Source organism: Pseudenemella bisphenolivorans (assembly GCF_051133435.1).
Classification (GTDB): domain Bacteria; phylum Actinomycetota; class Actinomycetes; order Propionibacteriales; family Propionibacteriaceae; genus JAAYAO01.
In genome coordinates this window covers 455,307-566,840 of the sequence record NZ_JBPGNY010000001.1, presented here as the reverse complement: position 1 = coordinate 566,840, position 111,534 = coordinate 455,307, and the positions used below count along the sequence as shown (strand labels likewise).

Genomic DNA, 111,534 nt, shown 5'->3' with positions numbered 1-111,534 from the left:
CGAGGCGATGGGCGACGAGAACCCGATCTACACCGACGCCGAAGCCGCCCGGGCCACCGGCCGCGACCAGATCGTGGCCCCCGCCACGATGGCCCAGGCCTGGACGATGCGCGGGCTGAAGGCACACCTGGCCGGCGGCGGTGCCGGAGGAATGGGCGAACTGATCGCTTTGCTGGACGAGGGCGGCTACACCTCGGTGGTGGCCACCGACTCGGACTTCGAGTTCCACCGCGAACTGGTGCCCGGCGATGAGGTCGACGCCGACGAGGTGGTCGAATCGATCTCCCCGGAGAAGGCCACCGGCCTGGGCGTGGGTCGCTTCATCACCACCGTGCGCACCTACCGCGACCAGAACGACGAGGTCGTGGCGGTGCAGAACTGGCGCACCCTGCGCTTCAAGCCCGGCACCGGACGGATGCCCGCGCAGGACAAGCCCGCCGTGGACGAGAAGCCCGAGGAAGAGAAGCCCGAGGAAGGGAAGGCACGCGCGCTGCGACCCCGTCCGGCGATCAACCTGGACAACCAGTTCTGGTTCGACGCGGCCAAGGAACACCGTCTGGTGATTCAGCGCTGCGCCGACTGCGGGGAGCTGCGGCACCCGCCGGGCCCGGCCTGCCCGCACTGCCAGTCCTTCAACTGGGACACCGTCGAGGCAAGCGGTGAGGCCACCGTCTACAGCTACATCGTGGCGCACCACCCGCCGCATCCGGCCTTCGACTACCCGCTGCCGATCGCGGTGCTGGAACTCGCCGAGGGCACCCGCCTGATCAGCAACCTGGTGGGCATCGATCCCGCCGACATCACCATCGGGATGCCGGTGCGCCTGGAATGGCTGGACGCCGACCCCGACTTGACCCTGCCGGTTTTCCGACCGGTGACCGAACAGGAGCAGTGATGGACTTCAACCGTGACGAAAGCGTCCAGGACGTTGCCGACCTGGCCCGCGAGATCCTGACCGACCGAGCGACCGTCGACCAGGTGCGCGCGATCGAGAACACCGAGTCGCGCACCGACGAGAAGCTCTGGAAGTCCCTGACCGAGGCCGGCCTGGTCGGCGTGGCCCTCGGCGAGGACGCCGGCGGTTCCGACCTCGGGTTGCACGGCATGGCCGCGCTGCTGGAGGAACAGGGCCGCACCGTGGCGCCGGCTCCGTTGTGGAGCGCGATGGTCTCGGCCCTGCTGGTCGAGCAGTTCGGCGACGACACCCAGCGGGAGCAGTTGCCCGCTCTGGCCGAGGGCACCGCCCGGCTCACCATCGCCCTGGAGGAGTTCGGTGCTCAGGAACCGGCCGACCCGCAGACCACCGCTCGCCGCGAGGGCGAGCAGTGGGTGCTCACCGGTGAGAAGGCGATCGTGCCGACCCCGGCCGGTGCGGCCGGTGTGCTGGTCAGCGCCCGGGTTGCCGACCAGGGCACCGGCCTGTTCCTGGTCGAGGCCGACGGGACGGGCGTGGCGTGGGAGTACACCCACACCACCACCCACGACCGGGCCGGCAATCTGACCCTCACCGACGCCCCGGCCACCCTGCTGGGGCAGACCGACGGGGTGGCGGTCCGCCGCGCGATCACCCTGTCCTCGCTGGCCCTGGCCGCGATCCAGGTGGGCGTGGCCGACGGGGCCCTCACCCTGGCCGCCGACTACCTGCGGGAACGCGAACAGTTCGGCCGTCCGCTGGGCACCTTCCAGGCCGTCCAGCACCAGTTGGCCGACTGCTGGATCGACATCGACGCGATGCGGGTCACCCTCTGGGAGGCCATCACCGCCCTGGAGAACAACGAGGACAGCGCCGACCGGGCCGTCCTGGTGGCCAAGTGGTGGTGTGACCAGGGTGGTCTGGACGTGGTGCACCGCGTCCAGCACCTGCACGGTGGTATCGGCGTGGACGTCGACTACCCGGTGCACCGCAACTTCCTGTGGGGCAAGCAGATCTCGGGCACCCTCGGCGGCGCTGCCGCCGCGCTGGCCGACCTGGGTGAGTTGCTCGCCGCCGAGGAGGTGACCTCGTGAGCATCGACTTCGACACGGTGCAGGTGGGCGACACGCTGCCCGAGGATCCGATCGAGATCACCCGCACCCTGATCATCGCCACCGCGCTGGCCAGCCGCGACTACCAGGACGTCCACCACGACCCGGTGCTCGCGGTGGAACGCGGCTCGAAGGACATCTTCATGAACATCCTCACCAGCAACGGGATGGTCGACCGCTACGTGACCGCCTGGGCCGGGCCGAATGCCCGGGTCAAGCGGGTGAAGATCCGTCTCGGGGTGTCCAACTACCCCGGGGACACCATGACCATGAAGGGCAAGGTGCTGGCCAAGGACGAACAGGCCCGCACCATCGACCTGGAGGTGGTCGGGGCGAACAGCCTCGGCAACCACCTCTCCGGTACCGCAACCATCGAACTTCCGGAGGTGTCTCGATGAGCGCGATTTCGGGAACCAGCGCGATCGTCGGGATCGGCGCGACCGAGTTTTCCAAGGCCTCGGGCCGCAGCGAACTGCAACTGGCCTGTGAGTCGGTGCTCGCCGCCCTGGACGATGCCGGCATTCACCCGTCCGAGGTGAACGGCATGGTGAGCTTCACCATGGAGTCCAGCTCCGAGATCCAGATCGCCCGCAGCATCGGCATCAAGGAGCAGACCTTCTTCTCCCGGGTCGCTCACGGTGGTGGCGCCGCCTGTGGCACCGTCGCCCATGCCGCCGCGGCGATCACCGCCGGCCTGGCCGATGTGGTGGTGTGCTGGCGGGCGTTCAACGAACGCTCCGGAATGCGTTTCGGGCTCGGCCAGGCCGACCGTCCGATGGACGTCTCGGCCGACCGGGCCGCGTACTCCTGGATGACGCCCTACGGGCTGTCCACCCCGGCGCAATGGGTGGCGATGAACGCCCGCCGCTACATGCACGAATACGGTGCGGCCTCGACCGACTTCGGGCAGATCGCGGTGATCGACCGCAAACACGCGGCTAACAACCCGAACGCCTGGTTCTACGAGCGCCCGATCACTATCGAGGATCACCAGAACTCCCGCTGGATCGCCGAACCCCTGCATCTGCTGGACTGCTGCCAGGAGACCGACGGCGGGCAGGCTCTGGTGGTGGTCTCGGCCGAGCGGGCCAAGGATCTGAAGAACAAGCCGGCCTGGGTCACCGGTGCCTCCCAGGGCATCGCCGAGGATCAGCTGATGATGACCTCCTACTACCGGCCCTCGATCACCGGTCTGCCGGAGATGAAGCTGGTCGCCGACCAACTGTGGCAGCAGAGCGGGCGCACCCCCGACGACATGGACGCGGCGATTCTGTACGACCACTTCACCCCGTTCGTGCTCACCCAGCTCGAGGAACTCGGCTTCTGCCGACGCGGTGAGGCCAAGGACTTCATCGCCGACGGACACCTGGAACTCGACGGCAAGCTGCCGCTGAACACCCACGGTGGCCAGCTCGGCGAGGCCTACCTGCACGGCATGAACGGCATCGCCGAGGCCGTGCGGCTGATTCGTGGCGAGTCGGTGAACCAGCCCGGCACGATCGACGATGTGGTGGTCACCGCCGGCACCGGCGTGCCGACCAGTGGTTTGGTGCTCAGCTCGCAGAACTGACCAGCAGGCTGACCGGGTAGTGGTGCAGCAGATCCTTCAGCTGCACCCTGCCCGACCACTCGTGGCCCGAGAACACATCGCGCCAGGTGCCGTCCAGGGTGATCGCGCTCTCGCACCAGCCACCGGCCGCTGCCAGCCGATAGGGCAACCGGGTGGCCAAGGTGATCACCCCGCCCCGATCGAACCCGATCAGATGGTCGGTGCCCGGGCCCTCGGCCCGCACCGGGGTGTAACCGGTGAACTTATCGGCATGGTCGCGTCGGGTGCGCAGGGTTTGGGCGGTGATCCACAGTTTGGCGTTGCCCGAGGCGTCCACCGGGGGCGGTTCCTCGCCCCGTCCGACCGCGTCCTCGATCCAATCCAGACGTGAGGCCCGGTCGGCGAAGTTCACCGGACGACGGTTGTCGGGGTCGACCAGGGCGTTGTCCCACAGTTCGGTGCCCTGATACACATCCGGCACCCCGGGCATGGTCAACTGCAGCACCTTCTGGGCCAGGGTGTTGCTCCAACCGGGCTGTTCCAGCACCACCCACATCCGGGCCAACGCATCGCGCAGATCGGGGTCCTCGTAGGCCTCGTCGACCAGCGCGTGCACGGTCGCCTCGAAGTGCGGGTCGGGATCGGTCCACCGGGTGCCGGTGGCCGCCTCCCGCATCGCCTTCTCGGCATAGGCGTGCATCCGTTCACATTCGATCGAACCGGCCGCCACCAGGGTCTGGGCCATCAGATACCCGAACCGGCGGTCGGGCACCCGACTGCGGGCCATGAAGGCCGCGGCGAAATCCTCCCAGGGCCGGTCGATCTCACTGAGCACCGCCAGCCGGGCCCGGACGTCCTCACCGCGTTTGGTGTCGTGGGTCGACATCGAGGTCATCGATTCGGGCCAATCCCGCAGCCGGGCTTGTTGCAGGCGATGGAAATCCTCCACCCCGATCCCGAACCGATCCGGCTCCCCGCCGACCTCGTTCAGCGCGACGAAGCGGCTGTAGCGGTACCAGGCGGTGTCCTCGACACCCTTGGCCATCACCGCGCCGCTGAACTGCTCGAATCGCACCTGGGCCTCGGTGCCGACCTCACCGACCGCGGCCACGATCTCGTCGACCTCGTCGGTCAGATCGGGCCGCGCCGCCTTGGCGCCCTCGGCCGCGGTGGTCAGGTTCTGCCGCCCGAAGGGCAGGTAGGTGCGGTACACCGGCACGTGCGCGGCCAACTCACCGAGGGCCTCGACCAGCCGGTCACGGTGCATCGCGGCGCGGTCGGTGTCCTCACCGCCGGCGACCAGGGTGGCGATCCGGCGGGCCTCGGTGGGCAGCAGTTCGCGCGCGGCCTGGCGCTTGCCGTCCAGTACGTGGGTGTGCAGGTCCTGCTCGTCCCCGGTCAGGTCGCGGTAGAGACGATTGAAATCCGGCTCATCGGAGGGGTCGATCAAGACCTGGCAGACCTCGCGCATCGCGTCATAACCGGTGGTGCCGGCGATAGGCCATTCGGGCAATTCCTCACCGGGTTCGACGATCTTCTCGGCGGTCAGCCAGCGGTGCTGCCCGGCCCGCTCGCGCAGCCGGGCCAAGTAATCACCGGGGGAGACCAAGCCATCGGGATGATCCACCCGTACCCCCACCACGGTCTCATCGCTCAACAGCTCGATGATCTTGGCGTGGGTGGCCTCGAAGACTTCCGGATCCTCGACCCGCACCCCGGCAAGTTCCGCGACGGCGAAGAAGCGGCGGTAGGTCAGTTCCTCGTTGCCCTCGCGCCAGTTGATCAGGCGGTAGTGCTGCCGATCGAGCACATCCGACAGTGGCATGCCGGCGTCGTGGCTGCCTTCGGCCAGCGGAAAGCGATGCTCGTGGTAGTGCAGTTCGTCGCCCTCGATGGCGAAGTCCTCGGCCGAGACCTCATCGCCGAGCACCGGCAGCAGGATCGGGCCGCGCGCCCAGTTGATGTCGTACCAGTCGGCATAGGGCGAGTTGCGTCCTTCCCGCAACACACTCCACCAGGACGGGTTCTCGACCGGCGTGCCCACCCCGAGGTGGTTCGGCACGATGTCGATCACGATGCCGAGCCCGGCTTCCGCCGCGGCGTCACGCAGTGCCCGCCAACCGTCCTCGCCACCGCGCTGGGGGTCGATCGCGGTCGGGTCGACGATGTCGTAGCCGTGGTCCGAGCCGGTGGTGGAGGTCAGAATCGGCGACAGATACACCGCGCCGACGCCGATCCGGGCCAGGTAGGGCACCAGTTCGGCTGCGTCGTGCAGGGTGAAACCGGGACGGATCTGCAAGCGGTAGGTGGAGGTCGGCGTAGCCATGCCCCGAGCCTATCGATCGGGACGTCCGATCAGGTCACAACCGTCGTTCGGGTTCCAGGCCCAGCAGCTCGGCGATCACATCCAGGGCCGGAAAGTCGATCCGGGCGGTGGCCTGTTCGGCGACGATCGGCTTGGCGCGATAGGCGAAACCGATCGCGGCCTTCGACATCATCTCCAGATCGTTGGCGCCATCACCCACGGCCACGGTGCGGGCCGGGTCGATGCCGAGCTCCTCGGCCCACTGCCGCAGCATCGCCGCTTTGGTGCTGCCGGTGACGATGTCACCGCTGACCCGTCCGGTGAGCACCCCGTCGGCGACCTCCAGCCGGTTCGCCACGTAGTGGGTGATGTCGAGTTGGCAGGCCAGACCGGCGACCACCTCGGTGAATCCGCCCGAGACGAGCCCGAAGGTCCACCCGGCCAGGTGCAGGGCGGCGGCCAGCTCCCGGGCGCCGGGGCTGAACTCGACCTGTTCCAGCACCTCGGCGAACACGGTTTCGGGAACCCCGGCCAGCGTGGCCACCCGGGCGGTCAGGCTCGCGGCGAAGTCGAGTTCGCCGCGCATCGCCCGTTCGGTGACTTCGGCCACCTCGTCGCGGGTACCGGCGTAGTCGGCGATCAACTCGATCACCTCGGAGGTGATCAGGGTGGAGTCGACATCGGAGACCAGCAACCCCGGGCCGGGGCCGGCCAGGGATTCCGGCAGTTCCAGGAAGGCCCCGCCGTTGTCGGTCACCAACCCTCGGGCCGCGGCGACGGCCGGGTCGGTGAAATCACCGGTGAACCGGGCCGCGGTCCAGCGGTCGGTGCTGCGGCCCCCGTCGATGTCGCTGCCCAACACCGTGGCGACCTCGCCCAGGGCCGGATGGGCCTCGGCGAAGGCCACCGAGACCCGGCGGGTCATGCCTCACTCCGGGTGACGCTCAACCGGCTGCACAGCCGTACCAGTTGGACGAGGTTGGCCGCCTCCACGCAGACGAAACCGGTCCACTCGTCGTCACCCATGTCGGGCAGTGCGGCGGCCCGATCGGCCCCCGGGTTCCAGACCACGGTCTGCGGGGAGCCGGATTTCTCGATCACGATCTTGCGGCCCAACACCGGGTCGTGCACCACGGCCTCGTTGGCGGTCTGGAAGATCCGGTCGGTTTCGCCCTCGAAGGTCACCATCCCGTGGTGGGTGCCGGTGTCGCCGGTGACCTTGTCGATCACGTCCTGATGGTCCATGCCCTCGACCTGCACCCGACGCACGTCACCGACCTGCAGGTAGGTGTGCAGGGCGGCCTGGGCCTGCGGGGTCGGCGGGTCGACCTCCAGAGTCATCGTCAGGGTGTCGGACACATCGACCCGGTAGCGGGCCCGGAAGTCCGCGGGCCACAGCTCGTGGCCGGGGCGGCCCACGGCGTCGGCATGGGTGAACTCCAGGGTCACCGACACCGTGTCACCGTTGCGCGCGGCCGAGATCACCCGCCAGGGAGTGACCCGGGCGAAGCCGTGCGAGGGTCGCATGTTGCCGTCCGGGCCGGGGCCGAACCACGGAAAACAGAGCGGGACGCCGCCGCGAATCGCCTTGCCCTCGGCGAATTCGGCATGATCGGCGACCCACAACACCGGGTCGTGCCCGGTGGGGATCCAACTGGTCAGGTGCGCGCCCTGCAGGTACAACTCCGCAGTGCCGCCGGGTACGTCGATATCGAGCTTCGGCAGGCCGCCGCGGCCCTCGGCCAGCGTCAGCCCGGAAATGTCAGGCAGATCCATACCGTTGAAGTTACGCGACGCGGGGGGTGGCTCCGGCCCCACCCCCCCGGTCACTTATCGGCCTGTATGAGTTACACGCTGTAGTCAAATTCCGGGGCGCCTCAGTTGCGGGTGCGCTTGGCCCGATCGGCGGTGGTCACCACTTCGGTGAGCAGTTCGCCCATCGCTCCGAACTGGAAATCACGGGGAGTGAACTCGCCGTCGGTGAAGTCGTCGGTGAGGAAGGCGGTGACCTGACCGCGGACGTCCCACATGTGCGCGTTGGCCACGATCGCGCGCCAGTGCTCGGCCGCGCGCACGCCTCCGGCGGCACCGTAGGAAACGAAGCCCACCGCCTTGTCGCGCCATTCGCCGTAGAGGAAGTCGAAGGCGTTCTTGAACGCACCGGGCACCGAGTGGTTGTACTCGGGGGTCACGAAGATGAACCCGTCGAAGGCGTCGATGATGGCCGCCCAGGCTTTGGTGTGCGGCTGGGAATAAACACCGGAGCCGGCCGGCAGTGGCTCGTCCAGCAGGGGGAGTTGCTGATCGGCGACGCTGATCAGCTCGTATTCGGCGTCGTCGCGTCCTTGGGCTTGTTCGAGTACCCAGGCGCCGACCTTGGCGCCGAGGGCATTGGGGCGGGTGCTGCCGACAATGATGGCGATACGGATCATGGGCTACAGACTAGTTTTGGAGGCAAAGCTTCGGGCTAGGCTGATTTCACTCGTCGGACGAAAAAGAGTGAATTGACCCTTTCGGAAGGCGCCATGAAAACACCGAACCTGTTCGACGGTGCGCTGAAAATCAGACACCTGTCCTTGGTTGCTGCGCTGTCCAGTGAGGGTTCGGTGGTTGCGGCGGCGGCTTCGCTCGGCATCACCCAGCCGGCCGCCAGCCGCGCACTGCGCGAGATCGAGACCCTGTTGGGTGTTCGCCTGTATGAACGGGGTGCGCAGGGGCTCACCCCCACCCGCTACGGCGAGATCTTCACCGATTACGCCCGATCCGTGCTGGCTCAGCTTCGGCAGTCGGTACGCCATCTGGCCGAAGTGGACGCCGCCGAACGCGGCGAGGTCAATATCGGCGCCTACCTTGCCGGCACCAACCTGCTGTTGCCGCGCGCCATCGCCCACCTGAAGCGAACCAGCCCGGGGGTGAACATCGTGGTGCGGGAGGCGGCCCCGGCGGTGTCGTTGAACGAGTTGAAGGCCGGACGGATCGACATGATCGTCGGACGACTCACCGCAGCCGGCGGCGACACGGTCTGGCGCGTGCCGCTGTACCAGGAGGACGTACGAATCACCGTGGGTCGTCGGCACCCGCTGGTGGGCCGTCAGGACCGCATCGACCTGGACGAACTGACGAGGTTTCCCTGGATTCTGCCCGGTGCCCAGACCGCGCTGCGTCAAGAACTCGCCGACTATTTCAGCAGGCGGGGCCGAGCATTGCCCACCGACACGATCGAGGTGACTTCCTTCCTGACCGTGCGCCAGTTGCTGGTGGAAACCGACATGGTCGCCGTGCTGCCCGGGTCGATCGGGGCCGGGGATCCCCGGCTTGCGGTCCTGCCCCACGAACTGGAAGGCCTGGGGCACGCCATCGGCATCACGACGTTCTCCGGACGGCAGCTCACCCCGGCAGCGCGCACCATGGCGGGCATCCTGCAGCGAATTGGTAACCCCCTCGAACCGGGCTGGGACAAGGAAAACTAACCTTCCCCCGTATACCAAAAACGTTATCGCAAGGCGTGAATTGGTATTGGTTTCTGGATGGCTCGGCGGCCTAGTCTGCCGGGCATGGAAGCCAAGGAAATCTACAACGTCGTGGCCGGGGAACCGGTTTCCGGCGTCCGGACATTCGAGGACGTGAATCCGGTCACCGGCGAGGTTCACGCCCTGGTGCACGAAGCCGGTCGGGACGTCGTCGACCGGGCCGTGGAGGCTGCTCGCAATGCGATGAACGGTGAGTGGGGCACCTGGGCGGTTCCGCAGCGGGTCGCGCTCCTGCGGCGGATCGCCGACCTGATCGATGAGCGTGCCGAGGAGTTCGTTGCGGCCGAGATCGCCGATACCGGCAAGCCGGTCTCACTGGTGCAGGAACTCGACGTAATGCGGGCCGCGATGAACTTCCGCTCCTTCGCCGACACCTTGAGCAATGTGCCGCTCGACGCTTTCCTGAGTGAACCGGCAACCGGGGGATCGGCCCTGAACTACGCGGTACGCCGTCCGCTGGGCGTGATCGCCGTGGTGGTGCCGTGGAACCTGCCGCTGTTGTTGCTGACCTGGAAGGTCGCCCCCGCCCTGGCGTGCGGCAATGCCGTGGTGGCCAAGCCGTCCGAGGAGACCCCGGCGACAGCAACGCTGTTGGCCGAAATCATCGCCGACGCCGGGGCGCCGGCCGGCGTCTACAACGTCGTGCACGGCTTCGGGCCCGATTCGGCCGGAGCCCTGCTGACCAGCCACCCCGGCATCGACGCGATCACCTTCACCGGTGAGACCCGGACGGGATCGGCGATCATGAAGGCCGCCGCCGACCATGTCGTCCCGGTGTCCTTCGAGTTGGGTGGCAAGAACCCGGCGCTCGTCTTCGCCGACTGCGATATCGAGGCAACCCTGGACGGGCTTACCCGGTCCGCCTTCCTCAACACCGGGCAGGTCTGCCTGTGTACCGAACGCATCTACGTGGAACGACCCATCTTTGACCAGATCGTTGCCGGGCTCGCCGAACGGGCCCGAGAGCTGCGGATGGGGCAGCCGAAGGATGAAGCGACCACCACCGGGCCGCTGATCTCGCAGGAGCACCGCGAGAAGGTGCTCGGCTACTACGAACTCGCTCGTGAAGAGGGCGGCACCATCGTCGTCGGCGGCGGGGTGCCCGAGATGCCGGAGGAGCTGAGCGGTGGTTGGTGGGTCGAGCCCACCGTGATCACCGGGCTGGACAACTCGGCGCGGTTGATGCGCGAAGAGGTCTTCGGGCCGATCACGGCCCTGGTGCCGTTCGACACCGAGGACGAGGCCATCGCCCTGGCGAACGACACCGACTACGGCCTGGCCGCCTCGGTGTGGACCAAGGATCTGCAGCGTGGCCATCGGGTGGCTCAGAAGCTCGAAGTGGGCATGGCCTGGGTGAACACCTGGTACAAACGCGACCTGCGCTCTCCCTTCGGTGGAGTGGGTCGCTCCGGCATCGGACGGGAGGGCGGTATGCACTCGCTCAACTTCTATTCCGAACCCACCAACGTCTGCGTGCAGCTGTGAGCGGCGGACAGGTGGTCGGGGGCAAGGCCAAACCCCGGGGACGTTTCCCGCACATCAAGCGGGTGGGCGATCTGATCTACGTGTCGGGTACCAGCAGTCGCCGACCGGACAACTCCTTCGAGGGTGTCGAGGTCGACGAGCTCGGTGTCACGAACCTCGACGTCCGGGCGCAGACCCGAGCCGTCATCGAGAACATCGCCGACCTGTTGGCGGCGGCGGGTGCCGAACTGTCCGATCTGGTGCAAGTGACAACCTACCTGGTCAACATGAATGATTTCGGTGGCTACAACGAGGTGTGGGCCGAGTACTTCGACGAGACGGGTCCGACCCGCACCACGGTGGCGGTGCACCAGTTGCCCCACCCGCACCTGCTGATCGAAATCCAGGCGGTCGCGTACCGCCCCGAGCTCCAGGAGTAGCCATGAAGCCCGTCCCACCGGTGATGAATTTCGAGAAATGGCTGGCAGATCATGCCGATCAACTGAAGCCGCCGGTCAACAACCAGGTGATCTGGCAACCCGACCAGGACTTCATCGTCCAGGTGGTCGGAGGCCCCAATGAACGCACCGACTACCACTTCGAGCCGTACGAGGAGTGGTTCTACCAGTACCGCGGCAGCATGCACGTCAACCTGATGACCGAGGACGGCCCCCAGCGGGTCGACATCGGTGAGGGCGACATGTGGTTGTTGCCGGCCAACACCTACCACTCGCCACAGCGCCCCGATCCCGAGTCGATCGGCATCGTGATCGAACGGATCCGGGAGGAAGGCGTTCTGGAGCGGTTCGCCTGGTTCTGCTTGGAGTGTCATCACCAGCTGTACGAGGTCGAACTGCAGGTACGCGACATCGTCGAGGATCTGCCGCCGGCCTTCGAGAAGTTCTACAACGCCACCCAAGCTCGCACCTGCGACGCATGTGGTGCCCTTCATCCCGGCCGTGTCGCCGGCTGAGCCAACCACGGCTCCACCCGGGGACCCGGATATCCCCACAGAACACAAGGAGAATCCCGATGAAGCGACTCTTCCGCAAGGCCGGCGTGGTCCTCATGACCGCTGGTGCCCTCACCCTTGCCGCTTGCGGCGGCGGATCCCTCGGCGGGGGCGGACAAGAAGCCTCCGACGATGTGATCAAGATCGGCTTGATGGTTCCCGAGACCGGCACCTATGCGCCCCTCGGGGAACAGATGCGCGATGCCGCCGAGTTCTATCTGAAGCAACAGGACGACAAGTTCGGTGACCGAAAGGTCGAACTTGTGATCGCCGACACGGCTGCGAACCCGGAGACGGCCAAATCCAAGGCCAAGGAACTGATGCTGCGCGACGGTGTCGACGTGATCACCGGCCTGGTCGCCTCCCCGGCGGCCGCGACTGTCGCCGAGGAGGCGAATGCCAACAAGGTGCCGATCGTGATCGCCAATGCCGGCGCCGACGATCTGACCAAGTCGGGAGCCTCGAAGTACGTGTGGCGCGTGAGCTATCAGAACTACCAGCACGGTTACGCCGCTGGTGTCTATGCCGCCAAGGAATACGGACCCAGTGGGGGAGTGTTCATCGGCGCCGACTATTCCGCCGGAGCCGAGTACCGCGACGGCTTTATCGACGGGTACAAGAGCGGCGGGGGTGGCGAACTGGCTGCCGAGATCATGACACCGTTCGGCAAGACCCAGAACTATCAGCCCTTCCTCGGCCAGATTCCCAAGGACGCCAAGTTTGTGGTCGGCTTCTACGCCGGTGGTGAGGCCATCACCTTCGTGAAGAACTGGGAGGAATTCGGCTACAAGAAGCGAGTGCCCCTGATCGGGGCACAGAACCTCACCGACGAGGACATCCTGCCCGCCATCGGCGACGCGGGCCTCGACGTGATCACAGTTGGCATGTACTCGCCCGCCCTCGACAACCCCGCCAACGAGCAGTTCCTGAAGGACTGGCAGGCAGAATTCGACGGTCGCTCGCCGTCGGTCATGGCGGTGGCAACCACCGATGCCATGAAGCTCATCCACCGGGCAGCCGAAGGTGTTGAGGGTGACCTCACCGCGGAAGCACTGGCGGACGCCCTGGGGCAGGTGGACGACCTCGAGAGCCCGCGTGGCCCGATGGAGATCGACCCCGACACCCACAATCCGAACCAGAAGTACTACGTGCGCAAGCTGGAGAAGGACGGCGATTGGTACCGCAACACGGTCATCGATGAGGTGGAGAGCAAGGTGCGCTCGTGATCGTTCTGAACGTCACCATCAATCTGATTGACGGCTTGGCGTTCGGTGGGTTGCTGTTTCTGCTGGCTGTCGGTCTGACCATGATCTTCGGGTTGGTCGACGTGCTGAACCTCGCCCATGGCGCCTTCTACATGGTGTCCGGCTACCTGGCCCTGATGGTGCTGGGTGGCGGTGCCCCCAGCCTGGCAATGTTCGCCGGATTGCTCGTCTTGTCGGCATTGGTCGGTGGAGTGCTTGGCCTCGGGTTGAACCTCACCCTGAAGCCGCTGGGCAACCGAGGGCATCTGGAACAGGCACTGCTGACATTGGGGTTGTCGATGGTGTTGGCCGAAGCGGTACTCCATCTGGCCGGTAGAGGGTTCCGGTCGATCCTTCCGCCGGCCGAACTCCGTGGCTCGATCATGTTGGGCGAGGCCCAGTTCCCCACCTACCGGCTTGTGGTCATCGGGGTCTCGGCTGTTCTGGCGCTGGCGACCTACCTGGTTTTCGAGAAGACCAAGCTCGGCAGTCTCACCCGCGCCGCCATCGACGACCCCGAGATGCTGGCCGGCCTCGGCTACGACGTACGCAAGATTCGGGTCGGGGTGATCGCCACCGGCTCGGCGCTGGCCGGCGTCGCCGGTCTGTTGGGCGCTCCATTGCTCAATCTGAGGCCGGGCCTCGACAACGAGGTGCTGACCCTGGCGTTGATCGTGATCGTCGTCGGCGGCCTGGGGTCGATCAAGGGGGCTGCTCTCGGCGCCGTGCTGATCGGACTGATCCAGACCCTCGGGCAGGCGTACCTGCCGCAGGTGGCGGCGTTCATGCTGTTCGGTCTGATGGTGCTCGTATTGCTGGTTCGGCCCAGGGGACTGTTCGGGAGGGCGGCATGACGACCGAAACTGTCGAAGCTGCACCGACCACCGACATTCTGCCGCGGGTCACGTGGGGGAGCTTCGGGCTACTGGCCCTCGGGTTCGTCCTGCTGGCAGCCGGACCCTTCGTGCTGGACCCCTATGCGCTGGACGTCGCCACCACAGGGCTCGCCTACGGCCTGATGGCCATGGGGCTCGCCGTCCTGGTCGGCCAGGCGGGGTTGCCATCGCTGGGGCACGCCGCCTTCCTCGGGGTCGGCGGCTACACAGCCGGCCTGGTGAGCATCCACATCAACGGAAACTACTTCCTCGGCATGGCCGCCGGTGCGGTGGCCGGGCTCCTGTTGTCCCTGCTGCTGGGTGCGATCTCGATGCGGGCCCAGGGCATCTACTTCCTGATGATTTCGCTGGCTGCAGCCGAACTCATCCACGTCGTGGCCATTCGGTTCACCGACCTGACCGGCGGTGACAACGGCCTGTCGGGTATCCCGGCCGCCCCGGTGCCGGTCTTCGAGAGCATGGGGCTACCCCGGGTGGTCTCGATGTACTGGTTCACCCTGATCGTGGTTGGTCTTGCCTATGTGCTGCTGCGCCTGGTGCTGGCATCTCCGCACGGCAAGTCGATCACCGGAAGCCATGACAACCCCGACCGGATGCGCGCCATCGGTTACTCCGTCACTCGGATCCGGATCGCCGCGTTGGCGCTGTCCGGGGTGACGACGGCAATCGGGGGCGTACTGCTCACTTTTAAGGACACCTTCATCGCGCCCACGGCGCTCGCCCCCGATGCATCGATTCTGTTGTTGGTGATGGTGCTCGTCGGCGGCTCGCGTTCACTGCTGGGGCCACTGTTGACCGGTATCGGCTTGGTGGCCTTGCGGGCAGTGTCGAGCAGCCTGATCGGTGACTGGTGGATCTTCGCCCTCGGCGTCCTGTTCGTGGTGACCGTCTTCGCGATGCCGTCCGGTATCGCCGGCTTGCTCCGGGGACGACCGCGCACCTCCCCGCTCCTTGCCGATGAGGAGGAACGATGACCCACCCTGCATTGCGGCTGGAGAACGTCGTGAAACGTTTCGGGGCCCTGGTGGTCACGAACGACGTTTCGATGGAGTTCCACACCGGGCGAACCCATGCGCTCATCGGGCCGAACGGCGCCGGGAAGACCACGTTGTTCAACCTGATCACCGGGCGCCTCGGCGTCAGCAGCGGACGGATCTTCCTCGGCGATGAGGAAGTCACCGGCAAACGGGAGGATCGGCGTGCCCGCATGGGGGTGGGCCGGACCTTCCAGCACAGCTCACTGTTCGAGTCGTTTCCGGTGCTGGAGAACGTGGTCCTGGCCCTGCGCCGGCGACACGGGCTGGCGGGGTCGGTGATCCCCTCCCGCAAGCGGGAACGTGAACTGTCGCACGAGGCGTACGAGCTTCTGCACCGGGTGGGGTTGGGTCATCGTTGGCGGGATGCCGTGAAGGACCTGTCACACGGCGAGCGCCGTCAATTGGAAGTGGCGATGGCTCTGGCCCTGTCACCGAAGATCCTGCTCTTCGACGAGCCCACTGCGGGCATGTCGAAACGAGAGAGCGAATCCTTCACCGATCTCATCCGAGCACTGCCCGACGACCTGTCGGTGGTGCTGATCGAGCACGATCTGGATGTGGTCTTCTCGGTGGCCGACCACGTGACCGTGTTGGCGGCGGGCAAAGTCATCGCCGTCGGTGAGCCGGAACAGGTGCAACGCGACGAAGCCGTTCTCGAGGCATATCTGGGTACCGGCTTGGGGGAGGTCTTCCTGTGACGACGATATTGAAAGCCACGGGTCTGGAAAGCGGATACGGCGATGCCACCGTTCTGCACGGGGTGAACCTGAGCCTCGAGCAGGGTGAAGCCCTGGCCATTCTGGGCCGAAACGGCATGGGCAAGAGCACGCTGATCAACACCTTGATGGGCTTGGTCAAACCACGCAAGGGCAGCATTGAACTGCTCGGCAAGGAAATCGCCGGGTTGCCCATTCACCGGGTGGCGCGAGCGGGAATGCGGATCGTGCCTCAGGGACGGCGAGTGTTCTCGTCCCTCACGGTTGCCGAGACCATTGCCATCTCCGGCTCGGCGAAAACGGGGGAGTGGACACCACAACGGGTCTATGACGAGTTCCCCTCGCTGGCCAAACGGATGCGGAGCCGGGCTGACCAGTTGTCCGGTGGCGAACAGGAGATGCTGGTCATCGCTCGCGCCATCCTGGGTGACCCGAAATGCCTCCTGCTGGACGAGCCGTCCGACGGCCTGGCGCCCAAGGTGGTCGAGCAGGTGGCAGAGATGGTGCTCACCCTTCGTCGCAGTGGCTTGTCGGTGGTGTTGGTCGAACAGAACCTGCAGTTGGCCGTGCTGGCGGCCGACCGGATCTCCTGCATGGTGCGTGGGGAGATGGCCTGGGAAGGCACCACCCACGAGTTCCGCAGCAACCGTGACATCGCCGCCGAGCACCTCGGTTCCGGTGCGGTGGCGTGAAGACCGAATACACAGATGAGGATTCAGTAGCGTGTCCATGATTGATGTTCACTCCCATTTCGTGCCTCGTAGTTGGCCCGATTTGGGTCCGGGTCGGCCGTGGATGCGGCTCGAGTCGGAACGCGAGGCGATGATCATGATCGACTCGACCGAATTCCGCCGCGTCCAGGACGATTGTTGGGATGCGGAGGTGCGCCTGGCCGAGATGGACAGCGATGGGGTCGCGGCCCAGGTTGTCTCTCCGACGCCGGTGTTCTTCGCTTACGATGCGCCACCCGAGGAGGCCCTGAAGATCTCTCGGATCTTCAACGATCTGGCCCTGGAGATCTGCGCTCCCGCCCCCGACAGGCTGCTTCCCTTCTGCCAGGTGCCGTTGCAGGACCCCGACGCCGCCTGTGCCGAACTCGACCGGGCGGCTGCCTCGGGCCACATCGGGGTGGAGATCGGCAACCATGTCGGTGACCTCGACCTCGACCACGAGGGCTGCATCACCTTCCTGCAGCATGCTGCCGAGATCGGGATGCCGGTCTTCGTGCACCCCTGGGACATGCCGTCGTCGCCCCGGCTGAACCGGTGGATGGCGCGCTGGATCGCCGGGATGCCCGCAGAGACCCACCTGTCGATCGTCGCGATGATTCTCGGCGGGGTTTTCGACCGAGTGCCGGAATCACTGAAGATCTGTTTCGCTCACGGTGGTGGCTCCTTCGCCTTCTGGCTGGGCCGGTTCGAGAACGCCTGGCACCAACGCCACGATGTCATCGGCACCTCACAGCACCCCCCGTCCCATTACGTGAATCGATTCAGCGTCGATTCGGTCGTCTTCGAACCAGCCGCCCTGCGTCTGCTGGTCGATACGCTCGGGCCCGGCCAGGTCATGGTCGGCAGCGACTTTCCTTACCCCTTGGGCGAACGCCCCACCGGGCAGGTGGTTCATCGATCCGACTTCCTCACCGACAGCGAGCGTGACCAGATCATGTTCGGCAACGCTCGCCGGTTCCTGGGCCTGGCCGAGCCGACGAGCCCGTGAGGTGCGCGTGAGCTTCGATCCGGACCGGTCCGTGGCACTTGCGGTACCAAAACCCCCAACTCACCGACGGTAATTCGGCTGCTCGGCCCCAAATCCGAGGGTGAGTTGGAGGGTTAGGTACCGCGGGCCCTGCTGAGATCCGCACCGGCCCCGAACGCCGCGGCCTCGGACTCCCGAGGACCCGCGCTGCTGCAACCTGCCTGTTTTCGGGTGGCAAAGCTGTATATGTGGACGAGGGTCCAAGAACAGGCAGGTTGCAGCAGCACGGGGGAGTAAAGTCGGCCTCGGAAATGCCTGCGGGCACCGGTCTGCCACTCGATTTGGCACGGCGGTCGACTTCTGACAAGATTGACGGGTTGCTCCGACGGGGGTCGCCGTGGTGCGCCGGGTCGAGATGAAGAATCTCGATGGTGCGTGCGCCGAGCCGTGAGACCTCCGCCCAACGCCCGGGTTCGTCGCAGCGCCGGGGGCCACAACAGGGAAGTTACTGGTTTGTGGTGCGCCGAAAGCTCGCGACACGCCCGACCGCGGGGGTCGGAGGAATGACTATTGGACCGGGCCGCTCCGGATGATCGGGGCGGGACGTACGAGACGAAGGACGAACAGTGGCGGGACAGAAGATCCGCATCAGGCTGAAGGCCTACGACCACGAGGTCATCGACTCGTCGGCGCGCAAGATCGTCGACACCGTGACCCGTACGGGCGCCCGCGTTGCCGGCCCGGTGCCGCTGCCCACGGAGAAGAACGTGTTCTGCGTGATCCGTTCGCCCCATAAGTACAAGGACAGCCGCGAGCACTTCGAGATGCGCACCCACAAGCGCCTCATCGACATCATCGATCCGACCCCGAAGACGGTCGACTCGCTGATGCGTCTCGATCTGCCGGCCGGTGTCGATATCGAGATCAAGCTCTGAGGAACGTGATCATGAGCAACGAACGTAAGGTGAAGGGCCTTCTCGGTACCAAGCTGGGCATGACCCAGGTCTGGGACGCCGAGAACCGTCTGGTGCCGGTAACCGTGATTCAGGCCGGCCCCTGTGTGGTCACCCAGGTGCGCACCCCCGAGACCGACGGCTACGCCGCGGTGCAGCTCGGCTTCGGTGCGGTCAAGCCCAAGAAGGTGACCAAGCCCGCGATGGGCCACTTCGACCGCGCCGGGGTCACCCCCCGCAAGCACCTGGTCGAACTGCGCACCAGCGACGCGGCCGAGTACGAAGCCGGGCAGGAACTGACCGCCGAGGTCTTCGCCGCCGACGAGCTGGTCGACGTGACCGGTGTCTCGCGCGGTAAGGGCACCGCCGGTGTGATGAAGCGCCACGGCTTCGCCGGTCTGCGCGCCTCGCACGGTGTGCACCGCAAGCACCGCGCTCCCGGTTCGATCGGTGGCTGCGCCACCCCCGGTCGCGTGTTCAAGGGCCTGCGTATGGCCGGCCGCATGGGTGCCGACAAGGTCACCGTGCAGAACCTGACCGTGCACTCGGTGGATGCCGAGCGCGGCCTGATCCTGGTCGCCGGCCCCGTGCCGGGTGCCAACGGTGGTCTGGTCGTGCTGCGCAGCGCCGCCAAGAAGGGAGACGTGGCATGAGCGAGACCCGCACCATCGACGTTCTGGACCCCAAGGGCAAGAAGGCCGGCACCGCCGAGCTGCCCGCCGACGTGTTCGGCGTCCAGGTCAACATTCCGCTGATCCACCAGGTCGTGGTGGCCCAGCTCGCCGCCGCTCGGGCCGGCACCCACAAGACCAAGACCCGCGGTGAGGTTCGTGGCGGCGGGTCCAAGCCCTGGCGTCAGAAGGGCACCGGACGGGCCCGTCACGGTTCGCGTCGTTCCCCGATCTGGATCGGTGGCGGCGTGGCCCATGGCCCCGTCCCGCGCAAGTACAACCAGCGCACCCCCAAGAAGATGGTGGCCGCCGCCCTGCGTGGCGCCCTGTCGGATCGGGCCAACGACGGTCGCGTGTTCGTGATCTCCGAGCTGGTTTCGGGCGACACCCCGTCCACCAAGGCCGCTCTGGCCGCGCTCGCCGCGGTCACCGAGTCGACCAAGGTGCTGGTGGTGCTGAGCCGCGATGAGGACCTCGCCTGGCTGAGCCTGCGCAACGTCCAGACCGTGCACGCCATCTCGGCCGACCAGCTCAACGCCTACGACGTGCTGTGCGCCGACGACATCGTGTTCACCCAGGCCGCGTTGGACGCCTTCGTGTCCGGGCCGGCCAAGGGCAAGAGCGCCAAGGCCGTTGCGACCGAGTCCGAGGCTGCCGCGCTGGCCGCCGACGACGCCACCGATGAGGAGGACGCGAAGTGAGCGCCACCAAGATCCGCGACCACCGCGACATCCTGCTCGCGCCGGTCGTGAGCGAGAAGAGCTACGGGCTGCTGGACGAAGGCAAGTACACCTTCCTGGTGGCTCCCGACGCGAACAAGACCGAGATCAAGATCGCGGTTGAGCAGGTGTTCGACGTCAAGGTGACCTCGGTGAACACCGCGAACCGTCCGGGCAAGCGTCGCCGGACCCGGTTCGGCACCGGCCGTCGCCCCGACACCAAGCGGGCCATCGTGACCGTTGCCGACGGCCAAAGCATCGACATCTTCTCCGGCCCGGTCGCCTGAGGCCGACTGAGATAAGGACGACACACTCATGGCTATCCGTAAGTACAGGCCGACAACCCCGGGCCGCCGCGGCTCGTCGGTTGCCGACTTCGTCGAACTGACCCGGTCGACCCCGGAGAAGTCGCTGTTGGTGCCCAAGAGCAAGACCGGTGGACGTAACAACTCCGGTCGGATCACCACCCGCCACATCGGCGGTGGGCACAAGCAGGCCTACCGGCTGATCGACTTCAAGCGATACGACAAGGACGGGGTGCCGGCCAAGGTCGCGCACATCGAGTACGACCCGAACCGCACCGCCCGCATCGCGCTGCTGCACTACCTGGACGGCGAGAAGCGTTACATCATCGCCCCCGACAAGCTGAAGCAGGGCACCATGGTCGAGGCGGGCGTGACCGCCGACATCAAGCCCGGCAACAATCTGCCGCTGCGCAACATCCCGGTCGGTACCACGGTGCACGCCGTGGAACTGCGTCCGGGTGGTGGCGCCAAGATGGGCCGCGCCGCCGGCGCCTCGGTGCAGCTGGTTGCCCGTGAGGGCAAGCTGGCCACCCTGCGTCTGCCTTCCGGCGAAATGCGCATGGTCGACGTCCGCTGCCGCGCCACCATCGGCGAGGTCGGCAACGCCGAGCAGGCCAACATCTCCTGGGGCAAGGCCGGCCGCAACCGCTGGCGGGGCAAGCGCCCGACCGTGCGCGGTGTTGTGATGAACCCGATCGACCACCCGCACGGTGGTGGTGAGGGCAAGACCTCCGGTGGTCGTCACCCGGTGTCGCCGTGGGGCAAGCCCGAGGGCCGCACCCGCAACAAGAACAAGGCGAGCACTCGCCTGATCGTCCGTCGCCGCAAGACCGGCAAGAAGCGCTGATCGGAACCTGAGGAAACATGCCACGCAGCCTGAAGAAGGGTCCCTTCGTCGATGACCACCTGGCCAAGAAGGTCGAGGTGCAGAACGAGAAGGGCACGAAGAACGTGATCAAGACCTGGTCGCGGCGCTCGATGATCCTGCCCGACATGATCGGTCACACGATCGCGGTGCACGACGGTCGCAAGCACGTGCCGGTGTTCATCACCGATGCGATGGTCGGCCACAAGTTGGGCGAGTTCGCTCCGACCAAGACGTTCAGGGGCCATGTCAAAGACGACAAGAAGTCGCGTCGTCGCTGAGGCCGGAAGGAAACATAAATGAGCACCACTGAGAAGCAGCGGCCCAGCCGCCGGCTCACCCTGCTCGGTGACCGTCCGGGCCACTACGCGATCGCACGCCACGTGCGGATGTCACCGACCAAGGTGCGCCGGGTCGTCGACAACATCCGGGGCATGGACGTGAACACGGCGCTGGAGGTTCTGCGGTTCGCCCCGCAGGCCGCCGCCGAGCCGGTTGCCAAGGTGATTGCCTCGGCCGCCGCCAACGCCGAGAACACCGAGGGTCTGCGTCGCGAGAACCTGTACGTCTCCCAGGCGTTCGTGGACGAGGGCGTGACCATGCGCCGGATCCGTCCGCGGGCGAAGGGTTCGGCGAGCCGGATCATGAAGCGCGCCAGCCACATCACCGTCGTCGTCGAACCCCGTCAGGAGGCCTGAACATGGGGCAGAAGATCAACCCCCACGGTTTCCGACTGGGGATCACCACCGACCACACCACCCGTTGGTATGCCGACAAGCAGTACGCCGAGTTCGTCGGTGAGGACGTGAAGATTCGCGACTACCTCACCCAGAACCTGGAGCGCGCCGGCATTTCCTCGGTGGAGATCGAGCGTCGCTCCGAGCGCGTCACGATCTTCCTGTACGCCGCGCGTCCGGGCATCGTGATCGGCCGCAGCGGTGCCGAGGCCGAGCGCATCCGCGGCGAGCTGGAGAAGCTCACCGGCAAGCAGGTGCAGCTCAACATCCTCGAGGTGAAGAACCCCGAGACCGACGCCCAGTTGGTCGCCCAGGGCATCGCCGAGCAGCTCAGCGCCCGCGTGGCCTTCCGTCGCGCGATGCGCAAGGCCCAGCAGACCGCGATGCGCGCCGGTGCCCAGGGCATCCGGATCCAGTGCTCGGGTCGTCTGGGTGGCGCCGAAATGAGCCGCTCGGAGTTCTACCGCGAGGGACGGGTGCCGCTGCACACCCTGCGTGCCGACATCGACTACGGCTTCTACGAGGCCCGCACCACCTTCGGTCGCATCGGCGTCAAGGTGTGGATCTACAAGGGTGACGTCTCCGGTTCGCGCGCCGAGCGTGCGGCCCAGAAGGCGGCTCGCCAGGCGGCCCCGGGTCGTCAGCGTCCGGGCGGTCGTCGTCCGGGACGCGGTGACCGTCCCGACCGCGGCGGCCGTCGCCGTCAAGAGGCTGCCGCCGAGGCTGCCCCCGCTACCGAGAACGCAGGAGCGTGACCCATGCTGATCCCTCGTAGGGTGAAGTACCGCAAGCAGCACCACCCCAAGCGCGGTGGCGTCGCCAAGGGCGGTACCAAGATTTCGTACGGCGAGTACGGCATCCAGGCGTTGGAGAACCACTACGTCACCAACCGCCAGATCGAGTCGGCTCGTATCGCCATGACCCGTCATATCAAGCGTGGTGGCAAGGTGTGGATCAACATCTACCCCGACCGCCCGCTGACCAAGAAGCCGGCCGAAACCCGGATGGGTTCCGGTAAGGGCTCGCCCGAGTGGTGGGTCGCCAACGTCAAGGCCGGCCGGGTGATGTTCGAACTCGCCGGTGTGTCCGAGGAGGTCGCGCGCGAAGCCATGCGCCTGGCCATCCACAAGCTGCCGATGAAGGCACGCTTCATCAAGCGTGAAGCAGGTGAGATCTGATGGCGAACAAGACCGCCACTGCCGCCGAGTTGCGCGACCTGAGCAAGGCCGCGCTGAACGAGAAGGTAACCGAGTTGAAGGCTGAGCTGTTCACGCTGCGTTTCCAGGCGGCGACCGGCCAGCTGGAGTCCTCGGCCCGCCTGCGCCAGGTCCGCAAGGACATCGCGCGGATTTACACCGTGTTGCAGGAACGTCACCTCAACATCGTCCCCGACCCCGATGAGGAGGCCTGAGCATGAGCGAATCCACCCAGGATGTGGCCGCCGAGGCCACCGAGCGCGTTCAGCGCAAGGTGCGCACCGGTTACGTGGTCAGCGACAAGATGGACAAGACGATCGTCGTGGCCGTCGAGGACCGCAAGAAGCACCCGCTGTACGGCAAGGTCATGCGCACCACCGTGCGGCTGAAGGCTCATGACGAGAGCAACGAAGCCGGCATCGGCGACCGCGTGCGGATCATGGAGACCCGCCCGCTGTCGGCCACCAAGCGCTGGCGCCTGCTCACCGTGCTGGAGAAGGCCAAGTGAGCTAGTGGCAGTATTCGAAGAAGGCCCGGAGTTTTCTCCGGGCCTTCTTCATGTCCTCAGCCGAACAACATGCCTTCAGCTGAACAGCGACTGCGCCATCCGTTGGCCACGCAGTCGACCGAGCCGGGGGCAACTGCTGCACATCGCTTGCGGCTGGTCGGGGGTGTCGGTGGTCTTGTGGATCAAACAACATGACGACCGTCGGGTGAACCGGCGTCTGTCGGGGGAGATCGCGCCCGAGGCCGGCACCCGTGACCCGTCGGCGGCGATGTCGTCGAAACGGGCCCGGGGGATCGGTACCCCGATCGCGATCAAGCGATCGATGATTCGCGCGGCTACGGCCGATCCGCGTTCGGCCAGGGTCATGTCGGGTTGGTCATGGGTGTTGCCGGCGTCGGTGAGATAGGCGCGGTCCATGCTGCGGGTGCAGATCGAATCGCCCAGCACCGCCCACAGCGACCGTTCACTCGCCCCACCGGCGCGGCTCAGGGCGGTGATCACCGGGGCGCACACATCGCGCAGCACCCCCGGAATCTGCTCGACCGACATGGTGCCGGCGACCCCCAAGCCACCCAGATAACCGGTGTCGCGCAACCAGGCCTGCCCCGGATCGGGCCTCGGGACGACGGGGTGCTCATCCACCGCGGCGTGCAGCAGGGGTTGGCAGATCGTGCTGGAGGCCGAGTACCACCACAGGGTGGCGTTCACCCGCGGGTCGTCCGAGGACCAGCGGCGGGCGGTATCGCCGATCCGCTCGGCGATCCAATCCGGGTCGGCCAGGTTGGTGGGCTGCAACTCGGGGTGCTGGACCTCGGGTCGGCCGGTCATGCCAGCCCCCGCACGATCAACCGCACCCCGTCGTCATCGGTGACCAGCGAGCCCCGCACCCCGAAAACCTCACGCAGCAAGTTCTCGGTGAGTACCTCGCCCGGTTTGCCGGCTGCGGCAACCGTCCCGTGGTGCAGCACGATGATCTCGTCGCAGGTCTCGGCGGCCAGCCGAAGATCGTGCACGGTCAGCAGTACCGTGTGCCCGCTGTGGGCCCGCTTGCGCAGCAGGTTCAGCACGCTGAGTTGGTAGTGCAGGTCGAGGTGGTTGGTCGGCTCGTCCAGCAGCAGGATCGCGGCCCGGGTGCTCAGCGCGCGGGCCAGCGAGACCCGCTGCCGTTCCCCACCGGACAGATCGCTGACGTCCCGGTCGGCCAGGGCACCGAGCCCGACCTCAATGAGCGATTCCTCGACGATCGCCCGGTCCTCGGTGGTGTCGTTGGCGTACCAGGCCCGGTGCGGGGTACGTCCCAGCGCCACCGCATCGCGGACGGTGAGTCCAGGGGTGGGGGAGGGCTCCTGCACCGCGACACCGAGCCGGCGGGCGACCTCACGTCGACCCAGATGGCTCACCTGATCGTCCCCGATCCACAGCTCACCGGCATCGGGGTCCAGAGCCCGGTAACAGGCCCGCAACACGGTGGTCTTGCCCGAACCGTTGGGGCCGACCAAGCCGATCATCGAGGACGGGTCGGCCCGTAGGTGCACCCCGCGCAGCACCGGGGTGCGCTTGAAGGCGTGGTGCAGATCATTGACGCGCAGAATCATTTCGTCCCCCGAGCAGTACGCAACAACATGAACACGAACACCGGTGCGCCGATCAGGGCGGTCACCACACCGACGGGGAGTTCCACGGCCTGGGAGACCGAGCGGGCGAAGGTGTCGGCCCCCACCAGGGCCACCGCCCCGGTCAACGCGGCCACCGGCAACAGTCGGCGCGCCCGGACCCCGACCAGCATCCCGGCCAGGTGTGGAATCAACAGCCCGATGAAACCGATCCCACCGGCCACCGCCACCGAGGTGCCGGCCAACAAAGACACCGCCAGCAGGATCAGGATCCGGAAGCGGTGCACCGGCAGCCCCAGGGCGGCCGCCCCGTCCTCACCGGCATGCAGCAGGTCGAGTTGTCGTCCCGCCAGCAACAGCAGCGAGCCGACGACCACCAGCGCCACCACCGGAATGATCAGCGAACGCCACCGGGCATCACCGAAGCCACCGGCCATCCAGTGCAGTACCGAGACCAGTTGCCGTTCCCGGGCGATCACCAGCAGCACGAAGGTGACCAGAGCGGAGAAGACCTGTCCCATCGCCACCCCGGTGAGAATCATCGCGGTGGGGGTGCGCACCGCCTGGGCCACGGCCAGGGCGACCGCCATCGGCACCATCCCGCCGATGAAGGCGGCCACCGGAATCAGCAACCAACCGGCCACCCCACCGGTGATGCCCAACACGGTTGCGCAGACCACTCCGAAGCCGGCGCCAGCCGAGACCCCCAGTAGATAGGGGTCGGCCAGGGGGTTGCGGGTGACCGCCTGGGCCGATCCGCCGGCGATCGCCAGACTGGCCCCCACGGCCGCTGCGGTGAGTGCCCGCGGCACCCGGGAGTCGATCACGATCGCCTCCCGCGCCGGGGTCCACCACGGCTCGACCGCACCGGTCAACCGGTGCCACACCATCGCCCAGACATCACCGGAGGGAATCCGCACCGACCCGGCGGTGACCGACCACACCAGTGCCAGCACCAGCAGCACGGTGAGCCCGATCAGCCACCAGCCCAACGGAATCCGACGGTGCATCAGCCGACGGGCCCCGGCACTGATCGCGGTCACTTGACCAGTTCCGGATGCAGGGCTTCGGCGATCGTGCGGGTGGATGTGGTCATCCGCGGGCTTTCGAAGAAGTCATCCAAGGGAACGACCACGATCCGCTCGTTCTTGATCGCCGGGGTGGTCTTCATCAGGGGTTGCTGCTTGAGGAAGGCGATCTTCTCCGCGGCGGATTGCTCGCCGTAGTCGAGCACCACGATCACTTCGGGAGACCGCTCGGCCACCTGCTCCCAGGAGGTCTTGGAGTAGGGCCGCTCCCCGTCGGCGAACAGGTTCTTGCCCCCGGCCTGGGTGAGGATCAGGTTGCCGACGCCCACCCCGCCCACGGTGTAGACCTCCTTGTCGCCGGAGTCGTAGATGAAGGTGGGTACCGGCTCGGCCCCGGCCACCTTCTTGTTGATCGCCGCCATCTCACCGGTGACCTGTTCGACCAACGTGTCGGCGGCCTCGGTGTTGCCGGTGATCTTGCCCAGGTTGGTGTAGTCGGTCCGAAGCATCTCCAGGTCGAAGGACGTGGTGGCGCAGTACTCGGTGAACAGGAAGCTCGGAATCTCGTGCTCGGCCATCAGCTCGCGGGAGCGGCCTTCCTTCTCGTTGAACGCGCTGGACAACCCACCCACCACCAGGTCGGCCTCGGCGTCGATGATCTGCTCCATGGTCGGGTATTCATCGGCCAGCTTGGAAATCTTCTGCCACTGCTCGGCGTACTGGGGCAGGGGGGTGGCCTTGCCGTATCCCATTCCGACGATCCGGTCACCGAGCCCCATTTCGAGCAGCACCTCGGTGACGTGGTCGTTCATCGAAATGATCCGCTGCGGCGGAGCCGTGAAGGTCAGCTCCATGTCGCAGTTGGTGAGCGTCACGGGCTCGGCGAAGGTGTTTCCAGCCCCGGCGTCCCGGGCGGCAACCTCGTCGCGGGAGGTGGCGCAGGCCGTCAATGCCAGTAGCGGCACGGCCAGGAGAAGTAGTAATTTCCGCATCTGAATCCTCGCAGGTGAAGTCGAGGCGACACGGAAAGCACGGTGCCGGTCCGCAAGCCTCGACGGACGATGTATGGCTCGTTCCGGCAGGTAATCGGGCTCACCGCACCTGGTGCGGTCTACCGTTGCGGGTCAGCGCCGGACTTCGACCGGACTTCCCCTGCGTGGAACGCCAGTGAGCTTACGCCAGAACGAGGTCGCGTCCGCAAGTGAGGGGGCCACTTCGGCGATTCGCATCGGATCGGCGGATCGGCTAGGCTATCCGGGTTGCCCAGGATCGAGCCCTTGGTATTTCGAAGCCGTGCGTACGTCAGCGCGGCAAGCGTAGCCATGGGGGACCTTTCCCGAGCAGCAGACCCTACCGTCAGTTCCACTAGGCCCGGGATGCCTTGCTGTGCCTGTTTTGGTGCCAGCGTGCTCGGGAACCAGTGTGACAACCAGGAGAAATAGATGATCCAGCAGGAGTCGCGAGTCAAAGTCGCCGACAACACCGGTGCCAAGGAGATCCTTTGCATCCGTGTCCTCGGCGGCTCGGGCCGACGCTACGCCGGCATTGGTGACAAGATCGTCGCCACTGTTAAGGACGCCATTCCGGGCGGCAACGTCAAGAAGGGCGAAATCGTCCAGGCCGTCATCGTGCGCACCGTGAAGCAGCGCCGCCGCGCCGACGGTTCGTACATCAAGTTCGACGAGAACGCCGCCGTGATCCTGAAGAGCGACGGGGAGCCCCGCGGCACCCGCATCTTCGGTCCGGTCGGTCGTGAGTTGCGCGAGAAGAAGTTCATGCGCATCATCTCGCTCGCTCCGGAGGTGATCTGAGATGGCACGCAAGAAGCTTCATGTCGTGAAGGGTGACCAGGTCAAGGTCATCGCGGGCAAGGACAAGGGCCGCACCGGCGAGGTGCTGTCGGTCGACATCGAGCGCGAGCGCGTGACGGTGTCGAATGTCAACATCGTCCAGCGCCACCGCCGGGATTCCCAGGGTGCCGATGGTCGCACCACCAAGGGCGGCATCATCTCGTCCGAGGCCCCGATCCATGTGTCCAACGTTCAGTTGGTCGTCAAGGACGAGGACGGCAACGAGGTGGTCACCCGGGTCGGCTACACCCGCACCGAAGTGACCAAGAAGCGTGCCGACGGCTCGGAGTACAAGGGATTCCGCAGCGTCCGCATCGCCCGCAAGACCGGAGAGGAGCTGAACACCGATGACGCCCGCAAGCACTGACACCGCGACCATGCCGCGGTTGAAGCAGCGCTACCGCGAGGAGATCGCCCCCGCCCTGCGCGAGGAGTTCGGTCACGCCAACGTGATGGAGGTTCCCCGTCTGGTCAAGATCGTGGTGAACATGGGTGTCGGCGACGCCGCCCGTGACTCCAAGGTCATCGACGGCGCGGTGAAGGACCTCACCGCCATCACCGGCCAGAAGCCGGCGATCACCAAGGCCCGCAAGTCCATCGCCCAGTTCCGCCTGCGCGAAGGCCAGGCCATCGGCTGCCACGTGACCCTGCGCGGCAACCGGATGTGGGAGTTCGCCGACCGCCTGATGACTCTGGCGCTGCCCCGGATCCGCGACTTCCGCGGTCTGAACAGCCACCAGTTCGACGGCAACGGCAACTACACCTTCGGGCTGACCGAGCAGGTCATGTTCCACGAGATCGATCAGGACAAGATCGACCGCGTCCGGGGCATGGACATCACCTTGGTCACCACCGCCAAGAACGACGACGAGGGTCGGGCGCTGTTGAAGCGTCTGGGCTTCCCCTTCAACGACAACCCGCGTCCGCCCCGCAAGCGCACCCGCGGCCCGGCCTACTACGCCAAGAAGAAGAAGTGAGCTGACAGATGGCAAAGACAGCGCTCAAGGTCAAGCAGTCCCGCAAGCCGAAGTTCGCCGTGCGCGGATACACCCGCTGCCAGAAGTGCGGACGACCCAAGTCGGTGTACCGCAAGTTCGGCCTCTGCCGAGTCTGCCTGCGCGAGATGGCCCACAAGGGCGAGCTGCCCGGCGTTACCAAGTCCTCCTGGTGACGTTGAGCACCACCAATACCAAAACCGCTGAAGGTCCGGCCGACACCGGAAACCACCGCGAGAAAGAGGCTTTCCAGCCATGACCATGACTGATCCGATCGCAGACATGCTGACGCGTCTGCGCAACGCCAACCAGGCGTACCACGACAGCACCTCGATGCCGCACAGCAAGATCAAGGCGGGAATCGCCGAGATCCTCAAGAGCGAGGGCTACATCACCGACTACCAGGTCACCGAGCCGGGCGAGGGTGAGGTCGGCAAGACCCTGACCCTCGAACTCAAGTACGGCCAGAACCGTGAGCGCTCGATCGCCGGTGTGCGGCGCATCTCCAAACCCGGCCTGCGCGTGTACGCCAAGTCGACCGGCTTGCCGAAGGTACTCGGCGGGATGGGCATTGCGATCATCTCGACCTCCCAGGGTCTGCTGACCGACCGGGACGCCAACTCCAAGAGCGTGGGTGGGGAAGTCCTCGCCTACGTCTGGTGACGAGACGCAGGATAAGGAGTTAGATCATGTCCCGAATCGGTAAGCTCCCGATCACCGTTCCGTCCGGCGTCGAGGTCACCCTGGACGGCCGCAACGTCTCGGTCAAGGGCCCCAAGGGCACCCTGACCCACACCGTTGCCGAGCCGATCACCGTCGACCGCGCCGAGACCGGTGAGATTGAGGTATCGCGCCCCAACGACGAGCGGATGTCCAAGTCGTTGCACGGCCTGACCCGCACCCTGGTCGCCAACATGGTGACCGGTGTCACCGAGGGCTACGAGAAGAAGCTCGAGATCGTCGGCGTCGGTTACCGTGTCGTCGCCAAGGGCCCCACCCAGTTGGAGTTCAACCTGGGCTTCTCGCACCCGGTCGTCGTGTCTGCCCCCGAGGGTGTCACCTTCGCGGTGGAGACCCCCACCCGCTTCGCGGTGCAGGGCATCGACAAGCAGGCGGTCGGTGAGGTCGCGGCCAACATCCGCAAGATTCGCAAGCCCGAGCCCTACAAGGGCAAGGGCATCCGCTACGCCGGTGAGCACGTTCGTCGTAAGGCCGGAAAGGCAGGTAAGTGACCATGGGTATCTCCCTGGCAGACCGCAAGTCCCTGGCCCCGAAGACCGCTGCGCGGCACCGCCGTCAGCTGCGGGGTCGCAAGAAGATCATCGGTGGCGCCGAGCGTCCCCGGTTGGTCGTGTCCCGCTCGGCCAAGCACCTGTTCGTGCAGGTGATCGACGACGAGGCCGGCAAGACCCTGGTCTCGGCCTCCAGCATGGAAGCCGATGTGCGTGGTCTCGACGGCGACAAGACGGCCAAGGCCCGCAAGGTCGGCGAACTGGTCGCCGAGCGTGCCAAGGCAGCCGGCATCGAGAACGTCGTGTTCGACCGGGCCGGTTTCAAGTACCACGGACGGATCGCCGCGCTGGCTGACGCTGCGCGCGAGACCGGCCTCGGATTCTGATCCCGACGAGAGAAGGAAAGCGATGAACGCAAACGCTCAGCAGCAGCGCGGCAGCGGCCGCGGTGGTGAGCAGCAGCGTCGTGGCCGTGACGACCGTCGGGGCCAGGCGCAGGAGAAGAGCATCTACCTGGAGCGCGTGGTGGCGATCAACCGCGTCGCCAAGGTGGTCAAGGGTGGCCGTCGATTCAGCTTCACCGCCCTGGTGGTGGTCGGCGACGGCGACGGCACCGTGGGTGTCGGCTACGGCAAGGCCAAGGAAGTTCCGGCCGCCATTGCCAAGGGCGTCGAGGAAGCCAAGAAGGCCTTCTTCCGGGTGCCCCGCATCCAGGGCACCATCCCGCACCCGGTGCAGGGTGAGAAGGCGGCCGGCGTGGTCATGCTGCGCCCGGCCTCGCCCGGTACCGGTGTGATCGCCGGTGGCGCGGTGCGTGCGGTGCTGGAATGCGCCGGTATCAGCGACGTGCTGGCCAAGTCGCTGGGTTCGCCCAATGCGATCAACGTGGTGCACGCCACCGTCGAGGCCCTGCAGATGCTCGAGGAGCCCGAGCAGGTCGCCCAGCGTCGCGGCAAGTCCGTCGAGGACGTCACCCCGGCCGCCATCCTGAAGGCCCGGGCGGAGGTGGCTTCCTGATGAGCACCCTGAAGGTCACCCAGGTCAAGTCCGCGATCGGTGGCAAGCAGAACCAGCGCGCCACCCTGCGGTCGCTCGGTTTGAAGCGCATCGGCGACAGCGCCGAGCACGCCGACAAGCCGGAGATCCGTGGCATGATCAACACCGTCACCCACTTGGTGACGGTCGAGGAGGTCAACTGATATGCCGTTGAAGGTTCATCACCTCCGCCCCGCCCCCGGCGCCAAGACCGCTAAGACGCGGGTTGGTCGCGGTGAGGGCGGCAAGGGAGGCAAGACCGCCGGCCGGGGCACCAAGGGCACCGGCGCACGCAAGAACGTCCCCGAGAACTTCGAGGGCGGCCAGATGCCGATGCACATGCGGGTGCCGAAGCTGCGTGGCTTCAACAACCCCTTCCGCACCGAGTACCAGGTCATCAACGTTGCCAAGCTCGGCGATCTGTTCCCCGACGGTGGCGAGGTCACCGTGGAGGACATGGTTGCCAAGGGCGCGGTGCGCGACGGCGAACTGGTCAAGGTGCTGGGCAATGGTGAACTGGGTGTGGCGCTGAAGGTGAGCGCGCACAAGTTCTCCGCCTCGGCCAAGTCCAAGATCGAGGCTGCCGGGGGTTCGGTCACCGAGCTGTGATCCGGTAGCCCATGTTGCAGTAACAACATCTCGCGAGGGCGGGACGACTTCGGTCGTTCCGCCCTTTCGTGTTTTCCCGACGAACGCTGGCCGGCGGATTTCGTGAAAGGGGGGTAGGGCTTGGTAGGCTGCCACGGTTGCCACCGCGGCGACCGCGCTGCCATGCGCGTGCACCACGAGGGAGCCGGAGTTGCTGTCCGCCTTCGCCAACGCCTTCCGATCGCCGGACCTTCGCAAGAAGATCTTCTTCACGCTGGGCATCCTGGCGATCTTCCGGCTCGGATCTGTTGTGCCGGTGCCGAACGTCAACGTCGGCCGGATCGGTCAGTGCATCGATCAGGCGACCGCCGGCGAGCAGGCCGGCCTCTACTCGATGATCAACCTGTTCTCGGGTGGAGCGCTGTTGCAGCTCGCCGTCTTCGCGCTCGGCATCATGCCCTACATCACCTCGAGCATCATCCTGCAGTTGCTCACCGTGGTGATCCCGCGGCTGGAGGCACTGAAGAAGGAAGGCGGCGCCGGGCAGCAGAAGATCACCCAGTACACCCGCTACCTGACCGTGGTGCTGGCGATCCTGCAGGCGACGGCCTTCACCACCCTGGCCACCCGTGACCAGCTCTTCCAGGGCTGCCCGGGTGTCACCCACAGCCAGAACCTCTTCCCCCAGATCGTGATGATCATGACCATGGTCGCCGGTGCCGGCCTGGTGATGTGGATGGGTGAGCTGATCACTGAACGCGGTGTCGGCAACGGCATGTCGGTGATGATCTTCACCCAGATCGTGGCGACCTTCCCGTCCGCCCTCTGGTCGATCCGCGAAAGCCGCGGCATGGTGGCCTTCCTGCTGGTGGTCGGCGTCGGCCTGCTGGTGATGCTCGCGGTGGTCTTCATCGAACAGGGCCAGCGCCGGATCCCGGTGCAGTACGCCAAGAAGATGGTGGGCGGCCGGATGCTCGGCGGTACCACCACCTACATTCCGCTGAAGATGAACCAGGCCGGCGTGATCCCGGTGATCTTCGCCTCCTCGATCCTGTACCTGCCGGCGATGTACGCCCAGTTCCAGCCCCAATCGGCTGCGGCGGACTGGATCCAGCGCTACATGGTCACCGGCGGACATCCGATCTACATGGCGGTCTACTTCCTGCTGATCGTCTTCTTCACCTACTTCTACGTGTCGATCACCTTCAACCCCGAAGAGGTCGCCGACAACATGAAGAAGTACGGCGGGTTCATCCCCGGCATCCGCGCCGGCGGACCCACCGAGCGTTACCTCAGCTATGTGCTGTCGCGACTGACCGCACCGGGTGCGCTGTACCTGGGCCTGATCGCCCTGTTGCCGCAGTTCGCCTTCGTGGCCTTCGGCGCCAACCAGAATTTCCCCTTCGGCGGCACCTCCCTGTTGATCATGGTGGGTGTCGGTCTCGATACGGTGAAACGCATCGAGAGCCAACTCCAGCAGCGCAACTATGAAGGATTCCTCCGATGAGAATGCTGATCATGGGCCCCCCCGGGGCCGGCAAGGGCACCCAGGCCAAGGGCATCGCCGAGCACTACGGTGTGCCCGCGATTTCCACCGGTGACATCTTCCGCAGCAATGTGGCGAACGAAACCGAACTGGGCCTGAAGGTCAAGGCGATCATGGCCGCCGGGGAGTACGTCTCCGACGAGATCACCAACGACCTGGTCGCCAACCGGATCACCGAGGCCGACACCGCTGCCGGTTTCCTGCTGGACGGCTACCCGCGCACCCTGGCCCAGGTCGAGGCCCTGGACGGCATGCTGCAGGCCTCCGGCAAGCAGTTGGACGCGGTGATCGCGCTGACTGCGAACGCCGACGAGTTGGTTGCCCGCCTGCTGAACCGGGCCAAGATCGAGGGCCGCGAGGACGACAACGAGGACGCCATCCGGCGCCGCCTCGAGGTCTACGACGCCGAGACCCGCGACCTGCTCGAGGTCTACCGCGAGCGTGGCCTGCTGGTCGAGGTTGACGGCCTGGGCGAGATCGACGAAGTGGGCGAGCGGATCCGCGCGGCCCTGGTGGAACACCGGGCGTGATCTTCTCCAAGCGCGGTATCGAGGTCAAGAGCCCCGACCAGCTGCGCACGATGCGCCGGGCGGGCCTGGTGGTGTCGCAGATGTTGGCCGCCACCGCCGCCGAGGTGCGTCCCGGAATCACCACCGCCGAACTGAACTCGGTGGCCGCCGAAGTACTGGCCGCCAATGGCGCCACCTCGAACTTCCTGAACTACGGGGAGATCAACGGCGAGGGTGGCTTCCAAGGCGTGGTGTGCCTGTCGGTCAATGACGAGATCGTGCACGGGGTGCCCGGGGAACGGGTGCTGGCCGAGGGAGATCTGCTCTCGATCGACGGTGGCGCCATCATCGACGGCTGGCACGGTGACTCGGCCCTGACCGTCCCGGTGGGTTCTTGGCCCGCCGGTGGTGAGGCACTCAGCGATGCCTGTCGGGAGTCGCTGTGGGCCGGGATCGCCGCCGCGAAACTGGGGGAGCGGATCGGGTCGATCTCGGCCGCGATCGAAGCCTCCCTGACCCCCACCGGGTACGGCATCGTCGAGGAATACGTCGGCCACGGCATCGGCTCGTCGATGCACCAGCCACCCGATGTGCCCAACCGGGGCCGACCCAACCGGGGCCCGAAGCTCACCGAGGGCATGGTGCTGTGCATCGAACCGATGGTCACCCTGGGCTCACCGGCCAACACCGTGCTGGACGACGAGTGGACCGTGGTGACCACCGACGGCTCGTTGGCCTGCCATTGGGAGCACATGATCACCGTGACCCGCAACGGGGTCTGGGTGATGACCGCCGAGGACGGTGGCGAGGAGATGCTGAACCGTCTCGGCGTGCCCTTCGGCCCGCTCAGCGACTGAGCCGCGGCATTTCCCCGGCCACCGCGGCCCGCCGTTACAGCGCGGCGATGATGTCGTCCACCCGCTCCTTGGCATCGCCGAACAGCATCTTGGTGTTCTCGCGGAAGAACAACGGGTTCTGCACCCCGGCGTAACCGGTGGCCATCGAACGCTTGAACACGATCACGTCGCGGGCCTCCCACACCCGGATCACCGGCATCCCGGCGATCGGTGAGCCCGGCTCGTCCAGGGCGGCGGGGTTCACGGTGTCGTTGGCGCCGATCACCAGCACCACATCGACATCGGCCAGCTCGTCGTTGATCTCGTCCATCTCCAGGACGATGTCGTAGGGCACCTTCGCCTCGGCCAGCAGCACGTTCATGTGCCCGGGCAACCGGCCGGCCACCGGGTGGATCGCGAACCGCACGTCCACGCCCTGGTTGCGCAATCGCTGGGTCAGGTCGGCCACCGGGTACTGGGCCTTGGCCACCGCCATGCCGTAGCCGGGGGTGATCACCACCGACTTGGCATTCGTCAGCAGTTGTGTCACCTCGGGGGCGGTGATCTCGGTGTGGCTGCCGTAGTCGCGGGCCTCACCGGTGACCGCACCGTCGCTGCCGAAGCCACCCAGAATCACCGAGATGAACGAGCGGTTCATCGCCTTGCACATGATGTAGCTGAGGATCGCACCCGAGGAACCGACCAGGGCACCGGTGATGATCAGCAGGTTGTTGCTGAGCATGAAACCGGCCGCGGCCGCGGCCCAGCCGGAATACGAGTTCAGCATCGACACGACCACCGGCATATCGCCGCCGCCGATCGCGGCCACCAGGTGGAAGCCCAGCGCCAGCGCGATCACCGTCATCAGGATCAGCGCGATCAGCGACTCGTCCAGGACGTACCAGACCCCCAGACCGATCGACACGATGATCGCGCCGAGGTTGAGCAGGTTGCGTCCGGGCAGGGTCAGCGGCGCCGACTTCATCCGCGCCGAGAGTTTCAGCCAGGCCACCACCGAACCGGTGAAGGTCACCGCGCCGATGAACACCCCGAGGAAGACCTCGATCAGGTGCACCTTGCCGGTGAGCGCCCCGCCCAGTTCGGGAGCCAGGTGGGAGTTGTAGCCGACCAGCACCGCAGCCAGGCCGACGAAGGAGTGCAGGATCGCGATCAACTCCGGCATCCCGGTCATCTCGACCCGGCGGGCCCGCCAGATGCCGATCACCGCACCGATCAGCATCGCGCTCAGAATCAGGATCAGCGTGGTCAGCGCGCCGCGGGCTGCGGTCTGGGTGGCCAGGGTGATCGTGGCGATCAGGGCGATCAGCATGCCCGTCATGCCGATCAGGTTGCCCATCTTGGCCGACTCCTGTCGTGACAGGCCGGCCAGAGCGAAGATGAAACAGACGGCGGCGATGATGAACGCGCCATCGACCAAAGACAGTGCCATGGTGATCGCTCAGTCCTTCCGGAACATGTTGAGCATTCGCTGGGAAACCAGGAAGCCACCGAAGATGTTGATACTGGCCACCGTCACCGCCAGGTACGACAGGATGGTCACCACCAGGTTGTCGCTGCCGATCTGCAGCAGGGCACCGACCAGGATGATGCCCGAGATCGCATTCGTCTCGGCCATCAACGGCGTGTGCAGGGCATGGGTGACATTCGAGATCACGTAATACCCGACGAAGATCGCCAGGATGAAGATCGTGATCGTGGTCAACAACCCCGGCGGTGAGAAGGCCGCGATCAGCCCGAACAGGATCAGCCCGATCACCCCGGTGATCACCTTCGCCCAGCCGGACGCCTTCGGCTCGGGCGTCGCGGGCGCCACCTCTGCGGCCTGCGGCACCGCCGGCGCGGCCGAAACCGCCACCGGTGGTGGTGGCCACAGCACACTGCCCTCGTGGGTGACGGTGATGCCGCGCTGCACCTCGTCGGCGAGGTCGAGCACCACGGTGCCGTCCTTCTCGGGGGTGAGCAGCTTCATCAGGTTCACCAGGTTGGTGCCGTACAGCTGTGAAGCCTGCGCCGGGAGCCGGGCGGCCAGGTCGGTGTAACCGATGATGGTCACCCCGTTGTCGGTGACGATCTTCTCGCCGGGCACGGTGAGTTCGCAGTTGCCGCCCATCGCCGCGGCCATGTCGACGATCACGCTGCCGGGTCGCATCGCGGCGACCATCTCGGCGGTGATCAGCTTGGGGGCCGGGCGGCCACGGATCAGGGCGGTGGTGATCACGATGTCGGCCGCCCGCGTCTGCTCGGCATACATCGCCAGCACCGCGCGTTCGAGTTCGGCGCTCATCTCCTTGGCGTAACCGTCGGAGGGTTCATCGGCCTCGGCGGCCGGCGGCACCTCGGCGGCAACGAACTCCGCGCCCATCGATTCGATCTGTTCGGCCACCTCGGGCCGCACGTCGTAGGCCTTGACCACCGCGCCCATACTGCTGGCCGCGCCGATCGCCGCCAGCCCGGCAACTCCCGCGCCGACCACGAAGACCGTGGCCGGGGGCATCTTCCCGGCGGCGGTGACCTGGCCACCGAACATCCGGCCGTAGGCCGCGGCGGCTTCGATCACCGCCCGGTATCCGGCGATATTGGCCATCGAACTCAGAACGTCCAGGCTCTGCGCCCGCGAGATCCGCGGCACCGCGTCCAGGGCTAAAGCGGTGACCCCTTGGTCGGCGAGTTGATCCAGTACCTCGGGGTGCTCGGCGGGGGACATGGTGGCCGCGATCGTCGCGCCGGGGCGGAGCCGTCCGACCTCCTCGGGGGTGGGGCCGTCGGTCTTGAGGATGATCTCGGCGTCCCAGACCTCCTCGTTGCTCACCACACGGGCGCCGGCCTCGGCATAAGCATGGTCGGGAAAGTCGGCGCGCTCACCGGCCCCCGATTCGATCAGCAACTGATACCCGAGCTTGGTCAGTTGGGTAACGGTGGCCGGAGTGGCTGCGACCCGGGTTTCGGTGGCGCGGCCCTCGGCGGGAACCCCAATACGCACTGGTCATTCCTCCTTGCGGCGACGCGTTGACCCTATCGAATGCATATTGGCAGGTAGCGACCAGTCACCCGAACCCTTGGTGGCGCACCCCGGCCTCGCCTAGGGTGACGACCATGAAGGTCAAGGATGCGGTGGAAGTACAGACGGCGCCCCTGGTGGCGGCCGGCATGATCGGTGGCTACCTGGCCGCCCGCGAGACCGGGGTTCGTCCCCTGGGCGGGGTGCTGCTCGGCGCGGCCGGTGTCTGGTCGTGGCGCACCTGGATGGAGAAGGGCGGCATCGTCAAGGCCGGCATTCTGGCCCTGCTGTACCTGGCCGGGTTCGGCCTGTCGCACCCACTGGCCAAGAAGGTCGGTGCCTGGCCGGCGGTGCTCGGCGTCACCGCCGTCTCGGCCGGTGCCGCGCATCTGATGATCGACCGCGAGGACTGAACCCGCGATGACCCGGGAACGCGATGAGCGGGGCAACGCCCTGTCGGTGCTCATCGTGCTGCTGATACCCGCCCTGATCGTCATGATCGGCTTGGTCGTTGACGGTGGTGGCCGGTTGAGTGCCGAGCGGCGCGCCGAATCGGTGGCCGCCGATGTCGCCCGGGCCGCCACCGATGCCCGAATCCGGGGCGGGGAACCGGCCGCCCGAGCTGCGGCCGAACAGCGCTTGCGGGCCGCCGGGGTCGATGGGACGGTCGACGTCGGTGCTGGGTGGGTCACGGTGCACACCACTGTGGGGTACCGCCCGGTGTTCCTGAGCCTGATCGGGGTGGACGACCTGCCCGGGCGGGGTGAGGCACGGGCCCGGCTGGTGCCGGTAGGGCCCTAAGCGCTCGGGGGCCGGTTGTCGGCCAGCAGCACCACCAACTCGTCCAGCACCCGTTCGGCATCGGTGCCCTCGGCCGAGATCACCACCCGATCGCCGTACCGCACCCCCAGCCGCATCACCTCGAGAATGTCCCAGGCCGGCACCGGCACCTCACCGGGTCGTCCGATCCGGACGGGCAGATTCGCCTGCGCCACGGCGTCGACCAGCTCCCAGGCGGGGCCCGCGTGGAGTCCGTCGGGATGCCCGAAGGTCACTGTGCGATGAAACACAGACCAATCTTAGGAAAAACTGCATCGTCCGATTGGGAACTGCACCCCCCGGTGGGTGAGAGTGAGATGCGTGTTTCGAGGGATCCGACGAGTGATGCTTGCTCTGGCGGTCGGCGCCGGACTGGCTGCCTGTGCCGTGGGAGTGGTGGACCCCAGTACCGGTGAGCCTCCGTTGACACCGTCACCGGGTGCCACCAGCGCCCCGGCCTCGGCCGAGCCCACCCCGACTCCCACGCCGACTCCTACTCCCACACCCACACCCAGCCCGGAGCCGACCGAACGGCTCAAGGGGGCGAACCACAGCCGCGCTGCCGCCAGATATGTGGAGTCGACCGGGACGGTGCAGTCATGGGTCCTGCATCCCGAGAATGCGACCGACTATCCCGTCACCAGGACGGTCTTCCTGACCTTCGACGACGGCCCCAGCGGCACCACCGAGCAGATTCTGAACGTGTTGGCCAAGGAGAAGGTGCCGGCCTCGTTCTTCATCCTGGCGAGCTCGATCGAACAGGACAACGAGAAGACCCTGCGCCGACAGATCGCCGAGGGGCATTCGGTGTGTGTGCACACCTACCACCACAACTACGGTCGGCTCTATCCCGGCCGCACGGGTGACCCCGCGGCGATCGTGGACGACCATGGCCGGGCCCTGAACAAGCTGCGCGAGGTGCTGGGCAAGGATTTCTTCGCCCACTGCTACCGATACCCCGGTGGCCACATGTCCTGGCACAACCTGGCACCGGCCGACAAGGCCCTGGCTTCCAAGGGTGTGCACTGGATCGATTGGAATGTCGACAGCGAGGACGCCGCCGCCCGAATGCCCACGAGTCAGCAAGAACTCGTTCAAGGCGTGCTGGACCGCTGGACGGCCGAGGGCAGCCCCAATGTGTTGGTGCTGCTGATGCACGACTCGGAGCCGAAGAAGCTGACCGCCGCCGCGTTGCCCGAACTCATCCGGCAACTGCGCGCCAAGGGGTTCACCTTCGCCACCCTCGACTAGGTGGGCTCACAATTCTGTGATCGGTAGCTGTGCGCCACCGACAAGCTTTCGGTAACACGTTGAAAGCTTGAAGGAGAGCACCATGAACCAGTACCCGTTCCACCAGATGTCGCCCGACGAGGCCGAGGCGATGGCCCAGATGCAGGCGATGCAGCAGCAGTACCTGCAGCAGTACCTGGGGCAGGTGGCGCCGCAAGCACCGGGCCAAATGCCGGCCCCGGCCGGTCAGCCCGCCGCGATGCAGCCGGCTCGCGCGCACGTGACTCCCGTGCCGGCGGCTTCCGCTCAGGCGGCACCCCCGCAGCCGTCGATGGCCTCCGAGGCAGGCAGGTTCGCCCTGGACACGGTCTCCGAAATCACCGGTTTCAAGAGGCTGGCCTCGGCCAAGGGGATCGCCTCGGCCGGTGCCCTGTTCCTGGTCGCGGGCCTGTTCCTGGCGATCAACAATCTGCGGAACTCGGCCGGACTGCTGGCCGGTGGAGAGTCCTTCTGGGACACCTACTTCCTGGTCGAGCACCCCGTGCACGCGATCCAGGCCTACGGGTCGATCATCCTGCCGATCCTGGGCGTGGTGTTGCTGATCGTGGCTCTGGTACGGCGCAGCAAGCGCTGAAGGCCCGGCCTCAGGCCGGATCGCACCGCACCCCGGTCGAGTGATTCGGGCAGTACCCGCCCGGGTTCTTGATCAGGTACTGCTGGTGGTAGTCCTCGGCGTAGTACCAGGTCGGGGCCTCGGTGATCTCGGTGGTGATCTCGCCGTACCCGGCCCGCCGATAGGCCTCGGCGTACTGCTCGCGCAGCCGCTGGGCCGTGGCGGCCTGGTCGGGGGAGGTGGTGTACAGCGCCGACCGGTACTGGGTGCCGACATCATTGCCCTGACGGAAACCCTGGGTCGGGTCGTGGGCCTCGAAGAACATCCGCACCAACTGCTCGTAGCTGACCTGTTGCGGGTCGAAGCAGACCCGCACCGCCTCGGCGTGGCCGGTGCGTCCGGTGCAGACCTCTTCGTAGGTGGGGTTGGGGGTGTAGCCGCCTTGGTAACCGACCGCGGTGTTCAGCACCCCGGGGGTCTGCCAGAACATCTGTTCCTCACCCCAGAAGCACCCCAGCGCGAAGTAGCCGATCTCGGAGCCGGCGGGGGTGTCGTCCACGGCGGTGTCGAAGACCCGATGCCGCAGCCCCGGGGCCAACACCGGGGTGTCCCGGCCGGGCAGGGCCTGATCGGGGCCGACCATTGTCGGGGTGGGGCGGCGGAAGAAGAACTCCATGGGTCCAGTCTGGCGCACCCGGCCAAGACTGCAACGTGCCGATTCACGGTCCGCCATCCACCGTGGTGGTTTTCCGACCCGCGAACGGGCACTTTGCAGCAGCTCAGCTCGGCAGGGCCCAGTCGATGGGCTCGGCGCCCTGTTGTTTCAACAGCTCGTTGACCCGGCTGAAGGGCCGGGACCCGAAGAAGCCCCGGTCGGCCGACATCGGTGAGGGGTGGGCGCTGGCCACATGCGGAATCGACCCCAGGGCCGGGATCAGTTGCTGGGCATCGCGTCCCCACAGGATCGCCACCAGCGGCCCGCCGCGGGCCAGCAGTACTTCCAGGGCCCGGTCGGTGACCTTCTCCCATCCCTTGCCGCGGTGGGCTCCGGGGCGCCGGGGCTCCACGGTCAGGCACCGGTTCAACAGCAGCACTCCCTGTTCGAACCAGGCGGTCAGGTCGCCGTGTGCGGCCGGGGTGATGCCCAGGTCGGCCTCGAGTTCGCGGTAGATATTGCGCAGACTGCCCGGCAAGGGGCGCACCTCACGGGCCACCGAGAAGCTCAGGCCGACCGCATGGCCAGGGGTGGGGTAGGGGTCCTGGCCGACCAGCAGCACCCGGACATCGGACAGCGGTCGGGTGAAGGCGCGCAGCACATTCGGCCCCGCCGGTAGGTACTGGCGACCCGCAGCGATCTCGGCGCGCAGGAAATCGCCCATCTCGGCGATCGTGCCGGCCACCGGTTCCAGGGCCTCGGCCCAGTCGGGGGCGATCAGCTCAGCGAGCGGTTGCGGCATGGGAATCCTCCGATCCCGGTCGGGTGTTGGGCATCCGAATGGCCATCAGCACCGTAATCAACCACAGTGCGGCACCCACCCCGAAGGCGACCACCGGGTTGGTCGTGTCCCACAGCCAGCCGGCCACCAGCGGTCCGACGATCTGACCGACATCGCCCATCATCGAAAACACCGCCACCGGGGTGCCCCCGCGGCCACCGGCGGCATCACCGACGCTGGCCGCCGGGGCGGTGCCGAGCATCGATCCGGCCACCCCGTAGGCAGCCAGAGCCAGGATCAGCACCCAGATATTGGGGGCGATCGCGACCACCATGATGGCCACCATGGCCAGTGCCGGGCCCATGATCGCCGCCGGGCGGCGACCCGCCCGGTCGACGAAACGGCCGGCCGGGCCCAGCGCCAGGGTCTGCACCACGGCCGCGACCGCCAGGGCGATCCCGGTCCACACCGGGTCGCGGTGCAACACGCTGACCACCAGCACCGGGGTCAGCGAGGATCGCACGCCCATCGAGGTCCAGCCGTTGGAGAAGTTCGACATCAGCGCGGCCTGATAGCGCTTGTCGCGCAGCACCTGACCGAAGGGCTTCACCTCCGAACCCGAGCCGGTGGTCTGATGGGTGACCGGGCGCAGCAGGATCAGACCGACCGCACCGGCCACCAGCAGGGTGACGGCATAGAAGAAGAACGGTGCGGTGAGGCTGATCTTGGCCAGCAGGCCACCCAGGGCCGGGCCGGCCATGCCGCCGAGCAGGAAGCCACTCTGGTAGGTGCCGACGGCCCGACCCCGCCGATCGGCCGCGACCGTGTTGATCAACAGGGTCATCGCCGACACGGTGAACATGGCCGAGCCGATGCCGCCGCCGGCGCGGGTCAGCAACAACTGCCAGTAATTCGTCGACAGCCCCATGCCCACCGAGGAGGCCGCCACGATCACCATGCCGATGCCGAGGGTGAGGCGTTCGCCCAGGGCCGAGATCAGCGGCCCGGTGAAGGGGCTGGTCGCCAGCCGCAACATCGCGAAGGACGACACCACCAGTCCGACCCAGAACTGGCCCACCCCGAACGACCCGGCGTAGACCGGCAGCACCGGAATCACCACACCGAAGCCGACCATCACGAAGAAGGCGATGATCGCCAGCACGATCACATTGCGGGGTAGGCCGGTGCGTTTGGCGACCGCCCGGCGCAGGCGGTCGTACCACCCGGGCGATGAGGCAGTCACCCGCCCGACTCTAGCCGCGGCCGCAGCAGCAACCCGCCGGCCCCGCGATTCGGTGGGACGGGGTTCACCCCGAGTACTCCCCGAGAAACGAAAGAACCTCTTTCCAATCTGGTAGATGTGGCTTTATATTTGAAACATGAGCGAAGAGCCTGATCTGTCTGCGATTCTCCAAGACCTGGCCGAGGGGCGCATCGATGCCGCCGAGGCCTCCCAGCGCATTGATGCGCTGAAGAACGATCCGACCGACGACGGCTCGACCTCCGAGCACTGGGCCGCCGAACGTCGCCAGCACCCGGGACGAGCCGAAGAGGTCTTCGAGCCGGGCTCGGCAGCGCCCGAGGATCCCGAACCGCCGCCCAGCCAACGCCGCACCGGATCGGCCAAGGGCGTCGAACGGGTCAGCGTGCACGCCGTGGGCCGGAGGGTTCGCATCGTCGGGGAGCGGGGCGTTGCCACCGCTGCCGCCGATGGACCCCATGTGCTGCGCCGCAACGGATCGACCCTGGAAATCTCCAGCGATGGTGAGATCGGCGCCTCCATCGACGGGTTCACCCTGCTGCGTCCACCGCGCAGCCTGGACGATCTGCGCAACCTCGGCCTGGGCAAGGAACTGTTCATTCGGGTCAACCCGAATGTGGTCGTCGATGTCGAGGTCACCGCCGGACGCCTGCAGACCGAGGACGTGCCCTACCTGGGCAAGGTTCGGGTCACCGCCGGCGGCGCCCGGATCGAAGGAGTGAAAGAGATCTCCGACGCGCTGATCCAGGCCGGCCAGGCCACGATCAAGGGTGAGATCACCACCGGACGCTCCCGGATCCGCTCCGAATCCGGTTCCCTGCACGTGCATCTGGACGACGACTCCAATGTCACGGTGCGTGCCGAGGCCCAACTGGGCCGAGTGGTGTGGACCGGTGGGCACAGCGGTTCCGGCGACGAGGTGGTGATGGGCAACGGCTCGGCCCGCCTCGACGTCGGGGTGGTGATGGGTCAGGCCAAGGTTCGCGTCGGCTCGACACCCGAGGACGGTGAGCACGATGAGTGATCGGCCCCGTCCGCCCCATCGGGCTCCCAGCGATTGTCCGGTCTGCGCCGACCAGTTGGAGGTGACCCGGCTCGGCTGTGCCTCCTGCGGCACCGAACTGGCCGGCGAGTTCGCGAGCTGTCCGTTCTGCTCGCTCGATGATGCCGACCTGCAGATGCTGAAAGTGTTCCTGACCTCCCGCGGCAACCTGCGCGAGGTGGAGAAGCACCTGGGGGTCTCCTACCCGACCGCCCGGGCCAGGTTCACCAACCTGCTGGTCAACCTGGGGTTCGAAAAGGGAGCCCCGGCTCCGGCACCGGTCGACCGGGACAAGGTGCTCGCCGATGTCGCGGCCGGGGTGCTGAGCCCCGCAGAAGCGCAGCGGCTGCTGGCCGAGGCCCGGTGAGCCGCCCGGTGGCGGGCATCCGGAAAGCGGGAAGCTCGGATGAACCGCCACCGGGGTTCGGATAAACTCTCCCAATGGCTGAAAACATCACCGAGACTATTTGGCTCACCCAGGAGGCGTACGACAAGCTCGTCGCCGAACTCGACCACCTCAAGGACGAAGGCCGCGCGGAGGTTTCCGCCCGCATCGCCGCCGCCCGCGAGGAGGGCGACCTGAAGGAGAACGGTGGCTACCACGCCGCCCGCGAGGAACAGGGCCAGCAGGAGGCCCGGATCCGACAGCTCGAGGACATCGTGCGGCGCGCCGAGGTCGGCGAGTTGCCCGAGGACCCGGACGAGGTCGGGGCCGGATCCCAGGTCACCATCGCCTTCGACGGCGATGAGGACGACACCGAAACCTTCCTGCTCGGCTCCCGCGAGATGATCGGGCTGGACAAGGACGTGGACATCTCGGTCTACAGCCCGCAATCCCCGCTGGGCAGCGCGATCATGGGACGCAAGAAGGGGGACACCGTCACCTATCCGACCCCGGCCGGCAAGGACATCGAGGTCAAGATCATCAAAGTTGAACCCTTCCAGGGGTAACCGGCAGTGCCGGCCCGGGAGCCGGCAGTGTTTTCCGCCAGCGCCGAGCCGCACACCATCGGGTGTGCGGCTCGATCGTTTGGTCGGGTCACTCCACCGGGGTGCAACCCTCCAAGGACACCGAGGTGGCCCGCCGGAAGGTTTCGATCGAGCCGCGCACCCGCACCAACTCGTGTTCGCTCGGCGGAATGCGCAGATCCAGGATCTCGCCCACCCGCTCGTGGTTGGTGGCCTGGGCGATCAAGGTGCACGACGCCTCCACCGACGGGTCGGGGCGTTGCACCGTCAACTCGTACTTGGCCTCCCGGTCGGAAACGATGTCGAAGGTCGTGACCTGGGCCGACACGGGGGGCTGCGACTGCCGGCCCGCAGTGATCACCAACCAGGTGAGCGAAACCGCGGCCAGCACCAGAACGCCGACGATCACCGCCCATCGAGGTACTCGCGAGGGTGGGTAGCGGCGGGCCAAACGGTCGGCAACGGAACTGGAGGACACCTGTTCATCCTAGATGTGTGGCACACCGACGAACGTGGCAAGGTAGTCCGGTGACCAACCACGACCACGAACCCGCCGCGCTGCGCGTCGACGCAGCCGGTGAACGCTTGCGCCTGCTGTGCGTGCACGCCCACCCCGACGACGAGTCGAGCAAGGGTGCGGCCACGATGGCGATGTATCGCGAACAGGGCGTCGAAGTGGTCGTGGCGACCTGCACCGGTGGGGAGCGGGGCTCGATCCTGAACCCGGCGATGGACCGTCCCGACATCATCACCAACCTGCCCGAGGTGCGCCGACGGGAAATGGAAGCCGCCCGCGACATCCTCGGGGTGGAACAGGTGTGGCTGGGCTTCGTCGACTCCGGCCTGCCCGAGGGCGATCCGCTGCCGCCGCTGCCCGAGGGTTGCTTCGCGCTGCTGGACCCGGAGGAGGGGGCTCGTCCGCTGGTCGAGTTGATCCGCCGGTTCCGTCCGCACGTGGTGGTGACCTATGACGAGAACGGCGGCTACCCGCACCCCGACCACATCATGACCCACACCATCTCGATGCTGGCCATCGAACAGGCCGCCGACGAGGCGCATCGTCCCGAGGCCGGACCGGCCTGGCAGGTGCTGAAGACCTACTACCAGTTCAGCTTCCACTACGACCGCTACGCCGCCCTGGACGCCGAGATGCGGCTGCGCGACATGGAATCGGTCTACGCCGACCGGCTGAAGGACTGGGAACGCGACGAGGCCCATCAGGCCCGGGTCACCACCAAGGTGCCGTGCTCGGACTGGTTCGAGGTGCGTGACCGGGCGCTGCTGGCCCATGCCACCCAGATCGACCCGAACGGCTTCTGGTTCGCCGTACCCCTGGAGGTACAGGCCGCGGCGTGGCCCACCGAGGACTACGAACTGGTCGACTCGCAGGTGCCCACCGAGCTTCCCGAGGACGACCTGTTCGCCGGGATCGCCGAGCCGTTGCGATACGACGAGTTGTGAACGGCCGATTCCGGGTACCATGCAGCACATGATCCTGTTGGAGATTCCGCCGAACATCGACCCCGACGTGGTTCGTCCCGGTTGGGGCGCGTTGTTGCTGGTGCTCGGCCTGGGCGTGGTGCTGGCACTGCTGCTCTGGTCGATGGTGCGCCACATGCGCCGGATCGACGTTCCCTACGCCGACGAGGTGCAGGGCGCCAACAGGGGTGTGCAGAACTGGGGCGAGGAGATGCGCGCCAAGTCACCCGATTACGACGCCGAGGACGAGCCGGCGTCCAGAAACGATCACCCCGTCAGTTGAAGCAGCGGGGTATCGTCCACCGCTTCCCGGAACACCTCCGCAACCTCCCGCAGTAGTTCGGCCTGCACCGAGGTCTTGCGCCAGACCATCGCGATATCGCGCGATGGTGCCGGTTCGGCGAACCTGCGCAGTGACAGCGACGGGTTCTGCGGTACCGGGGGTGAGACGGACAGTTCCGGCAACAGGGTGATGCCCACCCCGGAGGCCACCATCAGCCGTAGCGTTTCCAGGCTGGTCGCCTGGAAGTCGGGACGGGCCACCGCGCCGGTGTTGGCACAGACGTCCAGGGCCTGATCGCGGAGGCAATGGCCCTCGGTCAACAGCAGTAGGTCTTCGGCGGCCAACTTCGTGCTGGACAGGGCCGACGGTGAGTCGGCCAAGGGGTGCTCGGCCGGGGTTGCCAAGACGAAATTCTCCCGGAACAACGGCTCCGCGTGCAGCGCCTCATCGTTCACCGGCAGGGCGATCAGGGCCGCGTCGAGCCGTCCGGTGCGCAACTGTGACACCAGGGTGTCGGTCTTCTCCTCCACCAGCAGGATCTCCAGCTCCGGGAAGGCCCGGTGCAACTGCGGGGTGATGTGCGGCAGCAGGTAGGGCGCCAGGGTGGGGAAGGCGCCCAGACGCAGCGTCCCGGCATAGGGCTCGGAGGCGAACCGGGCGATCCGGCGGATCTCGGCCACTTCGGCCAGAATCTGCTTGGCCTTGTCCACGACCAGGTCGCCGACGGGGGTGAACAACACCTGACGGGAACCCCGTTCGATGAGGTCCACCCCCAACTCGGTCTCCAGCTTGCGGATCTGGGTCGACAACGTCGGCTGGGAGGCATAGCTGGCTGCTGCCGCCCGGCCGAAGTGCCGATGCTCGTCGAGAGCGACGAGGTATTCCAGGTCGCGCAGGTTCACTCAGGCCACCGGAACCCGGATCAGGTGGTCGAAGGCGGACAGGGCGGAGGTGGCCCCGGCACCCTCGGCGATCAGGATCTGCTTGTAGGGCACCACGGTGCAGTCGCCGGCGGCGAAGACACCCGGCACCGAGGTGTTGCCCCGGTCGTCGATCACGATCTCACCGCGCTCGCTCAGTTCGACGGTGCCCTTCAGCCATTCGGTGTTGGGCAGCAGGCCGATCTGGACGAAGACGCCGTTGACGTCGAGGTGACGCGATTCGCCGGTGGCCCGGTCCTCGTAGTTCAGGCCGGTCATCTCGGAGTCGTCACCGAGCACCTCGGTGGTGCGTGCGCCGGTGATCACCTCGGTGTTGGGCAGCGAGTGCAGCTTGCGCAGCAGCACCTCGTCGGCCTTGAGCTCGTCGAGGAACTCCACCACGGTGACGTGGCTGGTCACTCCGGCCAGGTCGATCGCGGCCTCGATGCCGGAGTTGCCACCGCCGACCACCGCGATCGGCTTGCCCTTGAACAGCGGGCCGTCGCAGTGCGGGCAGAAGGAGACACCCTTGTTGCGGTACTCCTGTTCGCCGGGCACACCCAGGGTGCGCCAGCGGGCGCCGGTGGCCAGGATCACGGTCTTGGCGCGCAGTTGGCCGCCGCCCTCGAAGTGCACGGTGTGCAGCCCCTCGGCGCCGTCACCCGGTTCGAGCTTCTCGGCGCGGACGTTCTTGATCAGGTCGATGTCGTAGTCGCTCATGTGCTGTTCCAGGGCGGCGGCGAAGGCCGGGCCCTCGGTCTTGGGCACCGAGACGAAGTTCTCGATCGACATGGTGTCCAGGGTCTGCCCACCCACGCGTTCGGCGGCCACGCCGGTGCGGATGCCCTTGCGCGCGGCGTAGATCGCGGCCGCGGCACCGGCCGGGCCACCGCCGACCACGAGCACGTCGTAGGCCTCGCGCTCGTTCAGCTTCTCGGCCATCCGGGCGCCACCGGAGGTGTCGAGCTTGGCGACGAAGTCGGCGATGTCCATCCGGCCGGCGCCGAACTCTTCGCCGTTGAGGAAGACCGTCGGCACGGCCAGGATGCGGCGTTCCTCGACCTCGTCCTGGAACAGCGAGCCCTCCACCGCGGTGTGCTTGATCTTCGGGTTGACCACCGCCATCGCGTTCAGGGCCTGCACCACGGTGGGGCAGTTCTGGCAGGTGAGCGACATGTAGGTGACGAACTCGTACTCACCGTCGAGGTCCTTCACCGCCTCCAGCACCGCCTCGTCCTCCTTGACCGGCACACCGCCGACCTGCAGCAGGGCCAGTACCAGGGAGGTGAACTCGTGGCCCATCGGCAGGCCGGCGAAGCGCACCGAGATATCGCTGCCGGGGCGGGCGATCGCGAAGGACGGCTTGCGCTCGTCGTCGTCGGTGCGCACGTGGCTGACCAGGTCGGAGCAGGCGGCGATCTCGTCCAGCAGTTCGGCCATCTCGGCCGACTTGGGACGGTCGTCCAGCGAACTGCGCAACTCGATCGGCTCGGTGATGCGTTCCAGGTACTGGGTGAGTTGGGCGGTGAGATTGGCGTCGAGCACAGCGTTCTCCTGATCGAACTAGAGGTGGCCGCGGTGAACGGCCGAGCCGCCGGTGGACGGCTTGGTTGGACGGTGGGGTTGGCCACCCGGCGTGGGGAGGGGCCCGGTGGGGACCGAAGGGGGTGGGTTGTGTCGTGGTGTGACAACGGCGGGTGACCGGCTTGCGGTCACCCGCCGTCGGCACGGGTATTGCTTCAGTGACGCGCCCGTGGCGCGCGGTGCGGGATGATCAGATCTTGCCCACGAGATCGATCGAGGGAGCCAGGGTTTCGCTCTCCTCTTCCCACTTGGCCGGGCAGACCTCGCCCGGGTTGTTGCGCACGTACTGGGCGGCGCGGACCTTGCGCATCAGCTCGGCGGCGTTACGGCCGATGCCCTCAGCGGTGGTCTCGGTGAACTGGATGATGCCGTCCGGGTCGACCAGGAAGGTGCCCCGGTCGGCCAGACCGGCGCCCTCGCGCATGTTCTGGAAGTTGTTGGTGATCTCACCCGAGGGGTCACCCAGCATGTAGTAGTTGATCTTGCCGATGGTCTCGGAGGCGTCGTGCCAGGCCTTGTGCACGAAGTGGGTGTCGGTGGACACGGAGTAGACCTCGACGCCCATCTTCTGGAGCTCTTCGTAGTAGTCGGCCAGGTCACCCAGTTCGGTGGGGCAGACGAAGGTGAAGTCGGCCGGGTAGAAGAAGAAGATTGCCCACTTGCCCAGCACGTCGGTGTCGGAGACCTCGACGAACTCGCCCTGACGGAAGGCGGTGGTGGTGAAGGGGAGAATCTTGGTGTTGACGAGCGACATGGATGCCCTTTCGGTCGGTGACTGACAAGCATCAGCTTACATCAGTTTCATGAATCGTGAAACCTAAAATCGATTGATTGTATCGATGTAAGCGATTGCGTGACTCTATCGTGACATTGACCGGATCCACCCCTTCACCGGGGTCGACTCAGTTCTCGTGGGCAGCACTCGCCCGCAGCGGAGGCCACTGTTTACCGGCATTGGCCCGCCGGATCGCCCCGGCCGCATCCAGATCGCCGTACGCCTGCAGGGCGGCCACGATCCCGTCGACGTCCTCGGGCGACTTGTTCTGCGAGAGCTTCTGCTTCGCCTCGATCCGGCCGATCCTCAGTTCCAAACCGACGATCGCCCGGGCCATACCCTCGATGTAGTGCGCGGGGGCGTCCGCCGGCGTCCAGGGGTCGGGCATCGAGGCCTCGAAGGTGCGGCTGAGCTCATCGACCTGGGCGCGGATCCACTCCGGTTCGTGATGGACGATCAGTTCGCCGTGCAGATGGATCGCCTCGTAATCCCAGGTCGGAACCTGTCGCGGATTGGTTGCGGTGCTGGGCAGCCACCGGGGTGAGATGTAGGCATCCACGCCGGTGACGATCACCACCGAGTCACCGGTGGGCTCGGCCCGCCAGTGCGGATTGAGTTTGGCCAGGTGCGAGTACAGCGCACCGTGGCTGCCCACCGTCGGGTGATAGGTCCACGGCAGGTGGGTGATTTCCAGCCCAGCGGCGGTCGGCGTCACCAGGACGGCCAGGCCGACGAACTCCAATACCTCGTCGACCCAATCGGGGTCGGCCTCGAAACGCTCCGGGATCCACACCCGGATCAGGCTAGTCGACCCACCAGCCGCGATCTCCCCAGCCGTACATCGACTCCGCCCGGCCACCGTCGCGCGAGCCCAGGTAGGACCCGACCACCGCCGCGCCCAGATCATCGGCCTCGGGGTTGACCACCACCCCGTCCACCCGTTTGGCCATCTGCTCGGTGAACCGGGCCAGGCCCGGGTCGGTGCCGAGCCGGAAGAAGGTCACCTTCGCACCGAGCCGGCCGGCGGCCTCCAACTCGGCCACGGTCACCGAGATGGTCACCGGGTGCGGCGGATAGCTGAACAGCACCTCACCGTCGGGCAGCAGGTGTGAGGTCGGCTCACCGTCGGTCACGATCAGCAACACCGGCTGCTCGCCGGGGTGGCGGCGGAAGAACCGGTTCGCCAGCAGCAGCCCGTGGTGCAGGTTGGTGCCCTTGTCGAACCAGGGTTCGAGGGCGGTGAGTTCCTCGATGGAGGTGTCGCGGGCGTGTCGGCCGAAGGTGATCAGCTCGAGTTGATCACCACGGAACCGGGTGTTGATCAGCGAATGCAGCGCCAGGGCGGTGCGTTTCATCGGCACCCACCGTCCGTCCATCACCATCGAGAAGGAGGTGTCCACCAGCAGGGCGACCGCCGAACGGGTGCGGGCCTCGGTCTCGTGCACCCGGATGTCGCGGACGTCGATCCGCAGGTCGGTGGGGTCGCCACCCTCGGCGACGGTGCGGTGCACCGCGCTGGTGATGGTGTCGGTGACATCCCACGGTTCGGTGTCGCCGAACTCCCATTCCCGGCTCGCCCCGGTCTGTTCCCCGGCGGCACCGGCCAGTCGGGTGTCGCGTTGGCCCTGGCGGGCCGACAGTCGCTCGGCGGCGTCCTTGAGTAGTTGTTTGCCCAACCGGCGCATGGCCTGCGGGGTGAGCTTGAGTTGGCCGTCGGAGGCCCGGTTGAGGTAACCCGAATCGCGCAGCGCCTTGTCCAACTCCTGCAGGGTTCGGGCCGCCACCGTGCCCTCTTCGCCGAACTGGCGTCGCAGGGCGTCGAGATCGATGTCGTCGAGCCGGGCGCCCGGGTAGGACTGGGAGAGTTGCTCGGCCAGTTCATCCAGATCGGCCAGGTCCTGCAACGCACCGGTGCCGTCGCCCAGCCCCAGTCCCTCCTCGCCGGAGAAGCGCTGCGAGCCGCTCCAATCCTCACCGGGACGCATCGCCTGGAGGTTCTCGCCGAGCCGGCCGAGTTCCTCCATCAGCTCCGGTGAGCCGAAGGCCTGCTGGGCCAACTCCATCAACTCGGCGCGCTGTTCGGGTGACATCGAGTTCAGCATCCGCTGGGCCGCGGCCGAGCGCTTCGCCAGGGTGTCGATCAGCTCGTCGATGTCCTGCGGATTCTCCGGGAAGTGATGGCCGTGTTCGGCCATGAAATCGTCGAAATCCTGATCGGTGTCCGCACCCCGACGGTGCTTGTCCAGCAGCTCGTTGAGGTCGCGCAGCATCTGCTGCACCTCGGCCCGGTCTTCGTCGGTGGCATTCTCCAGGGCCTGCTTCATGCCTTGGAAATGCTGATCGAGAAACTCCCGGCCGAGCAGGTCGGTGATCTGTTCGTACTTCTCCCGGGCCTCCGGCGAGCGCCAGTCGTAATTCGACAGTTCGGTGACGGCCGCGGCCGGGGAGTTGGGCAACTCCGCGATCCGCATCTCGGCGAAGCGGGCGTCGTCGTCCAGATCGCGGGCGAGTTGTTTGCGTTCGGCCAGCACCGCTTGATCGAGCAGTTCCTTGACCTGGTTCAGAGTGCCGTCCAGATTGTGCCGCCGCAGCAGATCGGCGCGGCGCTGCTGCACCCGGCGCGCCAGGTCGTCCAGGCCCTGCTGGTCGCCGCCCCCACGGCGCAGGAATTCCTGCATCGCCCGCTCGGGGGAGTACCCGGCCATCACGTCCTCACCGATCTGTGACAACGCCTCCTGCAGATCGACCGGGGGCGCCAAGGGGTCCGGGCCGTCGTGATAACGGCCGTACTGGCTGGGACGTCGACGGGGGTACATCAGCCGTACACCGTCGTTGCTCCGGCCGAGTCCTTCGAAATCCGGCGGGCCAGATAGAGGCCTTCGAGGGCGAACTCGCAGGCGGCCGCCCGTTGCCCATCGGTCTCGGCACCCAGCCGTTCGGCCACCTCGTCATAGACCTCCGCGGCCGCAGTGGGCAGTTCGGCCAAGAACTCCGAACTCGACACCCGCTCACCGGTGGTGATCAGGGCCCCGTCCTCGACCGCCTCGACCAGAGCCCCGAAATCGACCCCGGCCAGATGTTCGCGCACCGTCTCGGCGGTGGCCACCCGCAGCAAGTGATCGAGGATCTCGCGTTCGCGGCCCTCTTCCCCGGACTCGAACTCCACCTTGCCGCCGAGCACGTCCACCGCGGTGGCCAGATCCACAACCCGGGCCACGGCCTCGTCCTCACCCTGGCTGGTGGCCCGGTGCAGGGCCGAGGCGGCGACGGTTTCGGCCCCGGCGATGGAGAACCGTGCCGAGACCCCGGAGCGCTGATCGACCGCGGTCGAGGCACGCAGGCCCCGGGTGAACCGGGCCAGGATCTCCAGCAGGTATTCGGGTACCTCGGCGACCAGATCGGCCTCCTGGCGGATCACCGCCATCTCGTCGATCAGGTCGAGCGGGTAGTGGGTGCGGATCTCGGCGCCGAACCGGTCCTTCAGCGGGGTGATGATCCGGCCGCGGTTGGTGTAGTCCTCCGGGTTGGCCGAGGCGACCACCAGCACGTCCAGCGGTAGTCGCAGCACATACCCTCGGATCTGGATGTCGCGTTCCTCCATCACGTTCAACATCGCCACCTGGATGCGTTCGGCCAGGTCGGGCAACTCGTTGATCGCCACGATGCCGCGGTGGCTGCGCGGGATCAGCCCGAAGTGAATCGTTTCCGGGTCGCCCAGTCGGCGGCCCTCGGCCACCCGCATCGGATCGACGTCACCGATCAGGTCGGCCACCGAGGTGTCGGGGGTGGCGAGTTTCTCGGCATAGCGTTCATCGCGGTGCCGCCAGCGCACCGGAAGGTCGTCGCCCAGTTCGCTCGCCCGGCGCTTGGACTCGTGGCTGATCGGCTCGTAGGGGTGTTCGCCCAGTTCGCTGCCGTCGATCACCGGTGACCATTCGTCGAGCAATCCGACGAGACTGCGCAGGAGGCGTGTCTTGCCCTGACCGCGCTCGCCCAGCAGCACCACGTCGTGGCCGGCCAACAGGGCGCGTTCGAGCTGGGGGATCACGGTCTCGCCCAATCCGTGCAGCCCCGGCCAGGGATCGGTGCCGGCGGCCAGGGCAGCCAGCAGATTGTCGCGAATCTCCTGACGCAGGTGCTTGGCGGTGTGCCCCGATGCCCGGAGTTCGCCCACGGTGCGGATCTGAGGTGCTGTCACCTTTTCCAGGCTACCCACCGAAGGGTGATCCGCCCACCGATTGTGCCGCTGGTTCGTGGGACGATACGTCCATGTCTGCTGTGTCTGATCATCGTGACCTGTCGGCGGCCCTGACCAAGGCCGGGATCGAGGACGTTCGCGCCGACACGATGACCCGGGCCCTGTACTCCACCGATGCCTCGTTGTACCGGGTGGTGCCGCAGGTGGTGGTGATGCCCCATGACGCCTCGGAGGTGGCCGCCACGCTGGCGACCTGCCGTGATCTCGGGGTGCCGATCACCGCCCGCGGGGCGGGTACCTCCTGTGCGGGCAACTCGGTCGGCCCCGGGGTGGTGCTCGATTTCTCCCGGCACATGAACGGCATCGATCGCGTCGACCCGGCGGCCCGTACCGCAGTGGTGCAGCCCGGGGTGGTGCAGGCCGCGTTGATGAAGGCCGCCGCCCCGCACGGCCTGCGGTTCGGGCCCGACCCGTCCAGCCTCAGCCGCTGCACGATCGGCGGCATGATCGGCAACAACGCCTGCGGCAACCGGGCCCTGGCCTTCGGCCGCACCAGCGACAACATCGTCGGCCTGGAGGTGCTCACCGGCACCGGGCACTGGCTGACGGCCACCAGTGGGGTGGACGGGCGCACCGCCACCGTCACCGGGGCCGACGCCGAGGTCACCGCGGTGCGCGACCTGATCGGGGCCAACCTCGCCACCGTGCGCACCGAGTTCGGGCGCTTCACCCGGCAGGTCTCCGGCTACGCCCTGGAGCACCTGGCTCCGGAGAACGGCTTCGACCTGGCCCGGATGCTGGTCGGTTCGGAAGGCACCCTGGGCATCGTCACCTCCGCCACCGTCCGGTTGATCGGTGATCCGCCGCAGACCGTGCTCGCGGTTCTCGGTTTCGACAACATCGCCGCCGCGGGCGACGTGGCGCACCTGCTCAAACCGCTCGGGGCCACCGCGGCCGAGGGCATCGACCGACGCATCATCAATGTGATGATCGAGCGCCGCGGTGCGCACTCGGTACCCGAACTGCCCGCAGGGGACGCGTGGCTGTTCGTCGAAATCCCCGGCGAAACCCATCAGCAGGCCCTGGCCGAGGCCGAACGGGTCGTCGCCGAGATCGCCCCGCCGACGTCCCGGATCGTCACCGACCCGGCCGAGGCCTCCGCGCTGTGGAAGATCCGCCAGGACGGGGCCGGGCTGTCGGGACGCAGCCCCCGCGACCTGCCCGCCCACGCCGGTTGGGAGGACGCCGCGGTACCGCCGGAACAACTCGGCAACTATCTGCGCGACTTCGACGCCCTGCTCGCCGAGCACAATCTCACCGGCCTGCCCTACGGCCATTTCGGCGACGGGTGTCTGCACATCCGCCTCGACTTCGACCTGGAACGTCCCGGCGGACGGGGCCGGTACCGGGAGTTCATGCTGGCGGCCGCCGACCTGGTGGCCGGCTACGGCGGATCGATGTCGGGTGAACACGGCGACGGACGGGCGCGCAGCGAGTTGCTGCCGAAGATGTACTCACCGGAAGCGCTGGCACTGTTCGGTGGCATCAAGCGGGCCTTCGACCCCGACAACCTGCTGAACCCGGGCGTTCTGGTCGACCCGGCCCCCACCGATGTCGACCTGCGGGTCGCTGACAGTCGCTACTTCGCCGGCGAACTGGGGTTCAAGTACACCCGCGACGGCGGCGACCTGGCCCAGGCGCTGCACCGCTGCACCGGGGTGGGCAAATGCCGCGCCGACGCGACCAGCACCACCGTGATGTGCCCCTCGTACCAGGCCACCAGGGAGGAGAAGGACTCCACCCGGGGTCGGGCCCGGATCCTGCAGGAGGTCAGCAACGGAGGGCTGATCGATTCCTTCGGTGCCGCCGAGGTGCTCGAGGTGCTCGACCTGTGCCTGTCGTGCAAGGGTTGCGCCTCCGATTGCCCGACCGGCATCGACATGGCCACCTACAAGTCCGAGGCCCTGCATCAGGCCTACCGGGGCAAGCTGCGTCCGATCGCGCACTATTCGCTGGGCTGGCTGCCGAGGTGGGCGAAGTTGGCTTCCAAGGTGCCGTGGCTGGCCAATGCGGTGCTGAAGCTGCCGGTGATCAGTTCGCTGTTCCTGCGGCTGGCCGGGGTTGACCCGCGGCGCAAGATCCCGACCTTCGCCAACCGCACCTTCCGCTCCTGGTGGAAGTCGCACGCCCCGCTGGGGGAGGGCAAGCCGGTGGTGTTGTTCGTCGACACCTTCGCCAACGCCTTCACCCCGCACGTGGCCCGGGCCGCGGTCGAGGTGCTGCGGGCGGCCGGCTACGCCCCGGTGCTGACCGAACGCCAGGAATGCTGTGGGTTGACCTGGATCTCCACCGGCCAGGTGGACGGTGCCAAACGGTTGATGTCGCGCACCGTCGAGGCGCTGGACGAGTTCGCCGTCCGTGGGGTGCCGATCGTGGGGCTGGAGCCGTCCTGCACCGCTGCACTGCGCCACGATGCGGTCGAACTGCTCGACACCGACCAGGCCCGCCGGGTGGCGGCCGCGACCCGCACCCTGGCCGAGTTGTTGATCGCCGACGACGACTGGCGCAGCCCCGACCTGAGTGGGGTCGAGGTGGTCACCCAACCGCACTGCCACCACCACGCGGTGATGGGGTACAGCACCGACATGGCGCTGATGAGCAAGGCGGGGGCCGAGGTGCAACGCCTCGGTGGTTGCTGTGGGTTGGCCGGCAACTTCGGCATGGAACAGGGCCACTACGACATCTCGGTGGCGGTGGCCGAACAGCAACTGTTGCCCGCGGTGCGCAAGGCCGGTGCCGATGCGGTGGTGGTCGCCGACGGCTTCTCCTGCCGCACCCAGTTGGCCGACCTGGCCGAACGCGACGGGGTGCACCTGGCCGAGGTGCTCGCCGAGCGGTTGCCCAAGGAGTGAATCGTCCGGGGCCCGGTGGGGCTCAGCCGCTGGTGACCGCCAGCAGAATGCTCGTCCAGTGGCAGCAGAAGGCGATGATGGTGCCGGCGTGGAAGATCTCGTGATAGCCGAACCAGGCCGGTGCGGGGTCGGGACGTTTGCGTCCGTAGACCACCGCCCCGAGGGTGTAGAACAGTCCGCCGACGATCAGCAGCACCACCACCGCCACGCCGCCGGAGTTCCAGAAGGTCGGTAGCCAGAACACCGCGACCCAGCCCATCGTGATGTAGAGCACCACGTACAGCCAGCGCGGGGCCGACAGCCAGAAGATCCGGAAGAACAGGCCCAGCAGAGCGGCACCCCACACCACCGACAACAGCACGACCCGGGAGGTGCCGTCCAGCAGGGTCAGGGCCAAAGGAGTGTAGGTGGCTGCGATGAACACGAAGATGTTGGCGTGGTCCATCCGGCGCAGGACGGCCATCGCCGTCGGTGACCAGGTGCCCCGGTGATAGATCGCCGAGGTGCCGAACAGCAACAGGGAAGCGGCCAGGAAGACCACCGACCCGAGCACCCCGGCGCGGGTGTCGGCCACGAAGATCAACACGATGCCGGCGACGATCGCCAGCGGGGTCCAGCCGGCGTGCAGCCAGCCGCGCAGCTTCGGTTTGACCGCGGCTGCGGCCTGGTCGGGCAGCAGGGTGTCCAGCAGGTCGGGCATCTCGCTCCTGGGGTAAGTTACGGAAACGTAGGTTACGCAACCGAAGGTAATGCTACGCCTCGCGGTCGTCCGCGCAAGCCCAAAGGGAGGTCGTGGAGTGTGACGTACGCGATGTCCGTACGCTTAGCCGCATGAAACGAGCAGAGAAGTTCCGTGAATGGCTGGATCGCCTCCATCCGTCCGGGCTCCTCTATGCCACCTACGAGCACCGTCTGCTCGCAGAACTCGACCGCGACCGGCTACCGCAACACATCGCGGTGCTGGCCGACGGCAACCGGCGCTGGGCCCGGGCCAATGCGCCCGGGGAACCGTTGGTGGTGGGGTACCGGGCCGGCGCGGACAAGCTGAAGCAATTCGTCGATTGGGCCGACGAGGCCGGGGTGCCCTTCGTCACCTTGTGGGTGTTGTCCACCGACAACCTGTCGCGCAGTGCCGACGCCGAACTGATGCCGCTGCTGGACGTGATCGCCACCATGGTCACCGATCTGGCCGCGACCGGACGTTGGCGGGTGCAGCCGGTCGGTGACCTCGATCTACTGCCCGACGAGGTGGCCGCGACCCTGCGTGCGGCGGATGACCGCACCGCCGAGGTCGACGGGATGCACGTCAACGTCGCGGTCGCCTACGGCGGACGACACGAACTGCGCGATGCGGTGCGCGAAATGCTCGCCGAGAAGGCCGAGCGCGGTGAGACCCTGGCCGATGTCGCCGCGAGCCTGGAGATCGACGAGATCGGCGAACACCTCTACACCCGCGGCCAGCCCGACCCCGACCTGATCATCCGCACCTCGGGGGAGCAACGCCTGTCGGGGTTCTTGATGTGGCAGTCGGCGCACTCGGAGTTCTACTTCTGTGAGGCGCTGTGGCCGGACTTCCGCAAGGTCGATTTCATTCGCGCCCTGCGCGCCTACGAGCAGCGCGAACGCCGCTACGGACGCTGAGGCGCGAACCGCCGGGTTGTCGAACCGCCGGGTTGTCGAACAGAAGGTGAATCCTGGGTGACACCGGCCGAGTCGCGTCGCCAAATGACCGCGCCGGGCTACGTTGGTCACACGGACAGAGGGGAAGCTGTCCGACCAGGAGGCACAACGATGCGTCGCCCAGCTCACCTGAGCCGGACCCGCGGGCCTGCACCGGGCCGCCAACCCTGGCCGATCACCTGAAAACAGGTGGAGGCCGGGCGAAGGTGCCGCACGGTCTTCATCGAGAAGGACAAGCCGTGCCCGATAGTGTTCGTCGGACCTACGTCCTCGACACCTCAGTTCTGCTCAGTGATCCCCACGCGCTGCGGCGCTTCGACGAGCACGATGTGATCGTGCCGGTCGTGGTGATCACCGAACTCGAAGGCAAACGTCATCACCCCGAATTGGGATATTTCGCCCGAACCGCGCTGCGCCATCTCGACGACCTCCGGGTCAGATACGGCCGCTTGGACGGGCCGGTGCCGGTCAACGAGGGTGGCGGCACCCTGCGGGTGGAGTTGAACCACTCCAACCCCGAGGTGTTGCCGGCCGGTTTCCGGCTCGGCGACAACGACTCGCGCATCCTCGCGGTGGCACTGAACTATCGGGCCGAGGGCCACGATGTGGTGCTGGTGTCGAAGGATCTGCCGATGCGGGTCAAGGCGTCCTCGGTGGGCCTGCAGGCCGACGAGTACCGCCACGAGTTGACCTCCGACAGCGGCTGGACCGGGATGACCGAGCTCGAGGTGAGTGCCGACCAGATCGGTCAGCTCTACGAGCAGCACGAGATCGATGTCGACGAGGCCCGCGACCTGCCCTGTCACACCGGGGTGGTGCTGCTCGGCGGTGGCAGTTCCGCGCTGGGTCGGGTGACACCGAACAAGCAGGTGCGGTTGATCCGCCACGAACAGGACGTCTTCGGGATCCACGGCCGCAGCGCCGAGCAGAAGGTAGCCCTGGACCTGCTCACCGACCAGTCGGTCGGCATCGTGTCGCTGGGCGGCCGGGCCGGCACCGGTAAATCGGCCCTGGCGCTGTGTGCCGGGTTGGACGCGGTGCTGGAGCGGCAGTTGCACCAGAAGGTCGTGGTCTTCCGTCCCCTCTATGCCGTGGGTGGTCAGGGTCTCGGGTACCTGCCCGGTGGTGAGGACGAGAAGATGGCGCCCTGGGCCCAAGCGGTGTTCGACACCCTGGGTGCGGTGACCAATAAGCATGTGATCGACGAGGTGTTGGCCCGCGGGATGCTCGAGGTGCTGCCGCTGACCCACATTCGCGGTCGGTCGCTGCACGACGCCTTCGTGATCGTCGACGAGGCGCAGTCCCTGGAACGCAATGTGCTGCTGACCGTGCTCAGCCGGTTGGGCCAGAACTCACGGGTGGTGCTCACCCACGACGTCGCCCAGCGCGACAACCTGCGGGTTGGACGCCACGACGGGGTGGTCTCGGTGGTGGAACGGCTCAAGGGTCACCCGCTGTTCGCCCACGTCACGCTGACCCGTTCGGAGCGTTCCCCGATTGCCGCCCTGGTCACCGAAATGCTCGAGGAGGGCACCTACTGAGGCGTGGAATAGCGCGGGGCCCGATGGTTCGGTGACACCGTGTCCACTGAGCGGGACCGGGGGTAACCAACGAGTAGGGTTCATTCGACAGTTGGGGCCATAGTGTGATCCACAGCACACGCTGTTTACCGCTCGAGGAGCCCCCTTATGTCAAGAACCGTCGTCATCACCGGATGCGCTTCGGGCATCGGTGCCGCCGCCGTCCGTCGCTTCGCCGAGGAGCCGGACATCACCATCATCGGTGTCGACCGTGTCGAGTCGAACGATCCTGCGGTCAGCCGCTGGGTGATCGGTGACCTGTCCTCCCGGGCCGGGGTGGAAGCCGTTGCCGAGCAGATCACCGAGGACGTCGACGTCCTGGTCAACAACGCCGGCGTCGCGGGCACGATGCCGTGGCGCACGGTGTTGTCGATCAACACGCTGGCTCCGCGCGACCTCACCGAATTGCTGTTGCCGCAGTTCACCAAGGACGCCGCGGTGGTCACCACCGCCTCCCAGGCCGGGTTCATGTGGTCGATGAACTTCGACCTGCACCAGAAGGCCCTGGCCGTGGAGGACTGGGACCAAGCACTGGCCATCTACGGCGAGCGCGACGGCATCGACTCGGCCGCCTACGGGCTGAGCAAGGAGGCGGTGATCGTGTGGACCGGTAACTTCACCATCGCCGCCAAGGCCCTCGGGGTGCGCGCCAACACCGTCTCCCCGGGCACGGTGGACACCCCGCTGCTGCCGAGCTTCCGCGAGGCGATGGGCGCGGAGATGATCGACGGAGCCAGCCGCTGGGCCGGCCGACACGCCAAGCCGGCCGAGATCGCCGAGGGCATGTACTTCCTCACCTCACCGGCCGCGTCCTGGGTCAACGGCATCGACCTGCCGATCGACGGCGGGTTCAGCCCCTTCGTCTACCACACCTATGTCGCCCCGGCGATGGCCGACATGATGGCCGCCACGACCGCGATGGGCGAGGAATTGGCCGCCCTGAAGGCCGAGAAGGAAGCCCGGGGGCCCGGGAACACCGATGGCGTGGAAGCGGCGCAGACTGAAGCGGGAGTGCAGGCATGAGCGAGCTGATTTCGATCAACCCGGCCACCCTGGAAGAGGTCGGCCGCACCCCCGTGAGCAGCCCCGAGGACGTCGACCGAGTGGTGCGCGAAGCCGCCGAGGCGGGCAAACAGTGGCGCAACACCAGCCAACGTCGCCGTCAGGGCCTGCTCGGGGCCTGCTCGGTGAAACTGATGCAGCGGCAGAAGGAGATCGCGAAGGTGCTGTCGGCCGAGGTCGGCAAAACCGTTGAGGACGCCGGCTGGGAGATCTGGGTCGCCTCCTACGCCTTCGCCCATGCCGCCCGGGTCGAGTTCGAGTCCACCGCCGAGGCACCCGACCACGCCGGCCGGACGATCACCGTCGAGCGCTACCCCTACGGTGTGGTCGCCGCGATCGTGCCGTGGAACTTCCCGGCCTTCTTGGCCGCGGCCAAGGTGGCCTCGGCCCTGGCCGCCGGCAACACCGTGGTGATGAAGCCCGCCGAGAGCGTCGCGCTGAGCATGCAGAAGGTCATCGACGTGCTGAACGAGGTGCTGCCACCGGGAGTGGTCGGCATCGTGCAGGGCGGCCCGGAGGTCGGCAAGGCTCTGATCGACCACCGCGAGGTGCGCAAGGTGTCGTTCACCGGCTCGACCAAGGTCGGTCGGGTGATCATGCAGCAGGCCGCCGAAACCCTCACCCCGGTGACCCTGGAGTTGGGCGGTAACGACCCGGCGATCGTGCTGGACGATGCCGATCTGGTCTACACCGCCTCGGCCCTGGCGCACAGCGCCTTCTACAACGCCGGCCAGATGTGCATCGCCCCCAAGCGCGCCTACGTGCCGGCCGACAAGGTGGTCGAGTTCAACGAGCACTTCGCCAAGGCCATGAGCCAGTTGACCGTAGGCGACGGCTCGCAACCGGGGGTCAAGGTCGGGCCGCTGCACAACAAGGCGCAGCTCGACATCAACAAGCAACTCCTCGACGACGCGGTCAGCCGCGGCGCCACGGTCGTGGCCGGTGGCGGACGCGGCACCGACCTGCCGGGCCACTTCCTGGAACCGACCCTGGTCACCGGCGTCGACGATTCCTTCGACCTGGTCTCGCAGGAACAGTTCGGCACCGTCTTTCCGGTGGTCGGCTACACCGATGTCGACCGGGTGGTCGAGGTGGTGAACAGCCAGGAGTACGGCCTCGGTGCCTCGGTCTGGGGCAGTGAGGAGCGGGCCACCGAGATCGCGCACCGGATCGAGGCCGGCACCGTGTGGGTGAACCAGCACAACTCCCTCGAGGTCGATCTGCCCTTCGGTGGGGTCAAGCAGTCGGGCTTCGGACGTGAGGGTGGCACCGCCGGCATCGACGACTTCAGCCAGTGGCGGGTCATCGACGTGCGTCGCGGAGGCTGAAGCAACACGAAAAGACTCGGGTGACCGGTTGGCGAGGTCGACCACCCGAGTCTTTTCGTGGGCCCATTCCGGGCTGTCGGACGCCGCACGTCCGGTTGGCGGAATGTGTGAGGATGGCCCCCATGGCCAACAGACCCCGCGGACGAGAGACCCTCGGCGACATGATTCGTTCGATGGCGCTGTTGGTGTTGCCGGTGCTGGGTTTGCTCGCGCTGATCACCGTGGTTCCCGAGGACGACGAGAACATCAACCCGGTGGACTGGCAGCCGATACTGGCCCAGGCCCGGGAAGCGGCCCCGTACCAAGTGCTGGCACCGGTCGGGATCCCGGAGGGCCCCGGCCAGTGGATGGCCCGGCACGCCCGCTGGACCACCAGTGCGGAGAGCATTCCCGACGATGTCGGCGGCAACCATTGGATGTTGGCCTTCCTGGACCCGGGCCGCACCTACATCGCACTGCACCAAACCGACGCCCCCGCCCTGCCGACGATGCAGAAACTCACCCGCGAGGGGGTTCGCGATGGTGAACAGCAGATCGGCGGGCGCACCTGGGAGCAACGGGTGTCACCCGACGACCGCACCCGGGCGCTGGTGTGGCAGGACGGTGAGGTGATCACCGTGGTGGTCGGAGACACCGGCTATGAGCAACTGGCCGCGTTCGTCAGCACCCTCACCACCGGGGACTGACCCGCCCGATCCCTCAAGATCGTGTGACTTCTTGTCCGGCAGGCGAGCAAGATGTCACACGTTCTTTGTGTCCTTCGAGGCTGATCCGGCGGCCTCGCGAGCCACCCGAATCCGCTCCTCGGCCCCGTCCAACCATTGCCGACAAATCGTGGCGAGTTCTTCACCGCGCTCCCACAGCGCCAGGGAGTCGGCCAACGGGGCCTGCCCCGATTCCATCTTCTGCACGATGCTGCGCAGCTCGTCGCGGGCCTGTTCGTAACTGAGTTCGGGTTCGGTCACTGTTCGTCTCCTGCCGGGGAATGGGGTTCGGCCTCGCGTACGGCCAGGATCAGTCGGCCGTCGGCGAGTTGGGCGGCGATGTCGTCGTCGACGTCCACGTCGGCGATCGAGGTGATGGTGTCGGCGGTGCCGTCGGTCAGGATCGCGTAGCCGCGCTGCAAGGTGGCCTTCGGTGACATCGCCCGCACCCGAGCCAGCTCGTTGTCGATGGCCCGCCGCTCCTCGGCGACCCGTCGAGAGATTGCCAACTGCAGCCGCTCATGAGCGGTGACCAACTGCTCGCGGTGCACCACCAGGGTTGCGGACGGATCGCGCAGCACCGGCCGATGACACAGGTCGTTCAGGCTCTGCCGTTCTCGGTCGAGGCGCAGGCGCAGGGCTTGGCGCACCCGGGTGAGGGCCTCGGTGACCCGCTGCTGTTCCTCGGCGACATCGGGCACCACCCGTTTCGCCGCATCGGTGGGGGTGGAGGCGCGCAGATCGGCCACCAGATCGATGATCGGGGTGTCGGTCTCGTGCCCGATCGCGCTGACCACCGGGGTGCGGCAGGCCGCAACCGCACGCACCAACCCCTCATTGTTGAACGGCATCAGATCCTCCACCGACCCGCCACCGCGGGCGATGATGATCACGTCCACCTCGGGGTGACCATCCAGCCGGGCCAGGGCGTCCATCACCTGCTCGGCCGCCTGGGTGCCCTGCACCAAGGTGTGCTGCAGTTCGATCTGCACCGCGGGCCAGCGACGCTGCAGGTGCTCCAACACATCGCGTTCGGCGGCGGTATTCGCCCCGGTAATCACACCGACCCGGCGGGGGAGAAAGGGCAGGGGCTTGCGGTGGATGGGATCGAACAGGCCCTCGGCCTGCAGGGTGCGCTTGAGGTGTTCGAGTTGGGCCAACAACCGGCCCTCGCCGGTCGGGCGCAGGTCGCTGCATTCGAAGGACAGGCGTCCCGACTTCTTCCAGTACTGAGGTTTGACCCGGGCGACCACCGTCGCTCCCTCGGCCACCGGGCCGGCCCGGTCCAGCACCACGGGGCTCATCGAGACGCTCACCGAAATCGCGGCGTCGGTATCGCGCAGCACCAGGAATACCGTGCCGCTGCGCCGGTTGAGTTCGACCACCTGTCCGGTCACCCACACCACACCCAGCCGGTCGATCCAGCCACGCACTGCTTCGGCGATCACCTGCAGCGGCTGGGGGTTCTCCGGGCTTGATTCCAGGGCCATGTCGTCCACCCTAGGCAACGTCACTGACAATCTGCCCGGCCGGCGTCACGAAAGTGTTGGTTCAGGTTCGGTCGCCTAGACTGCCTTGCATGACCGCCGAACAGAGCCCTGCCCAGTCCGACCGCCGCGTGGTGGTCGCCGCTCCGCGTGGCTATTGCGCGGGTGTCGACCGTGCCGTGGTGACGGTGGAACGCGCCCTGGAGATGTATGAGCATCCCGTCTACGTGCGCAAGCAAATCGTGCACAACCGGCATGTGGTCGAAGACCTCGAGGCCCGGGGTGCGATCTTCGTCGAAGAGCTTTCCGAGGTGCCCGAGGGTGCCACCGTGGTGTTCTCGGCCCACGGGGTGTCCCCGATGGTGCGTGGCGAGGCCAAGGAACGCGGCCTGCGCGCCATCGACGCGACCTGCCCGCTGGTCACCAAGGTGCACAACGAGGCGAAACGGTTCGCCTCCGACGACCTCGACATTCTGTTGATCGGTCATGCCGGCCACGAAGAGGTCGAGGGCACCGCCGGTGAAGCACCCACCCACATCACCCTGGTGCAGTCGCCCGAAGAAGTCGACCAGATCGAGGTGCGCGACCCGGCGAAGGTGGCCTGGCTCAGCCAGACCACCCTCAGCGTCGACGAGACGATGGAGACCGTGCGGCGGCTGCGCGAGAAGTTCCCGCTGCTGATGAACCCGCCCTCGGACGACATCTGCTATGCCACCCAGAACCGGCAGTCGGCGGTGAAGCAGATCGCCGAGCACAGCGACCTGGTGATCGTGGTCGGCTCGTCCAACTCGTCCAACTCGGTGCGTCTGGTCGAGGTGGCCCTTGAATCCGGTGCCAAGGCGGCCTACCGGGTCGACAACCACACCGAGATCGACCCCGCCTGGCTCGACGGAGTCACCTCGGTGGGGGTGACCAGCGGCGCCTCGGTGCCCGAAAGCCTGGTGCGCGGAGTGCTCGACTACCTGGTCGAGCAGGGCTTCCCGGAGGCGGAGGAAGAGCGGCTCACCGAGGAGAACCTGATCTTCGCCCTGCCGCCCGAACTGCGCAAGGACATGAAGCGCAAGGCGTGAGCGAACGCTGGCCGGCGCCCGGGCAGGGTGCACTCGCCGAGATCGAGGTCAAGAAGTCCCGCTTCCTGGCCATCGTGCGCCGGGCCACGACCGCCGATGAAGCGCGCGAATTGGTAGCCGAGGCCCGCCGGGAGTATCCCGGTGCCCGGCACTATTGCAGCGCCCATGTGATCTCCGAGCCCGGTGCGCAGCCGATCTGGCATTCCAACGACGACGGCGAGCCAGCCCAAACCGCCGGCCGCCCGATGCTGGACGTGCTGGTCGGGTCGGGGTTGAGTAATGTCGCCGCGGTGGTGGTGCGCTGGTTCGGCGGAACTCTGCTGGGCACCGGCGGCCTGGTGCGGGCCTACTCGGAGGCGACCAAGCTCGCCCTCGACGCCCTGGGCACCGTGCGGGTGGAGATGGTCGACCTGTGGCGGTTGCCGGTCGACCACGTCACCGCCGGACGGGTGGAGGCCGAACTGCGCGATGCCGGAGTCACGGTGCACGAGGTGGAATACGCGGCCTCGGGAGTGTTGCTGACCCTGGCCTCGAACAATGCCGACGAGCTGGCCCGGTTGGTGGCCTCGGTCACCGCCGGGGCGGGGGAGTTGACCGGCGCGGGTCGCGTCCTGGTCGAATATTCGAACACATAATCGCCTGCCCTCGGAGCGTCCGGCCCGAAACTGTCGGTGGCACCCGGCAGGATCGAAGCATGAACGTGATCGAGCTAGTGGTGACCCTGATCATCGGCCTGGCCCTGGGTGCGGCGGTGGTCGCAGTGGTGCTGCGCAGCCGCGAACGCACGGTGCGTGAACGTGCCGAGCGGGCCGAGCAGGACGTGGCCACCGCACGTGCCGAACTCGTTTCGCACCGCGAGGTCGCCGACCGCGCCCGGGAGGAGTCGAACTCCCTGCGGGTGGAACTGCAGCAGTCGATGCTGCGGGTGGAGGAGGCGCGCAGCAGCGTCGCCGAGGCCGAACGTCGGGCGGCCGAAGCCCGGCAGGAGACCGCCGAGGCGCGTACCGCCGCCTCCGAGGTGCGCGAGAAGCTCAGCGAAATCGGCGCCCAGGTGGCCCAGGCCAGGGCCGAACGTGATTCCGCGAGGGCCCGCGCCGAGGAAGTGGTTGCCGATCGAGAGCGGATGAGCGAACAGTTCAAGATCATGTCGGCCGAGTTGCTCGAACTGCAGAGCAAGCGAGCCGACGAGGCTGCCGAGAAGCGGCTGCAGGCCACCGACCAGGCCCTCAAGCCGGTGACCGAAGCCTTGCAGCGCTTCCAGGAACGACTCAACGACGTGGAGAAGGAACGGGTCGCGATGAGCCGTGACCTGCAGGCCCACGTGCAGACGGTGCGCAGCACCGGCGACGAGTTGCGTCGCGAAACCGCCTCCCTGGTCTCGGCGCTGCGCCAGCCACACGTGCGCGGTGCCTGGGGTGAGATGCAGTTGCGCCGGGTGGCCGAGGTGGCCGGAATGCTGGAGTACTGCGACTTCGACCTGCAGGTGTCGGCCACCACCACCGAGGGCCAACTGCGTCCCGACATGCGCGTGAACCTGGCCGGCGGCAAGTTCGTCTATGTCGATGCCAAGGTGCCCCTGGCCGCCTTCCTGGATGCCCAGGAGGCGACCGATGATCGCGACCGCGACGAGGCGATGGTGCGCTTCGGCAAGCACCTGAAGACCCACATCGACCAACTCAGCAGCAAGCAGTACTGGACCTTGGACGTTGCCAGCCCCGAGTTCGTGGTGATGTTCCTGGCCAGCGACGCCTTCCTGCAAGCCGGCCTGGAACAGATGCCGAACCTGCACGAGTACGCTGCGGCCCGCAACGTGGTGGTCGCCACCCCGGCAATCCTGATCGCCACCCTGCGGTCCATCGCCTACGGCTGGAAGCAATCGGCCCTGGCCGACAGCGCCGCCGAGGTCTTCACCCTGGGCCGCGACCTGTACGACCGGTTGTCCACGATGGGCGGACACTTCAAGAAACTCGGCAAACAGTTGGGAGTGGCGGTCGAGTCCTACAACAAAACCGTGGGTTCGCTCGAGTCGCGGGTCCTGCCCCAGGCCCGGCGGTTCAAGGAGCTCAAGATCAGCGACGGCGACCTGAACGCCCCCGAACTACAGGACGAGGTGGTGCGATCGCTTTCCAGCCCCGAGTTGCTGAGCTCCGCCGAGGCCGAACTCGAAGGTGCGGCCGAACTCCAGGTTGAGGAGCGCCTCGAGGTTGAGGAGGTGACCGAGGTGACGATCGAAACCGCAGATACCCCGGTCCTGGAGGGCGCGAAGGGCGCTGAACTTCCCGAGGCCGAGGAACTGACCCGTCCTGAACCGGCCCTCAACGAACTGCCCGCCGATGGCGAAGGGGAAGACTCGGTGCCGCCGCCGATTCCGTTGGAATGGCGACGCGCAACAATGGGTCGGTGACCATCGAATCGAGCCGTGACCGATCGCCGTACAACGCCGCCGAGATGGCGGACGCGGTCGAACGGGCCACCCACTCCCTGGCAGGCATCGTCAGCCGTACCCCGCTGCTGCGCAACCAACGGCTGAGTGAACGATCCGGTGCGGAGGTGTGGCTGAAACGCGAAGACCTGCAACCGGTGCGTTCCTACAAGCTGCGCGGCGCCTACAACCTGATGACCCACCTGGACGCAGGGGAGCGGGCGGCCGGGGTGATCTGTGCCAGCGCCGGCAACCACGGCCAGGGTGTGGCCTACGCCTGCCGGGCCCTGGGTGTGAACGGCAAGATCTTCGTGCCGACCACCACGCCGCGCCAGAAGCGTGATCGGATGCTCGCCCTGGGCGGTGACCGGATCGAACTGGTGGTGGTGGGCGATACCTACGACGATTCGGCCGAAGCCGCCGCCGCCTCGGCCGAGGCCTCCCGGGCCACCCTGGTACCGGCCTTCGACGACCCGCGGGTGATCGCAGGCCAGGGCACCATCGCCGCCGAGATCGTCGACCAGTTCGGCCGGGCCCCCGACGTGCTGGTGTTGCCGGTCGGCGGTGGTGGGCTGCTCGCCGGCTGCCTGACCTGGTTGAGCCAGCACCACCCGCAGACCCGGGTGGTCGGGGTGGAACCCGCCTCGGCAGCCTGCATGATGGCCGCCCTGTCCGCCGGTGAACCGGTCACCCTGCCCAGCATCGACACCTTCGTCGACGGCGCCGCGGTGCGCCGAGCCGGGGCGCACACCTATCCGCTGGTGCGCGACGCCGGCACCGAGATCGTCTGCACCGCCGAAGGGCGGATCTGCACCGAGATGCTGGAGCTGTACCAGATCGACGGAGTGATCGCCGAACCGGCCGGAGCCTTGGCCGCCGCCGCCCTGGGCCACGAGGTGCAGGTGCAACCCGGGGAATCCGTGGTCGTCCTGCTCTCGGGAGGCAACAACGACGTGTCCCGGTACGCCGAGATCGTCGAACGCTCCCTGGTGCATGAGGGTCGCAAGCACTACTTCGTGGTGAACTTCCCTCAGGAGCCCGGTGCCCTGCGCCGATTCCTGGCCGAGGTGCTCGGCCCCGACGACGACATCGTCCTGTTCGAGTACGTGAAGCGCTCGAACCGGGAGACCGGCCCGGCGATCGTCGGTATCGAACTGGGCAGTGCCGACGACCTGCCCGGCCTGCTCGACCGGATGGCGGCCTCCCCGATCGGGGTGGAATTGATCGAGGCCGACTCCCCGTTCTTCCGGATGCTCGTGTGAAGTGAGCCCCCGGTCAGTACTACGGTGACACTCATGGCCACGTTCAAGTCCGCCCGCGACCACACCGGCGATCTGGGAGCGTTCGTAGCAGCCTCCCCCAGCTCGTACCACGCCGTGCAGGAGGTCGCAGACCAACTGCGGGCGTCGGGTTTCTCCGAGGAGTCCGAAACCAAGCCCTGGACCGATGATCCGGGCGGCCATTTCCTGATCCGGGACGGGGCGATCATCGCCTGGCGCACGCCTACGGAGGTCACCGCCGAGACGGCCTTCCGGATCGTCGGCTCGCACACCGACTCCCCGGCCTTCAAGCTCAAACCCCGTCCCGACAAGACCACCGTCGGTTGGCAGCAGGTCGGGGTCGAGGTGTACGGCGGCATGCTGACCAACTCCTGGCTCGACCGCGAACTCGGGCTCGCCGGTCGCATCGTCGATCTGGACGGTGAGGTGCGGCTGGTGCGCACCGGCGCGGTGATGCGGGTGCCGCAGCTGGCGATCCACCTCGACCGGGCGGTGAACAGCGAGGGATTGAAGCTCGATCCGCAACAGCATCTGACCCCGGTGTGGGGCATCGGTGACGCGGGCCGCTCGGTGCTCGATCTGCTCGCCGAGATCGGCGGTCTAGAGTCCGGCGCCGACATCGCCGGGCACGACGTCTTCGCCTACGACACCCAGGCGGCGCGCTCCTTCGGCGCCGACCTGGAGTTCCTGGCGTCGGGGCGGCTGGACAACCTGATGTCGGTGCACGCCTCCCTGGTGGCGCTGATCGATGCCGAACCCGGCCCCGACATTCAGGTGATGGCCGCCTTCGACCACGAGGAGGTCGGCTCGGCCAGCACCACCGGGGCAGCGGGACCACTGCTGGCCCATGTGCTGCAGCGCATCGCCGCGGCGCACGGTATCTATGACGATGCGGTGCTGCAGATGTGTGCCCGGTCGAGTTGCCTGTCGGCCGACGGGGCCCACGGGGTGCACCCGAACTACGTGAACAGGCACGACCCCGACCACCTGCCGATGCTCAATGCCGGGCCGGTGCTGAAGCTGAACGCGAACCAGCGCTATGCCACCGATGCGGTCGGTTCGGCCCTGTGGCGACGTGCTTGTCGGGCCGCCGACGTGCCGTCCCAGGAGTTCGTGTCGAACAACGCGATGCCGTGCGGGTCGACGATCGGGCCGCTGAGCTCCACCCGGTTGGGCATCCGCACCGTCGACGTCGGAGCCCCCATGTTGTCGATGCACTCGGCCCGCGAAATGTGCGGGGTCGACGATCCGCACTGGTTGTCCCTGGCCCTGCGTGCCTACTGGGAAGGTGCCTGACCCTGCAGGACCCGGGTGGTGATTTGCGGAACACCACTCGCCCTGCAGCGTCCGGCCGTGAAAGTCTTGGCACATGGCAGTCCTGTTGGTGATTCATCACAGCGCAACCGACAACATCAAGAAGTTGGTGGATGCGGCGCTGGCCGGTGCCCACGACCCCGCAATCGAGGGCGTTGAGGTCAACTCGGTGTCGGCCCTGGCCTGGGCCACCGGCGAGGTCGACGAGGTGACCATCAAACGTGCCAAGGGCTACCTGTTCATCACCCCGGCGAACTTCGGCTACATGAGTGGCGCGTTGAAGCATGTCTTCGACTCCACCTTCCTGAAGATCGGCGGCGCCCTGGACGAGGAGGGCAACCCGTCCAACGGAGGCGGAGGCACCCGCAACCGTCCCTACGGGGTGATCGTCCACGGCCGCTACGACACCGAGGGTGCGGTGCGGTCGGTGGAATCGATCGCCGGTGCGCTGGGCTGGAAACCGGCCGGCACGGCCGTGGAATCCTTGGGGGATGTCACCGCCGAACAGCTCGCCGCGGCCCGTGAACTCGGCGGCACCCTGGCCGCCCTGTTGATGGAGTGACTCGCCGGGAAGCCGATCGCTCGCCGACCGGCTAAGCTGGCCCATCGTGGCACTTACGATTGGCATTGTCGGGCTCCCGAACGCGGGCAAATCCACCCTCTTCAACGCGCTCACCCGCAACGAGGTGCTGGCCGCGAACTACCCCTTCGCGACCATCGAACCCAACGTCGGGGTGGTCGGTGTACCCGACGAGCGGCTGCCGAAGCTCGCCGAGATCTACGGCTCGCAGAAGATCCTGCCCGCCACGGTGTCGTTCGTCGATATCGCCGGCATCGTCAAGGGCGCCAGCCAGGGCGAGGGGATGGGCAACGCCTTCTTGGCCAACATCCGTGAGGCCGACGCAATCTGTCAGGTGACCCGGGTCTTCGACGATGCCGACGTCACCCACGTCGACGGCGAGGTGAACCCCGCCAACGACATCGACACGATCACCACCGAGCTGATCCTGGCCGACCTGCAAACCCTCGAGAAGGCGATCCCGCGGCTGGAGAAGGAAGCCCGGATCAAGAAGGACTCCCAGCCCAAGCTCGCCGCCTGGCAACAGGCCTACGAAGTGCTGTCATCGGGCAAGGGCGCCTACGCCGCCGGGCTCGACCTCGAACCGCTGCGCGAACTGTTCCTGCTCACCGCCAAGCCGTTCCTGTACGTGTTCAACTGCGATCAGGACGAGTTGGCCGATGAAGAGATGAAGGACCGGATGCGCGCCCTGGTGTCCCCGGCCGAGGCGATCTTCCTGGACGCCAAGTTCGAATCCGAACTGGTCGAGATGGACGAGGAAGAGGGCCGCGAGTTCCTGCGCGAGATGGGCGTCGAGGAGCCCGGCCTGGACGTGCTCGCCCGGGTCGGTTACGAGACCCTCGGCCTGCAGTCCTACCTGACCGCCGGCCCCAAGGAAGCCCGCGCCTGGACCATCAAGAAGGGCGCCACCGCACCCGAGGCGGCCGGGGTGATCCACACCGACTTCCAGAAGGGCTTCATCAAGGCCCAGGTGATGACCTTCGACGACTTGGTCGAACTCGGTTCGGAGCAGGAAGTCAAGGCCCACGGCAAGATGCGCCTCGAGGGCAAGGACTACATCATGCAGGACGGCGATGTGGTGGAGTTCCGAACTGGGCTAACGTCTGGAGGTAAAAAGTGACAAAATCACGCAACCTGCACGCCAGGGTCCGCGACTTCATCGACGGAGAGGTCAGCCACATATGGGCGTGTGAGCTGGGGGCTCCTCGATGATCAAATCTGCCAACCAGTATCCGGTGCACACGCTGTTCAGTCACGAAGGCAACGTGCTGTACCGGATCCCGCCCTACCAGCGCGAGTACTCCTGGTATAAGTCCCACTGGGAAGACCTGTTCGAAGATCTCATCGAGGCCGAGGGCGCGCACTTCCTGGGCACCATCATCACACTCGACCAGACCACGGACACGCTCGAGGGCAACATCCTGCAGGTCATCGATGGGCAGCAGCGACTGACGACGCTCACCTTGTTGTTGGCCGCCGTCTATTCGGTACTCAAGGAGCACTTCGACGATCTCGACGAGGACACACGAACGGACGTCATCAACCTCGGTCGGCAGTTGGTGCGGAAAGCAGACCAGCAGCCGAGGGTGACACCGCAGAAACAGGGCCACAACCTCTCCGACTTCCGCAAGGTGCTCGAGGAAGCCGGCTTGCCGGTGGAGGGAGAATGGAAGCCGTACTTCCCCAGCCGCAGGATTGCCAAGTGCTACCGCTACTTCCGCTCCGCGATCCAGAGGCTCGCCGAGACTGAGGAGATCACACAGCCGGAGGCGGCCCTGCGGGTGCATGAGGCGGCCCTGCAGGCGGTGATCGTGAAGATTGAGGTGGCCAACCACGCCGACGCGTTCGTGCTGTTCGAGTCCCTGAACAACCGCGGGATGCCCCTCTCACCGGTGGACCTGATCAAGAACCACCTTCTCGCCGAGTCGGAGAAGAAGCAGATCATGGACGTCGACGAGGCGTTCAAGCACTGGAACGACATGCTGACCAGCCTCGGTGACAGCTACTCCACCCAGGAGCGCTTCCTCCGCCACTACTACAACGCGTTCAAATCAGAGCTGCCCGAAGTCTCAAACGCCTCGGTCGCCACGAAGTCCAACTTGATCAGGGTCTACGAGAAAATCCTCGAGCAGGGCCTCAAACGCGTCGTCGATTCGCTGGTGACGGCGAGCAAGATCTACGGGCGAATCAACTGCGTCGTTGAACTCGATCAGCCGACAACCCTTGACCGGTCGTTCCAGCGCCTGATGCGCGCTCAGGGCGCGCCGTCCTACGTGCTCCTCATGTGGCTGATATCGAAGCAGTCCGATCTGGTTCTGACAGATGCACACATCGAGACCGTCGTAGACCGCCTCACGAGCTTCTTTGTCCGACGCAACCTCACGGGATACCCGCAGACGTACGCACTGGCGAAACTGTTTATGACGACCATCGACGCTGTGGGTGATGCCCGAGGCGGCGATGTGGTGGAGATCGTCGAGGAGAAGCTGAGCGCGGCCTCAGTGTCCGACGAGGAGTTCCGCACCCGCCTCCTAGGGCGAATCTACGAGGAGAACAGCGACGTCGCCCGGTTCGTCCTCGCGACGCTGGCCGAGGACGCCATGACCAAGGAGACGCGTGTCGACCTGTGGCGTCAGGAAAAGAACCGTTTCGTCTGGACGATCGAGCACATCCTCCCGCAGGGCGAGAACCTTCCGGCTGAGTGGCAGGAGATGCTCGGGGGCGAGGAGGTCGCTGCCCAGGTTCAGGAGGAGCACAAGCATAGGCTCGGCAACCTCACCATTACCGCGTATAACAGCAACCTCGGCAACAAGTCGTTCCCTGAGAAGCGCGACCGCCAAGACGCAAAGGGCAGGCACATCGGCTATCGAAACGGACTGTCACTGAACGCTGACCTGGCCACGAGGGAGTCTTGGACCCCTGACGACATCGAGAACCGCACCGAAGAACTGGCAGCGAGGGTGATAGAACGCTTCCCGCTGGCCATTCTCAAACAAGGTATTGATGGTGATGTGGTGGAGTTCCGTAGCGGATTAACATCCGGGGGCAAGAAGTGAAGACAGTCGATCTCGCCAAGGTTCGAGCCACTCTATGGGCGGCTGCCGACGAACTACGGGCCAACTCTAAGCTCACCCCGGTCCAGTATCGCGACCCCGTCCTGGGACTCGTCTTCCTCGCGTACGCGGAGAGCCGCTTTGAGGCTGTGCGAGGGGAGATCGAGGCGAAGGCCAGTGCCCGGAACCCAACGACGGTCGCCGACTACAAGGCAAGGTCGGTGCTCTATGTCCCCGACGAGTCGCGGCTGTCCAGCTTGGTAGATCTGCCCGAGGGTGAAGATGTCGGCAAGGCCACCGACGATGCGATCAATGCCATCGAGGCAGCCAACCCGGAGCTGAAGGACATCCTGCCGCGCGGGTACCGGAAGCTCGAGCGCTCGACCTTGATCGAGCTGCTTCGACTCTTCGCGCCGTTGCCCACCCAGCTCTCGGGTGACGCCTTCGGATTCATCTACGAGGACTTCCTGTCCAACTTCGCCGCGCAGGAGGGCAGGGGAGGCGGCGAGTACTTCACCCCGTACTCCATCGTCCGGCTCATCGTGGAGATCTTGCAGCCCTTCCAGGGGCGCGTGTTCGACCCTGCCTGCGGGTCGGGCGGCATGTTTGTCCAGTGTGCGAAGTTCGTCGAGCGCCACAACGAGTCGGCCAGCCGTCAACTCTCGATTCTGGGTGTTGAAAAGACCGACGACACCGTCCCGCTGGCCAAGATGAACCTGGCATTGCACGGGTTGTCCGGGGACATCCGGCAGGCCAACAGCTACTACGAGGACCCGCACAGCGCCGTGGGTGCTTTCGACTACGTGATGGCCAACCCGCCCTTCAACGTAGACAAGATCAAGAAGGACCAGCTCGCCGGTGACAGGCGGTTCCCGTTCGGTCTGCCCAAGGCTGACAATGGCAACTTCCTCTGGATCCAGCAGTTCTACGCCGCGCTCTCCCCGACCGGCCGTGCCGGCTTCGTCATGGCGAACTCCGCAGGCGACGCGGGCCACTCTGAGAAGGAGATCCGCAAGCAACTGATCGAGTCCGGCACCGTGGACGTGATGGTCGCGATTAGTTCCAACTTCTTCTATACCGTTACCCTGCCGGTGACATTGTGGTTCCTTGACAAGGCCAAGGTCGGCACCCCGCGCGAGGACACGGTGTTGTTCATCGACGCCCGGCACATCTTTCGCCAGATCGACCGAGCGCACCGGGACTTCACCGCAGAGCAGATCGAGTTCATCGCCAACATCGTCCGTCTCTATCGTGGCGAGGACGTACAGACAGTCGATGGCAGCGCCGACCTCGTTGCCGAGAACTTCCCCAACGGGAGGTACGTCGACGTCGGTGGCCTGTGCAAGGTCGCCACTCGAGCTGAGGTCGAAGCCCAAGGTTGGAGCCTTAACCCGGGCCGCTATACCGGCACTGCCGCCGTCGACGAGAGCGATGTCGATTTCATGGGCGATCTCGCTGCGTTGCACGAGGAGTTCACCACGCTAAGTGACGAGGCCGACGTGCTGCGAACCAAAGTCGACGCGGCAGTTCAAGGGATCCTCGAAGTATGAGCGAGTGGCGTGAGGTAGCAGTCGAGGCACTGTGTTCTCGAGTGACCAGTGGCGGGACTCCCAGTCGCAAGCGAGCCGACTACTATACCGATGAAGGTATTCCCTGGGTCAAGTCGCAGGAGTTGATTGGGGCACGGATCGCTACGACCGAGGAGCACATCTCTGAGGCCGGACTCGAGAGATCCTCCGCAAAACTGCTTCCACCCGACACCGTACTGTTGGCCATGTACGGGGCAAACGTGGGCCAGCTGGGCTGGCTGGGCATCGAAGCGACCGTCAATCAGGCTATCTGCGCGATGGTCACCGACCCCAGAGAGGCGGACGCTCGCTTCCTCTACTACGCGCTTGCGGGTGCCCGCGAGCGCCTCGTCGGGAACGCGCATGGTGCCGCTCAGCAGAATCTGAGTCAGCAACTGATCAAACCCTTCAAGCTGGCCGTCCCTGCCCTGGCGACTCAGCGACGCATCGGAGCGATCCTTCGTTCCATCGACGAATTGATCGAGAACAACCGGCGGCGGATCGAGGTGCTGGAGAAGATGGCGCGGGCCATCTACCGCGAGTGGTTCGTGAAGTTCCGTTACCCCGGCCACGAGGATGTGCCCATGGTCGACTCCGCCCTCGGTCTGATACCCGATGGATGGGAGGTCCAACCCCTTGCCGCCATCGCCACAGTTAATGGCTCTTCTCGTAAACCAGGTGGTGACGAGGTATTCCGATACCTCGATATCTCGGCTCTCTCGGAGCGCCACATCGGCGAGCTGGAGGCTATTGGCGGCTCGAGTGCACCCGGCAGGGCTCGTCGAGTTGTGAGCCCTGGCGACACTGTATGGGCAACCGTGCGGCCCAACCGTAGAGCGCACGCTCTGCTCGTTGCTCCCGATAGCGACTGGATCGCATCGACTGGGTTGGCGGTGCTGACCCCATCGACGGTCTCACCGGATTTCCTCTTCGAGACAACATCGGCGACAGCGTTCTCAGACTGGCTCGTAGGGCGTGCAACCGGGTCGGCGTATCCCGCGGTTCGAGCGAAGGACTTTGAGGAAGCTCCGATTGTCGTCCCCGATGTCGCCGTCGACGCGGCGTTTGCTGACAAGGTGTCTCCAATGCACGATCTGAGCTGGAGGCTGCGCAATGAGTGCTCCCGTCTCGCCGCGCTCCGAGATCTCCTACTGCCGAAGCTGGTCACAGGACAGATCGATATCTCGACGCTAGACCTTGATGAGTTGGTCGCGAGGCAGGTGGCGCAATGACTCCCACGGGCCCGGAGTACTGGTACGTCGAGAAGCCGAGCATCGAGCTTCTGGCGGAGCTCGGCTGGACTCCAGTCGACGCCTTCCAGGAGATCTTGGGACCCGAGGGCAGCCTGGGGCGCGACTCCCAACGTGATGTCGTGCTCGTTCACCGGCTGCGGCTTGCTATGCGCAAGATCAACTCTGAATACGTGCCCGATATCGCTATCAACGAGGCGATCGAGGTGCTGACGAAGGACCGCACAGCCATGGACCGGGTCCGCGCCAATCGGGAAGTCCATGACCTGCTGCGTGACGGCTATCTGGCGGAGTGGACTGACGACCAGGGCACGAAGCAGATTGAGACCTTACGGTTCCTCGACTTCAAGGATTCATCGAACAACGACTTGCTGGCGGTGCAGCAGATGTGGGTCAAGGGCAACCTGCACAGCCGGCGGCTGGATCTGGCGCTGTTCGTCAACGGGGTACCGCTAGTGCTGATGGAGTTCAAGGAGCCCAACGAGTCGGTCAAGGCGGCCTACGACAACAACTTGACCGACTACCGCGACACCATCCCGCAGCTATTCATCCCTAACTGCTTCGTGTTGCTGTCCAATGGAAGCCAGGCGAAGGTCGGGTCAACTTACGCGCCGTGGGAGTTCTTCAACGACTGGAAGGTCATCGACGCCCACGGCACCCGCGGTGCGGTCGCCCTGGAGACTGCGCTTCGAGGTACCTGTGACCCGTCCGTTCTGCTAGACCTACTAGAGAACTTCGTCGCGTACATGGAGCGGCCCGGTGGCCTGATCAAGGTTCTCGCGCGATCCCACCAGTTCCTCGGAGTCAACGCCGCGATCGAGAACCTGCACCGGGCGCGTGCTGAGCAGGACAAGCGCCTGGGAGTCTTCTGGCATACCCAGGGCTCGGGCAAGTCGCTGTCGATGCTGTGGTTCACGCAGAAGGTGCTGCGCCAAGTACCGGGCAATTGGACATTCGTCATGGTCACCGACCGCACGGAACTGGATACTCAGCTGCATGGTGAGTTCGCCGACGCCGGAGCTATCTCGCCAGAGGCCCGGGTGCACGCGCAGTCCGTCGCCCACCTGCGTGAATTGCTTGCAGCCGACCACCGTTACGTATTCACACTCATCCAGAAGTTCCAGCCGTCCAAGGCACTGGGGGAGCGGCAGATGCCGGTGCTCTCGACCCGCTCCGACGTTATCGTGATCACCGATGAAGCGCACCGCAGTCAGTACGACACTCTCGCGCTGAACATGCGCACGGCGCTGCCGAACGCGTCGATGATGGGCTTCACCGGCACCCCGCTGATCGCCGGTGAGGAGCAGGCCACGCGCGAGCAGTTCGGTGACTACGTCAGCGTCTACAACTTCCGCGACGCGATCGAGGACGGCGCGACGGTCCCGTTGTACTACGAGAACCGCATTCCCGAGCTGCAGCTGGTCAACGAGAATTTCTCCGAGGAACTCAACGAACTCCTCGAGGAGGCCGAGCTCGACGAGGACGCCGAGGGCCAGCTCGCTCGGGCGTTCGGTACGCAATACACGCTGCTGACACGTCCTGAGCGCCTGAAGACGATCGCCAAGGACCTCGTGACCCACTTCGTCGGCCGGGGCTTCACCGGCAAGGCGATGTACGTCGGGCTTGACAAGGCCGCAGCCGTGCGGATGTACAACCTCGTCCGAGAAGCCTGGACCGAGCATCTGGCTGACCTGAAGGCGGAGCATGACGCGTTGCCAGAGCTCGAGCGTCCGTGGCTGGCATCGCGGATCGAGCTCATGGAGACCACCGACATGGCGGTCGTGGTCTCGCAGAGCCAGAACGAGCTGAAGATGCTTGACGAACAGGGCCTCGACATCCGACCGCACCGCGAGCGGATGATCCGCGAGGACCTGGCCGAGAAGTTTAAGGACGCCCAGGACCCGCTGCGGCTCGTGTTCGTCTGCGCGATGTGGATGACCGGCTTCGACGCGCCCAGTGTCTCGACGGTCTACCTCGACCGGCCGATGCGTAATCATACGTTGATGCAGACGATCGCCAGGGCCAACCGGGTCTTCCCGGAGAAGGACAACGGGTTGATCGTCGACTACGTCGGTGTCTTCCGGAACCTGGAGAAGGCGTTGGCGATCTACGGGGCCGCGAACGCCGGCGACTCACCGATCGAAATTATCGACGCCCTCGCCGCCGAGCTGGACGCTGCCGTGGCCGACCTGTTCGCCTTCTGCACCGGCGTCGGAGTCGACCTTGCTGCGATGCGCGACGCCGAAGGATTCGACCACGTCGCCAAGCGCGACGCAGCTGTCGAGGCGCTGCTCGTCGACGAGGGCACACGCACCGACTTCCAGCAGAAGGCACGCCAGGTGCGGAAGCTCTTCAAGGCCCTCCTGCCCGACCCCAAGGCTGCTGCGCAGCAACGCAACGTCGCAGCGATCAGGGTGCTCGCCGAGCGCATCGCGGAGGTCACACGGCCGGCCGAGGCGGACCTCGGTTCGGTCATGGATGCGGTGGACGCACTGCTCGACCGCTCCGTAGGTGCCGAGGAATATGTCATCCGAGCCGCTGCCGAGGGGACCAAACCCGATCCGCTCATTGACCTGTCACAGATCGACTTCGAAGGTCTGTCGGCGAAGCTCGCCGGACGGGAACGAGCCGAGACCGACCGACTGGCGCAGCTGTTGCGCCAGCAGGCCATCGCATCGGCGACGCGGAACCCGACCCGATACGAACTTGTGGAGCGGATCGAACAGCTCATCAATGATTACAACGCGGGCAGTGTGAACATCGACGAGTACCTCCGCCGCCTCATCGAGCTGTCGAAGACTCTGACCCATGAGGAGGAGCGATCCGCTCGCGAGGATCTGACAGAGGAGGAGCTGGCGATCTTCGACCTGCTCACCCAACCCAATCCCGTCCTGACTGACGAGGAGCGTGAGACCGTCAAGGCCAGCGCCCAGAAGCTTCTCGTGCACCTCCACGAGAAGCTCGTCCAGGACTGGCGTCGCAAGGTCGACGTGATGAATGACGTCGATAGCACGATCCGACGAGTCCTAGACCAAGAGCTGCCCGAGACTCCCTACACGCTCGACATCTTCTCCTCGAAGGTGCGGCTTGTCTTTGATCATGTCCTCACCGCCTACGGCGACGACGGAGAGAGCGCATACACCCCGCGGATCGACTTCCAGTGGCCCGCGCAGTCGGTGGAGTACGACGGCCCAGACGGGCCTCTTGATGTGGACAAGATCGCCGACGACGTCGTCGCCCGCATCCACGACGACCCGATCTTCGCCGCCCACGTTGCTGCACAGTTGGGTGCTACTGACTCAGCGACTTGAAGTGCGCAAGGGTTTCTGAGAGTGCTGACAACGGCCTCGATGATGCAGCATTTGTTTGCGCGAGCGCGGCAACGAGGAGAGTGCCATGACACGCGACGACGATGATCGAGAGGACGATCTCAAGCCTGCCCAAGAGAGGGAGCGCAACTCGGAGAGCGAGCAAGACCGAGACTCTGCTGCGGACGTCGGGGCGAGGCTTCGACTGCCGCCAAGGTTCGCGCAGTATTTGATGCCCAGCATGGATGCCGCAGTCGCGAAGATGCTCGCTCCTATCCGAGAGCAGATGAAGTCGGCGCTGCCGGACTACGACGCGCTGGTGAAGAATGCGCTCGAACCGTATAGCGAGCGGATCCAGTCGCAGGTGGCGTCAATCGTGGTGAGCGTACCGACGTTCACGGCTCCGATGATCGACTTCCCGGCGCTGAAGGGCGTCGGAGTCAGCCCATCGATCGAGTCGATGCTCAAGCAAATCGCGAGCCAGCAGTCCGCGATGCTAGATGGGCTGCGCGGCTCCCTGAAGCCGCTCTTCGACCCGGAGATACTGAGCGGGTTCAACCGTGCGCTCCTCCCGCCTAATCTGAGGAGCCACGCAGGGGAGGTCCAGGCCCTTCAAGTGCATGAGTTCCTCGAGCAAGAGGGCATCCCGCTCTACCTGGTGCCGCGCGGCCGCACAGCGCTCCGCCTGCTCCGGGCACAGGACCGCTCGGGCCGTCGGCGGGTGCTGGGCGACTGTTACGAGTCGATCACCGACGACTGCGCTACCGTTCTTGAGCAGGCGAACCGCGACGTAGTCGGCGACGAGCTGAAGTTCGTACTCGACGGGCTCGGCGCGATGCGTTCTGGACACTTCCGCTCGGCCCAGGCGATGTTCACCGTCACGCTCGACACGCTCATCTACCGCTTCTACCCCGACCAGGCCGCCCGACGCCTCATCACGAATCGGAAGAAGGGCGCGGACGTGCCGGGCGCCATCGACGAGATGGGTGTCCACGAGGCGATGGTCTGGCTGCCGATCTGGAACGCCCACGAGCAGTTCTGGAAGCACAAGGGCGACAAGGTGCCCAACTACTACTCGCGCCATGCGAGCGTGCATGGCGTCTCCTCGCGTCAGTTCAGTAAGCGCAACTGCATCCAGGTTCTCATGCTGATCACCAGTCTCATCGGCTACGCCGACCGGCTCATGTCGTCGGCTGGGCGTGCTAGAGCTTGATTGCGTCGTCGCCGTCGGAGTAGAGGGCTCCGCTGCCTTTGCCCGTTGCGCGCTCGACGAGCTCCTCTACCCCTCACACCGCTTCGACAGCGAAATAGGCCCTGACGTGGACCTGCGCCCTAGAGAGTGGGGGCGCTCGTGGCTTGGTCGGGGGTCCAGCTCGAGTTCGAGTTTCCTGCCGCGATCTCTTTCGCTCGGTGGTAGAGGGCGCCCGCGTATGTGTCGACCGTTGCCGCCCATGCATGCTGGATGATATCGCGGACATCCGTAGTCTCTCCGCCATCCGGCAACGTAAACGTCAAGACGCGCTTGAAATCATTGTTGGCGTCGATGTTTGTATCGATGTTAGGCAGCCGGCCATCGAGTTGAAGAGTGTTGAGTAGTTTCTTGAATTCGGGGTCAATCCACGTCTCACACAGTGACGCTGACTCTGTGAACCGGGCGCGGTCGGTCTCGGTGAATTCCTGAACGAGCGTCCTGAGCTCGGGGTGGACTCGGCTTGCGTGCTCGGCAAGGTCGGGGAAGCTGAGCGTCAGCTGCGGCATGGGTGTCTCCTGGGGCGTCTTGTGCGTTTGGTCAGATGGTGCAACTCTACCACTGTGCACACTGATGGTGACATCATCAGTTACGGACGGAACTTACGTCATAGTGTAGTCTGGCTACATGAACGAACGTTCCACCGCGCCCCGCAAGGCAGCCATCTACCTCCGAATCTCACAGGATCGCGAGATGGACGGGCTCGCTATCGACCGCCAGCGCGAGGACTGCGAGAACCTTGCACGATTCCGGCGCTGGGAGGTCGTCGAGACCTACGTGGACCAGTCGAAGAGCGCCACCGACAGGAGCGCCATCCGCCCGGACTACGACCGCATGGTCGCCGACTATTTGCTCGGACGGTTCGACGCGATCATCTGCTACGACCTCGACAGGCTCACCCGACAGCCCCGACAGCTGGAGGACTGGATCGACGCCGCCGAGCTGCGCGGCCTCGCCCTCGTCACGGCCAATGGCGACGCGGACCTTTCGACCGACGGCGGTCGGATGTATGCCCGCATCAAGGCGGCTGTGGCGCGGGCCGAGATGGAACGCAAGAGTGCCCGTCAGTCCGCAGCCCAGCGTCAGCGCGCCATGCAGGGGCGTGCTCCGAAGGGCATGCGCCCACTCGGCTACGCCGTAGACGGCGAAGTGATCCCCCACGAGGCTGAGGCCGTGAGGGCGATCTACGACCTGTTCACCAGGATCGAGCACCCCGAGTCGCTGCGATCGCTCGCCCGGGCTCTCAGTGGCACCGAGCAGATCGATGGGATCACACCACTGCCCAAGCACACGCACACCGTGAGCGTCGAGCGCGCCACCGCCCGCGCGCAGCAGGGCCTCGAACCTAGGTCGATCGTCGAGGACGGTCCGTGGTCTCCCTCGACCGTGCTGGGCATCCTGCGGAACCCGCGTTACGCGGCGCTGAGCACGTACACTCCGAAGTTTGCTCAGGCGGATGGGAAGCGGCGCCGGATGTGGAAGGCGCAGATCCTCCGAGACGACGCTGGTGAGCCGATCCGCGGGCAGTGGGAGCAGATCGTTGACGACGAGACGTGGTGGAAGGCGCAGCAAGTCCTCGACGACACGGAGCGGGTCACGAACACATCCGGCTCGACCAAACGCAAGCACCTCGGCAGCGGGCTCTACCGGTGCGGATACGTCGACGAGGAGACCGGCGAGACGTGTGGAAACAAGGTGACCGGGGCACCACGTGGGTACAAGTGCGCAGGTCACATCGTGCGCTCGGGCGCCGCCATCGACAATTTCGTCATGACGGTCGTCGCCAAGCGTCTTGCACGCAAGGACGCGACGGTGATGGTCGAGGTCGCGGACGGTGGACCGCATGCGGCAGGCATCGACTCGGCGATCAGCGACCAGCGGGCGCGCATTCTGCGCGCCGAGGCCGACTACGACGCCGAGATCATCGAGGCCCGCGACCTCAAGCGTGTTCGGGACGCCGCAGAAGTGCGTATTCAGGAGCTGGAAGCCGAAAGGCTGATGCAAAGCCGTGCGGGCGCGCTGTCGCCGATCCTGGGCGTCGATGACCCTGCCTCAGCATTCCGGGAAGCGTCACTTGACCTCCGGCGTCAGACCATCGACGCACTCGCCACGATCACGCTTCTCCCGCAGCCGCGCGGGCGCAAGGGGTTCAGGACCGAGTCCGTCGTCGTCAACTGGAGGTAGACCACCTGGTTGGGTAGCCACGCGGAGCGTGGCCGGGAAACCTCTTGAGAGCGGCGACGTGGCGTAAGCGCGTCGATTCACCGAGCACGACTGCCTGTCGCGCCCGCCGCTCTCCTCGACCACGGAGGGGACCCGCCATGACCACCCGAACGAACACCGATACCACGCCCCGCGCCTGGATCGGCTGTCTCGCCTGCTACAACTACGCTCGTCTCGTCGGCGAATGGTTCGATGCCGAGACCGCCGACAAAGTCACCCTTGCTGACGTCCACGGAGGCGCTCACCGCGTGCGCCCTGGATGCGAGGAGCTGTGGGTCATGGACCACGAGAACATCCCCACCTCGGGCGAGATGAATCCGTCGGAGGCCGCAGAGTGGGCTCGCGTCCTCCTCGCGGTCCCCGAGCACCAGCGCGATGCTCTGTGCGCTTGGACGGCCTCCGGCAGCTACGTCGCAGAAGGCACTGGAGACCTGCCGTCTGTTTCCGCCTTCGAAGAGCGCTTCTGCGGAACATGGGGCAGTTTCCGGGACTACGCCGAGACTCTCGCCGAGGAGATCGGCCTCATCCCGCAGGACGCGCCGGAAGAGCTTGTGCGCTACTTCAACTGGGTTGCCTGGACCCGCGACCTCGAATACGACCACACGGTGGTCCGAGCCGACGCGATCTCCGTGTACGTCTTTCGGGACCTGTGAGGGAGCGATCATGAGCGCTGAGACCAACGCCTACAGCCACGCCGAGTCGTTTCGGTGGTGGATCGGCGACCCTGAAATGAGCGATGAGGAGGCCCACCTCCATGACCTGCTCGCCCTGCACAAGGCAACCGTCGAACTGATCCGCCAGCAGCGCGACCTTCTCGGGTATTACGACACCGATGCCGAGCTATTCGGCGATGACCCCGACGTCGACTGAGTTCAGAGTGCCCGTAGCTTCGGCTACGGGCACTCACTTTTCTTCCGACTACCAGCCGCGGTAGCTCTCGTACAGTTTCTTTCCGAGCCACCAGAGCAGCCAGGCGAACAGAGCGCATCCGCCGAGGGCGGCGAGGGCAATGAGTGCCTTCGCCCACCAGGCACTCGCGGCGGCGAAGGAGTCCCAGGCCCATCCGAGCAGCGGTCCGAGGCCGAGCATCTGCGTGATCCCGCCGACCATCCCCGTGAGCATGATGAACGCGACGGTGAACGGGACCAGGGCAAGGCACATACGACCGACCGTCGCCCAGGTGACCCTCGCCGAGAGTCGCTCGACTCGCCGCTCGGCCCGCCCGACGGCGCTGACCACTTCGTGGGCGCGGTCGGTCACCTCGGCGAGCTTCTCGGTGCCGAGCCTGCCCACCCGTTCTTCGAGCCCCGCGACGGTCTGCTCGATCCTCTGGACTGGAGCCTCGACAGCCTTCGCCAGACATTGATCAAGCACCTTCACAGCGTGCTCGGTGAGCTTGTCCGTGTCGATACGGACGTTGCCGCGCTTACGGACGGCCTCGGCGAGGTCAGCCGAGGCCGAAGTCGTCGACTTCAGCTCCTCGCTGATCCTCGTCGTCATCGAGTACGCGGCCAGGTCCGCCCTGGTGACCGAGGACCCGTCGGGCAGCTTCACGACCTCGCTGCTGCTCAGCTGTTGCGCGACGGCGCTCAGCGTCTTCTCGATCTCGTTCAGCCGCTTCTTCGTCTCGGCGTCGAGCGGCAGCGTGGAGGGAAGCTCGTGCTGCCGCGAGGTCGATAGGCGATCCAGCCGCGTCATCTGCTCCTCGTCCATCACCTTCACGTACTCGGTCAGGTCGGCGACGGTGTTCGTCAGCTTCGCGATCTGCTGCATGTTGGCGTCGTGCTGTGAGATCAAGTTCTCCAGGAGCTCCGTAGTCTTCTGCTGCTCGTCGGCCTGCTTGATCCTGTCCAGCGCTCCCATGAGCCTGTCCCTTCTGTGCGTGATAGTCGAAGATCTCTTGAGCACCTTCGGCTGTGAACTCGGGTGTCAGCGCCGAGGCCTTCTTCCGTCCGAGCTTCCCGTTGTCATCACGGCGCATCTTGTAACTCCAACCGTCGCGGTTCGTCACCGCGAGCGTGACCCCGCGCTCGGCGAGGACGTGCTCGAACGCCTCGCGATTCGTCGAGCGTGAGTCGGTCAGTGCGTCGTAGACCTTGTCGCCGAGGACCTGCTCGAACCCGCCCGGAGAGAAGGCCTCGCGCCTCTGCTCCCAGTCGGGCTTCGGTTCCTCAAGGTCGGGGAGCACCCGCAGGCCCTCGTCTGCCATCAGCTCGTCGTTCAGCTGGCGCAGTCCGTGCTTCCACGATGTGTACCGCTGGAGGCTCTTACCGGTGAGGTTGTCGTGGTTGATGACCAGGATGTGTGCATGCCCGTGACCTCCGGCGGAATCAGAGTGCACCGCGACCATGTAGTCAGCGCTGTGCATGCGTTCCGCGAGTTCGACGGCTACGTCCCGGATGCGTTCAAGATCGGCCTGCGAGGTCACGTCGAACTCGTCAGGGTGGAACGCCAGAACGTAGCTCTGAAGTTGGTTCGTTCGGCCATGAGCAGCGGCGTGTGCCTCGGCACACGCGATGAACTCCGCCGGAGTCGAACCGCCGTCGACCATGGACATCGCATACGCGGCCGCACGCGTCGATCCGACCTTGAGGAGCTCCTTACGCACCTCAGGGTCACGCCCGTAGAGGATGTACCCAACAGCTCCTGCAGCGTTGGTCGAGGGGCGGACGTTCACGGTGCTCATACCCGTGTCCGATCGCCCAGCGAGGCACGCACCTCGTCCACCGCAACCATCACCGCGTGAAGGAGACTGTCATCGACGGCAGCACCCTTGCGGAGCGCCTGGTTCAGGTTCACACCAACTCGACGCAGCTGCTCTACCGCCGGAGCAAGCGACGTAGGCACCGCCTCCTTCACTCCCGCGTTGTTCTCCAGCTGATCGACCTTCGAGGACCTCGAGTCCAGCGCGTCGAGCATGACAGCACGAGCCCATGCGCTCGGCTTGACGCCGAGCACGTGGGCACGGCGGCGGATCCCATCGCGATCAGCCACCGTCAGCCGCACGTCGAGAGAGACCTCCCGACGACAGCTGTTCCGAGGCTCCACCGGAGCCTCGGCCGGCCCTGCCCTCTGCGCAGCACCACGACCGGTGTTCACCTGGGAGTCGTGGTGCAGCTCCGCTGCCAGGGCCGGGTCTTCCGCACACCCCTCCGCACGAGCCCGACCAGCGCTGCTTGGGGAGTCGGGCTCGCTCTCCGGGGCGTACGGAAGACGGCCAGCAGGGTTCTTGTCGGACATTTCGCTGGCGCTCATGTCCTCCAAGAACCGCTGGCCCTCGTCCTCGGTCGCTGCGCTCCCTGCGGGCGAGGGGGTCCCGGGACGCTGACGCAAGTCCCGGATCGGAGTCGTCAGCCGTTCCACGGTGCCGCCTCCTCATGCTCGGGATCGACGGACTGCGAGGCAGTCCCGTCGTTCGCCGACCCCGAAGACGATGCCGCCTTCTTCGCACGCCTCGACCTCTTCGCCTTCTCTGCCTCTAAGGTATCGGCCGCCTCCTCGGAGAGCCGGTCGTAGAGATCGGGGCTCTGGTCGCGCAGCAGCTCGATGACCTTCTCGTCGATGCGGCGCTGCTCGGCAGCGGCAGCACGCTTGAGCTTGGCGATGCGCTCGGACGCTCGGCGGCGCTCCTGATCGATCAGCACGTCGAGGTTGGTCGTGGTCTTGTTGCTCATGATCTTCTCCTTCTGTTAGTACGGGAGCCGGTCGGCGTCCGTGGGATGTTCGCCGGACGCCATGGACGTCATCCGGCCGAGATACGGGTCGAGCGTGTCGATGGGGAGCATCTGGGACGCCCGCTCGGGCCGGCGGGCGTTGTCCCAGTCACCGCGCGAGACGGTGCCGAGCCCCCACTCGCCGAGCCAGTCGAGCCGCTCGGCGATGGACAGCGAACGGTCACCGAGAGTCGGGATCGTGGCCACGCCCTGGCGATGCGCCATGACGATGGACATCAGCACCGCGCGCTGCGGGGTACTGATGCGGCGGCCCTTACCGTGCGTGTACTTCAGGTTCCAGTCGCGCCACTCAGCGACGGTGCGCAGGCATCCGGTCTCGGCCATCTCGCGGGCGATCTGGCGAGCGCGCAGGCAGTCCTCGACTCGCTCCCACGGCTGCGTGGCGAAGGTCGCCATCTCCTCAACCGAGCCGTCCGGCAGGGGCACCATCTCGGGTGTCATGGAGGACATAACGGGCTGGCGCTTGAGGTCGTAGTCCATGCTGACCGAGCGCTCGACCCGGGACGGCAGGAAGTCTTTCCGGTCCTCCTTGCGTGACAACTCCTGGAACGAGGGGAACCGCGTGTACCCGTTGGGAACCCGACCTTCCCTACTCACGACCGAGGCCAGCAACAGCTCGCGGTCCTCGATACTGTCAGGGAGAATATCTTTCGGTGCCTTGAGGCCGTTGTGAGCGCATACGCCGCCGAGGTCGAGAGAGACGTTCCCGCGCGTTGTGAAGTTCACCAAGTCGGACTGCGCGTGCTTGGTCTCCCAGATGGACGGGTCCCCGGTCAGGGCAACCCGGGCATCGCCGAGCACCTCTTCCAGACCGTAAAGGTCGAGGGCAGCGACCTCGTCCACGGTGGCGTCCGTGATGAAACCGTCGGTCGTCACCGAGTAGACATCCCTACCGTTCTCGCTCAGCTGGTTCATCGTCGCCAACAGCTGCGCCCGGACCAGTGACGTGGTGGTGGCCGCGTGGTAGGGGCTGGACACGGCGGAACCGCCGACGTTGTCCATCTCCTGCGCACGTGCATCCCAGGACCGCTGCTCAGCCACGTCCTGCGCGGTCTTCCCATAGATGCTGTTCACGCCGGTCTTGAGGGTTTGCTCTTCCAGAGATCCCTTGCCGAACAAGGTCTTGGCGGTGTTGCGGTCGTCGATGAGCTGCTTGACGCCATGCCGGAGGGAGAAGCTCGGGCCACCGTCGTGCTGCCGCTCACGACCGAGATAGCCGATCTGGCAGTGCACCTCAGCACCCAGGGTGAGCGCGAGCCACAGCTCCGGGCCGCACACCCATGTCCCGGCGACACCCTCGGATGTGCGCGGGTAGATGAGCGTCCCGTCGGCGACGATGGGCAGGCACGGGTGCAGCACGTTGGTCGGGAACGTGAAGGACACGAACCCGACGAAGGGCGTCGTGGCCGTCGGCACGTCATCAACGGAGAGGGCCCGCTCATGCACGACTTCCTCGATAGCACCGGCCTCCCAGTCGATGTCACGGACCAGCGCCATCGCCGTCGGGTATGCGTTCTGTGCGTCGATGTCCACGGTCGGTACCGGGTAGTAGCCAGGCATCGGGCAGCTGTTGAGACCACCGTGGTACGCACGGGCGAACGCCGACGACAGCTGAGCAGCAGCGCCGTCCAGCGGGTTCCGTCCACGCTTCGCGTAGAAGCTCAGGCGGTCGCCCTCCTCGACAGCCTCGACACCCTCGTCCTCGTCCACCAGCCCGGCGAACAGCCGACGGAACTCGGCCGGAGTGGAGGCACCGAGGTAGGCGCTGCCCGAGTCGACGAGCGCAGCGGCAGCACCACCGCTGAGAGTAATCGGCGGAACGGTGCCGTCGCCCCACAGCCGGGCGAGGTACTCAACGACGATCACCGCGTCGTTGACGCCGTACTCCAGAAACTCCGCGAGGTGTTCACGGCGATAGTCGGTCATCCTGGAGATCCAGCCATCCGGCACGTCGAGCTTCGCGACTCCGCACGCTTCGCCGAGCGCCGCCAACGTCTTCTTCCCTGCCGGAGCCTGCGACATGGTGTCGCGCACGGTCACTGACAGGCTCTGCCACCAATGCCCGTTCTCGTTGCCGCGCTGCGAGCGAAACGGCAGGAGAGTCACGAGGCCACCGGCCGCCGAGGTCAGGCGGACGAGGGGGTCCAGCTCCCGGGACTGACCACCCGAGCGGAACGTCGTCAGGTCGGCAGCGCCGTAGTGGCAGGCGAGGACGAGGGGAACCCTCAGCTTCGCGAGCGCCTCCCGTCGCTCCTCCCAGTCATCCGTCCAGAACACCGAGCGAGGCACGCCGCGCGGACCCACCCCGCTAGGCACCAGAGGGGACCGCCACAGCTCAGCTGCGGCGACTACGGTCCACAGCGCCGTGTGCAGGGAGACGCGCGCGCCGGAGCCCAGCGGCGGCAGGATGACGACCTCGACCATCACCGATGGGTCGAGCGGATCAGGTGCGGCGAGCTGGTAAGAGTCGACGACCCGAGCGCCGCCCACGGTCGTGAACTCGGTGTCGAATCCGACGACGATCCCGGCGCGGCCCGTGCCCATCGCCTTCACCGACGGGAGCTCGCCGAACGCGGTCGTCGGCACCGACATGACCCCTGCGACGGCCCCCGGCGCGGGCGGCGCCCAGCCGGTCGCAGAGCCACGGTCACACGGTCGAAACTCGGGGCTCCCCATAGGGGCTAATGACCGTGCCCGACCATCGCCCTCCTGACCAGGGGAAACGTGCGTCTCGGACGGGTTGAAAAGGTGTGACAGTTCGGAACCGTCACACTCAGTGGCGGGCGTCTGAGACCTCTTCGCCCCGCCGTTCGAGGCGGAGCTGGGCGCACCCGCGCCACCGTTGACCGCTACTCGCGCGCGCCGCCGCACGAGCACCTCAAAGACGATGCCGTGCCGTGCACCATCGGTGATCTCGTGGTGTTCCCAGCCAGGAGCCGCGGCGCTCATGATGCACCGCCGAAGATCGTGCTGAGACGACGAACCTGGGCGTCGCTCAGCGGGGGAGCGGAGGCGGCGAGCCGTTCTGCGGCAACTTCGACGTCCTCGAAGGTCGCGGGCCTGACGGCGACCGCGAGTGCTTCGAGGTCGGTGCGCAGCACCTTGACGCGGGAACCGATCTTGACGGCGGGCAGCCGACCGTCAGCGATCCACTTCCGGAGGGTCTGATACGCGCCGTAGCCGAGCGAGACCGCTTCCTGGAGCGTGATGTAGTGAGTGAGATCGGACGAAGGAGGCGGGGAGTACCCCATGACAACTCCAGACAGCTTGAACTGTCCGGAGACGGGGGAATAGTTGTCCGGCTACTTTCCCGGTCGCCGTGCGCGATGCTCCACTGGGCCCTGTCGGGCCTCCGTGCCTTACGGGAGAAGTCGCTCCCTGCCGGGTCGTCTGTATCTCAATCTCGACGTGGTTCCCGGCGCTACCCGGTGCTGACTATGCGCTGCTCACCACAGCCCACGTGGGGTGATCCCTCTCCAACCACCTTGCGGTCGCGGTGATTAAAGACTTGACGCGATCCTATCTAGTCTGTCAAGTGATGGCAAGTTCGAGTGCTCTGAACGGAAGCAGTGTCCGTAATGCGGTCGAATTCCGCTTCAATGTGTGACCCAGCTTGATCCATGCTGGGTGATATCATGATGTCACCTGATCAGGGAGGTGGTCGTCGTGACGAATGTGCTGATTCGTGGACTCAGTGACGAGGCGGTTGCTCGGATCGACCGGAGCGCCGCGGAGTTGGGCCTGTCTCGCAACGAGTATTTGCGCCGCCAGCTTGAGGTCGATACCACCCGTCCGGCGGTGAAGATCACAGACGAGCACTGGAAGAGGTCGGCTGAGGTTCTTGCTGACCTCGCCGATCCCGACATCATGGCCGACGCATGGCGGTGAGGGGCTGGCTCATCGACAAGTCCGCGCTCGTGCGGATGCAGTTGGGACAGGCAGCGGACTCTGGGAGCTGGAACTCTCGTATCGAACGCGGTCTCGTCCGTTTGTCGACGATCACCAGGCTTGAGGTCGGATTCTCGGTGCGTACCGGGGAGGACGGGCGAATGATCTTCGCGGAGCCTCCGCTGTCGCTGATGCCGATCGAGCGGCTGACACCCTCGATGGAGGATCGTGCATGGGAGGTGCAGATGCTGCTCGCAGACCGTGGCCGGCATCGCGCGCCTTCCATCCCAGATCTCCTCATCGCTGCGACTGCAGAGAAAGCGGGCCTGACGGTATTGGCCGTGGACAAGGACTTCGACCTGATCGCGGAGATCACGGGACAGCCGGTGGAGACGCTCACCCTGCGCTGAACCCGTCATGGTTCAGCTGTGAACGCCTGGCGTTATTGGCGCATCACCATTCATGATGGCTGTGTGGCGAACTCCTCGACTCCCGCCGAAGCCGACCGAACCGAGCCCATCCACCCGGGAGAAATCCTGATGGAGGACTTCCTCGAAGGCTTCGGGATCCTGCAGCGCAAGCTGGCGTCGGCATGAACGACGTCTCGGCGAAGTCGCTCGGCCGATACCCAGGTCTCGAGGGGCGCGTCGCGGTGATCACCGGGGTCAGCAGGCGTCAGGGCATCGGATGCGCGATTGCTGCGCGCCTGGCATCGGCCGGCGCGCATCTGATGCTGGCCCACTACAGGCCTCACGACGAGAGGCAGCCGTGGGGGCCCGACGACATCCCGCACGTGCTGGACGAGATCCGCAGCCAGCAAGTCCATGAGGCTCAGCGGATGGTCGACGTCTCCATCGACCTCGCCGAGGCGGATGTTCCCGCTCGGCTGATGGCCCAAGCGGTTGCCGCCTTCGGTCATGTCGACATCCTCATCTGCAACCACGCGCTGTCGGGCCAGGATGGCCCTATCGGCGAGTTGACCACAGAGATGCTGGACGCCCATTGGGCGGTCAACACCCGCTCCAGTCTGCTTCTCGTCCAAGAGTTTGCCAGGCAGCACGACGGACGCCCGGGAGGTCGAGTGGTCCTCATGACCTCCGGGCAAGGACTGGGGCCCATGCCCGGTGAAATCGCATATGCGGCCACCAAAGCTGCCTTGGCCGGTGTGACGCTCACGCTGGCCGACCAACTGGCCGATGTCGGGATCACCGTCAACACAGTCAATCCCGGCCCGGTCGATACCGGCTACATGACCCCCGAGGTCTTGCGGCAAGTGGCGCCGATGTTCCCGTTCGGACGGATGGGTGAGCCGGACGACCCAGCTCGGCTCGTCGCGTGGCTGGCCAGCGACGACGGCGCCTGGATGACTGGGCAGGTCCTCAATACGGAGGGCGGCTTCGCGCGCTGGCGCAGTCCGGCAACCTGAGAGTGGTGAAAGCCCGCGACCTGAATCAGGTGCCATCGGGGCTGCGACCCACGCGATGAGAACGCGGTCGAGCCATGATGCGGGCCGTGAAGCGTGCCCTAGCAATCGGCGGAGAGTCGCCTCAGCGCGGCGATGGATGAAAACGCACCCCATATTGGCTGATTCCACCCAAACGCGAGGGATACTCGGCTCTGGGGTGCGTTTGTATCCACCTCAACATAGCGCGGCACCTGGACGTTCAGGGCGTGGCCCGGAACTGGGATGAAATGCGTCGTCGGGAAAAATCAACTCTGGTGAGAGCCGGCGGAGTGGTGCCGTGGCAGCGATGGTGATGACTCGGAATGCGCTGGTGGCCGAGGCTGTGAACCCCGTACCCTGAAGCCGCGACTTGCAACGTGAATCCGATCGCGCTCCGCCCGTGTCGAGTTCCGATTCCTTGGTGGGCGGACGTAGGGGTGCGCGATGACGAGGACAGTTCCGGGAGCAGAAGCAGCAGGCACAGCAGATGAGCGGACCCTCCTGCTTGCCTTTCTTGCCCAACACCGCCGGATCCTGCGAGAGACGGTGCTGAAGCTGACGGACGAAGAGTCGCGCCGACGACTCGTGCCGTCCTTGACCACGCCACTGGGTTTGCTCAAGCACGCATCCTTCGTCGAGACGGCCTGGTTCGTGTGCCGATTTGGTGGTCAATCCCGTGCCGATGCCGGAATCCCGGAAACGGTCGACGAGAGCTTCATGTTGGATCCGGCCGACGATCTGCAAAGTTTGGCTCATGCCCATGAAGCCGTCACCGCACGTGCCGATCGCGTGATCGAGAGTTTGAGTCTGGATGACAGTTGTGTGCATCCGGTCATGGGAGAACTCACGTTGCGATGGGTATCGGTGCACTGCATTCGTGAGTTGGCGCAGCATGCCGGACACGCCGAGATCCTGGTCGAGCAGATCCTGAGCGAACGAGAGGCAGCCCTCCGAGGCTGACCCTCGGTGGGCATCATCCGCTCACGGGCATTCTTGCCCTGCTCGTCGACCATGCGGCCGACGCGGGCAAGGAGCACACCTGCGGCGTCGCGCCGCGGGACTTGATGGCTGGCTAACCGCGTTGCCAGAGGTGAATCGGCTCGTGACGCTTTGGGTACTTCAGTACCGGGTCGATCAGGTCATCGAGCTCGGCGAACTCGATGAAGCCCATCGAATCGTCGTCGCGTTCGATCAACGGCCGGACGAAGAGCTCGCGAAGCGCCACGACCTGGTCCGGGATCAGGATCTGCTCGTGTGAGCTCAGCCAGTCGGCGGCGTTCTGGCGCGGGTCACCTTGGCCCAGGTCGTCATCGTCATAGAACTCCGCAACCGTCTCGACCATGGTGACGAAAACGAATCCGGGCAGGTCGGGGGCGAGGCGCAGGTCTTCCTCGTCATCGTCCTGCAGCAGCACCACCGGAACCGAACCACCCTCGGCAGCTCCGGTATGGAAGCAGTAGAGATTGCCGTTGGGTTCCATTCCGAAGGGCAGCAAACCCTCGGCCGGGTCGATGTGCCGGAAATCATTCGGTTCGGCCAGCATCTGCAGCCTCTTGGCGACGTCCCGGGGCTGGAGCACCTCGAAGTCGGTGTTGAAGTGCAGGAACTGACGAGGTGAAACGTCCAACATTCCTTCGTCGGCCAGCGCCAAGTATTGCTTGGGCCAGGTCAGCGAGTACTGGGCTGCGATCTCCCGCAGTTGCGTCGAGCTCTCCATCCCGGGCCTTCCGTCGGCACTCGCGTGCATCGTCAACGTTCCGGATGCTATCCATCCGAAGTGCCGACTCCGGCGTCCATCCCGAGTTTGCGCGTCATCCTGCGCGCCGTCATCGCCCGGTTCCCGGTGACGGCCCGAGGAACGGGAAGGGGTGCGAAGAGCCGCTCCGCCACAGGCGATCAGGGCTGCTGCGCCGAACGCGGCGAGAGAACCCACGGCTTCGGACAGTGCGCCGATGAGGGGAGCTCCCGCCACTTGGCCGATCGCGAGGGCGAGAAAGGGCAGCCCGGCACCGGCGGCCGGGGTTCGGTGATAGATGTCGGTGCCCCAGATCAGCAGCATCCCGGTCAGCGCGACGTAGGCGGCTCCGAAGGCCGCCGCGGCGACCCAGGCGAGAACCGGAAGGGCGGCCAGGAGCACCGTCGCGGCTCCCATGATCAGCATGATCACCGTCCATGCGGTGCGGACACCCACGCGGCGGGTCAGATCGCCCGCCGCGGCGCCCAGGAGGCCGAACGTTCCGAGCAGGATCCACGCGATTGTCGAAGCTGCCTCGTCCAGCCCACCGACGTTGACGAGGACGTCGCGGCCGAACGTCCACACCGCCGAGCTGGCGACTCCCATGAGAATGGCGGCGGCGATCAATCCCACGCTCCCGGACGGCAGCAGCGGACGGGGAAACCCAGCGACCGACTCCCGCCTGGGCGACCGGCCGGAGGGCACGGCAATAGCGACCCACAGCGTCGTCACGGCGCACAGAACCGCGAACACCAACCAGGCGGCACGCCAATCCTCCTGAGTGAACAGGGCGACCGGCCCTGCGGCCGCGACGCCGATGCCGCTACCCGCGTTGATCACCGTTTGCGTCCGGTTCCGGGCCGGCAGGGCCACCGAGTGCGCCACGGCATGCACCAGCGGTGGAGAGGCCACTCCGGTGCTGGACCCGGCGATGAGCACTCCGAGTGCCAGGACGGCAACGTTCGGTGCCACCGCGACCAGGAGGACGCCCGCGGTGGCGATCGTTCCGGCGGCAATGGCCACGGCGCGACCGCCGAAGCGCGGGGTCAGTACCGAGGAAAGCACGATTGCCACGCAGTAGGCCGCGAAGGAGCCGGAGGCGATCGCTCCCACCGCGGTGGCATCAAGTGAGAACTCGAGGCGGAAGGTCGGTACGAAAAGGCCGTAGGCGAAACGGGCCAAGCCGTAGCAGGCAGCGATCAGCGAAAGCCCGGCGCCGGTCAACCAGAGCGTGTGACGGTGGTCGAGCAGCCCGAGCTGATGGTTCTCGATGGTCGCTCGTCTCCGCACACCCATTCCAATCTCACAGACCTGTAAACTATCTTGAGGTTAAGTACACTGACTTGTGAAGTCAATGCGGGAGGGAAGGCGATGTCCGAGGAAGGATCCGACGAGATGCTGCGGGTTCCCGAGTTGACCCCCGGCGCCCGACGCATCCTGGAGGTGGCCTCCGGGCTGTTCTACCGCCGTGGAATCCATGCCGTCGGGGTCGACACCATCGCCGACGAATCCGGCATCACGAAGCGAACCCTGTACGACAGGTTCGGCTCGAAGGAGAACCTGGTCGCGGCGTACCTCCAGGCCCGACACCACCGCTGGTGGCAGCGCATGGAGCAACGGCTCCTCGAAGCGCCGGGGTCGCCGGTGCTGGCATTCTTCGACTCCTATTTCGCCGACTCCGAGGCATCGGATCGGGGTTGCGCGTTCATCAATGCCGCGGCCGAGTTGCCGGTCGACCACCGTGGCTACCGAGTGATCCGGGCGCACAAGCAGGTCGTCCGCCGTCGCATTGCCGAACTCGTCCGACAGGGTCACCCGGAGTTGGTCGATCCGGACACCGTCGCCGACGAGGTGTTCCTGCTCCTGGAAGGTGCGGTCGCCCACCGCGGGATCGAGGGCGACCGGCTCCTCGGAATCGCCCGGGGAAGGGTTGCGGCACTGCTGGACGCATGAGCCTCGGCATCCCCGTGAAGCCGGCTCGTTGTGGTAGGCAAGGGGCATACCTGCAGAAAGCGGGTAGGAGGTAGCGATGCTCACCGAGTTCGTACGAGACCACGCCTTCACCATCGCCTGGTTCGGATTGATGGCCCTGGTGTGGTTCGGATGGGCGCAGGAAGACCCGCCCCGGGGTCGGCGCGCCTGGATCGGTGCTGGATCGGTGCTGGGTCTCGTCCTGGCCGGTGTCTTCGGCTTTGCCGTGTTTCGGCTGTGGGGTCAGGGCACCGCGCTGGCGGGTCGCTATCACTGGTTCGGCATCCTCACCGGCATCGAGGTGCTCGCCGCCGGCGTCGGCTGCGTGTTGCTGTGGCGATGGGGGCGGACGCGCTGGATGGCCTGGTGGGTCGCCCTGGTCGTTGCAGTGCATTTCCTGCCGCTGGCCTGGCTGCTGGACGACCTGTCCCTGGCGCTGCTCGGGCTGATCCAGGTGGGCGGATTGCTGGTGCTGCGCAGCCGACTGGCCCGCGACACCGCCCCTACCAGCCGGGTCGTCGGCCCGTTCATGGGGCTCACCCTGCTGGTGTTCGCCGCGGTCTCCGTGGTGCTCTACCTGGCACGGCACGGGACGACGTTGACCGGCGGAGTCATGCCGAGCCCAGGGTGACCAGATGCTCCGTGTCGGGCGCCACCAGGTGCGGAGCACTCCGAACACCTCTGAGACCAGGTCATCCTCAGGTGCGGTTGCCGTCGAGGGTGTAGGCGGTTGTTTCCTTGAGCCGCTCGGCCAGCCACGTGGGCTCGTCGTCATCGGCAAGCACAAGTCGCCAGTCCTCGGTCGGTGAGCCTTCGGCCTTCCAGATCTTGACGATGACTTCGGGGTTCAGCGCGTCGGCGGGAAATCGGGTGGAGACGACTTCGCACTGTGGGAAGAAGGAACCGCCCGCCCGCGTCACGAACAGGGCGCAGCTTTTGCCGTCGCTGGCCGGCAGGGCCGGTTCGATCACCTGAAACTCCGTCCACACCTCCGAACTGGTCATCACGATGGACACCCGGCCCACCTGCTCCGCGCTCAGCATCTCCGCATCGGCGTGTAGTCGGTTGGCCGCCGCCGGGAGGTCGCCGGCGGCGAAGACCGGAGCCGGTGTGCCGTCCAGACGTCCGGTGGGCTTGCCGTCGTAGCTGCACCGGACGTTCTCGGCGACATGGTCGGCGAAGGTGAAGATCGATCCCCGGGGGTCTTCGCAGTCGGGAACCTCGTCCAAGCGTTGTTCCAAACCGTCGAGATCCAACTGGTCGACCGGTACACCGGGCGGCAGAACGCGGGGGACGGGGGATGAACCCAGGCTGACCGGTTTTCGTTCCTGGGGTCGTTTGAGGTATTCGACCGCAGTCCCGTCGTCCTTGAAGAAGACCGCAGTGACGCGCAATCCCTCGTCCGGGACGCGCTCGACCCAAATCCTGCCGACCTGCTCGCTGCCGGCCTCATCGGCCAGGTCGGCGACAATCCTCGACAGCGACTCCGATCCGAGTTGGCAGGCAGTCACCAGCGGCATCACCAGGGCGCCGAGCATCAAGGCCACCGGCCACCTGAACCTGCTGAAACCCATGGATGAACGATAGGCGTGCACCGGGTCTGTGTGAGGGGTGCATCGCAGGTCTGAGAGGACTCTGGGTGTCGACGAAATTTCTCGCCTCGATGTTGGGGGCTGGATTGCCCGGGCCTACGCTCGAGACCGAAGTCTGTGTCCACAAGGATTCCGCTCGAGTGGAGGAGAAATGGTGAACACGAAGCTGGTGACGAATACCGCCTTCGGGATTGGATTCGCGGTCGCCCTGGCGGCCTGCGCCGCGATCGGCACCATGTCCGGAATGGAGCGGGACGCCAACATCTACGGATCTCCGGCGGATCTGATGTTTCCATGGGTGCTGGCTCTCCCGATTCTGGTGGCGGCCGGCTGGATCGCGTGGGGTGTGGCCTCAAACCGTCGGCAGAACTCACCCTCCCGGTACCAAGACTCCTAACTCACTCTCGCATTGGGCCGGCTGTGGCCCGAAACCGGCGGGTGGGTTGGTGGTTTTGGTACGCCCGGACGGGTCCGGCCCACCCGCACGGCGCTAGGGTGAAGAGGTGCTGCCGCAGAATCCATTCGTCCCCGACGGGTTCCTCCCGCCGACCTCCTTGGTCACCGACCGGTTCGTCCTGACGCCTTTGGGGCCGGAACACAACGAAGGCGATCATGCGGCCTGGATGTCGAGCATCGACCACATTCGTCGCACATCCGGCTACCCGGACGGGAACTGGCCGCCGGAAGAGGGCATGTCCCTCGAGGAGAACCTGGCCGATCTGGTCCGGCACAGCGCCGACTTCGAGGCCGGCAAGGGATTCACCTTCACAGTTCTCGATGCGCCCGATGGTGAAGTGATCGGCTGCGTATACCTCTATCCGCCGGAGGGCCGGGGCGATGTCATCGTCCAGTCGTGGGTGCGCGTCGACCGGGCAGAACTGGACCAGCCGCTTGCCGACGCGGTCGCGCAATGGCTGAAGGACGCGTGGCCCTGGCAGAACCCCGACCGCTGCGGGCGTCCGGACAACTAGGGCCCTCGCTTCAGTCGCTCCACGGGGCGAGTTCGCCGAGCACCTCGTTGAAAGCCTCGGTGCTGGAGGGGTGCGTCCAGATGCCGTCGCGCAGATCCTCGACGCTCGCCCCAAGTCGAATCGCCAGCGCCACCATGTTGATGACCTCCTGCGAATCGGTGCAGAACAGCGTCGTCCCGAGGATCTTGCGGGTCTTGGCGTCGGCGGTGCAGGTGATCACACCGTGGGTCTCGCCCAAGATCTTCGGACGCGGCATCACCGCGATGTTCGCCACCGGCTTGGCGGCATAGAGCACCTCGTGACCGGCGTCCTTCGCTTGTCGCGGAGTCAACCCGACCTGCGCCAACGGCGGAGTCAGGAAGGTGACGTTCGGGACGCCCACCCGGTTTTTGGTCGAGAGCTCACCGGAACCGGTGAGCTGATCCATCACGATCCGGTGATCGTCGTAGCTGATGTAGGTGAACTGCGGGCCGCCGTTGACGTCACCGGTGGCCCAGATGCCCTCAACATTCGTGCGCAGGTGCTCGTCGACCACGACGAAACCCCGGTCGTCGGTCTCGATGCCGGCCGCTGCCAGATTGAGTGTGGCCGTCGCCGGCGTCCGGCCGGTGGCCAGAAGCACCGCGTCGCAGGTGAAATCACCCTGGGAGGTCACCACCCGCAACCCTTGGTCGGTCTGCTCGATCCGCTGCGCCTCGGCCTCGTTGATCAGCGTGATTCCGCGATCGTCCAGCAGGGAGACAACGGCCTCGGCGACTGCGGGTTCGGCGTCGGGAAGCAAAGCCGGGGCGTGGTTGAGCAGGGTGACCTCGGCGCCGAAGTTGTTCATCATCGAGGCGAACTCCAGGCCGATGAAGCCGGCTCCGATCACACACAGCCGCTTCGGAAACGGATCTGCGTGCTGAATGGTGGTGGAGTTGTACACGCCCGGCAGGTCGACCCCGTCGATATCGGGCAGCCTGGGGGAGGAGCCGGTGTTGATCACGATCCGGGCGGCGGACACCTGCACCGGACCGGACGAAGTGGCGACCTCGACCTCGTGCGGACCCACGAACCGGGCCTCGCCGTCGATGATTTGCACCGAGCCGTCCAACATGTCGTAGTTGGCTTGGTTGAGTTTGCCGATCAGGGCGTCCCGATCGCGGACGGCCCCGGCGAACCAAGCCGCCGGATCATCATCCGGGCGTCGCTGTTCGGCCGAGACCACCAGATCCTTGGTCGGGACGCAGGCCACGTTGATGCAGGTGCCGCCATACATGCCGGGATCGCGCTCGACGATGGCAACGTGATGACCCTGGGTGGCGTAATTCTTCGCGATGGTCTTGCCGGCCTTACCCCAGCCGATCACCAGCAGGTCGACGTCGATCTTCTCGGTTGCGGTGCCCTCGCTATTCATGTGGCAACACTACTGCGGGGTTGTGGGCGTCCGGGCAGGCCGTGGTGTCCACCAACCGGTGGATGATCGCCAGCGGAGTCGAGGCCGACATCAGGAGAGATCCTTGCCGGGCTGCTAGTCCGTGGGAGGCGCGCTGAGATCCAGTCGTAGCCGTGCCAACTCCTCCGGGGTCACCCCCACGAGCTTCTTCTCGACCAGTTCCAGCATGTCTTCCTGGCGGGGCTGGCCGAAGGTCAGGCGGTACAGCGCCACCTTTTTCTTGACGCTCTCGAGATGCTCCTGATCGATGCTCAGCGGCAGCGGCGCGACGTGGCGTTCGATCTTGGCCGGGCCGGGGTAGACCCAGTGCGGGGCGAACGCACCCAACTCGGGACGCGCCGTGGCGGCGATCCGGTAACCCGCCTCCCACGGGTTGTCGGACGGGCTGGTGAGCATCTCGGCACCGTGGTGTTCGGCCACGTTCTTGCGTACGGCGTGACCCTCGTACCGGTCGACCCGACCCTCGCGCTGTTCGAAGTCGACCGGATTGTTCGGCGTGTTCCAATGCAGCAGGGCGTGGCTCCACCAGTGCAGGTCGACGCCTTCCTGCCCGATGCTGGTCGAGGCGAGCACGAAGGGCCAGAACGGACTGTTGAAGGCCTGCCGCACCTGGGGCATCCGGACGCCGTCGCTCGCTGCGGCGTCGTCGCGGCTTCCGAACCGCAGCGCGAAACGGGCATTCATCCGCACCGGCTGATCGGGGTGGTCGGGGTCGAAGATCTGGTAGGTCGATGGGCGCAGGGTGATCGCCTCCACCGCCGCGTCCACGATCGCGAGCAGCTTCTCGTCGGTGCCCGCGCCACCTTCGGCCACCGCCAGGTGATGGAGGTACTCGTCCAACACCGACTGAAGATTGCCCCACTCGCAGTACTGCAGAATGCGGCGCCAATAGTGCGGAGCCCTGGGCATCCGAAGCTGGTCGAGGAGACGGGAGGTCTCGGGACGAGTGAAGAGCGAACGCAGGCCGAGCGACAACCTGACCGCTGCCCGCCAATGGCCCTCATCGGTGATCGCATTGTCTTCGGAGCGCAGCCGTCCCACGGCCCGGTAGGCGATATTGCCGGGCGAATGCGCGGCGACCTGGGCCAGCGTGGCGAGGACGGCGGCCGTGACGGGTCGATCCTGAGCACTGCCCCTGACCTCGAAGGCCATACTCACATGGCGCTGCACACCGGCGGCCCCGTCCCTGCTGTCCTTGGCCTCCTCATCGGTGTGGGCGAAGTAGCTCCTGGCCGCAGCTTCGTCGACTCCTGCGGGGAAGGAATCCTCGCGGCGGAAGGCTTCGAACCAGAAGGATGCGGGGGCATCGCCGGAGCGGTTGTTGACGTGGACGGCTCGGAGGGCCGCCGCCACCTCTGCGCGCAGATCGTCAGCCGACACTTCGCCGCCGGCGCGCCGTGCCGCGGCTCGGGGATCGCCGATCGCAGCCAAACCCGGCATCGGCCAGAACACGCCGAGGGTGCTCATGCTGTCGGGTCGGCCTTCCGACCGGTTGAGGCGGAACTGCAAGCGACCGGCCCGGGTCAGCCGATCCCGTTCGCGCTTCTCGGGGGTCAACCTCGCGTAGGGCTTCCCCAACATGACCCGGTTTGCCTCATAGCTCAGCAGGGATGCGATGGCCGTCGGCGTCGCGCCCCAGAAAGAGAAGATCAACAGCTTGGTCGCATCGCGCACCTTCTTGAACGGGCCCCCGGGCCGGAGGTAGGGCAGTGATGGTGGCAGCCACAACAGCTTGGCCCACCCTTCCCCGATGGTCAGGTCGTGGACGTGTTGCAGCCGGGCATCACCCATCGGCACTGGCTGAAGTCTGGACATGGCCTTCACATCGAGGCGCTGGGTGCGGTCGAGAATCCTGCGCGTTTCGGCCGCCGTCGTCGGGTCGCCGAGTGCCTGCTTCACCTTTTCGCCGACCTTGTAGCCGCTCATGAAGTTGACGAAGTACGGCACGGCCTTCCAATAGCCGATGCTCATCGGTGCGCCCACAAACCGGGCGAGTTCTCGCAAGGCCACGAAGCCGGTGATCTCATCGGGTGAGGGTGCAGCGATCTCGCCCAACACCTCGGTGGTGAGCTCGACCTCCTCGCCGCTGGGACGCTCGGTGCGCACCATCACCTGCAACATCTCCCGACGCACCCGTTCGGCCAGATCGTGGGCCGGCCCGCCGCTGATCAGGGCCTCCCGGTAATCGGCGAGTGCCTGTCGAATCCGGCCCGCCGGATCGGTGGGGTCACCGTCGGCGAGAAACCCCACCACCTCCAGGAAGTCACGATGGTGGTCGTCACCGATCACGCTCTCTTCCTGGTAGGTGAAGGGCTTGAACGGAGTGGCCGAGAGCATCAGCACCTTCGCGCGATCACCGGTACCGTCCTCACCCTGGCGGAAGTCGAACAGATGGTGAGCAAGCTCGCCCGCCTCGGAGTCGCGATTCAGTAGTTCTCGGAAGCGCTGGAACTCATCGAGGATCACCAGATCGGGGGTGAGCAGGCGGACGCTCTCGCGGGCCAGGGTCGCGCGCAGCTCGGCGATCAGTGACCACTTGACGTTCCAATCCTCCTCGTTCTCGTCCATCGCGCGCGCCATCCGCTCGATCAGGGACGGCCCGTCGCCGGTCGGCTTGCGGATCGCATCGAGAAAGGCGGTGCGGGTTCCTTCGTGAACCTGCCCACCCAACTCGGCGCGCAGGTTGTTCACGCAGCGCTCGAAGTTCTCGACGGTGGCCACATTGCCTTGCAGAACCTTGTGGGCCGCACGGTCGCGGGCGGCACTTGGCGGGCCGAGTTCCGCAGCCTGCTCCATCAGCAACCAGAGCATGGCCCGCTCTTCGGCCTTCCCCGACCGGAAGCCGGTGGAGAAAGAGGTTCCCGGAGTGAAGGAGACCAGGTTGACCGAACGTGGGCGACCGGCGACCTGGACGGGCGGGAAGCGGCGGGAATGCTTGGCCAGCAGGGTCAACCGACTCGCGACCGTGTGTTGTGGGCCGCTGGTCACGTCCAGCTTGCGCAGGTTCTGCTGGGCCAGGTCTGCGTTCGAACAGATGTAGACGATGTCGATTCGGTCGACACCGGGGTCGTGTTGCAGGCGCTCGATGACCCGGGCGATCACGCCACGAGCCACCATCGTCTTGCCGAGCCCGGTCTGATCGGCGACCAGAAAGCGATCGACTCCGTCGGGGGAGTAGAGCCGATCCATCACGTGGGCGACGCTGTTGCGCTGAAACCGGGTGAGCTTTCCCAGCACCTCGGCGGCCGAGAAGTTCTGGTTCATCGGGTCTCCCTGGCGAGCCTTCTGCGGGCCTCGGCGACGTTCGCCCACAGTTCCTCGAAGCGTCGCGGCAAGACTTTGGCGCCCTCCTCGGTACTTTTCAGGCTGGTCACCAACTCGTTCACCTTGTCGATGGTCGCGGGCTTGTTCGCCAGCGCCAGTACCAACTCCTCGAGCAGACCGGACCATCCCTCGGACCCCGACCCGAAGTAGGCGCCATCGTCGGCGCCGTCGAGCAGGGCGAACCATTCCCCGGAGCCGTCGGCGAAACCGAGCAGCAGCATCACGAAGTGGATGAACTTCTCGGGGGTGTCGATCTGCCGGGCGAGCACCTCGTCCAAGCGATCGGGCGGATCGTTGAGCAGGGGTGCATGGACCACGCTCGACAGCGTTTCGCTGTCTTCGGTCAGCTCGACCACGACGAACGGCGTGATATCGCACAGCGGGACCTCGGTGAACCTCACCTCCAACGGACGGTTCGGATCGATCGACACCGCCACCCCGGGGCGGGTGAGCAGGGACACCGAAGCCGTCATCCGGCTCGGGATCCCGAGCACCTCGCTGCGGCGTTTGTTGCGCAACAGCAATTCGAAAGTGTCGCCCCGGCTGGTCACCGCTATCTCCAACGCGATCGATGCAAGCCGGCGCAGGACGTTCTTCAACTGCCGCAGTGGGTCTTCGGTGTCGTCGACCTCCGTTTTACCGGCGTAGGGCTCCAGATAGTCGCGCAGTGGTGCCTCGGGGCCGATTACCTGGCTGATACCGGTTCGGCGCACGGTGCCCACCAGTTCGACGGCGAACTCGACATTGCCGCCGAAAGCCGCCGCGGTGGCATTCGGTGAGCCGATGAAGGTGTGCGCGCGGGGAAACCGTTGGGCGATCACGAGCTTGGCGTGCAGCCCGTCCCGATCGACCGGCACAGTGCGTCCGGGCGCCTCGGCGTCGTCCTCGAGGTCGTGCTCGAACAGGCTCGCGGCCGAATCGAGGACGTAGACCCGATCCCCCTTGGACGTCGCCCGACCCAGTTCCCCGTCGGGGATGGTGTCCAGGGCCTCGGGCCGCGACACGATGGTGATGTCCCGGCTGCCCGGGGTCAGGTGGCGCAGTCCCCGGGCGTCCATGAAGGGTGCGACAACCAGGTGACGGGTGCCGCCGAAGTCCGCCCGCGGGGTGCTGTCGGTGCCCCACAGGTGGAAGCACAGTTCTTCGACGTCGGGCGGTAGCTGCCACTCGATGGTTTCGGCAGCGGCGGCCAGCCGGCGGATGCGCCTGCGTCGGGTCGGGTCCAATGGCGTGACCACGTGGTCGGGCAACCAGCGCAGCAGGGCAGCCAGGTCGCGGTTCTCGTCGCGGGGCGATGAGGTGGGGATGCCGTCGAGGGTGACCGCGAGATCCCACGCCGTGGAGTCGACGAGGTTGCGAGAGGTGCACAGCAGCCGATAGCGCTGTTCGCCGGCGTCGTTGACATAGCGCAGGAACCACAGCTTGGGGTGGAACAGAAAGCCCGGGTTGGGCTGGACGGGGTGCACCATCGGTTCCAGGCACGCCATCAGGTCGGAGGCCTGTTCGGGTACCTCGATCTGGCCCGGCTGACAGAAGATGTCGACGATGTCGGCACACTCGCGCACCGAGGAGAGCACCGCGACGGGGTCGGCCGTCGCGGAGATGTCGCTCGAGGCGAAGGCGAGGGGTGGCACCAGAGCCGTGGTCAGGGACAGGGTGAAAGTCGTCACCACAGCGGCCTCGACCCGAAAACCGGCCGGGGGACGGAGTTGGTTCAGCAGCACGACCCGCGAATCAGGCTCCAGCATGCGCACCGTCCGAAGCAGTGATGCTCTGCTGAATATCGGTGAGCACCTGCCGCACCTGCGGCCACCGGAAACTCAGGTCGGCGGGCATCGACTCCCCGCCCCAGATTCCCAACAACTTCTCGTTGGCCAGGCGCGCCTGACCGCGCTTGACGCTCTTCTCACGGTACGCGATGAGTTGGGCGGCCCGGCTGCCGTGGTCGAGGGCGAGGTGTGCCTGACCACCGGCCACGAGCCTTGCCCAATCGCGGACGAACCGCTCCGTCCGGGGTGCCACGCGTGGATTCGCCCGTCGCACCAGCTCCCAGAAATCCTCCAGATTCCATTCTTCGAAGAGCTCGGACGGGCTGCCGAGGTCGGTCAGCCAGTCGCGGTACTTCTGCTCGTAGCCGTCGATGCTCTCGCAGGCCCGGTTGAAACCGGCCGCCAGATAGGCCCGCGCGGTGAGCACGTTGTACAGGCGGGTCGCCCCGGCGATGAGCTTGGAGAAACGGCGAGCATGGTCGAGTTCGGCAAAACCCGCAGCATGGCGATCGACTTTGCTGTCGCGCCAGGGCATCGGGCTGGCATCGTCCAGTGGGTCGGGGTCCTGGGCGAGGGTGGCCAGCAGGGTGCCGTCGGTCGTGGCGATGATCCGCTCCTGCAACCACGCGGCTTCGGCATGGGTGAGGGAGAGTCCTCCCGGCAGTTGCCAGGGAAGGTCCACCGGTCGCGGCGGAAGGGTGGGGTGCCAGTCGGAGGGTGAGCGCCGCACCGGGCCCTCCCCGTCGGTGAGCGGGACGGGTCCGGTTGAGCGCAACCGGCGCGGGTCGACGTCACGCAACAGAATTCCCCAGCGCACCAGGGCTCGCCAGAACATCGCCGACGGCAGGACGCGCACTGTGTGGCCCGCGCGGCGTCCGATGATCCCGTCCTCATCGGGGTGATCCCGTTTCAGGTGGGCGGCCAGCGTGCGTTCGTGGTTCTGGGCGAGGGCATGCAGCTCTTCGGGGGAGTGGTGCTTGCCTTCTGCGGCCTTGAGGTAACACCAGGGAATCAGCAGGAAATAGCGGGCCCGGGTGTGCAGGGTCGAGGTGCCGGGAAAGAGGGTGTCGCTGAGGGCATCACGGATCGGTCCGATGCCGAGCTCGTCCAGGCTCTGCTTCTGCGAAAAGAGACTGAGCATCTCGCGGGTTTTGCGCTGTTCCTCGGGCGAGGTGTCGAGCCAAGCGATGGAGGACATCCGAGAACTCACCACTACCCGGCAGAGCGAGGCCATGCAGCACGACACGAGCCCCCGGCCGCGGTGTACATCGACGCCTCCTGGAATCTGCCGACCCGAAACTATTCCGACCAGCGTAGTGATCTGTGCCGGAGCCGGGTCGGGCGGGGGCGACGCACTGTGGGCCCGTCGATGCAAACGAAGCGGCTGGGGGGAGCGCTGCAATGATCCGAGATCGCCGAGCCCCTCCCGGTCGGGCTGGTACCCAATGCCAACCCAGACTGGGGCTCGCGTCCTTCGGGTGTCAGCAACCCCCGAAATCACCCTCGCTGTACTTGCGCAGGCTGATCGACTGAACCTTGTCCTGATCGGCGATGTCCTTGTCGGAGAACTCGGCACTGCGGAAGACGAGCTCCACCTCGCCCTGGCGCTGGCTGTAAACCTTGAAAGGCCCACCGTTGCCGTTCTTGGTCACCTGCTCGGCCTCCGGGTGCTTGCTCTTGACATCGGCGAAGGTCATGCCGGGCAGCACTCCACCGAAGGTTTCGGGGGCGTTCGGGTCTCCGCTCGGGTACTCGGTCAGGGTGATATCGATCAGCGGCGAATCGGGCATCTTGGATTCGTCGTCCAGGGTGAAGGCGATCCCCATCTCCTCATACATACCGGTGGCCGCGTAAATCTCACCGCATTCGCCGGCTTCCTTCTTCGCGACCGCACCCTTCTCGGCAAGGTCGCGATCGCCGAGTTTGATGTCGCCGAGACCCTCGAACGTCAGGACGAACTCGCCGCTGGGGCTGGTCGACTCGGCGGGGGATTCGGTGGCCGACTCGGTGGTGGACGGCTCGGGGCTGTCGGCCGGAATGGTCTCCTGCGGGGTCGATGCCGGCGCGGTGGGGGAGGCCTCGGGAGTCTGACCGGTCTCGGGGGCATTCCCGCTCGCACACGCAGTCGTCAACGACAGCAGGACTACGACCAAGCCTGTGCCGAGGGATTTCACTGCCGACTGACTATTCATCACGTGCTCCTTCGTCCTGGTGGTGATCAGAGCGCCAGGTTCGGCCCGGCGCACAATCAGGACATGTCCGGCCAACCGCCGGTTTCTACTTCGGCACCGGGATCGTTACCGTTTCGCCACCGTAACCATTCGCCTTGTCCCGACCTTCCACGACGACCTCGGTGACATCGTCGGGAATCTCGAACGGGCCCCGCTGGCGGGTGAACGGCTGCTCGTTGGCATGGTCGTGGGCCAGCTCGTGTTCGGCCAGGACGGTGCCGTCCGGGGTCTTCACCCGCCACCCGTCGGCGTAACGCTCGGGGGTGTCGTAGGGCGAGGAGATCGTCACGTCGATCATGAACCCATCACCCTGTTTGGTGAGCTTGGCCTCGATCACGTCGGGGAACTTCTGCTCCGCATCGCCGGCAGGTGGCGCACTCGACCGGGTTTCGTCCGGTGTCTGCGCCGGCGTGGAGTCATCCGGGGCGCCTGCACAGGCACTGATGAGCAAGATCAGGGCTCCGAGGATGGTGAGGACGCGCAGGTTTCTCATGGTGACCGATGGTAACGATGCGGATACCTCACTCCGGTCCGGCTCCGGGGCGTCGGGGTGTCGAGCGGGGTAACGGGACGCCAACGTCGGGTGAAGATGCGTGCGTTAGCGGGGGTCAAAGTAATCAATAATTTAGTTTGACGGTTGAAGTATTGCCCCGAGACCTACTTGTGACGCGAAACTGCGCGGATAGGAATTCCCTTAATAAAGTTAACCAGCTAGCCTCAGCCACGAGTCTGCCTTTGGTTGAAGGAAAATGAGATGCGTAGACCGATGCTGGGTGCAGTTCTGACTGCCCTGCTGGCCCTGGTTGGCCCGATCGCTGCGGTTCCCACCGCCACCGCCAATGAGCCAACGCCCACCCCCACCCCGACTGCCGAGGTCACAGCGGAGCCGGACGCTCCGAAGACGACGACCGGGGAGCCCACTGCCACCCCGCCGCCCACGAGCGGCGAACCGTCGTCCCCGGCCACCGACCAGCCCGCATCGCAAAAACCCGAGCCGTCCGAATCGCCCACCGTGGCCGATGAGGAACCCGCCACCGCCGCCACGAACGAGAAGCCCACCATGGCTCCGCAGTCGGCGGAGCCGTCCGCTCCGGCCACGACCGAAACCCCTCGGGCACGCGACGCCTCCCAGGTCTCCGACACCGAGAGCCAGATCCAGGTCGGTGACATCGGCCTGTTGATCCGCAGAGTGAGCACCGGCACCGGCCACGGCACCAACGGTCAGTGTGCGATCAACTCGCAGAACACTGCGCTCTTCCCCGATGGCAATGCCGCCGGCGAGCCGGCGGATGACTCGACCCAGGACGAATACGTGTGCTGGGGAGATACGGTCGATTACCAGATCGAGTTCAACCTCGGGCCGTCGGGCATCGACACCCCGCAGCGGGTGAAGTTCTCGTTCAGCGCCAGCGATCAGGGACTGCCCCCGGGCCGGAATCCCCGGGAATCCCGCCCCTACGAATTCGTGCAGAAGGCACACGAGATCTGCTCCGCACCCTCCGACGGGTCCTACCGGGTGATTTCCCGATCGATCTATACCGAGTTGCGGGTGCTGAACTGTGAGTTCGAGTTCAATCCCGGCCTGAGCGGTTCAATCAAGTTGCCCGCCATCACCCTCAAGTCCGGACTGAACGTCAAGGTCAATCCGTGGATCCGCCCCACCATGGTGGTCAACGACCAGAGCGTTCCGGTTCCCGATGTCACCGTTCTCAGCCTGCCGCAGGTCGATGTCCGCGCCAATCTGGTCGGCCAGCCGGCCATCCTCGTCGTGGACGGTGAGCCCGGCGTGGTGCTGCCGGTCACGCACGATCGAACCAATGTTCCGTGGAATGCGGCCCAATGGCACCCCACCAAGGGGAATCCCTCCACGTGGATCACCGAGGAGTACCAGTACCAGATCGGTTTCTACGACAACCGCGATGACATCAGCCAGCCCCTGCCCCTGCCCGAGGGGGCCAAGGTGTTGCGGACCAACTCGGCGCCGCGGGTCTTCCTGGGGCCCGATGGGCAGCCCTTGGAGGCGACCCTGAACACCACCCACACGGGTCTGTGGCTTCCCATGGACGTCTACGCCGATCTGCACGGCATCGGAGTGTGGCATCGGGTGATCCCGGTGCAGATGGGGATCCCCAACGGCACGTCCAACTTCGACCGGACGCCGGTCTGGGACCCGGGAACGGGGGAGGACTGTACTTTCCCGACCAGTTCGCTGGGCCTGAGCCGGGTGACCGACGGCAGGTGGGCACCGAACAACAACTGTGCCGTCCGTCATTACGGGTTCGGTGAATACACCATCGGCGACTCGATGAAGCGCATCGATGCCAGCTACGCCCAAGTGGTGGACCGCGTGGCCGGCTCCTACTCCGACGTGAGGCTGGAGCGCGCCGCGAATGCTGCCCAGCAAGAGGACAACTATGCGCTGTGTGACGTGTGGGATGCGAAGAATCAGGATGCCCTGAAGAAGGGTGCTAGTCAGTCGATCGTCTTCGCGCCGGTGCCCGACGATGCGCCCGACAGGGTGAAGAATCGCCCCGAGCCCCTGGTGAGCATCGAATACGACGGCAGATATCTCACCCTGCCCGCCGGCGTGTGGCGCGCCGAATACGCGCACTCACCGATCTCGGTGGCCGGCGGAGCCACTCCGCGTGACGACTTGCCGGCGATGCGCGACGCGGTGCAACAGCGCTGTGCGGCCACCGATGGTTGGACCACCGACCCCGCTTCGATCGGCGCCGACCGCATCAACACCTTCCGGATCGTGGTCGACCGGGAGGCGTTGACCGCCTATCTGGCCGAGCAGGGCTACGACAAGTTCAAGAACTTCGATCCGAAGACCGTCGTGCAGTTCTGGACGAAGGCCCCGCCATTCACCGAGATTCCCGCCGACGGCAATGAGGTGACCGCGCACGACCACTTCGCGAACGTGACGTTGTCGCCGACCGAGTCCACGGCGAACTTCGTGGTGACCAAGGGCATCCGGATCAAGCGGGCCACCTCGAACTTGTACGTTCGGAAGACCTACTCGACCAGCAGCGGCTACACCGACAAGGCCACGAGCACTGCGGGTGCCAGGCACACTG

116 protein-coding genes, 1 pseudogene and 1 riboswitch (2 of these 118 running past the window's edge) are annotated in these 111,534 nt (G+C 66.3%); of the genes and pseudogenes, 78 read left to right on the top strand and 39 right to left on the bottom strand.

Annotation, left to right across the window (positions count from 1 at the left end; all coding sequences use genetic code 11):
* The 4 genes in view from ACR4XW_RS02780 to ACR4XW_RS02765 are tightly spaced (each overlapping or abutting the next) and all read left to right on the top strand, a layout consistent with a single transcriptional unit that may run on beyond the window.
* Positions 1-895: the 3' portion of a bifunctional MaoC family dehydratase N-terminal/OB-fold nucleic acid binding domain-containing protein gene (locus ACR4XW_RS02780; RefSeq protein ID WP_434758983.1), read on the top strand. Its footprint begins 110 nt before the window's first position; the window shows 895 of its 1,005 coding nt (coding positions 111-1,005); its start codon lies off the left edge, out of view; its stop codon occupies positions 893-895.
* A complete protein-coding gene (locus ACR4XW_RS02775) occupies positions 895-2,007 on the top strand; it encodes an acyl-CoA dehydrogenase family protein (protein ID WP_434758982.1) in 1,113 nt (370 codons plus the stop codon). Before ACR4XW_RS02780 ends, ACR4XW_RS02775 begins: the two co-directional genes overlap by 1 nt.
* The gene (locus tag ACR4XW_RS02770) at positions 2,004-2,423 is read left to right on the top strand and encodes a MaoC family dehydratase (protein WP_434758981.1); all 420 of its coding nucleotides are present in this window, start codon (positions 2,004-2,006) and stop codon (positions 2,421-2,423) included. The genes ACR4XW_RS02775 and ACR4XW_RS02770 overlap by 4 nt, the downstream gene beginning before the upstream one ends.
* Entirely contained in the window at positions 2,420-3,595 is a 1,176-nt protein-coding gene (locus ACR4XW_RS02765; RefSeq protein ID WP_434758980.1) for a lipid-transfer protein, read from the top strand. The genes ACR4XW_RS02770 and ACR4XW_RS02765 overlap by 4 nt, the downstream gene beginning before the upstream one ends.
* On the opposite strand, the gene treY is transcribed toward ACR4XW_RS02765, so the two are convergent.
* From treY to ACR4XW_RS02745, 4 genes are all read right to left on the bottom strand, one after another.
* Positions 3,579-5,900 carry a malto-oligosyltrehalose synthase gene (gene treY / locus ACR4XW_RS02760; RefSeq protein ID WP_434758979.1) on the bottom strand — a complete coding sequence of 774 codons (2,322 nt, stop codon included), beginning with the start codon at positions 5,898-5,900 and terminating at the stop codon, positions 3,579-3,581. The genes ACR4XW_RS02765 and treY overlap by 17 nt on opposite strands.
* A gap of 34 nt (positions 5,901-5,934) precedes the next feature.
* Positions 5,935-6,804 (bottom strand): phosphoserine phosphatase SerB, encoded by an 870-nt coding sequence (serB, locus tag ACR4XW_RS02755; protein ID WP_434758978.1) that lies wholly within the window; start codon positions 6,802-6,804, stop codon positions 5,935-5,937.
* On the bottom strand, positions 6,801-7,655 hold the full coding sequence (locus ACR4XW_RS02750) for a D-hexose-6-phosphate mutarotase (RefSeq protein WP_434758977.1): 855 nt from the start codon (positions 7,653-7,655) through the stop codon (positions 6,801-6,803). Before ACR4XW_RS02750 ends, serB begins: the two co-directional genes overlap by 4 nt.
* Before the next feature lie 101 nt (positions 7,656-7,756).
* On the bottom strand, positions 7,757-8,311 hold the full coding sequence (locus ACR4XW_RS02745; protein ID WP_434758976.1) for an NADPH-dependent FMN reductase: 555 nt from the start codon (positions 8,309-8,311) through the stop codon (positions 7,757-7,759).
* 93 nt (positions 8,312-8,404) lie between these two features.
* On the opposite strand from ACR4XW_RS02745, the gene ACR4XW_RS02740 reads away from it, so the two are divergent.
* The 21 genes from ACR4XW_RS02740 to rpsQ all read left to right on the top strand — a co-directional run bounded on the left by ACR4XW_RS02740 (position 8,405) and on the right by rpsQ (position 23,430).
* Positions 8,405-9,349: a LysR substrate-binding domain-containing protein gene (locus ACR4XW_RS02740; RefSeq protein WP_434758975.1), complete on the top strand. Its 945-nt coding sequence runs from the start codon at positions 8,405-8,407 to the stop codon at positions 9,347-9,349.
* Positions 9,350-9,433: 84 nt separating this feature from the next.
* Complete coding sequence (locus ACR4XW_RS02735) at positions 9,434-10,894, top strand: 2-hydroxymuconic semialdehyde dehydrogenase (RefSeq protein ID WP_434758974.1); 1,461 nt, start codon at positions 9,434-9,436, stop codon at positions 10,892-10,894.
* Positions 10,891-11,313, top strand: coding sequence for a RidA family protein (locus ACR4XW_RS02730; protein WP_434758973.1), 423 nt, complete (start codon positions 10,891-10,893; stop codon positions 11,311-11,313). The genes ACR4XW_RS02735 and ACR4XW_RS02730 overlap by 4 nt, the downstream gene beginning before the upstream one ends.
* A 2-nt stretch (positions 11,314-11,315) precedes the next feature.
* On the top strand, positions 11,316-11,846 hold the full coding sequence (locus ACR4XW_RS02725) for a 3-hydroxyanthranilate 3,4-dioxygenase (RefSeq protein WP_434758972.1): 531 nt from the start codon (positions 11,316-11,318) through the stop codon (positions 11,844-11,846).
* A 59-nt stretch (positions 11,847-11,905) separates the two neighbouring features.
* Positions 11,906-13,111 carry an ABC transporter substrate-binding protein gene (locus tag ACR4XW_RS02720; RefSeq protein WP_434758971.1) on the top strand — a complete coding sequence of 402 codons (1,206 nt, stop codon included), beginning with the start codon at positions 11,906-11,908 and terminating at the stop codon, positions 13,109-13,111.
* Complete coding sequence (locus ACR4XW_RS02715; protein WP_434758970.1) at positions 13,108-13,983, top strand: branched-chain amino acid ABC transporter permease; 876 nt, start codon at positions 13,108-13,110, stop codon at positions 13,981-13,983. Before ACR4XW_RS02720 ends, ACR4XW_RS02715 begins: the two co-directional genes overlap by 4 nt.
* A complete protein-coding gene (locus ACR4XW_RS02710) occupies positions 13,980-14,999 on the top strand; it encodes a branched-chain amino acid ABC transporter permease (protein WP_434758969.1) in 1,020 nt (339 codons plus the stop codon). Before ACR4XW_RS02715 ends, ACR4XW_RS02710 begins: the two co-directional genes overlap by 4 nt.
* Positions 14,996-15,760 carry an ABC transporter ATP-binding protein gene (locus ACR4XW_RS02705; protein WP_434758968.1) on the top strand — a complete coding sequence of 255 codons (765 nt, stop codon included), beginning with the start codon at positions 14,996-14,998 and terminating at the stop codon, positions 15,758-15,760. Before ACR4XW_RS02710 ends, ACR4XW_RS02705 begins: the two co-directional genes overlap by 4 nt.
* Positions 15,757-16,470: an ABC transporter ATP-binding protein gene (locus tag ACR4XW_RS02700; protein WP_434758967.1), complete on the top strand. Its 714-nt coding sequence runs from the start codon at positions 15,757-15,759 to the stop codon at positions 16,468-16,470. The genes ACR4XW_RS02705 and ACR4XW_RS02700 overlap by 4 nt, the downstream gene beginning before the upstream one ends.
* A gap of 37 nt (positions 16,471-16,507) precedes the next feature.
* Positions 16,508-17,497 (top strand): amidohydrolase family protein, encoded by a 990-nt coding sequence (locus tag ACR4XW_RS02695; RefSeq protein ID WP_434758966.1) that lies wholly within the window; start codon positions 16,508-16,510, stop codon positions 17,495-17,497.
* A gap of 605 nt (positions 17,498-18,102) precedes the next feature.
* Positions 18,103-18,411: a 30S ribosomal protein S10 gene (gene rpsJ / locus ACR4XW_RS02690; protein WP_182558643.1), complete on the top strand. Its 309-nt coding sequence runs from the start codon at positions 18,103-18,105 to the stop codon at positions 18,409-18,411.
* An 11-nt stretch (positions 18,412-18,422) separates the two neighbouring features.
* Positions 18,423-19,082 (top strand): 50S ribosomal protein L3, encoded by a 660-nt coding sequence (rplC, locus tag ACR4XW_RS02685; protein WP_434758965.1) that lies wholly within the window; start codon positions 18,423-18,425, stop codon positions 19,080-19,082.
* Complete coding sequence (gene rplD, locus ACR4XW_RS02680) at positions 19,079-19,801, top strand: 50S ribosomal protein L4 (protein WP_434758964.1); 723 nt, start codon at positions 19,079-19,081, stop codon at positions 19,799-19,801. The genes rplC and rplD overlap by 4 nt, the downstream gene beginning before the upstream one ends.
* Positions 19,798-20,106, top strand: a complete 309-nt coding sequence (rplW, locus tag ACR4XW_RS02675) for a 50S ribosomal protein L23 (protein WP_434758963.1) — start codon at positions 19,798-19,800, stop codon at positions 20,104-20,106. The genes rplD and rplW overlap by 4 nt, the downstream gene beginning before the upstream one ends.
* A 28-nt stretch (positions 20,107-20,134) precedes the next feature.
* Positions 20,135-20,971, top strand: coding sequence for a 50S ribosomal protein L2 (gene rplB, locus ACR4XW_RS02670; protein WP_434758962.1), 837 nt, complete (start codon positions 20,135-20,137; stop codon positions 20,969-20,971).
* 17 nt (positions 20,972-20,988) lie between these two features.
* Positions 20,989-21,270, top strand: a complete 282-nt coding sequence (rpsS, locus tag ACR4XW_RS02665; RefSeq protein WP_434758961.1) for a 30S ribosomal protein S19 — start codon at positions 20,989-20,991, stop codon at positions 21,268-21,270.
* Positions 21,271-21,288: 18 nt separating this feature from the next.
* Positions 21,289-21,687, top strand: a complete 399-nt coding sequence (gene rplV, locus ACR4XW_RS02660) for a 50S ribosomal protein L22 (RefSeq protein ID WP_434758960.1) — start codon at positions 21,289-21,291, stop codon at positions 21,685-21,687.
* 2 nt (positions 21,688-21,689) lie between these two features.
* Complete coding sequence (rpsC, locus tag ACR4XW_RS02655; RefSeq protein WP_434758959.1) at positions 21,690-22,481, top strand: 30S ribosomal protein S3; 792 nt, start codon at positions 21,690-21,692, stop codon at positions 22,479-22,481.
* 3 nt (positions 22,482-22,484) lie between these two features.
* Positions 22,485-22,904, top strand: coding sequence for a 50S ribosomal protein L16 (gene rplP / locus ACR4XW_RS02650; protein WP_434758958.1), 420 nt, complete (start codon positions 22,485-22,487; stop codon positions 22,902-22,904).
* Positions 22,904-23,137, top strand: coding sequence for a 50S ribosomal protein L29 (gene rpmC, locus ACR4XW_RS02645; protein WP_434758957.1), 234 nt, complete (start codon positions 22,904-22,906; stop codon positions 23,135-23,137). Before rplP ends, rpmC begins: the two co-directional genes overlap by 1 nt.
* 2 nt (positions 23,138-23,139) lie before the next feature.
* The gene (gene rpsQ, locus ACR4XW_RS02640; protein ID WP_434758956.1) at positions 23,140-23,430 is read left to right on the top strand and encodes a 30S ribosomal protein S17; all 291 of its coding nucleotides are present in this window, start codon (positions 23,140-23,142) and stop codon (positions 23,428-23,430) included.
* Between the two features lie 75 nt (positions 23,431-23,505).
* On the opposite strand, the gene ACR4XW_RS02635 is transcribed toward rpsQ, so the two are convergent.
* Genes ACR4XW_RS02635 through ACR4XW_RS02620 form a run of 4 tightly spaced genes read right to left on the bottom strand, consistent with a single transcriptional unit; the run spans position 23,506 to position 27,063 of the window.
* Positions 23,506-24,258, bottom strand: coding sequence for a hypothetical protein (locus ACR4XW_RS02635; protein ID WP_434758955.1), 753 nt, complete (start codon positions 24,256-24,258; stop codon positions 23,506-23,508).
* Entirely contained in the window at positions 24,255-25,025 is a 771-nt protein-coding gene (locus ACR4XW_RS02630) for an ABC transporter ATP-binding protein (RefSeq protein ID WP_434758954.1), read from the bottom strand. The genes ACR4XW_RS02635 and ACR4XW_RS02630 overlap by 4 nt, the downstream gene beginning before the upstream one ends.
* Positions 25,022-26,086: a FecCD family ABC transporter permease gene (locus ACR4XW_RS02625; RefSeq protein WP_434758953.1), complete on the bottom strand. Its 1,065-nt coding sequence runs from the start codon at positions 26,084-26,086 to the stop codon at positions 25,022-25,024. The genes ACR4XW_RS02630 and ACR4XW_RS02625 overlap by 4 nt, the downstream gene beginning before the upstream one ends.
* A complete protein-coding gene (locus ACR4XW_RS02620; RefSeq protein WP_434758952.1) occupies positions 26,083-27,063 on the bottom strand; it encodes an ABC transporter substrate-binding protein in 981 nt (326 codons plus the stop codon). Before ACR4XW_RS02620 ends, ACR4XW_RS02625 begins: the two co-directional genes overlap by 4 nt.
* A 68-nt stretch (positions 27,064-27,131) precedes the next feature.
* Positions 27,132-27,269, bottom strand: a riboswitch (cobalamin riboswitch).
* 244 nt (positions 27,270-27,513) lie between these two features.
* Here ACR4XW_RS02620 and rplN point away from each other — a divergent pair.
* The 13 genes from rplN (at position 27,514) to map (ending at position 34,683) form a co-directional block, all read left to right on the top strand.
* Complete coding sequence (gene rplN / locus ACR4XW_RS02615) at positions 27,514-27,882, top strand: 50S ribosomal protein L14 (RefSeq protein ID WP_434758951.1); 369 nt, start codon at positions 27,514-27,516, stop codon at positions 27,880-27,882.
* Between the two features lies 1 nt (position 27,883).
* On the top strand, positions 27,884-28,288 hold the full coding sequence (rplX, locus tag ACR4XW_RS02610) for a 50S ribosomal protein L24 (protein ID WP_434758950.1): 405 nt from the start codon (positions 27,884-27,886) through the stop codon (positions 28,286-28,288).
* Entirely contained in the window at positions 28,269-28,898 is a 630-nt protein-coding gene (rplE, locus tag ACR4XW_RS02605; RefSeq protein ID WP_434758949.1) for a 50S ribosomal protein L5, read from the top strand. Before rplX ends, rplE begins: the two co-directional genes overlap by 20 nt.
* An 8-nt stretch (positions 28,899-28,906) precedes the next feature.
* Positions 28,907-29,092 (top strand): type Z 30S ribosomal protein S14, encoded by a 186-nt coding sequence (locus ACR4XW_RS02600; RefSeq protein WP_434758948.1) that lies wholly within the window; start codon positions 28,907-28,909, stop codon positions 29,090-29,092.
* Between the two features lie 79 nt (positions 29,093-29,171).
* Positions 29,172-29,579: a 30S ribosomal protein S8 gene (gene rpsH / locus ACR4XW_RS02595; protein WP_434758947.1), complete on the top strand. Its 408-nt coding sequence runs from the start codon at positions 29,172-29,174 to the stop codon at positions 29,577-29,579.
* Between the two features lie 26 nt (positions 29,580-29,605).
* The gene (rplF, locus tag ACR4XW_RS02590) at positions 29,606-30,148 is read left to right on the top strand and encodes a 50S ribosomal protein L6 (RefSeq protein WP_434758946.1); all 543 of its coding nucleotides are present in this window, start codon (positions 29,606-29,608) and stop codon (positions 30,146-30,148) included.
* 2 nt (positions 30,149-30,150) lie between these two features.
* On the top strand, positions 30,151-30,534 hold the full coding sequence (rplR, locus tag ACR4XW_RS02585; RefSeq protein WP_434758945.1) for a 50S ribosomal protein L18: 384 nt from the start codon (positions 30,151-30,153) through the stop codon (positions 30,532-30,534).
* Between the two features lie 22 nt (positions 30,535-30,556).
* Positions 30,557-31,165: a 30S ribosomal protein S5 gene (gene rpsE, locus ACR4XW_RS02580; RefSeq protein ID WP_434758944.1), complete on the top strand. Its 609-nt coding sequence runs from the start codon at positions 30,557-30,559 to the stop codon at positions 31,163-31,165.
* Positions 31,165-31,347, top strand: coding sequence for a 50S ribosomal protein L30 (gene rpmD, locus ACR4XW_RS02575; RefSeq protein WP_434758943.1), 183 nt, complete (start codon positions 31,165-31,167; stop codon positions 31,345-31,347). The genes rpsE and rpmD overlap by 1 nt, the downstream gene beginning before the upstream one ends.
* Position 31,348: 1 nt before the next feature.
* Positions 31,349-31,792, top strand: a complete 444-nt coding sequence (gene rplO / locus ACR4XW_RS02570) for a 50S ribosomal protein L15 (protein ID WP_434758942.1) — start codon at positions 31,349-31,351, stop codon at positions 31,790-31,792.
* Positions 31,793-31,982: 190 nt separating this feature from the next.
* Complete coding sequence (secY, locus tag ACR4XW_RS02565; RefSeq protein ID WP_434758941.1) at positions 31,983-33,278, top strand: preprotein translocase subunit SecY; 1,296 nt, start codon at positions 31,983-31,985, stop codon at positions 33,276-33,278.
* On the top strand, positions 33,275-33,847 hold the full coding sequence (locus ACR4XW_RS02560; RefSeq protein WP_434758940.1) for an adenylate kinase: 573 nt from the start codon (positions 33,275-33,277) through the stop codon (positions 33,845-33,847). Before secY ends, ACR4XW_RS02560 begins: the two co-directional genes overlap by 4 nt.
* Positions 33,847-34,683: a type I methionyl aminopeptidase gene (map, locus tag ACR4XW_RS02555; RefSeq protein WP_434759395.1), complete on the top strand. Its 837-nt coding sequence runs from the start codon at positions 33,847-33,849 to the stop codon at positions 34,681-34,683. The genes ACR4XW_RS02560 and map overlap by 1 nt, the downstream gene beginning before the upstream one ends.
* Before the next feature lie 34 nt (positions 34,684-34,717).
* Here the strand turns inward: map and pntB are convergent, their stop codons facing one another.
* Both pntB and ACR4XW_RS02545 read right to left on the bottom strand, forming a co-directional pair.
* Positions 34,718-36,112: a Re/Si-specific NAD(P)(+) transhydrogenase subunit beta gene (gene pntB, locus ACR4XW_RS02550; RefSeq protein WP_434758939.1), complete on the bottom strand. Its 1,395-nt coding sequence runs from the start codon at positions 36,110-36,112 to the stop codon at positions 34,718-34,720.
* A gap of 9 nt (positions 36,113-36,121) precedes the next feature.
* Positions 36,122-37,663, bottom strand: coding sequence for a Re/Si-specific NAD(P)(+) transhydrogenase subunit alpha (locus ACR4XW_RS02545; protein ID WP_434758938.1), 1,542 nt, complete (start codon positions 37,661-37,663; stop codon positions 36,122-36,124).
* Between the two features lie 113 nt (positions 37,664-37,776).
* Between ACR4XW_RS02545 and ACR4XW_RS02540 the strand changes: the two genes are divergently transcribed.
* Positions 37,777-38,094 carry a hypothetical protein gene (locus tag ACR4XW_RS02540; RefSeq protein ID WP_434758937.1) on the top strand — a complete coding sequence of 106 codons (318 nt, stop codon included), beginning with the start codon at positions 37,777-37,779 and terminating at the stop codon, positions 38,092-38,094.
* A gap of 7 nt (positions 38,095-38,101) precedes the next feature.
* A complete protein-coding gene (locus ACR4XW_RS02535; protein WP_434758936.1) occupies positions 38,102-38,482 on the top strand; it encodes a pilus assembly protein TadG-related protein in 381 nt (126 codons plus the stop codon).
* On the opposite strand, the gene ACR4XW_RS02530 is transcribed toward ACR4XW_RS02535, so the two are convergent.
* Complete coding sequence (locus ACR4XW_RS02530) at positions 38,479-38,751, bottom strand: HPr family phosphocarrier protein (RefSeq protein WP_434758935.1); 273 nt, start codon at positions 38,749-38,751, stop codon at positions 38,479-38,481. The genes ACR4XW_RS02535 and ACR4XW_RS02530 overlap by 4 nt on opposite strands.
* A 94-nt stretch (positions 38,752-38,845) precedes the next feature.
* Between ACR4XW_RS02530 and ACR4XW_RS02525 the strand changes: the two genes are divergently transcribed.
* Together ACR4XW_RS02525 and ACR4XW_RS02520 are read left to right on the top strand one after the other, a co-directional pair.
* Entirely contained in the window at positions 38,846-39,751 is a 906-nt protein-coding gene (locus ACR4XW_RS02525; protein ID WP_434759394.1) for a polysaccharide deacetylase family protein, read from the top strand.
* An 82-nt stretch (positions 39,752-39,833) separates the two neighbouring features.
* Positions 39,834-40,364: a hypothetical protein gene (locus ACR4XW_RS02520; protein ID WP_434758934.1), complete on the top strand. Its 531-nt coding sequence runs from the start codon at positions 39,834-39,836 to the stop codon at positions 40,362-40,364.
* Between the two features lie 10 nt (positions 40,365-40,374).
* Here ACR4XW_RS02520 and msrA read toward each other — a convergent pair whose 3' ends face one another.
* From msrA to ACR4XW_RS02505, 3 genes are all read right to left on the bottom strand, one after another.
* Positions 40,375-41,019 (bottom strand): peptide-methionine (S)-S-oxide reductase MsrA, encoded by a 645-nt coding sequence (gene msrA, locus ACR4XW_RS02515; protein WP_434758933.1) that lies wholly within the window; start codon positions 41,017-41,019, stop codon positions 40,375-40,377.
* 103 nt (positions 41,020-41,122) lie between these two features.
* On the bottom strand, positions 41,123-41,800 hold the full coding sequence (locus ACR4XW_RS02510; RefSeq protein ID WP_434758932.1) for a uracil-DNA glycosylase: 678 nt from the start codon (positions 41,798-41,800) through the stop codon (positions 41,123-41,125).
* A complete protein-coding gene (locus ACR4XW_RS02505; protein WP_434758931.1) occupies positions 41,781-43,022 on the bottom strand; it encodes an MFS transporter in 1,242 nt (413 codons plus the stop codon). The genes ACR4XW_RS02510 and ACR4XW_RS02505 overlap by 20 nt, the downstream gene beginning before the upstream one ends.
* 136 nt (positions 43,023-43,158) lie before the next feature.
* On the opposite strand from ACR4XW_RS02505, the gene ACR4XW_RS02500 reads away from it, so the two are divergent.
* The 3 genes from ACR4XW_RS02500 (at position 43,159) to greA (ending at position 45,033) form a co-directional block, all read left to right on the top strand.
* On the top strand, positions 43,159-44,064 hold the full coding sequence (locus tag ACR4XW_RS02500; RefSeq protein ID WP_434758930.1) for a hypothetical protein: 906 nt from the start codon (positions 43,159-43,161) through the stop codon (positions 44,062-44,064).
* A complete protein-coding gene (locus tag ACR4XW_RS02495; RefSeq protein ID WP_434758929.1) occupies positions 44,057-44,449 on the top strand; it encodes a DUF2089 domain-containing protein in 393 nt (130 codons plus the stop codon). Before ACR4XW_RS02500 ends, ACR4XW_RS02495 begins: the two co-directional genes overlap by 8 nt.
* A 74-nt stretch (positions 44,450-44,523) precedes the next feature.
* Complete coding sequence (gene greA, locus ACR4XW_RS02490; RefSeq protein WP_434758928.1) at positions 44,524-45,033, top strand: transcription elongation factor GreA; 510 nt, start codon at positions 44,524-44,526, stop codon at positions 45,031-45,033.
* Positions 45,034-45,121: 88 nt separating this feature from the next.
* On the opposite strand, the gene ACR4XW_RS02485 is transcribed toward greA, so the two are convergent.
* The gene (locus tag ACR4XW_RS02485; protein ID WP_434758927.1) at positions 45,122-45,529 is read right to left on the bottom strand and encodes a DUF4307 domain-containing protein; all 408 of its coding nucleotides are present in this window, start codon (positions 45,527-45,529) and stop codon (positions 45,122-45,124) included.
* A 50-nt stretch (positions 45,530-45,579) separates the two neighbouring features.
* On the opposite strand from ACR4XW_RS02485, the gene mca reads away from it, so the two are divergent.
* Positions 45,580-46,512 carry a mycothiol conjugate amidase Mca gene (gene mca / locus ACR4XW_RS02480; RefSeq protein WP_434758926.1) on the top strand — a complete coding sequence of 311 codons (933 nt, stop codon included), beginning with the start codon at positions 45,580-45,582 and terminating at the stop codon, positions 46,510-46,512.
* Positions 46,513-46,540: 28 nt separating this feature from the next.
* Complete coding sequence (locus tag ACR4XW_RS02475) at positions 46,541-46,813, top strand: hypothetical protein (protein WP_434758925.1); 273 nt, start codon at positions 46,541-46,543, stop codon at positions 46,811-46,813.
* Here the strand turns inward: ACR4XW_RS02475 and ACR4XW_RS02470 are convergent.
* From ACR4XW_RS02470 to ACR4XW_RS02445, 6 genes are all read right to left on the bottom strand, one after another.
* A complete protein-coding gene (locus ACR4XW_RS02470; RefSeq protein ID WP_434758924.1) occupies positions 46,798-47,715 on the bottom strand; it encodes a LysR substrate-binding domain-containing protein in 918 nt (305 codons plus the stop codon). The genes ACR4XW_RS02475 and ACR4XW_RS02470 overlap by 16 nt on opposite strands.
* The gene (ahpF, locus tag ACR4XW_RS02465) at positions 47,716-49,278 is read right to left on the bottom strand and encodes an alkyl hydroperoxide reductase subunit F (protein WP_434758923.1); all 1,563 of its coding nucleotides are present in this window, start codon (positions 49,276-49,278) and stop codon (positions 47,716-47,718) included.
* A gap of 229 nt (positions 49,279-49,507) precedes the next feature.
* Positions 49,508-50,071 carry an alkyl hydroperoxide reductase subunit C gene (ahpC, locus tag ACR4XW_RS02460; protein ID WP_434758922.1) on the bottom strand — a complete coding sequence of 188 codons (564 nt, stop codon included), beginning with the start codon at positions 50,069-50,071 and terminating at the stop codon, positions 49,508-49,510.
* Positions 50,072-50,219: 148 nt separating this feature from the next.
* Entirely contained in the window at positions 50,220-50,885 is a 666-nt protein-coding gene (locus tag ACR4XW_RS02455; protein ID WP_434758921.1) for an FMN-binding negative transcriptional regulator, read from the bottom strand.
* Between the two features lie 10 nt (positions 50,886-50,895).
* Entirely contained in the window at positions 50,896-52,908 is a 2,013-nt protein-coding gene (locus ACR4XW_RS02450; protein ID WP_434758920.1) for a vWA domain-containing protein, read from the bottom strand.
* Positions 52,908-54,290 (bottom strand): magnesium chelatase ATPase subunit I, encoded by a 1,383-nt coding sequence (locus tag ACR4XW_RS02445; protein ID WP_434758919.1) that lies wholly within the window; start codon positions 54,288-54,290, stop codon positions 52,908-52,910. The genes ACR4XW_RS02450 and ACR4XW_RS02445 overlap by 1 nt, the downstream gene beginning before the upstream one ends.
* Before the next feature lie 71 nt (positions 54,291-54,361).
* On the opposite strand from ACR4XW_RS02445, the gene ACR4XW_RS02440 reads away from it, so the two are divergent.
* Positions 54,362-57,202, top strand: a complete 2,841-nt coding sequence (locus ACR4XW_RS02440; RefSeq protein ID WP_434758918.1) for an FAD-binding and (Fe-S)-binding domain-containing protein — start codon at positions 54,362-54,364, stop codon at positions 57,200-57,202.
* Positions 57,203-57,224: 22 nt separating this feature from the next.
* Here ACR4XW_RS02440 and trhA read toward each other — a convergent pair whose 3' ends face one another.
* Positions 57,225-57,902 carry a PAQR family membrane homeostasis protein TrhA gene (gene trhA, locus ACR4XW_RS02435; RefSeq protein WP_434758917.1) on the bottom strand — a complete coding sequence of 226 codons (678 nt, stop codon included), beginning with the start codon at positions 57,900-57,902 and terminating at the stop codon, positions 57,225-57,227.
* 131 nt (positions 57,903-58,033) lie between these two features.
* On the opposite strand from trhA, the gene ACR4XW_RS02430 reads away from it, so the two are divergent.
* From ACR4XW_RS02430 to ACR4XW_RS02410, 5 genes are all read left to right on the top strand, one after another.
* Positions 58,034-58,843, top strand: a complete 810-nt coding sequence (locus ACR4XW_RS02430) for an isoprenyl transferase (RefSeq protein WP_434758916.1) — start codon at positions 58,034-58,036, stop codon at positions 58,841-58,843.
* 278 nt (positions 58,844-59,121) lie between these two features.
* Complete coding sequence (gene phoH2 / locus ACR4XW_RS02425) at positions 59,122-60,423, top strand: RNA 5'-3' helicase PhoH2 (RefSeq protein WP_434758915.1); 1,302 nt, start codon at positions 59,122-59,124, stop codon at positions 60,421-60,423.
* Between the two features lie 147 nt (positions 60,424-60,570).
* Positions 60,571-61,485 carry an SDR family oxidoreductase gene (locus ACR4XW_RS02420; RefSeq protein ID WP_434758914.1) on the top strand — a complete coding sequence of 305 codons (915 nt, stop codon included), beginning with the start codon at positions 60,571-60,573 and terminating at the stop codon, positions 61,483-61,485.
* Positions 61,482-62,852 (top strand): aldehyde dehydrogenase family protein, encoded by a 1,371-nt coding sequence (locus ACR4XW_RS02415; protein WP_434758913.1) that lies wholly within the window; start codon positions 61,482-61,484, stop codon positions 62,850-62,852. The genes ACR4XW_RS02420 and ACR4XW_RS02415 overlap by 4 nt, the downstream gene beginning before the upstream one ends.
* 122 nt (positions 62,853-62,974) lie before the next feature.
* Positions 62,975-63,538, top strand: a complete 564-nt coding sequence (locus ACR4XW_RS02410; RefSeq protein ID WP_434758912.1) for a DUF4245 domain-containing protein — start codon at positions 62,975-62,977, stop codon at positions 63,536-63,538.
* Positions 63,539-63,592: 54 nt separating this feature from the next.
* Here the strand turns inward: ACR4XW_RS02410 and ACR4XW_RS02405 are convergent, their stop codons facing one another.
* On the bottom strand, positions 63,593-63,817 hold the full coding sequence (locus ACR4XW_RS02405; protein ID WP_434758911.1) for an exodeoxyribonuclease VII small subunit: 225 nt from the start codon (positions 63,815-63,817) through the stop codon (positions 63,593-63,595).
* Positions 63,814-65,046, bottom strand: a complete 1,233-nt coding sequence (xseA, locus tag ACR4XW_RS02400) for an exodeoxyribonuclease VII large subunit (protein ID WP_434758910.1) — start codon at positions 65,044-65,046, stop codon at positions 63,814-63,816. Before xseA ends, ACR4XW_RS02405 begins: the two co-directional genes overlap by 4 nt.
* 89 nt (positions 65,047-65,135) lie before the next feature.
* On the opposite strand from xseA, the gene ACR4XW_RS02395 reads away from it, so the two are divergent.
* The 12 genes from ACR4XW_RS02395 (at position 65,136) to ACR4XW_RS02340 (ending at position 82,101) form a co-directional block, all read left to right on the top strand.
* Positions 65,136-66,113, top strand: coding sequence for a 4-hydroxy-3-methylbut-2-enyl diphosphate reductase (locus ACR4XW_RS02395; protein WP_434758909.1), 978 nt, complete (start codon positions 65,136-65,138; stop codon positions 66,111-66,113).
* Complete coding sequence (locus ACR4XW_RS02390; protein ID WP_434758908.1) at positions 66,110-66,748, top strand: IMPACT family protein; 639 nt, start codon at positions 66,110-66,112, stop codon at positions 66,746-66,748. The genes ACR4XW_RS02395 and ACR4XW_RS02390 overlap by 4 nt, the downstream gene beginning before the upstream one ends.
* Before the next feature lie 59 nt (positions 66,749-66,807).
* On the top strand, positions 66,808-68,517 hold the full coding sequence (locus tag ACR4XW_RS02385) for a DNA recombination protein RmuC (protein ID WP_434758907.1): 1,710 nt from the start codon (positions 66,808-66,810) through the stop codon (positions 68,515-68,517).
* Positions 68,514-69,797 (top strand): threonine ammonia-lyase IlvA, encoded by a 1,284-nt coding sequence (gene ilvA, locus ACR4XW_RS02380; RefSeq protein WP_434758906.1) that lies wholly within the window; start codon positions 68,514-68,516, stop codon positions 69,795-69,797. Before ACR4XW_RS02385 ends, ilvA begins: the two co-directional genes overlap by 4 nt.
* 33 nt (positions 69,798-69,830) lie before the next feature.
* The gene (locus ACR4XW_RS02375; RefSeq protein ID WP_434758905.1) at positions 69,831-71,111 is read left to right on the top strand and encodes a M18 family aminopeptidase; all 1,281 of its coding nucleotides are present in this window, start codon (positions 69,831-69,833) and stop codon (positions 71,109-71,111) included.
* A gap of 73 nt (positions 71,112-71,184) precedes the next feature.
* A complete protein-coding gene (locus ACR4XW_RS02370) occupies positions 71,185-71,691 on the top strand; it encodes a flavodoxin family protein (protein WP_434758904.1) in 507 nt (168 codons plus the stop codon).
* A 46-nt stretch (positions 71,692-71,737) separates the two neighbouring features.
* A complete protein-coding gene (ychF, locus tag ACR4XW_RS02365) occupies positions 71,738-72,829 on the top strand; it encodes a redox-regulated ATPase YchF (RefSeq protein WP_434758903.1) in 1,092 nt (363 codons plus the stop codon).
* Positions 72,830-72,944: 115 nt separating this feature from the next.
* The gene (locus tag ACR4XW_RS02360) at positions 72,945-74,765 is read left to right on the top strand and encodes a DUF262 domain-containing protein (protein WP_355634278.1); all 1,821 of its coding nucleotides are present in this window, start codon (positions 72,945-72,947) and stop codon (positions 74,763-74,765) included.
* A complete protein-coding gene (locus ACR4XW_RS02355; protein ID WP_434758902.1) occupies positions 74,762-76,312 on the top strand; it encodes a type I restriction-modification system subunit M in 1,551 nt (516 codons plus the stop codon). The genes ACR4XW_RS02360 and ACR4XW_RS02355 overlap by 4 nt, the downstream gene beginning before the upstream one ends.
* On the top strand, positions 76,309-77,562 hold the full coding sequence (locus tag ACR4XW_RS02350) for a restriction endonuclease subunit S (RefSeq protein ID WP_434758901.1): 1,254 nt from the start codon (positions 76,309-76,311) through the stop codon (positions 77,560-77,562). The genes ACR4XW_RS02355 and ACR4XW_RS02350 overlap by 4 nt, the downstream gene beginning before the upstream one ends.
* Positions 77,559-80,891 (top strand): type I restriction endonuclease subunit R, encoded by a 3,333-nt coding sequence (locus ACR4XW_RS02345; RefSeq protein ID WP_434758900.1) that lies wholly within the window; start codon positions 77,559-77,561, stop codon positions 80,889-80,891. The genes ACR4XW_RS02350 and ACR4XW_RS02345 overlap by 4 nt, the downstream gene beginning before the upstream one ends.
* 85 nt (positions 80,892-80,976) lie before the next feature.
* Positions 80,977-82,101, top strand: coding sequence for a hypothetical protein (locus ACR4XW_RS02340; protein WP_434758899.1), 1,125 nt, complete (start codon positions 80,977-80,979; stop codon positions 82,099-82,101).
* A gap of 119 nt (positions 82,102-82,220) precedes the next feature.
* Here the strand turns inward: ACR4XW_RS02340 and ACR4XW_RS02335 are convergent, their stop codons facing one another.
* Entirely contained in the window at positions 82,221-82,646 is a 426-nt protein-coding gene (locus tag ACR4XW_RS02335) for a hypothetical protein (RefSeq protein ID WP_434758898.1), read from the bottom strand.
* A gap of 118 nt (positions 82,647-82,764) precedes the next feature.
* On the opposite strand from ACR4XW_RS02335, the gene ACR4XW_RS02330 reads away from it, so the two are divergent.
* The 3 genes from ACR4XW_RS02330 (at position 82,765) to ACR4XW_RS02320 (ending at position 85,230) form a co-directional block, all read left to right on the top strand.
* Positions 82,765-84,321, top strand: a complete 1,557-nt coding sequence (locus tag ACR4XW_RS02330; RefSeq protein WP_434758897.1) for a recombinase family protein — start codon at positions 82,765-82,767, stop codon at positions 84,319-84,321.
* Positions 84,322-84,458: 137 nt separating this feature from the next.
* Complete coding sequence (locus ACR4XW_RS02325; RefSeq protein WP_434758896.1) at positions 84,459-85,013, top strand: antirestriction protein ArdA; 555 nt, start codon at positions 84,459-84,461, stop codon at positions 85,011-85,013.
* A 10-nt stretch (positions 85,014-85,023) separates the two neighbouring features.
* On the top strand, positions 85,024-85,230 hold the full coding sequence (locus ACR4XW_RS02320) for a hypothetical protein (protein ID WP_434758895.1): 207 nt from the start codon (positions 85,024-85,026) through the stop codon (positions 85,228-85,230).
* A 48-nt stretch (positions 85,231-85,278) separates the two neighbouring features.
* Here the strand turns inward: ACR4XW_RS02320 and ACR4XW_RS02315 are convergent, their stop codons facing one another.
* The 6 genes and pseudogenes from ACR4XW_RS02315 to ACR4XW_RS02290 form a co-directional block, all read right to left on the bottom strand.
* Positions 85,279-86,223 (bottom strand): hypothetical protein, encoded by a 945-nt coding sequence (locus ACR4XW_RS02315; protein WP_434758894.1) that lies wholly within the window; start codon positions 86,221-86,223, stop codon positions 85,279-85,281.
* Positions 86,224-86,563: 340 nt separating this feature from the next.
* A pseudogene (locus ACR4XW_RS02310) lies at positions 86,564-86,911 on the bottom strand (relaxase/mobilization nuclease domain-containing protein); the annotation flags it as partial.
* A gap of 131 nt (positions 86,912-87,042) precedes the next feature.
* Entirely contained in the window at positions 87,043-87,600 is a 558-nt protein-coding gene (locus ACR4XW_RS02305; protein ID WP_434759393.1) for a plasmid mobilization protein, read from the bottom strand.
* A gap of 110 nt (positions 87,601-87,710) precedes the next feature.
* Positions 87,711-88,034 carry a hypothetical protein gene (locus tag ACR4XW_RS02300; protein ID WP_434758893.1) on the bottom strand — a complete coding sequence of 108 codons (324 nt, stop codon included), beginning with the start codon at positions 88,032-88,034 and terminating at the stop codon, positions 87,711-87,713.
* 15 nt (positions 88,035-88,049) lie between these two features.
* Positions 88,050-90,686: a hypothetical protein gene (locus ACR4XW_RS02295; protein ID WP_434758892.1), complete on the bottom strand. Its 2,637-nt coding sequence runs from the start codon at positions 90,684-90,686 to the stop codon at positions 88,050-88,052.
* A 353-nt stretch (positions 90,687-91,039) separates the two neighbouring features.
* Complete coding sequence (locus ACR4XW_RS02290; protein WP_434758891.1) at positions 91,040-91,345, bottom strand: helix-turn-helix domain-containing protein; 306 nt, start codon at positions 91,343-91,345, stop codon at positions 91,040-91,042.
* A 415-nt stretch (positions 91,346-91,760) separates the two neighbouring features.
* On the opposite strand from ACR4XW_RS02290, the gene vapB reads away from it, so the two are divergent.
* The 5 genes from vapB to ACR4XW_RS02265 all read left to right on the top strand — a co-directional run bounded on the left by vapB (position 91,761) and on the right by ACR4XW_RS02265 (position 94,386).
* Positions 91,761-91,982 carry a type II toxin-antitoxin system VapB family antitoxin gene (gene vapB / locus ACR4XW_RS02285; protein WP_434758890.1) on the top strand — a complete coding sequence of 74 codons (222 nt, stop codon included), beginning with the start codon at positions 91,761-91,763 and terminating at the stop codon, positions 91,980-91,982.
* Entirely contained in the window at positions 91,973-92,392 is a 420-nt protein-coding gene (locus ACR4XW_RS02280; protein WP_434758889.1) for a PIN domain nuclease, read from the top strand. Before vapB ends, ACR4XW_RS02280 begins: the two co-directional genes overlap by 10 nt.
* 18 nt (positions 92,393-92,410) lie before the next feature.
* Complete coding sequence (locus tag ACR4XW_RS02275; RefSeq protein WP_434758888.1) at positions 92,411-92,578, top strand: hypothetical protein; 168 nt, start codon at positions 92,411-92,413, stop codon at positions 92,576-92,578.
* Positions 92,575-93,408, top strand: coding sequence for an SDR family oxidoreductase (locus ACR4XW_RS02270; RefSeq protein ID WP_434758887.1), 834 nt, complete (start codon positions 92,575-92,577; stop codon positions 93,406-93,408). Before ACR4XW_RS02275 ends, ACR4XW_RS02270 begins: the two co-directional genes overlap by 4 nt.
* A gap of 462 nt (positions 93,409-93,870) precedes the next feature.
* A complete protein-coding gene (locus tag ACR4XW_RS02265) occupies positions 93,871-94,386 on the top strand; it encodes a DinB family protein (protein WP_434758886.1) in 516 nt (171 codons plus the stop codon).
* 112 nt (positions 94,387-94,498) lie between these two features.
* On the opposite strand, the gene ACR4XW_RS02260 is transcribed toward ACR4XW_RS02265, so the two are convergent.
* Positions 94,499-96,451, bottom strand: a complete 1,953-nt coding sequence (locus tag ACR4XW_RS02260) for an MFS transporter (RefSeq protein WP_434758885.1) — start codon at positions 96,449-96,451, stop codon at positions 94,499-94,501.
* A gap of 81 nt (positions 96,452-96,532) precedes the next feature.
* Here ACR4XW_RS02260 and ACR4XW_RS02255 point away from each other — a divergent pair, with 81 nt between their 5' ends.
* The gene (locus tag ACR4XW_RS02255) at positions 96,533-97,114 is read left to right on the top strand and encodes a TetR/AcrR family transcriptional regulator (RefSeq protein WP_434758884.1); all 582 of its coding nucleotides are present in this window, start codon (positions 96,533-96,535) and stop codon (positions 97,112-97,114) included.
* 76 nt (positions 97,115-97,190) lie between these two features.
* Positions 97,191-97,763 (top strand): hypothetical protein, encoded by a 573-nt coding sequence (locus tag ACR4XW_RS02250; protein ID WP_434758883.1) that lies wholly within the window; start codon positions 97,191-97,193, stop codon positions 97,761-97,763.
* 67 nt (positions 97,764-97,830) lie between these two features.
* On the opposite strand, the gene ACR4XW_RS02245 is transcribed toward ACR4XW_RS02250, so the two are convergent.
* The gene (locus tag ACR4XW_RS02245; protein ID WP_434758882.1) at positions 97,831-98,706 is read right to left on the bottom strand and encodes a hypothetical protein; all 876 of its coding nucleotides are present in this window, start codon (positions 98,704-98,706) and stop codon (positions 97,831-97,833) included.
* 172 nt (positions 98,707-98,878) lie between these two features.
* Between ACR4XW_RS02245 and ACR4XW_RS02240 the strand changes: the two genes are divergently transcribed.
* Both ACR4XW_RS02240 and ACR4XW_RS02235 read left to right on the top strand, forming a co-directional pair.
* Positions 98,879-99,121 (top strand): hypothetical protein, encoded by a 243-nt coding sequence (locus ACR4XW_RS02240; protein WP_434758881.1) that lies wholly within the window; start codon positions 98,879-98,881, stop codon positions 99,119-99,121.
* A 106-nt stretch (positions 99,122-99,227) separates the two neighbouring features.
* Entirely contained in the window at positions 99,228-99,695 is a 468-nt protein-coding gene (locus ACR4XW_RS02235; protein WP_434758880.1) for a GNAT family N-acetyltransferase, read from the top strand.
* Positions 99,696-99,705: 10 nt separating this feature from the next.
* On the opposite strand, the gene ACR4XW_RS02230 is transcribed toward ACR4XW_RS02235, so the two are convergent.
* The 6 genes from ACR4XW_RS02230 to ACR4XW_RS02205 form a co-directional block, all read right to left on the bottom strand.
* Positions 99,706-101,091 carry an FAD-dependent oxidoreductase gene (locus tag ACR4XW_RS02230; RefSeq protein WP_434758879.1) on the bottom strand — a complete coding sequence of 462 codons (1,386 nt, stop codon included), beginning with the start codon at positions 101,089-101,091 and terminating at the stop codon, positions 99,706-99,708.
* A 114-nt stretch (positions 101,092-101,205) separates the two neighbouring features.
* Positions 101,206-104,394 carry a P-loop NTPase family protein gene (locus ACR4XW_RS02225; protein ID WP_434758878.1) on the bottom strand — a complete coding sequence of 1,063 codons (3,189 nt, stop codon included), beginning with the start codon at positions 104,392-104,394 and terminating at the stop codon, positions 101,206-101,208.
* The gene (locus ACR4XW_RS02220; protein ID WP_434758877.1) at positions 104,391-106,202 is read right to left on the bottom strand and encodes a phospholipase D family protein; all 1,812 of its coding nucleotides are present in this window, start codon (positions 106,200-106,202) and stop codon (positions 104,391-104,393) included. The genes ACR4XW_RS02225 and ACR4XW_RS02220 overlap by 4 nt, the downstream gene beginning before the upstream one ends.
* Complete coding sequence (locus tag ACR4XW_RS02215; RefSeq protein ID WP_434758876.1) at positions 106,189-107,421, bottom strand: DUF6361 family protein; 1,233 nt, start codon at positions 107,419-107,421, stop codon at positions 106,189-106,191. Before ACR4XW_RS02215 ends, ACR4XW_RS02220 begins: the two co-directional genes overlap by 14 nt.
* Positions 107,422-107,704: 283 nt before the next feature.
* On the bottom strand, positions 107,705-108,415 hold the full coding sequence (locus tag ACR4XW_RS02210) for a hypothetical protein (protein ID WP_434758875.1): 711 nt from the start codon (positions 108,413-108,415) through the stop codon (positions 107,705-107,707).
* Positions 108,416-108,500: 85 nt separating this feature from the next.
* Positions 108,501-108,947, bottom strand: a complete 447-nt coding sequence (locus ACR4XW_RS02205) for a hypothetical protein (protein WP_434758874.1) — start codon at positions 108,945-108,947, stop codon at positions 108,501-108,503.
* 261 nt (positions 108,948-109,208) lie between these two features.
* Between ACR4XW_RS02205 and ACR4XW_RS02200 the strand changes: the two genes are divergently transcribed.
* A protein-coding gene (locus ACR4XW_RS02200) for a SpaA isopeptide-forming pilin-related protein (protein ID WP_434758873.1) crosses the window boundary here: on the top strand, positions 109,209-111,534 show its 5' portion. Its footprint extends 2,018 nt past the window's final position; the window shows 2,326 of its 4,344 coding nt (coding positions 1-2,326); it begins with the start codon at positions 109,209-109,211; its stop codon lies beyond the right edge, outside the window.

What these genes read in the sequence shown, in the direction of transcription:
- ACR4XW_RS02705 (WP_434758968.1), top strand. Translation starts at nt 14,996, where the DNA reads ATGACCCACCCTGCATTGCGGCTGGAGAACGTCGTGAAACGTTTCGGG.
- ACR4XW_RS02215 (WP_434758876.1), bottom strand. Translation starts at nt 107,421, where the DNA reads ATGTCCTCCATCGCTTGGCTCGACACCTCGCCCGAGGAACAGCGCAAA.
- ACR4XW_RS02330 (WP_434758897.1), top strand. Translation starts at nt 82,765, where the DNA reads ATGAACGAACGTTCCACCGCGCCCCGCAAGGCAGCCATCTACCTCCGA.
- pntB (WP_434758939.1), bottom strand. Translation starts at nt 36,112, where the DNA reads ATGGCACTGTCTTTGGTCGATGGCGCGTTCATCATCGCCGCCGTCTGT.
- ACR4XW_RS02635 (WP_434758955.1), bottom strand. Translation starts at nt 24,258, where the DNA reads ATGACCGGCCGACCCGAGGTCCAGCACCCCGAGTTGCAGCCCACCAAC.
- ACR4XW_RS02535 (WP_434758936.1), top strand. Translation starts at nt 38,102, where the DNA reads ATGACCCGGGAACGCGATGAGCGGGGCAACGCCCTGTCGGTGCTCATC.
- ACR4XW_RS02495 (WP_434758929.1), top strand. Translation starts at nt 44,057, where the DNA reads ATGAGTGATCGGCCCCGTCCGCCCCATCGGGCTCCCAGCGATTGTCCG.
- ACR4XW_RS02740 (WP_434758975.1), top strand. Translation starts at nt 8,405, where the DNA reads ATGAAAACACCGAACCTGTTCGACGGTGCGCTGAAAATCAGACACCTG.
- rplC (WP_434758965.1), top strand. Translation starts at nt 18,423, where the DNA reads ATGAGCAACGAACGTAAGGTGAAGGGCCTTCTCGGTACCAAGCTGGGC.
- rplO (WP_434758942.1), top strand. Translation starts at nt 31,349, where the DNA reads ATGCCGTTGAAGGTTCATCACCTCCGCCCCGCCCCCGGCGCCAAGACC.
- ACR4XW_RS02250 (WP_434758883.1), top strand. Translation starts at nt 97,191, where the DNA reads ATGCTCACCGAGTTCGTACGAGACCACGCCTTCACCATCGCCTGGTTC.
- xseA (WP_434758910.1), bottom strand. Translation starts at nt 65,046, where the DNA reads ATGGCCCTGGAATCAAGCCCGGAGAACCCCCAGCCGCTGCAGGTGATC.
- ACR4XW_RS02280 (WP_434758889.1), top strand. Translation starts at nt 91,973, where the DNA reads ATGGCGGTGAGGGGCTGGCTCATCGACAAGTCCGCGCTCGTGCGGATG.
- ACR4XW_RS02385 (WP_434758907.1), top strand. Translation starts at nt 66,808, where the DNA reads ATGAACGTGATCGAGCTAGTGGTGACCCTGATCATCGGCCTGGCCCTG.
- ACR4XW_RS02265 (WP_434758886.1), top strand. Translation starts at nt 93,871, where the DNA reads ATGACGAGGACAGTTCCGGGAGCAGAAGCAGCAGGCACAGCAGATGAG.
- ahpC (WP_434758922.1), bottom strand. Translation starts at nt 50,071, where the DNA reads ATGTCGCTCGTCAACACCAAGATTCTCCCCTTCACCACCACCGCCTTC.
- ACR4XW_RS02750 (WP_434758977.1), bottom strand. Translation starts at nt 7,655, where the DNA reads ATGGATCTGCCTGACATTTCCGGGCTGACGCTGGCCGAGGGCCGCGGC.
- ACR4XW_RS02450 (WP_434758920.1), bottom strand. Translation starts at nt 52,908, where the DNA reads ATGTACCCCCGTCGACGTCCCAGCCAGTACGGCCGTTATCACGACGGC.
- ACR4XW_RS02345 (WP_434758900.1), top strand. Translation starts at nt 77,559, where the DNA reads ATGACTCCCACGGGCCCGGAGTACTGGTACGTCGAGAAGCCGAGCATC.
- ACR4XW_RS02315 (WP_434758894.1), bottom strand. Translation starts at nt 86,223, where the DNA reads ATGGGAGCGCTGGACAGGATCAAGCAGGCCGACGAGCAGCAGAAGACT.
- rplB (WP_434758962.1), top strand. Translation starts at nt 20,135, where the DNA reads ATGGCTATCCGTAAGTACAGGCCGACAACCCCGGGCCGCCGCGGCTCG.
- ACR4XW_RS02560 (WP_434758940.1), top strand. Translation starts at nt 33,275, where the DNA reads ATGAGAATGCTGATCATGGGCCCCCCCGGGGCCGGCAAGGGCACCCAG.
- ACR4XW_RS02720 (WP_434758971.1), top strand. Translation starts at nt 11,906, where the DNA reads ATGAAGCGACTCTTCCGCAAGGCCGGCGTGGTCCTCATGACCGCTGGT.
- ACR4XW_RS02630 (WP_434758954.1), bottom strand. Translation starts at nt 25,025, where the DNA reads ATGATTCTGCGCGTCAATGATCTGCACCACGCCTTCAAGCGCACCCCG.
- ACR4XW_RS02230 (WP_434758879.1), bottom strand. Translation starts at nt 101,091, where the DNA reads ATGAATAGCGAGGGCACCGCAACCGAGAAGATCGACGTCGACCTGCTG.
- rpsH (WP_434758947.1), top strand. Translation starts at nt 29,172, where the DNA reads ATGACCATGACTGATCCGATCGCAGACATGCTGACGCGTCTGCGCAAC.
- ACR4XW_RS02335 (WP_434758898.1), bottom strand. Translation starts at nt 82,646, where the DNA reads ATGCCGCAGCTGACGCTCAGCTTCCCCGACCTTGCCGAGCACGCAAGC.
- ACR4XW_RS02745 (WP_434758976.1), bottom strand. Translation starts at nt 8,311, where the DNA reads ATGATCCGTATCGCCATCATTGTCGGCAGCACCCGCCCCAATGCCCTC.
- ACR4XW_RS02320 (WP_434758895.1), top strand. Translation starts at nt 85,024, where the DNA reads ATGAGCGCTGAGACCAACGCCTACAGCCACGCCGAGTCGTTTCGGTGG.
- rpsQ (WP_434758956.1), top strand. Translation starts at nt 23,140, where the DNA reads ATGAGCGAATCCACCCAGGATGTGGCCGCCGAGGCCACCGAGCGCGTT.
- rpmD (WP_434758943.1), top strand. Translation starts at nt 31,165, where the DNA reads ATGAGCACCCTGAAGGTCACCCAGGTCAAGTCCGCGATCGGTGGCAAG.
- ACR4XW_RS02300 (WP_434758893.1), bottom strand. Translation starts at nt 88,034, where the DNA reads ATGAGCAACAAGACCACGACCAACCTCGACGTGCTGATCGATCAGGAG.
- ACR4XW_RS02540 (WP_434758937.1), top strand. Translation starts at nt 37,777, where the DNA reads ATGAAGGTCAAGGATGCGGTGGAAGTACAGACGGCGCCCCTGGTGGCG.
- ACR4XW_RS02510 (WP_434758932.1), bottom strand. Translation starts at nt 41,800, where the DNA reads ATGCCGCAACCGCTCGCTGAGCTGATCGCCCCCGACTGGGCCGAGGCC.
- trhA (WP_434758917.1), bottom strand. Translation starts at nt 57,902, where the DNA reads ATGCCCGACCTGCTGGACACCCTGCTGCCCGACCAGGCCGCAGCCGCG.
- ACR4XW_RS02695 (WP_434758966.1), top strand. Translation starts at nt 16,508, where the DNA reads ATGATTGATGTTCACTCCCATTTCGTGCCTCGTAGTTGGCCCGATTTG.
- ACR4XW_RS02220 (WP_434758877.1), bottom strand. Translation starts at nt 106,202, where the DNA reads ATGCTGGAGCCTGATTCGCGGGTCGTGCTGCTGAACCAACTCCGTCCC.
- ACR4XW_RS02370 (WP_434758904.1), top strand. Translation starts at nt 71,185, where the DNA reads ATGGCAGTCCTGTTGGTGATTCATCACAGCGCAACCGACAACATCAAG.
- greA (WP_434758928.1), top strand. Translation starts at nt 44,524, where the DNA reads ATGGCTGAAAACATCACCGAGACTATTTGGCTCACCCAGGAGGCGTAC.
- ACR4XW_RS02270 (WP_434758887.1), top strand. Translation starts at nt 92,575, where the DNA reads ATGAACGACGTCTCGGCGAAGTCGCTCGGCCGATACCCAGGTCTCGAG.
- ACR4XW_RS02600 (WP_434758948.1), top strand. Translation starts at nt 28,907, where the DNA reads ATGGCAAAGACAGCGCTCAAGGTCAAGCAGTCCCGCAAGCCGAAGTTC.
- ACR4XW_RS02520 (WP_434758934.1), top strand. Translation starts at nt 39,834, where the DNA reads ATGAACCAGTACCCGTTCCACCAGATGTCGCCCGACGAGGCCGAGGCG.
- ACR4XW_RS02350 (WP_434758901.1), top strand. Translation starts at nt 76,309, where the DNA reads ATGAGCGAGTGGCGTGAGGTAGCAGTCGAGGCACTGTGTTCTCGAGTG.
- ACR4XW_RS02775 (WP_434758982.1), top strand. Translation starts at nt 895, where the DNA reads ATGGACTTCAACCGTGACGAAAGCGTCCAGGACGTTGCCGACCTGGCC.
- serB (WP_434758978.1), bottom strand. Translation starts at nt 6,804, where the DNA reads ATGACCCGCCGGGTCTCGGTGGCCTTCGCCGAGGCCCATCCGGCCCTG.
- ACR4XW_RS02210 (WP_434758875.1), bottom strand. Translation starts at nt 108,415, where the DNA reads ATGAATAGTCAGTCGGCAGTGAAATCCCTCGGCACAGGCTTGGTCGTA.
- ACR4XW_RS02620 (WP_434758952.1), bottom strand. Translation starts at nt 27,063, where the DNA reads ATGCGGAAATTACTACTTCTCCTGGCCGTGCCGCTACTGGCATTGACG.
- rpsS (WP_434758961.1), top strand. Translation starts at nt 20,989, where the DNA reads ATGCCACGCAGCCTGAAGAAGGGTCCCTTCGTCGATGACCACCTGGCC.
- ACR4XW_RS02525 (WP_434759394.1), top strand. Translation starts at nt 38,846, where the DNA reads ATGCTTGCTCTGGCGGTCGGCGCCGGACTGGCTGCCTGTGCCGTGGGA.
- rplV (WP_434758960.1), top strand. Translation starts at nt 21,289, where the DNA reads ATGAGCACCACTGAGAAGCAGCGGCCCAGCCGCCGGCTCACCCTGCTC.
- ACR4XW_RS02245 (WP_434758882.1), bottom strand. Translation starts at nt 98,706, where the DNA reads ATGGGTTTCAGCAGGTTCAGGTGGCCGGTGGCCTTGATGCTCGGCGCC.
- ACR4XW_RS02295 (WP_434758892.1), bottom strand. Translation starts at nt 90,686, where the DNA reads ATGTCGGTGCCGACGACCGCGTTCGGCGAGCTCCCGTCGGTGAAGGCG.
- rplX (WP_434758950.1), top strand. Translation starts at nt 27,884, where the DNA reads ATGGCACGCAAGAAGCTTCATGTCGTGAAGGGTGACCAGGTCAAGGTC.
- ACR4XW_RS02500 (WP_434758930.1), top strand. Translation starts at nt 43,159, where the DNA reads ATGAGCGAAGAGCCTGATCTGTCTGCGATTCTCCAAGACCTGGCCGAG.
- ACR4XW_RS02325 (WP_434758896.1), top strand. Translation starts at nt 84,459, where the DNA reads ATGACCACCCGAACGAACACCGATACCACGCCCCGCGCCTGGATCGGC.
- rplD (WP_434758964.1), top strand. Translation starts at nt 19,079, where the DNA reads ATGAGCGAGACCCGCACCATCGACGTTCTGGACCCCAAGGGCAAGAAG.
- ACR4XW_RS02255 (WP_434758884.1), top strand. Translation starts at nt 96,533, where the DNA reads ATGTCCGAGGAAGGATCCGACGAGATGCTGCGGGTTCCCGAGTTGACC.
- rplR (WP_434758945.1), top strand. Translation starts at nt 30,151, where the DNA reads ATGGGTATCTCCCTGGCAGACCGCAAGTCCCTGGCCCCGAAGACCGCT.
- rplF (WP_434758946.1), top strand. Translation starts at nt 29,606, where the DNA reads ATGTCCCGAATCGGTAAGCTCCCGATCACCGTTCCGTCCGGCGTCGAG.
- rplE (WP_434758949.1), top strand. Translation starts at nt 28,269, where the DNA reads ATGACGCCCGCAAGCACTGACACCGCGACCATGCCGCGGTTGAAGCAG.
- ACR4XW_RS02375 (WP_434758905.1), top strand. Translation starts at nt 69,831, where the DNA reads ATGGCCACGTTCAAGTCCGCCCGCGACCACACCGGCGATCTGGGAGCG.
- msrA (WP_434758933.1), bottom strand. Translation starts at nt 41,019, where the DNA reads ATGGAGTTCTTCTTCCGCCGCCCCACCCCGACAATGGTCGGCCCCGAT.
- rpsE (WP_434758944.1), top strand. Translation starts at nt 30,557, where the DNA reads ATGAACGCAAACGCTCAGCAGCAGCGCGGCAGCGGCCGCGGTGGTGAG.
- ACR4XW_RS02765 (WP_434758980.1), top strand. Translation starts at nt 2,420, where the DNA reads ATGAGCGCGATTTCGGGAACCAGCGCGATCGTCGGGATCGGCGCGACC.
- ACR4XW_RS02395 (WP_434758909.1), top strand. Translation starts at nt 65,136, where the DNA reads ATGACCGCCGAACAGAGCCCTGCCCAGTCCGACCGCCGCGTGGTGGTC.
- rplP (WP_434758958.1), top strand. Translation starts at nt 22,485, where the DNA reads ATGCTGATCCCTCGTAGGGTGAAGTACCGCAAGCAGCACCACCCCAAG.
- rpmC (WP_434758957.1), top strand. Translation starts at nt 22,904, where the DNA reads ATGGCGAACAAGACCGCCACTGCCGCCGAGTTGCGCGACCTGAGCAAG.
- ACR4XW_RS02430 (WP_434758916.1), top strand. Translation starts at nt 58,034, where the DNA reads ATGAAACGAGCAGAGAAGTTCCGTGAATGGCTGGATCGCCTCCATCCG.
- ACR4XW_RS02710 (WP_434758969.1), top strand. Translation starts at nt 13,980, where the DNA reads ATGACGACCGAAACTGTCGAAGCTGCACCGACCACCGACATTCTGCCG.
- ACR4XW_RS02340 (WP_434758899.1), top strand. Translation starts at nt 80,977, where the DNA reads ATGACACGCGACGACGATGATCGAGAGGACGATCTCAAGCCTGCCCAA.
- ACR4XW_RS02420 (WP_434758914.1), top strand. Translation starts at nt 60,571, where the DNA reads ATGTCAAGAACCGTCGTCATCACCGGATGCGCTTCGGGCATCGGTGCC.
- rpsC (WP_434758959.1), top strand. Translation starts at nt 21,690, where the DNA reads ATGGGGCAGAAGATCAACCCCCACGGTTTCCGACTGGGGATCACCACC.
- ACR4XW_RS02725 (WP_434758972.1), top strand. Translation starts at nt 11,316, where the DNA reads ATGAAGCCCGTCCCACCGGTGATGAATTTCGAGAAATGGCTGGCAGAT.
- ACR4XW_RS02305 (WP_434759393.1), bottom strand. Translation starts at nt 87,600, where the DNA reads ATGTCCGACAAGAACCCTGCTGGCCGTCTTCCGTACGCCCCGGAGAGC.
- ACR4XW_RS02205 (WP_434758874.1), bottom strand. Translation starts at nt 108,947, where the DNA reads ATGAGAAACCTGCGCGTCCTCACCATCCTCGGAGCCCTGATCTTGCTC.
- ACR4XW_RS02290 (WP_434758891.1), bottom strand. Translation starts at nt 91,345, where the DNA reads ATGGGGTACTCCCCGCCTCCTTCGTCCGATCTCACTCACTACATCACG.
- rplN (WP_434758951.1), top strand. Translation starts at nt 27,514, where the DNA reads ATGATCCAGCAGGAGTCGCGAGTCAAAGTCGCCGACAACACCGGTGCC.
- ACR4XW_RS02475 (WP_434758925.1), top strand. Translation starts at nt 46,541, where the DNA reads ATGATCCTGTTGGAGATTCCGCCGAACATCGACCCCGACGTGGTTCGT.
- ACR4XW_RS02410 (WP_434758912.1), top strand. Translation starts at nt 62,975, where the DNA reads ATGGCCAACAGACCCCGCGGACGAGAGACCCTCGGCGACATGATTCGT.
- ACR4XW_RS02735 (WP_434758974.1), top strand. Translation starts at nt 9,434, where the DNA reads ATGGAAGCCAAGGAAATCTACAACGTCGTGGCCGGGGAACCGGTTTCC.
- ACR4XW_RS02225 (WP_434758878.1), bottom strand. Translation starts at nt 104,394, where the DNA reads ATGAACCAGAACTTCTCGGCCGCCGAGGTGCTGGGAAAGCTCACCCGG.
- ACR4XW_RS02415 (WP_434758913.1), top strand. Translation starts at nt 61,482, where the DNA reads ATGAGCGAGCTGATTTCGATCAACCCGGCCACCCTGGAAGAGGTCGGC.
- treY (WP_434758979.1), bottom strand. Translation starts at nt 5,900, where the DNA reads ATGGCTACGCCGACCTCCACCTACCGCTTGCAGATCCGTCCCGGTTTC.
- ACR4XW_RS02440 (WP_434758918.1), top strand. Translation starts at nt 54,362, where the DNA reads ATGTCTGCTGTGTCTGATCATCGTGACCTGTCGGCGGCCCTGACCAAG.